Origin of the sequence: Duganella violaceipulchra, assembly GCF_019166075.1 — a bacterium.
Taxonomy (GTDB): Bacteria; Pseudomonadota; Gammaproteobacteria; order Burkholderiales; family Burkholderiaceae_D; genus Rugamonas; species Rugamonas violaceipulchra.
In genome coordinates, this window is record NZ_JAHTGR010000014.1 from 112,287 (window position 1) to 224,943 (window position 112,657).

At 62.9% G+C, this 112,657-nt stretch carries 110 protein-coding genes and 1 pseudogene (2 of these 111 only partly in view); 66 read left to right on the forward strand and 45 right to left on the reverse strand.

Annotation, left to right across the window (positions count from 1 at the left end; all coding sequences use genetic code 11):
- Together KVP70_RS23860 and KVP70_RS23865 are read left to right on the forward strand one after the other, a co-directional pair.
- Positions 1-496 carry the 3' portion of a DNA adenine methylase gene (locus KVP70_RS23860; RefSeq protein WP_217944934.1) on the forward strand. 173 nt of this gene lie to the left of the window's left edge, so only the last 496 of its 669 coding nucleotides appear in the window; its start codon lies off the left edge, out of view; its stop codon occupies positions 494-496.
- Positions 493-1,338, forward strand: a complete 846-nt coding sequence (locus tag KVP70_RS23865) for an 8-oxoguanine DNA glycosylase (RefSeq protein ID WP_217944935.1) — start codon at positions 493-495, stop codon at positions 1,336-1,338. Before KVP70_RS23860 ends, KVP70_RS23865 begins: the two co-directional genes overlap by 4 nt.
- Here KVP70_RS23865 and KVP70_RS35420 read toward each other — a convergent pair.
- The 10 genes from KVP70_RS35420 to KVP70_RS23910 all read right to left on the reverse strand — a co-directional run bounded on the left by KVP70_RS35420 (position 1,246) and on the right by KVP70_RS23910 (position 12,597).
- Positions 1,246-1,950 (reverse strand): nitroreductase family protein, encoded by a 705-nt coding sequence (locus KVP70_RS35420; RefSeq protein WP_369698896.1) that lies wholly within the window; start codon positions 1,948-1,950, stop codon positions 1,246-1,248. The genes KVP70_RS23865 and KVP70_RS35420 overlap by 93 nt on opposite strands.
- Positions 1,928-2,533, reverse strand: a complete 606-nt coding sequence (locus tag KVP70_RS23870) for a 7-cyano-7-deazaguanine synthase (protein ID WP_217944936.1) — start codon at positions 2,531-2,533, stop codon at positions 1,928-1,930. Before KVP70_RS23870 ends, KVP70_RS35420 begins: the two co-directional genes overlap by 23 nt.
- The gene (locus KVP70_RS23875; protein WP_217944937.1) at positions 2,530-3,744 is read right to left on the reverse strand and encodes a PfkB family carbohydrate kinase; all 1,215 of its coding nucleotides are present in this window, start codon (positions 3,742-3,744) and stop codon (positions 2,530-2,532) included. The genes KVP70_RS23870 and KVP70_RS23875 overlap by 4 nt, the downstream gene beginning before the upstream one ends.
- Complete coding sequence (locus KVP70_RS23880; RefSeq protein WP_217944938.1) at positions 3,737-4,078, reverse strand: hypothetical protein; 342 nt, start codon at positions 4,076-4,078, stop codon at positions 3,737-3,739. Before KVP70_RS23880 ends, KVP70_RS23875 begins: the two co-directional genes overlap by 8 nt.
- A 122-nt stretch (positions 4,079-4,200) precedes the next feature.
- A complete protein-coding gene (locus tag KVP70_RS23885) occupies positions 4,201-5,394 on the reverse strand; it encodes a TniQ family protein (protein ID WP_307730286.1) in 1,194 nt (397 codons plus the stop codon).
- Positions 5,395-5,405: 11 nt separating this feature from the next.
- Positions 5,406-7,181, reverse strand: a complete 1,776-nt coding sequence (locus tag KVP70_RS23890) for a TnsD family Tn7-like transposition protein (protein WP_217944940.1) — start codon at positions 7,179-7,181, stop codon at positions 5,406-5,408.
- A gap of 3 nt (positions 7,182-7,184) precedes the next feature.
- Positions 7,185-8,693 (reverse strand): AAA family ATPase, encoded by a 1,509-nt coding sequence (locus KVP70_RS23895; RefSeq protein WP_217944941.1) that lies wholly within the window; start codon positions 8,691-8,693, stop codon positions 7,185-7,187.
- Positions 8,690-11,080 (reverse strand): TnsB C-terminal domain-containing protein, encoded by a 2,391-nt coding sequence (locus KVP70_RS23900; RefSeq protein WP_217944942.1) that lies wholly within the window; start codon positions 11,078-11,080, stop codon positions 8,690-8,692. The genes KVP70_RS23895 and KVP70_RS23900 overlap by 4 nt, the downstream gene beginning before the upstream one ends.
- Complete coding sequence (locus tag KVP70_RS23905; protein WP_217944943.1) at positions 11,077-11,970, reverse strand: PDDEXK family nuclease; 894 nt, start codon at positions 11,968-11,970, stop codon at positions 11,077-11,079. The genes KVP70_RS23900 and KVP70_RS23905 overlap by 4 nt, the downstream gene beginning before the upstream one ends.
- A gap of 201 nt (positions 11,971-12,171) precedes the next feature.
- Positions 12,172-12,597 carry a helix-turn-helix domain-containing protein gene (locus tag KVP70_RS23910; RefSeq protein ID WP_217944944.1) on the reverse strand — a complete coding sequence of 142 codons (426 nt, stop codon included), beginning with the start codon at positions 12,595-12,597 and terminating at the stop codon, positions 12,172-12,174.
- Between the two features lie 279 nt (positions 12,598-12,876).
- Between KVP70_RS23910 and KVP70_RS23915 the strand changes: the two genes are divergently transcribed.
- From KVP70_RS23915 to KVP70_RS23930, 4 genes are all read left to right on the forward strand, one after another.
- Positions 12,877-13,521: a TetR/AcrR family transcriptional regulator gene (locus KVP70_RS23915; RefSeq protein ID WP_217944945.1), complete on the forward strand. Its 645-nt coding sequence runs from the start codon at positions 12,877-12,879 to the stop codon at positions 13,519-13,521.
- Between the two features lie 169 nt (positions 13,522-13,690).
- Entirely contained in the window at positions 13,691-14,344 is a 654-nt protein-coding gene (locus KVP70_RS23920; protein ID WP_217944946.1) for a protein-L-isoaspartate O-methyltransferase family protein, read from the forward strand.
- 15 nt (positions 14,345-14,359) lie between these two features.
- Positions 14,360-14,683, forward strand: a complete 324-nt coding sequence (locus KVP70_RS23925) for a rhodanese-like domain-containing protein (protein WP_161007007.1) — start codon at positions 14,360-14,362, stop codon at positions 14,681-14,683.
- An 87-nt stretch (positions 14,684-14,770) separates the two neighbouring features.
- A complete protein-coding gene (locus tag KVP70_RS23930) occupies positions 14,771-16,093 on the forward strand; it encodes a TolC family outer membrane protein (RefSeq protein WP_217944947.1) in 1,323 nt (440 codons plus the stop codon).
- A 54-nt stretch (positions 16,094-16,147) separates the two neighbouring features.
- Here the strand turns inward: KVP70_RS23930 and gloA are convergent, their stop codons facing one another.
- Genes gloA through KVP70_RS23950 form a run of 4 tightly spaced genes read right to left on the reverse strand, consistent with a single transcriptional unit; the run spans position 16,148 to position 18,641 of the window.
- Entirely contained in the window at positions 16,148-16,555 is a 408-nt protein-coding gene (gloA, locus tag KVP70_RS23935; RefSeq protein ID WP_116992071.1) for a lactoylglutathione lyase, read from the reverse strand.
- A 58-nt stretch (positions 16,556-16,613) separates the two neighbouring features.
- Positions 16,614-17,045: an OsmC family protein gene (locus KVP70_RS23940; protein WP_217944948.1), complete on the reverse strand. Its 432-nt coding sequence runs from the start codon at positions 17,043-17,045 to the stop codon at positions 16,614-16,616.
- Between the two features lie 12 nt (positions 17,046-17,057).
- Positions 17,058-18,383 (reverse strand): PQQ-dependent sugar dehydrogenase, encoded by a 1,326-nt coding sequence (locus KVP70_RS23945; protein ID WP_217944949.1) that lies wholly within the window; start codon positions 18,381-18,383, stop codon positions 17,058-17,060.
- Positions 18,384-18,389: 6 nt separating this feature from the next.
- Positions 18,390-18,641, reverse strand: a complete 252-nt coding sequence (locus tag KVP70_RS23950; protein ID WP_217944950.1) for a hypothetical protein — start codon at positions 18,639-18,641, stop codon at positions 18,390-18,392.
- A gap of 143 nt (positions 18,642-18,784) precedes the next feature.
- Here KVP70_RS23950 and KVP70_RS23955 point away from each other — a divergent pair, with 143 nt between their 5' ends.
- The 23 genes from KVP70_RS23955 to KVP70_RS24065 all read left to right on the forward strand — a co-directional run bounded on the left by KVP70_RS23955 (position 18,785) and on the right by KVP70_RS24065 (position 47,207).
- Entirely contained in the window at positions 18,785-19,876 is a 1,092-nt protein-coding gene (locus tag KVP70_RS23955; protein ID WP_217944951.1) for a DUF3667 domain-containing protein, read from the forward strand.
- Positions 19,877-20,023: 147 nt separating this feature from the next.
- Positions 20,024-20,932, forward strand: coding sequence for an NAD kinase (locus tag KVP70_RS23960; RefSeq protein ID WP_217944952.1), 909 nt, complete (start codon positions 20,024-20,026; stop codon positions 20,930-20,932).
- A gap of 15 nt (positions 20,933-20,947) precedes the next feature.
- Complete coding sequence (gene recN / locus KVP70_RS23965; protein ID WP_217944953.1) at positions 20,948-22,600, forward strand: DNA repair protein RecN; 1,653 nt, start codon at positions 20,948-20,950, stop codon at positions 22,598-22,600.
- A 58-nt stretch (positions 22,601-22,658) separates the two neighbouring features.
- On the forward strand, positions 22,659-23,768 hold the full coding sequence (gene hemH / locus KVP70_RS23970; RefSeq protein ID WP_217944954.1) for a ferrochelatase: 1,110 nt from the start codon (positions 22,659-22,661) through the stop codon (positions 23,766-23,768).
- Positions 23,769-24,192: 424 nt separating this feature from the next.
- Entirely contained in the window at positions 24,193-24,735 is a 543-nt protein-coding gene (gene grpE / locus KVP70_RS23975; protein ID WP_217944955.1) for a nucleotide exchange factor GrpE, read from the forward strand.
- Between the two features lie 91 nt (positions 24,736-24,826).
- Positions 24,827-26,773 (forward strand): molecular chaperone DnaK, encoded by a 1,947-nt coding sequence (gene dnaK / locus KVP70_RS23980; protein ID WP_217944956.1) that lies wholly within the window; start codon positions 24,827-24,829, stop codon positions 26,771-26,773.
- A gap of 121 nt (positions 26,774-26,894) precedes the next feature.
- A complete protein-coding gene (dnaJ, locus tag KVP70_RS23985; RefSeq protein ID WP_166106693.1) occupies positions 26,895-28,025 on the forward strand; it encodes a molecular chaperone DnaJ in 1,131 nt (376 codons plus the stop codon).
- A gap of 103 nt (positions 28,026-28,128) precedes the next feature.
- Entirely contained in the window at positions 28,129-28,806 is a 678-nt protein-coding gene (can, locus tag KVP70_RS23990) for a carbonate dehydratase (protein ID WP_217944957.1), read from the forward strand.
- A 134-nt stretch (positions 28,807-28,940) separates the two neighbouring features.
- Entirely contained in the window at positions 28,941-29,564 is a 624-nt protein-coding gene (locus KVP70_RS23995; RefSeq protein WP_217944958.1) for an ANTAR domain-containing response regulator, read from the forward strand.
- 376 nt (positions 29,565-29,940) lie between these two features.
- Positions 29,941-31,113, forward strand: a complete 1,173-nt coding sequence (locus KVP70_RS24000; RefSeq protein ID WP_217944959.1) for a CmpA/NrtA family ABC transporter substrate-binding protein — start codon at positions 29,941-29,943, stop codon at positions 31,111-31,113.
- Positions 31,114-31,125: 12 nt separating this feature from the next.
- Positions 31,126-32,013 (forward strand): nitrate ABC transporter permease, encoded by an 888-nt coding sequence (gene ntrB, locus KVP70_RS24005; RefSeq protein WP_217944960.1) that lies wholly within the window; start codon positions 31,126-31,128, stop codon positions 32,011-32,013.
- A gap of 12 nt (positions 32,014-32,025) precedes the next feature.
- Positions 32,026-32,832, forward strand: coding sequence for an ABC transporter ATP-binding protein (locus tag KVP70_RS24010; RefSeq protein WP_217944961.1), 807 nt, complete (start codon positions 32,026-32,028; stop codon positions 32,830-32,832).
- Positions 32,832-33,503, forward strand: a complete 672-nt coding sequence (locus tag KVP70_RS24015; protein ID WP_229225056.1) for a methyl-accepting chemotaxis protein — start codon at positions 32,832-32,834, stop codon at positions 33,501-33,503. The genes KVP70_RS24010 and KVP70_RS24015 overlap by 1 nt, the downstream gene beginning before the upstream one ends.
- Positions 33,504-33,513: 10 nt before the next feature.
- Entirely contained in the window at positions 33,514-34,269 is a 756-nt protein-coding gene (gene cobA / locus KVP70_RS24020; protein ID WP_217945034.1) for a uroporphyrinogen-III C-methyltransferase, read from the forward strand.
- Positions 34,270-34,650: 381 nt separating this feature from the next.
- Positions 34,651-35,955, forward strand: coding sequence for an MFS transporter (locus KVP70_RS24025; RefSeq protein ID WP_217944962.1), 1,305 nt, complete (start codon positions 34,651-34,653; stop codon positions 35,953-35,955).
- 9 nt (positions 35,956-35,964) lie between these two features.
- Positions 35,965-38,496, forward strand: a complete 2,532-nt coding sequence (gene nirB, locus KVP70_RS24030; RefSeq protein WP_217944963.1) for a nitrite reductase large subunit NirB — start codon at positions 35,965-35,967, stop codon at positions 38,494-38,496.
- Positions 38,497-38,506: 10 nt separating this feature from the next.
- Positions 38,507-38,854, forward strand: coding sequence for a nitrite reductase small subunit NirD (gene nirD / locus KVP70_RS24035; RefSeq protein WP_217944964.1), 348 nt, complete (start codon positions 38,507-38,509; stop codon positions 38,852-38,854).
- Entirely contained in the window at positions 38,851-40,065 is a 1,215-nt protein-coding gene (locus KVP70_RS24040) for an NAD(P)/FAD-dependent oxidoreductase (RefSeq protein WP_217944965.1), read from the forward strand. Before nirD ends, KVP70_RS24040 begins: the two co-directional genes overlap by 4 nt.
- Positions 40,066-40,082: 17 nt before the next feature.
- Positions 40,083-42,806, forward strand: coding sequence for a nitrate reductase (locus tag KVP70_RS24045; RefSeq protein WP_217944966.1), 2,724 nt, complete (start codon positions 40,083-40,085; stop codon positions 42,804-42,806).
- A gap of 51 nt (positions 42,807-42,857) precedes the next feature.
- Entirely contained in the window at positions 42,858-44,228 is a 1,371-nt protein-coding gene (locus tag KVP70_RS24050; protein ID WP_217944967.1) for a glutamine synthetase family protein, read from the forward strand.
- A 94-nt stretch (positions 44,229-44,322) separates the two neighbouring features.
- Positions 44,323-45,444 carry an ABC transporter ATP-binding protein gene (locus tag KVP70_RS24055; protein ID WP_217944968.1) on the forward strand — a complete coding sequence of 374 codons (1,122 nt, stop codon included), beginning with the start codon at positions 44,323-44,325 and terminating at the stop codon, positions 45,442-45,444.
- Positions 45,445-45,456: 12 nt separating this feature from the next.
- On the forward strand, positions 45,457-46,365 hold the full coding sequence (locus tag KVP70_RS24060; RefSeq protein ID WP_217944969.1) for an ABC transporter permease subunit: 909 nt from the start codon (positions 45,457-45,459) through the stop codon (positions 46,363-46,365).
- Entirely contained in the window at positions 46,362-47,207 is an 846-nt protein-coding gene (locus KVP70_RS24065) for an ABC transporter permease (protein ID WP_116992094.1), read from the forward strand. The genes KVP70_RS24060 and KVP70_RS24065 overlap by 4 nt, the downstream gene beginning before the upstream one ends.
- Here the strand turns inward: KVP70_RS24065 and KVP70_RS24070 are convergent.
- Together KVP70_RS24070 and pdxR are read right to left on the reverse strand one after the other, a co-directional pair.
- Positions 47,204-48,349: an MFS transporter gene (locus tag KVP70_RS24070; protein WP_217944970.1), complete on the reverse strand. Its 1,146-nt coding sequence runs from the start codon at positions 48,347-48,349 to the stop codon at positions 47,204-47,206. The genes KVP70_RS24065 and KVP70_RS24070 overlap by 4 nt on opposite strands.
- Positions 48,346-49,857, reverse strand: coding sequence for a MocR-like pyridoxine biosynthesis transcription factor PdxR (pdxR, locus tag KVP70_RS24075; protein ID WP_217944971.1), 1,512 nt, complete (start codon positions 49,855-49,857; stop codon positions 48,346-48,348). Before pdxR ends, KVP70_RS24070 begins: the two co-directional genes overlap by 4 nt.
- A gap of 75 nt (positions 49,858-49,932) precedes the next feature.
- Here pdxR and KVP70_RS24080 point away from each other — a divergent pair, with 75 nt between their 5' ends.
- The 9 genes from KVP70_RS24080 (at position 49,933) to KVP70_RS24120 (ending at position 59,786) form a co-directional block, all read left to right on the forward strand.
- Positions 49,933-50,685 (forward strand): gamma-glutamyl-gamma-aminobutyrate hydrolase family protein, encoded by a 753-nt coding sequence (locus KVP70_RS24080; protein ID WP_217944972.1) that lies wholly within the window; start codon positions 49,933-49,935, stop codon positions 50,683-50,685.
- 19 nt (positions 50,686-50,704) lie between these two features.
- On the forward strand, positions 50,705-52,075 hold the full coding sequence (locus KVP70_RS24085) for a glutamine synthetase family protein (RefSeq protein WP_116992097.1): 1,371 nt from the start codon (positions 50,705-50,707) through the stop codon (positions 52,073-52,075).
- Between the two features lie 22 nt (positions 52,076-52,097).
- Complete coding sequence (locus tag KVP70_RS24090) at positions 52,098-53,549, forward strand: aspartate aminotransferase family protein (RefSeq protein WP_217944973.1); 1,452 nt, start codon at positions 52,098-52,100, stop codon at positions 53,547-53,549.
- 20 nt (positions 53,550-53,569) lie between these two features.
- The gene (locus KVP70_RS24095) at positions 53,570-55,057 is read left to right on the forward strand and encodes an aldehyde dehydrogenase (protein ID WP_217944974.1); all 1,488 of its coding nucleotides are present in this window, start codon (positions 53,570-53,572) and stop codon (positions 55,055-55,057) included.
- Positions 55,039-56,418 (forward strand): type III glutamate--ammonia ligase, encoded by a 1,380-nt coding sequence (glnT, locus tag KVP70_RS24100; RefSeq protein ID WP_217944975.1) that lies wholly within the window; start codon positions 55,039-55,041, stop codon positions 56,416-56,418. Before KVP70_RS24095 ends, glnT begins: the two co-directional genes overlap by 19 nt.
- Before the next feature lie 9 nt (positions 56,419-56,427).
- Positions 56,428-57,765: a glutamine synthetase family protein gene (locus KVP70_RS24105; protein ID WP_217944976.1), complete on the forward strand. Its 1,338-nt coding sequence runs from the start codon at positions 56,428-56,430 to the stop codon at positions 57,763-57,765.
- 2 nt (positions 57,766-57,767) lie between these two features.
- Positions 57,768-59,129: an aspartate aminotransferase family protein gene (locus tag KVP70_RS24110; protein ID WP_217944977.1), complete on the forward strand. Its 1,362-nt coding sequence runs from the start codon at positions 57,768-57,770 to the stop codon at positions 59,127-59,129.
- A 110-nt stretch (positions 59,130-59,239) separates the two neighbouring features.
- Entirely contained in the window at positions 59,240-59,527 is a 288-nt protein-coding gene (locus KVP70_RS24115; RefSeq protein ID WP_217944978.1) for a type II toxin-antitoxin system Phd/YefM family antitoxin, read from the forward strand.
- Positions 59,490-59,786, forward strand: a complete 297-nt coding sequence (locus KVP70_RS24120) for a Txe/YoeB family addiction module toxin (RefSeq protein WP_217944979.1) — start codon at positions 59,490-59,492, stop codon at positions 59,784-59,786. Before KVP70_RS24115 ends, KVP70_RS24120 begins: the two co-directional genes overlap by 38 nt.
- A gap of 44 nt (positions 59,787-59,830) precedes the next feature.
- On the opposite strand, the gene panB is transcribed toward KVP70_RS24120, so the two are convergent.
- The 6 genes from panB to KVP70_RS24150 all read right to left on the reverse strand — a co-directional run bounded on the left by panB (position 59,831) and on the right by KVP70_RS24150 (position 65,195).
- Positions 59,831-60,682: a 3-methyl-2-oxobutanoate hydroxymethyltransferase gene (gene panB, locus KVP70_RS24125; RefSeq protein WP_229225057.1), complete on the reverse strand. Its 852-nt coding sequence runs from the start codon at positions 60,680-60,682 to the stop codon at positions 59,831-59,833.
- A gap of 95 nt (positions 60,683-60,777) precedes the next feature.
- Positions 60,778-61,293, reverse strand: coding sequence for a 2-amino-4-hydroxy-6-hydroxymethyldihydropteridine diphosphokinase (gene folK, locus KVP70_RS24130; protein WP_217944981.1), 516 nt, complete (start codon positions 61,291-61,293; stop codon positions 60,778-60,780).
- Positions 61,294-61,311: 18 nt separating this feature from the next.
- Positions 61,312-62,691, reverse strand: coding sequence for a polynucleotide adenylyltransferase PcnB (gene pcnB, locus KVP70_RS24135; protein ID WP_217944982.1), 1,380 nt, complete (start codon positions 62,689-62,691; stop codon positions 61,312-61,314).
- Complete coding sequence (locus KVP70_RS24140) at positions 62,684-63,355, reverse strand: histidinol-phosphatase (RefSeq protein ID WP_217944983.1); 672 nt, start codon at positions 63,353-63,355, stop codon at positions 62,684-62,686. The genes pcnB and KVP70_RS24140 overlap by 8 nt, the downstream gene beginning before the upstream one ends.
- A gap of 10 nt (positions 63,356-63,365) precedes the next feature.
- Positions 63,366-64,052, reverse strand: coding sequence for a DnaA regulatory inactivator Hda (gene hda, locus KVP70_RS24145; RefSeq protein ID WP_116992108.1), 687 nt, complete (start codon positions 64,050-64,052; stop codon positions 63,366-63,368).
- 48 nt (positions 64,053-64,100) lie between these two features.
- The gene (locus tag KVP70_RS24150) at positions 64,101-65,195 is read right to left on the reverse strand and encodes an AI-2E family transporter (protein ID WP_217944984.1); all 1,095 of its coding nucleotides are present in this window, start codon (positions 65,193-65,195) and stop codon (positions 64,101-64,103) included.
- A gap of 161 nt (positions 65,196-65,356) precedes the next feature.
- Here KVP70_RS24150 and purM point away from each other — a divergent pair, with 161 nt between their 5' ends.
- The 3 genes from purM to hepT all read left to right on the forward strand — a co-directional run bounded on the left by purM (position 65,357) and on the right by hepT (position 67,341).
- Complete coding sequence (gene purM, locus KVP70_RS24155; protein WP_116992110.1) at positions 65,357-66,400, forward strand: phosphoribosylformylglycinamidine cyclo-ligase; 1,044 nt, start codon at positions 65,357-65,359, stop codon at positions 66,398-66,400.
- Between the two features lie 130 nt (positions 66,401-66,530).
- Positions 66,531-66,938, forward strand: coding sequence for a type VII toxin-antitoxin system MntA family adenylyltransferase antitoxin (mntA, locus tag KVP70_RS24160; RefSeq protein WP_217944985.1), 408 nt, complete (start codon positions 66,531-66,533; stop codon positions 66,936-66,938).
- Positions 66,928-67,341 carry a type VII toxin-antitoxin system HepT family RNase toxin gene (gene hepT / locus KVP70_RS24165; RefSeq protein ID WP_217944986.1) on the forward strand — a complete coding sequence of 138 codons (414 nt, stop codon included), beginning with the start codon at positions 66,928-66,930 and terminating at the stop codon, positions 67,339-67,341. Before mntA ends, hepT begins: the two co-directional genes overlap by 11 nt.
- Positions 67,342-67,381: 40 nt before the next feature.
- Here the strand turns inward: hepT and KVP70_RS24170 are convergent, their stop codons facing one another.
- The 10 genes from KVP70_RS24170 to KVP70_RS24215 form a co-directional block, all read right to left on the reverse strand.
- Positions 67,382-67,774, reverse strand: coding sequence for an STY0301 family protein (locus KVP70_RS24170; protein ID WP_217944987.1), 393 nt, complete (start codon positions 67,772-67,774; stop codon positions 67,382-67,384).
- The gene (locus KVP70_RS24175; protein ID WP_217944988.1) at positions 67,771-68,139 is read right to left on the reverse strand and encodes a BPSL0067 family protein; all 369 of its coding nucleotides are present in this window, start codon (positions 68,137-68,139) and stop codon (positions 67,771-67,773) included. Before KVP70_RS24175 ends, KVP70_RS24170 begins: the two co-directional genes overlap by 4 nt.
- A gap of 80 nt (positions 68,140-68,219) precedes the next feature.
- Positions 68,220-68,495, reverse strand: coding sequence for a hypothetical protein (locus KVP70_RS24180; RefSeq protein WP_217944989.1), 276 nt, complete (start codon positions 68,493-68,495; stop codon positions 68,220-68,222).
- A 9-nt stretch (positions 68,496-68,504) separates the two neighbouring features.
- A complete protein-coding gene (locus KVP70_RS24185; protein WP_217944990.1) occupies positions 68,505-69,719 on the reverse strand; it encodes a 6-phosphofructokinase in 1,215 nt (404 codons plus the stop codon).
- Positions 69,720-69,776: 57 nt separating this feature from the next.
- Positions 69,777-71,756 carry a S9 family peptidase gene (locus tag KVP70_RS24190; RefSeq protein ID WP_229225058.1) on the reverse strand — a complete coding sequence of 660 codons (1,980 nt, stop codon included), beginning with the start codon at positions 71,754-71,756 and terminating at the stop codon, positions 69,777-69,779.
- Positions 71,753-73,771, reverse strand: a complete 2,019-nt coding sequence (locus KVP70_RS24195; RefSeq protein ID WP_217944991.1) for an alpha/beta hydrolase family protein — start codon at positions 73,769-73,771, stop codon at positions 71,753-71,755. Before KVP70_RS24195 ends, KVP70_RS24190 begins: the two co-directional genes overlap by 4 nt.
- Positions 73,772-73,843: 72 nt before the next feature.
- Complete coding sequence (locus KVP70_RS24200) at positions 73,844-75,898, reverse strand: sodium:solute symporter family protein (protein ID WP_217944992.1); 2,055 nt, start codon at positions 75,896-75,898, stop codon at positions 73,844-73,846.
- A complete protein-coding gene (locus KVP70_RS24205) occupies positions 75,895-76,161 on the reverse strand; it encodes a DUF4212 domain-containing protein (protein ID WP_217944993.1) in 267 nt (88 codons plus the stop codon). Before KVP70_RS24205 ends, KVP70_RS24200 begins: the two co-directional genes overlap by 4 nt.
- 2 nt (positions 76,162-76,163) lie before the next feature.
- Positions 76,164-77,696 (reverse strand): sensor histidine kinase, encoded by a 1,533-nt coding sequence (locus KVP70_RS24210; protein ID WP_217944994.1) that lies wholly within the window; start codon positions 77,694-77,696, stop codon positions 76,164-76,166.
- Complete coding sequence (locus tag KVP70_RS24215; RefSeq protein ID WP_217944995.1) at positions 77,693-78,373, reverse strand: response regulator; 681 nt, start codon at positions 78,371-78,373, stop codon at positions 77,693-77,695. The genes KVP70_RS24210 and KVP70_RS24215 overlap by 4 nt, the downstream gene beginning before the upstream one ends.
- A gap of 184 nt (positions 78,374-78,557) precedes the next feature.
- Between KVP70_RS24215 and recA the strand changes: the two genes are divergently transcribed.
- From recA to KVP70_RS24250, 7 genes are all read left to right on the forward strand, one after another.
- Positions 78,558-79,685, forward strand: coding sequence for a recombinase RecA (gene recA, locus KVP70_RS24220; RefSeq protein WP_217944996.1), 1,128 nt, complete (start codon positions 78,558-78,560; stop codon positions 79,683-79,685).
- 76 nt (positions 79,686-79,761) lie between these two features.
- Positions 79,762-80,214: a recombination regulator RecX gene (recX, locus tag KVP70_RS24225; RefSeq protein ID WP_217944997.1), complete on the forward strand. Its 453-nt coding sequence runs from the start codon at positions 79,762-79,764 to the stop codon at positions 80,212-80,214.
- A 254-nt stretch (positions 80,215-80,468) separates the two neighbouring features.
- Complete coding sequence (locus KVP70_RS24230; RefSeq protein WP_217944998.1) at positions 80,469-81,053, forward strand: DUF2889 domain-containing protein; 585 nt, start codon at positions 80,469-80,471, stop codon at positions 81,051-81,053.
- Between the two features lie 77 nt (positions 81,054-81,130).
- Positions 81,131-82,300, forward strand: coding sequence for an ADP-forming succinate--CoA ligase subunit beta (gene sucC, locus KVP70_RS24235; RefSeq protein WP_008452534.1), 1,170 nt, complete (start codon positions 81,131-81,133; stop codon positions 82,298-82,300).
- A 13-nt stretch (positions 82,301-82,313) separates the two neighbouring features.
- Entirely contained in the window at positions 82,314-83,195 is an 882-nt protein-coding gene (gene sucD / locus KVP70_RS24240; protein WP_116992124.1) for a succinate--CoA ligase subunit alpha, read from the forward strand.
- Positions 83,196-83,266: 71 nt separating this feature from the next.
- The gene (locus KVP70_RS24245; RefSeq protein ID WP_217944999.1) at positions 83,267-83,842 is read left to right on the forward strand and encodes an FHA domain-containing protein; all 576 of its coding nucleotides are present in this window, start codon (positions 83,267-83,269) and stop codon (positions 83,840-83,842) included.
- Positions 83,843-84,037: 195 nt separating this feature from the next.
- Entirely contained in the window at positions 84,038-84,505 is a 468-nt protein-coding gene (locus tag KVP70_RS24250) for a pilin (RefSeq protein ID WP_304515527.1), read from the forward strand.
- 74 nt (positions 84,506-84,579) lie between these two features.
- Here the strand turns inward: KVP70_RS24250 and KVP70_RS35220 are convergent, their stop codons facing one another.
- The 4 genes and pseudogenes from KVP70_RS35220 to KVP70_RS24270 form a co-directional block, all read right to left on the reverse strand.
- Entirely contained in the window at positions 84,580-85,281 is a 702-nt protein-coding gene (locus KVP70_RS35220) for a glycoside hydrolase family 31 protein (RefSeq protein WP_332844200.1), read from the reverse strand.
- Positions 85,273-87,000: pseudogene (locus KVP70_RS34420) on the reverse strand (TIM-barrel domain-containing protein); the annotation flags it as partial. The gene KVP70_RS35220 and the pseudogene KVP70_RS34420, both read right to left, overlap by 9 nt.
- A gap of 7 nt (positions 87,001-87,007) precedes the next feature.
- Positions 87,008-87,718: a flagellar brake protein gene (locus KVP70_RS24265; protein WP_217945002.1), complete on the reverse strand. Its 711-nt coding sequence runs from the start codon at positions 87,716-87,718 to the stop codon at positions 87,008-87,010.
- 229 nt (positions 87,719-87,947) lie between these two features.
- Complete coding sequence (locus tag KVP70_RS24270) at positions 87,948-88,142, reverse strand: hypothetical protein (RefSeq protein WP_217945003.1); 195 nt, start codon at positions 88,140-88,142, stop codon at positions 87,948-87,950.
- A gap of 162 nt (positions 88,143-88,304) precedes the next feature.
- Between KVP70_RS24270 and KVP70_RS24275 the strand changes: the two genes are divergently transcribed.
- Both KVP70_RS24275 and KVP70_RS24280 read left to right on the forward strand, forming a co-directional pair.
- The gene (locus KVP70_RS24275) at positions 88,305-88,796 is read left to right on the forward strand and encodes an Hcp family type VI secretion system effector (protein ID WP_217945004.1); all 492 of its coding nucleotides are present in this window, start codon (positions 88,305-88,307) and stop codon (positions 88,794-88,796) included.
- An 8-nt stretch (positions 88,797-88,804) separates the two neighbouring features.
- Positions 88,805-89,287 carry a penicillin-insensitive murein endopeptidase gene (locus KVP70_RS24280; protein WP_217945005.1) on the forward strand — a complete coding sequence of 161 codons (483 nt, stop codon included), beginning with the start codon at positions 88,805-88,807 and terminating at the stop codon, positions 89,285-89,287.
- Positions 89,288-89,700: 413 nt separating this feature from the next.
- Here KVP70_RS24280 and moaC read toward each other — a convergent pair whose 3' ends face one another.
- Positions 89,701-90,204: a cyclic pyranopterin monophosphate synthase MoaC gene (gene moaC / locus KVP70_RS24285; protein WP_217945006.1), complete on the reverse strand. Its 504-nt coding sequence runs from the start codon at positions 90,202-90,204 to the stop codon at positions 89,701-89,703.
- Between the two features lie 112 nt (positions 90,205-90,316).
- Here moaC and KVP70_RS24290 point away from each other — a divergent pair, with 112 nt between their 5' ends.
- On the forward strand, positions 90,317-91,990 hold the full coding sequence (locus KVP70_RS24290) for a M48 family metallopeptidase (RefSeq protein WP_217945007.1): 1,674 nt from the start codon (positions 90,317-90,319) through the stop codon (positions 91,988-91,990).
- On the opposite strand, the gene KVP70_RS24295 is transcribed toward KVP70_RS24290, so the two are convergent.
- The 4 genes from KVP70_RS24295 to KVP70_RS24310 are packed head-to-tail and all read right to left on the reverse strand — an operon-like array spanning position 91,965 to position 94,198.
- Positions 91,965-92,549 carry a DUF2946 family protein gene (locus tag KVP70_RS24295; RefSeq protein ID WP_217945008.1) on the reverse strand — a complete coding sequence of 195 codons (585 nt, stop codon included), beginning with the start codon at positions 92,547-92,549 and terminating at the stop codon, positions 91,965-91,967. The two genes, KVP70_RS24290 and KVP70_RS24295, sit on opposite strands and share 26 nt — an antisense overlap.
- Positions 92,542-93,516 (reverse strand): YheT family hydrolase, encoded by a 975-nt coding sequence (locus KVP70_RS24300; protein ID WP_217945009.1) that lies wholly within the window; start codon positions 93,514-93,516, stop codon positions 92,542-92,544. Before KVP70_RS24300 ends, KVP70_RS24295 begins: the two co-directional genes overlap by 8 nt.
- An 18-nt stretch (positions 93,517-93,534) precedes the next feature.
- Entirely contained in the window at positions 93,535-93,960 is a 426-nt protein-coding gene (locus KVP70_RS24305; RefSeq protein ID WP_217945010.1) for a YybH family protein, read from the reverse strand.
- 31 nt (positions 93,961-93,991) lie between these two features.
- Entirely contained in the window at positions 93,992-94,198 is a 207-nt protein-coding gene (locus tag KVP70_RS24310) for a zinc-finger domain-containing protein (protein WP_117014229.1), read from the reverse strand.
- A gap of 137 nt (positions 94,199-94,335) precedes the next feature.
- Between KVP70_RS24310 and KVP70_RS24315 the strand changes: the two genes are divergently transcribed.
- The 12 genes from KVP70_RS24315 (at position 94,336) to KVP70_RS24370 (ending at position 107,315) form a co-directional block, all read left to right on the forward strand.
- On the forward strand, positions 94,336-95,082 hold the full coding sequence (locus KVP70_RS24315) for an AzlC family ABC transporter permease (protein ID WP_217945011.1): 747 nt from the start codon (positions 94,336-94,338) through the stop codon (positions 95,080-95,082).
- Complete coding sequence (locus KVP70_RS24320; RefSeq protein WP_217945012.1) at positions 95,075-95,404, forward strand: AzlD domain-containing protein; 330 nt, start codon at positions 95,075-95,077, stop codon at positions 95,402-95,404. Before KVP70_RS24315 ends, KVP70_RS24320 begins: the two co-directional genes overlap by 8 nt.
- A gap of 68 nt (positions 95,405-95,472) precedes the next feature.
- On the forward strand, positions 95,473-96,690 hold the full coding sequence (locus KVP70_RS24325) for a phosphoglycerate kinase (RefSeq protein ID WP_304515528.1): 1,218 nt from the start codon (positions 95,473-95,475) through the stop codon (positions 96,688-96,690).
- 193 nt (positions 96,691-96,883) lie between these two features.
- Positions 96,884-98,335 (forward strand): pyruvate kinase, encoded by a 1,452-nt coding sequence (pyk, locus tag KVP70_RS24330; RefSeq protein WP_217945013.1) that lies wholly within the window; start codon positions 96,884-96,886, stop codon positions 98,333-98,335.
- 78 nt (positions 98,336-98,413) lie between these two features.
- Complete coding sequence (gene fba, locus KVP70_RS24335; protein ID WP_217945014.1) at positions 98,414-99,478, forward strand: class II fructose-bisphosphate aldolase; 1,065 nt, start codon at positions 98,414-98,416, stop codon at positions 99,476-99,478.
- A gap of 121 nt (positions 99,479-99,599) precedes the next feature.
- Complete coding sequence (locus KVP70_RS24340) at positions 99,600-100,493, forward strand: phosphoribosylaminoimidazolesuccinocarboxamide synthase (RefSeq protein ID WP_217945015.1); 894 nt, start codon at positions 99,600-99,602, stop codon at positions 100,491-100,493.
- Between the two features lies 1 nt (position 100,494).
- On the forward strand, positions 100,495-100,995 hold the full coding sequence (gene purE, locus KVP70_RS24345; protein WP_217945016.1) for a 5-(carboxyamino)imidazole ribonucleotide mutase: 501 nt from the start codon (positions 100,495-100,497) through the stop codon (positions 100,993-100,995).
- Positions 100,995-102,200 (forward strand): 5-(carboxyamino)imidazole ribonucleotide synthase, encoded by a 1,206-nt coding sequence (locus KVP70_RS24350; RefSeq protein WP_217945017.1) that lies wholly within the window; start codon positions 100,995-100,997, stop codon positions 102,198-102,200. The genes purE and KVP70_RS24350 overlap by 1 nt, the downstream gene beginning before the upstream one ends.
- Positions 102,197-103,267 (forward strand): L-threonylcarbamoyladenylate synthase, encoded by a 1,071-nt coding sequence (locus tag KVP70_RS24355; protein ID WP_217945018.1) that lies wholly within the window; start codon positions 102,197-102,199, stop codon positions 103,265-103,267. The genes KVP70_RS24350 and KVP70_RS24355 overlap by 4 nt, the downstream gene beginning before the upstream one ends.
- 145 nt (positions 103,268-103,412) lie before the next feature.
- A complete protein-coding gene (locus KVP70_RS24360) occupies positions 103,413-104,954 on the forward strand; it encodes an alpha/beta hydrolase family protein (RefSeq protein ID WP_217945019.1) in 1,542 nt (513 codons plus the stop codon).
- 183 nt (positions 104,955-105,137) lie between these two features.
- A complete protein-coding gene (locus KVP70_RS24365; RefSeq protein WP_217945020.1) occupies positions 105,138-106,559 on the forward strand; it encodes an SGNH/GDSL hydrolase family protein in 1,422 nt (473 codons plus the stop codon).
- Between the two features lie 75 nt (positions 106,560-106,634).
- Positions 106,635-107,315 (forward strand): OmpW/AlkL family protein, encoded by a 681-nt coding sequence (locus KVP70_RS24370; RefSeq protein WP_217945021.1) that lies wholly within the window; start codon positions 106,635-106,637, stop codon positions 107,313-107,315.
- Between the two features lie 89 nt (positions 107,316-107,404).
- Here KVP70_RS24370 and KVP70_RS24375 read toward each other — a convergent pair whose 3' ends face one another.
- From KVP70_RS24375 to KVP70_RS24390, 4 genes are all read right to left on the reverse strand, one after another.
- On the reverse strand, positions 107,405-108,589 hold the full coding sequence (locus KVP70_RS24375; RefSeq protein ID WP_217945022.1) for an acyl-CoA dehydrogenase: 1,185 nt from the start codon (positions 108,587-108,589) through the stop codon (positions 107,405-107,407).
- A gap of 95 nt (positions 108,590-108,684) precedes the next feature.
- Entirely contained in the window at positions 108,685-109,188 is a 504-nt protein-coding gene (locus KVP70_RS24380) for a flavin reductase family protein (RefSeq protein ID WP_217945023.1), read from the reverse strand.
- 154 nt (positions 109,189-109,342) lie between these two features.
- The gene (locus KVP70_RS24385; protein ID WP_217945024.1) at positions 109,343-109,654 is read right to left on the reverse strand and encodes a hypothetical protein; all 312 of its coding nucleotides are present in this window, start codon (positions 109,652-109,654) and stop codon (positions 109,343-109,345) included.
- A 15-nt stretch (positions 109,655-109,669) separates the two neighbouring features.
- The gene (locus tag KVP70_RS24390; protein WP_217945025.1) at positions 109,670-110,239 is read right to left on the reverse strand and encodes a hypothetical protein; all 570 of its coding nucleotides are present in this window, start codon (positions 110,237-110,239) and stop codon (positions 109,670-109,672) included.
- 213 nt (positions 110,240-110,452) lie between these two features.
- On the opposite strand from KVP70_RS24390, the gene msrA reads away from it, so the two are divergent.
- The 3 genes in view from msrA to KVP70_RS24405 are tightly spaced (at most 18 nt apart) and all read left to right on the forward strand, a layout consistent with a single transcriptional unit that may run on beyond the window.
- Positions 110,453-111,004: a peptide-methionine (S)-S-oxide reductase MsrA gene (gene msrA / locus KVP70_RS24395; protein ID WP_217945026.1), complete on the forward strand. Its 552-nt coding sequence runs from the start codon at positions 110,453-110,455 to the stop codon at positions 111,002-111,004.
- 18 nt (positions 111,005-111,022) lie between these two features.
- On the forward strand, positions 111,023-112,081 hold the full coding sequence (locus KVP70_RS24400) for an HD domain-containing phosphohydrolase (protein WP_217945027.1): 1,059 nt from the start codon (positions 111,023-111,025) through the stop codon (positions 112,079-112,081).
- 7 nt (positions 112,082-112,088) lie between these two features.
- Positions 112,089-112,657, forward strand: partial view of a PAS domain-containing hybrid sensor histidine kinase/response regulator gene (locus KVP70_RS24405; protein WP_229225059.1) — the 5' portion only. The gene runs 1,042 nt beyond the window's last position; the window shows 569 of its 1,611 coding nt (coding positions 1-569); it begins with the start codon at positions 112,089-112,091; the stop codon falls past the right edge of the window.

Below are 112,657 nucleotides of genomic sequence, written 5' to 3' on the forward strand. Positions count from 1 at the left end.
AAGTTCCGCCGACGTTGAGCTGGTTCAGGGGGACGCCATTGCCTATCTGGAGGCGTTCGATTTCACAGGACAGGAATTATTGTACCTCGACCCGCCGTACCTGTCGTCTACACGGCGACAGGAGCGTGTTTATCGCCACGATTTCAGCGATGCGCAACATGAGCATTTGCTTGCGATTGCGGCGGTGCTTCCGTGCATGGTGATGATATCGGGCTATGCCAGCGATCTGTACGGCAGCCATCTTCACGATTGGAACAAAGTGAACTTTATGGCCAATTCGCATGTGGGTCTGCGGGAAGAATGCGTGTGGTTTAACTTTGATCCGCCCAGCGCTTTGCACGATGTGAGCCATCTCGGCGCAAACTTCAGGGAGCGTCAGACGATTAAACGCCGGCGCGATCGACTCCACGAGCGTATCGAAGGGCTCGATCCCGTAGAACGACATGAACTGATGGCTTGGATGACGGAAAAATTTGGTGAAGCGAGGACGCGATGACGCAGTATGGTGCAGTGATGTTAGGCGCGGCCACGGTACAGATTGAGTTGCCGGGCGCGAGCCAGGAAGTCATTCCGGGTGTCTTATGGGGAGCCATCGAAGCCTTTCCTAGCCCAGCGTACTGGGCATACCAAGTGCTTGCCAGGCGTGCCCAGGGCACGCGCATTAATCCCAAGCTGGGTGCGACGCTGCGCGAAGAAGTCGGTGCCTGCTTGTTGGGAGGACATGGCATTCCGGCTAGTGTTGGACTGGCTGCGTTCGATTGCCTTCGTGCGCGCGGTGCGTTTGCCGGCGAAGCGCATGATGAAGCGACGCTATTCGATTGGCTCAGTGTCCCCATGCCTATCGGTGGCCGGACGGTGCGTTACCGGTTTGCGCGTCAGAAGGCCAAGTATCTGGCTGCTGCGCTGGCCAGAATAGCTGAAGAGACGCCACCGGTACATAGCGGCCGTGCACTGCGCGACTGGCTGCTCGGAATCCCAGGTATCGGCTTTAAAACCGCATCCTGGGTGGCGAGGAACTGGCTCGACGCAGATGATGTTGCGATCCTTGATATCCATCTTCTGCGCGCGGGACTGCTTGGAGGATTCTTCCCTCAGGATCTTACGGTGGAGCGCCACTATTTGCAGCTTGAGTCGATGTTCCTCGCCTTCAGCGAAGGGTTGGGCGTACGGGCGTCCGAACTGGACGCCGTCATCTGGTGGGAAATGATGTCTTCCAATGGTACGGTAAGCCGTATCTTCGACGATTTACAGCTCGACGTCGTGCCCGCTTATGTCGGTGCACGGGGGCGTGCCAACAAGCGCGGCGCCAACGCCGCAGATCAGTTGCGCCTCATTTAGTTTGATTCCCCAAGTAGCGCCTGTCGCGCCCAGTGCGCAAAAGTGCAGCCCCAGATAGGACGCTACCAGTCCAAGGTGTGCAATCAGGGCGCCGGCATCCCGCCATATAAGCGATTCTGGATTCTCGTATTTTGAGGCGGTCTTCCCCACTTCCGCTGCGAGCCAAAGCAACGTCCCTTTTTGCGGGTCAACTGCGGGCGCAATGCCGGCCATTGCATCGCGTGGCGCAAGCAAGCCATGGGGGACTTCTGTGAGGCAGTGCCGATGAGGATCGTAGCGCTGCCATGAGTCCTGCGCCGATGAGCATGCCAATACGTGAATAGGATGAATGGCGCCTGCCGAAGGCGTCGGACGTTGGCTAAGGTCGAAACCCAGGGCTGAACTTTGTCGTGCCAATACTCGGCTGGAGTACCAAAGCAGCGATGAAATGTCGGTCAACGTGAGCGGGCCAAACGTGCGGCTTGAACGTCTGGCTGCGACGACATCGCAAAACGACTGAGGAATGTCTTCAGGCGTTACAAGGCTTACCGTAGGGCCTGAGGGCCAGGCGAACGGCTGATAAGGCTGTACTTGTTCTTTCGGCCGAGGCTCAGACGGCGACATCCAAATCATGGTCTAACTCCTGATACACCTCGATGTACTTGTTGCACCCCCGGCATTGACCGCAAGCGACGTTCGCCTTATGGCAACTATGCGCCCAAGCCAGCAGCGAGCGAGGAACCTTTGCTTCCCGGATTAACTGGTTCGTCGACAACGTGATCGCCGGTGCGCTAACCTGGATAGCTCCTTCCTGATAGGCAAACAATCGGCTGATCAGATCGACGAACTCCGGAGTACCGTCACGATGCGTGCCATCAGACTTTACTGTGCCAATCCAGAGCTGCGATACGCCCAATGCCACGGCCTTCATGGCCACCAGGGTCAGCAGCAGTTGATTGCGATAGGGCCACCAGTCGCTGGCCGGCGCAAGCGCATCCTTTTTCGCGCCAGCCATGTCACCTGAACCCAGTGTACGGCAATCGATGCGCAGGATATGGTGTTCGATTTCCAACGCTTTGCAAACTTCAGCAGATGCCGCGATTTCAGCCTCCGCCGCCAACTGGCCATAATCTACGGTAAAGGCAATGTCTGGCTTCTTCCACCAGGCCAGTGCCAGTGAATCCATTCCGCCCGACAGTAGCAGTGCATTTTTCATAGTTCGATCGCAGTCCATAAAGTTTGGTATATCGCACTTACGTAATCCTTGCTGGTAAGGCAGCCGGCGCCGACCATCATTTTCAGGTGGTTGTCGGATTCGTTCTCGCAATAGATGACGACGGCTTTTCCCTTTGCCCGCGCATGGCCGATTTCATACATGGTTCCAGAGTCAAGGCCATCGGCAATGACGAAGAGAATGTCGCAGCTGTCGATCGCAGCCAAGTCTTTGGTTGCCACATCGTTGGCGGAGGCATGGCCCACATCATGATATGGCGAGAAAACTTCGAGTCCGAGCGCCTGCAGTTGCTCGCGTGCCTGCCCGACCAGCCAAAGCTGTGCGAGCGTAAAGAATGGACCGGCCAGGTACACCTTGGGACGGTAGCCTTGCAAGCACCGCGCCGAAAGGTCAACCGGCATTGCCGAATAGGTCGCCAATTGCGCAGATGTTACAAACCCACGAAACTCACAGTAGTAAGCCGTTGCGCGGGACGCCAGTCGGGCTGCGAGGACGGCAGGCTGTCCCGATATCCAGTGGTAGGCGAAATTGGCGACGAACGTGTCGCCTGATCCTATCTTCCATACCTTTTCTGTGCGGAAGGCGGGGATTTGAGATGCCTGTCCATCCGCATACACGAGTGCCCCTTGTGGGCCAAGTTTAATGATGACCACTTGTGCGCCGGAAGCGCTGACCAATGCTTGTGCCATTTGAAGCGGGGAGCCAACGATGCCTGATAACACGGCCGCTTCATAGCGGTTAAGGACTAGGGCAAGGTGTGCTGCGGTCGACCCGTTCTCCGAAAAATGCCGCGGGTTGGAGACATTCTGTGGATCATAAACCGCGAAATTTGCATGAACAACAGCGTCGCCTTCGAGCATGCCAAAACGGACGACCCGCTCTTTTGAAATGACCAAGCTCGGATGGGCTGCGGCTTGGGAAATGATCGTCGGCGTTGCGAGGCCATGAACATACTGAAATGTGATTGCGTCTGCGACTGCAGTCAAATCAACATCGTATTGTTCGAGCGCGGCACGCTGCAGGAAGTTGTCGGACGCGAGAGTATCTGCATATCCGTGCAGGCAAGCCTTGCCGCCCGCGGCAGCGATTGCCGATGCGGCGCGGCCGGCCGAGCCATAGATTTCGCGCCAGCCTGGGCGCATGCACTCCTCCCTGTACAGCCCGCCGACGATATGAAAGCAGGTGTTATCCATGTGTTTGTGCGGGGTGGACACGGACGCGTACCTGCCCGCCGGTGATGTCGATCACGGTTGCGCTATAGTGCGTGCCCTGTTCTATACACCGACGAAGCCGGGCTGTTTCAGGTGAAGCTAAACCGCCGGCGACAACGCCGTTGAACTTGGCTACGACAACGGTAGTTCCCGGATACGCTTCCAGGCTGACAGGCAATTCCACACCCTTTTCCAGGTGGGCTACCACTTCCGGCTTCGGAGAGCTCAATTGCGTATTGATGACCAAACTGTTGCACTCAATCGTGTCCGGTACAAACCCACCGCCACCACCACCGCTACCACCAGATCCGGACATAATTGTCTCCATTCAAAAATAGTTGAATAATTGCCACTGATCGGACCATTATCTACTATGGGTGAATGCTCAATTCTATCCAATGGTAACTTTTCGTCGTGCCGCGCCTTGTGAACGCTGGGTTAAAAAAGTCTTCTCTGGAAGTCGCGAGTGCGGTTGGGGGGACATTGTTGATTAAACCAGTCGGCATCATGGTTTAACAGCCACCGGAACGATTTCGCCTCCGCATGAGCGAATTTGCTACGGCTAGGGTTGGTGGTGGACATGAAGTCGATGCATTTTGCTCGATGAAAATCAGGAGCGCAGTTCACTTCTGGCGTTTGCCTTAAATTTCCTTCTGCATGGAGGTTGACCTTACAGCTGCCGTTGTTCATCACCTGGTGCCATTGGCACTGTGACTTAAAAGCTTCCCAGGAACCAAAGAGCCAACTCAAAAGCAGAAGCTGGTGCAGGCTGCGGCGCCAAATGCGTGGGTCGTCCAGACTGCGGCATAGAATTTCAACGCCACGACACGATACAGCGTCGGAAAAATCAGGGTGATGGCGCAGAAAATTAAAGGAACGTAAAAAACTTGGTACGAAAGCTTCACGGCAAACTGTGCCTCTAGGGGAAAGCAAGGCGTGACTATCGAGCTCTTGACCAATGACCGCTTGCTTTGTCTTCGCATCTAGAAAGTCGCTGTCATCCTTAAGCACAGCCACAGACAAGCGGCCAAGACGGAGCAGTGCGTCTTCGTTAGCAGCTGTATCGATTCGATGAAATGCTTTCTCGAACTTGGTTTCGTCCGGGAGGATAAACCGATTATGGAACTGCCTTGAAAGATCGGTGCAGGCCAGTAGAAGAACATGGTGGGTAGGACAAAACAATACTCCTGGCAGTTGATGTGTTCTACGCCAGTACCCGTATGGGTTGTGGGAACGGTCTTCCCGCAGGCATTGTTTGCAGGTGTGCCATGTGCGGGTATTTCCGTTCGAGAGGATCGACAGACCGTAGCCGGCGATCGCTGCTGGGCGTGGTGTGCTTCCTTTGCGCCAAGGCCATGCGCCCAGTCGCTCAAACAGCGGAACCAGTGTCATCTGCGATAAGAGCTGATCGGGCGATCCCAGTAGCCCCTTTGTCGCGTGGCAGAAGCTCGCCAGGTTGACGGGGAATTCGGACACACGCATGTTGGACGCATGTCCGAACATACTTCGACAGGCGTCGCGGTCATCTCTTGCGGCGTTGGCTCGACGCAGTCTCGCCGCAAAACTGTACAAGGTCTCGTCAGGATGGTGGAGCGGAATGGAGCAAATTTGCATAACCTTGATCCTTCCCATTTGATCGCAGCTTAGCGAGGCGACTCCCAGTCTCCGGCGCGTCCACCGACTGGTCCGCGCCGGGCTGTACGTAGTTTGTAAGCTCTGCCCGTTTTATAGAACGTCTTTTCTGGACATGGCCCGGCCCAAGTCCGCCCGATGCCATGCGCGGCGAGAATCTGATTGATCTCCTTGATTGACGGCCCGCCACAACGCCGAAAGTTACTGAAATATTTGAGGATTTCCCTCGCCTTATTTACCTCCAGCTGCGCAAGCTTGATGATTGCATGGGGCGGCGTATCCGGGGCGTTTAGTGACTGCAGCGTCCAAAGCATGCGTCGCGCGTAAAAGTGCCAGATGGATTCTGCATTGGCATCGGCGGCTGCGCGGGCCAACGGCGTGCGTTCAGCAGTGGGCAGGCGCATGCCCTTGGGCGACCCCGTGGCAGCTTTGACCAACTGGTTCATTGTCACACGGAAGGGACGTTGCTCCTTATGATAGATTGTCGCCGCACTGGCCTCTATCCCTGTGGCCCATGACGGGTCCAGCGCGTCATCCCTCGTCTTAGTGTTCAATCGGCGGGTGGCAAGTTGCTTCTTTTTTGCAGCCGCTTCCTGCAGCCGCGCTTCAATCTGCTCATATGCGTCAGGTACCAATTTTACCAATCGCTTCATCTTGCTGACATTGTGGTGCCAAAGCTGTTGTGGGACGTAGCCAAGCCGTGTAGCGCTGCCGATCAATTCTTCTATCAATTCGTCGGCCTCGGTTTTTTCTTCGTTGTTATCGGCCAGTGTGGACCCAGCGAAGTCTCTCAGCGACTTGATGCGCTCACTTTCGACCAGTTCCTCGATCCGCGCCAGGAAGACGTCGGCTTCGCGGAACAGGTAAAAGGAAAATAGCAGATGGCGATACAGTGGTGCTTCCATCGTGAGCGACGTCTGTAGGACATGGAACCAGCCGCTGGTTTTGCATTTGCTGTACGCTGGGTCCATTTTGGAAAGTACGGCAGGGCCAAAAAATTCTTCAATACTGGCGAACAGCGCCGTGCGTTTTAGGCGATCACTACCCTGTCTAAAGCCTATCTCTATGCTGCGTGATCGATAAAGTTGCACCAACTGGTTGGGCGTCATATGGGCGGGAGCTGCATCGATCAGTGCTTTGGCAAAGCGGGCGAATGCAAGCTCGGTCTCAGTCGGTGCCGTCTCTTCGCTTTTTGCGTGCGCAAGGTCATGTCCGCAGTCGCAGCCAATCCATGCGGAAAGGATCAGTTGCCCAGGCTGAGAAAACGGTTGTCGACATGCTGGGCAACGGTCCATCAGCAGCCTACCGTGTTTCCAGCAGGATGTGACGCCTGGAATTTGATGAGACCGATGGATATAACGGCAGCCATGAACTTTGTCGTCGTCGACCAGGCATTCAGGACAAAGATGTGTCAGCCGGCTTCCACCCACCAGCCGTCGCGGCAATTCAACGGAAGTGATCTCGTTTCCGATGGTTTTGCGTTTGGCTAAGTGGGTGCCGAAGAACCTGCGAAACAATGGAAGCAGCGTGCTGTCATTTTGCAGGTCACGCAGATTGTCGACAGGCGAACCCGGCAGACGAAGCGCGAGTTTGTCGAGATGCGGTTGTACCAGCGGCGTAAGACTGAACGGCGCCAATCCAAATAGCTCTGTGTAAGTGGAATTGTTAGTCAGCTGGCCACGGCGGATGTGGTAGCGGCTCACGCGCGAGCTGATAGTCTCATCCGGCAGCGCTGAGGGAAAGAAGGGAAGTATCTTTGCTGCAGGTGCCGTGGACGTGCTCTTCATTTTTTAAATTCCTTTCCGATTGTTCGTGGCGCTGCCTTCCTGTTTCTGAAGCAGTTCAATCCCGGTGATCAGGTGGTCTTGGAGGCCATTGTTGCGCATGTCGCTCTCGTCCAAGGCGGTCTTCGCTTGCTGCTTCTTTGCATTCTGATTTTTCGACCGTGTTTGTCGCCGCTGCGCTGTTTCTGCTGACTGCTGGGCAACCGGCTTCCTCCTCTTCGTAGTTGGGGTCGATGTCGCGGGTCCGTCGCATGCGGCTGGCTGCTCCACTTCGTCTTCTGTATCTGATGCGTAATACCCCCAGCGTTGTGCGTAGCGCTGCCATGGCACGTCGACGAAATCCTGCAGTAGCAGCGGATTACGGTCTCGAAAGCCCGCGATCAGTTGACGATCACGCTCACTGAAGTCAGGTCCCATGAATGCTTGCTTCATGTGCTCTTCAGTCACGGCTTGGTTCCCCTGATCGAGCGCCAGCCGTTGCGATGCAACACGCATTCTTGCACCGTAGGACCGGATGCCACCGCAATACTTAAAGAGTATGGAGCCGTCCTTGTCTTCCACTTCGGAAGGCAGCGGCATCACGTTGTATCGCCACAGGGCGGGAGCCAGAATATCTGTGTAATCGTAGTCCTCCTTGTCCATGGGATGCATTTCAATGTTGCCGCTGGAGCCGACTCGCCGCATGTCTTGCGAGAAGGAGTCCAGCGCATCCATGCCAAGCGGATTGCCCATCAGAACTAGGGGTATCCCGAAGTTCAATATTCGCAGGAAGAAGGTGGCAGCCAGTCCCCCGCGTGCGCCCCCAGCGAAGTTCCGGCCCTGGAGTTCGTCGATCACTAGCACGCCGACAGCGTGGTTGTTCAGGATGATCCCGACTTGGACAGCAAGCTTTTCGTTGCTGAGTCCCGTCAAACTGCGCTCGCGTGAGTAGCTGGTTCCGGCGCACTTGTCGAGTTCTACAAGTATCTGGAGCAGAAGTCCGCCGAGTGAGCCGTCATGGCTCATGCCGACGTATAGCCACGCGACCTGCGTCATATGGGTCCAGTCCGCACTTCTGGAGTATCCATGTTCGAACTTTGGTGGCAACTGCGTCAAGGCCCGCAAGATCTCATAAGTCTTACCCAATCCAGTCACGCCGGACACTCTCATGCATTTTGCGGAATGCGGAAACCATGGGACTTCCCGCAGTTCTCGTCCGGCGAAGCGTGCGACTGCCATGAGATGTGCGCGTGTGCTGGTCTGGGTCGGATCTCGCGCTATGCACCCGCGCCTTATCATTCGGTAAAGACGCGTTGTGGTATCGAGTGAGGTGAGCGTCGGCTCGAACAGTTGTTCTTGCATGAGATCGAGAAAATCGTGTCTGGCAGTGGTGCTAAGACTCGCAACGTCCACCCCGGCAAGTGGCCAATTATGCAGACGCTGTTCCAGGTCGTTTGTTGAAAGATAGGGCTCCAATGCTTCCAGTAAAGGATTTCCTTGCGTTGCATGAAGTATGTTGTTGACCGACGCGCTCATGAAAACTTCCTTTCACTATTGAAGCGCGACAGACGCGCCTTTCTCAATTCGATCAACGGGGATGTGCTCGATAGCGTGGGCTGCGGCGGTTTCGGCGTACCGGTCCCGTCGTTGGCCGCTGCCGGCATCTCCGGGAGAACAGCGGGTTCTGGATCATTGCTGCGGGTACGCTGGATGACGTTATTCATTTCTTCCCGGCGTTCATTCGCCTGAGCCGCGCGTACGCTGGCCTTCTTCTTGCTGGGAGGCGGCTGCTTTCCAAGCGCCTTGCGCGCAGCACTCTGTAGTTGCTTCGCATCGGCCTCATCTTCTTGCCGGAAAGATTGCTGGTCGATATCGTCCTGGTCGCGCCGCGAAGCGCCCAGCACGTTGTCCAGCTTTTCGGCATCGTTGAGGGCACAGAGATCAGCAATTCCCCCTTCATTGATGAACAGCGCATCATCTCTTATGTTGGGTATGACGTGTATGCCATTCTGATCGGCCAGGAAGACCTGGCTTAGGTCGTCTGGATCCGCGCTTACCTCGATGTATTTTTCTCCCCGCGACGCTGCCTGAATAATTCCGGCCTGCGCGAGGTACGGATGGTTGAACTTGGCGCCATGCAGAAGCTCCACCAATTTGCCGGTTTTTGGCCGGTGTAAAATGAGGCCGCCGCGTTGCACGCTGGCGGTGAATTTAGGAAGCAGATGTGCGCGCAGGTAGTCCGGATTGATGGGCTTACCCGAAACATATCCACTGGCGACAGCCCAACGATAAATTTCAATGCGAGTGCGGTTGAGTGTCTTTCCCCGCGCTGCGAATTCCCGTTGCATTTCTGTCGGGATCATATGCAGCGGCAATTCTTGCTGTGTATTGGACCAGTGTATCCAAAGAAGCAATAACCGCATATAGGCGTAGCGAGTGAGCAGCGCGGAGGCGATGGCGAGAGGTTCGCCTCTTTGAGCTTGTCGGCCCTTGGTTGTACCTGTCATTTTGTGGTCAAAACGACGATGACGGGAATGGTGTCCTGATTCAGAGGAACTATTGCGGTCGGCACGGCCGCTGGTGATGAATTCGATGCGCGATGAGAGCTCATCGACGATGGAGGACATACCATCCTGGCTGCGAAGTTCGCCGTTGTCGCAAAGGTACCTTGAAAAAAACAAAGAGGGAAAGTCGTCCGCTGGAAGGTCCAAGCCATAGTGCTGCAGCGTCGTTGACTTGTCCGTGGCAGCGCGGAGAATGGCCAGTTTGGCGTCGTCGGTGCACAGGCCGTTGATGGCGACATGCCACCCCATGTACAAACCCAGCCATGCATCACGTACAAATAGTCCCCGCCCCACTCCGATGGGTTGTAGCGGATTCCCGCATGCCACTTGGTTGACATCGATCGGAGAGGCATCCAGCGAAGCCACTTGACCGACCATTGTGATGCCGTCGCGGGCCGTGCCTACTAAAGGTCTGAAATTCTTTGCCCATTGCCCCTCTCCCATCAGGCGGCGGGCGGCAGCATACTGGTCTTTGCCGGCCGGGCCGTGATAGCGGAAATCGCTTTCCGTCGGCCGCTCGTTCGCTGGTAGGAGATCAACTGCCCAGTAACCGTGTTTTTGAGTGTAACCGTTGCTGTAATAGACCGCGCTCATGGACAAGAACGCATCCCGTATCGTCGTGCCCGGACGAACAAAAGCGCCGTAGCCGTCTTGCATATTTTCGACGTCCTGGTCCGTCAGGATGAGGCCGGCTTGATCCGTTCTGCCCGCCTTGACTGCCGCGTTTTTTCTGCCGAGCTTGACGCCATTTTTTGCACGCCTTTTTTTGCCAGGCGCACCGGAACGCCCGGTGTTATTGGGCAGCAGCGCATTCCGAATGCACCCGAACGCGTAGTATCGATGCAAGGCGTCGAATACTTGGCCAGCACTGACTCCAGCCTCCCTTGCGCGATCTCTTACCAGCGCATCCAGGCAACTTAGATCAGGGAGTTTTGTGGGAACCGTTTTTTCAGCTATCTCGACGAGTGGGGCGATGAGCTTGAACTTGAAGTTGCGTTTTCGCTCAAGCGGGGAAAGATGGCGATCCTCAGCCGGAATTTCAGGATGGCCAGTTGGGGGCGAACGCTTGCGCAAGTCGTCATCGCTCATGTACCAGTGGCTTGGCAAAGGAAGCGTCGTCTTCCGAATGACCTTGGTTTCAAGCATGAGCCTTAGCTGTGATAGCTTCGTCGTGTGGAAGCCTTTGGCGTAGTAGTTCACCTTTTTTGCATGCGGGGGGCGTTTGGGCACAGGGATCGGAATCAATACGGCCCGGTCCAGTTTAGGAATGACTTCCACAACCCGTTGCAGTCCTCCAAACGGACCATCGGGTTCCGTTCCAACCAGCACGTCACCTGCGAAAATTGAGATGTCGATCATGTCCAGGCCTCCCCAAACAGTCGCTGCTGCCATGCTTGCCGCAATGCCCGGCCGCCGGGCCGCGCCGGGTAGGAGTGAAGAATCCGCACTGTGGGGTCGATATCGATCGCCTGAGTCCAGGCGCAGTGCCTGAAGAGGAACCAAGCTTGGTCGAGATCGAGTGAGCATTGCGAGGAGGCTTTGTTGACCGCTTCGAGAATAGACAGTGCTTTGCTCTCGTTGAAGCTCGCCGCGAACTGCGCCGCATAGTTCTCCAGATGAGGGAAGTAGCGCAGGTTGGACGCGTCGAGCCAGTTTTCCAATTGGCCGGCGGTGAAAACCGAGATTAAGGCCGCACTCGACACATAGTATCTCGCTGCTATATCGATCGCGTATCTGCGTTCGAGTTCAAGGCGTTCCAGCGTTCGCCATTTGACGTCGTCTACGGGGGAGTTGATCGGCTTGGACGAAAAAATTGTCAGAGCGCTGCGGCCGCCGAGTCGGGTTGTCGCTAGCAGATCAAGACTGGCGACATAGGGGACGTTTGTGCCGAACTCCACACCGTGTTCGACACCTGCAGCGGCGGCAATTGCCAATAGGCCGCGTGACCAAGGCCTGGGCTTGTCCTGCGCGACGCCGTACAAATCTAGTGGATGAGGATGAGGGATAGGCCAGATAGGAAATTGCTCGCGGAGATCTTCTACTCCTAGCCACAACAGGAACAACGCCGTGTGATATTCGCCGCGGGAGAAGTAGTGGGCTGTACGGCCCAGAGGAGGCATCCTCGAAATCACCTGGTTCGATTGCGGAGAGGGATTCTTTTTTCGCAGCGTCAGCCAAGGGAGATAGTGGGGGCCGATTCCTAGCCCGTGACCCAGCGTGATCCGGGCCGTCAGCTTAGCGTAGGTCATGCCCTTGCTGCGGCGCTGCTTTGGCAACGGCTCAGTGAGCGGGTGGCCCTGGTCACTCGCGGCTCCTCTCGGCACTCCAGAACTGGCTGATTTGGATTCCCACATAACAGCTCCGCTTGTATAGCGATTCTATTGACAGCGCTGCAAGGCAATGCTGCTGGAAAACATCAAAATCTATGGTATTAAGTTCTAATTTTGCTTCTAAGCGGGCTTCTTCTTGCCCATCGGCCCTTGCCGTCGTGGTGGCAGGGCTGGCGGCAGCTGAGCGGTAGTCAGCGTATCCGGCAAACGTAATGCGATCTGCATCAACTCCAGCTGGACCGGGCGCAGCGTGTCCACTTGGCGCCGGAGCTCGTTAAACAGTTTGTACATATCCTCGGATGCACCGACGGGCAGAATGATCTTCCGTTGCGACTCGTCCAAAGCTGCGCGCAGCCGGGCTTCCCACGTATCGCTCAACTGCAGGCGTTCATTTATCCTGTCGATAAATTCTCCGCCATGCGGCCCTTTTCCCAGCTCAATAGCCGAGATGTAGCTCTGCTCATATCCAAGTTTAGCCGCAAAATCGGCCTGTCGCATGCCACAAAATACTCGCAGGTCTCGGAAAGCTATGGCGAACGGGCTCATACGAAGAACTCAGTGGTTATAACTACTAATTTTGAGTATATTTTAGACATGCCTTTTCCTTTGTCAACCTAAATTCGCGTTTGCTTAAGGCGTGGCCTGATGGTGATGCTTGGCGACTGGCCCATTCAGGGTTTTATTCTTTAATCATAGGTCTCCATTCAAGCTTCTATTCTTCTGTTCAAGGTTCTATTCGGACGTAACAAGAGTAGCCCTTGCTTGACGCTGACCCGGCTTGCGCTTATATTAATGACTTATAAGTAAGTTAAATTGGGTACACCCATGCAAGCCCCTCAAGATACCAAGCCACGCTGGGAGCGGCGCAAGGATGCGCGGCCGCAGGAATTGCTGGCGGCGGCGCTGGACCAGTTCGTCGAGCGCGGCTATGCCGGCACGCGCCTGGAAGACGTGGCCAAGCGCGCCGGCGTGTCCAAGGGCACGCTGTACCTGTATTTCGCCAACAAGGAAGAACTGTTCAAGGCCGTGGTGCGCGAGAACATCGTGCACGCCATCGGCGAGGCCGAGCAGGAAGCGGCCGTGTTCGACGGCCCCAGCGCCGAGCTGCTGCGCGCTATCCTGATGAAGTGGTGGAACCAGATCTGCTCCACCCACCTGGCCGGCATCACCAAGCTGATGCTTGCCGAAGGCAATAATTTCCCCGAGCTGGCGCAGTTCTACAACGAGGACGTGGTCGCCCGCGGCAACGGCCTGATCGCCAGCGTGCTGGTGCGCGGCATCGCGCGCGGCGAGTTCCGCCCGGTCGATCCGGCCGTCATGACGCCGGTGCTGGTGGCCCCGGTGCTGATGCTGATGATGTGGACCCACTCCTTCATGCCCACCTGCGAGATGCCGCCGATCGACCCGCAAGCCTTCATGAACACGCTGATCGACGTCACCCTGCGCGGCCTGGAAGCGCCCCAGCCGTGAGCCGCCCAGCCCAAGATTTGCGCCAAACTTGCCATTTTGGTAGGTTCAACCCCCTTAAACTGCAGACTGTCGCAATTTCCCGCGAACCCGCCGTCATATCGTTAATATGTGCCTCGATGCCAGTTCAACGATAAAATGACGGATTATTTAATCCGACCAGAGTCATAAGATGAATATCGAACAAGCCCGCTTCAACATGATCGAACAGCAAATCCGCCCTTGGGACGTCCTGGACACGAGTGTGCTGGATCTGCTGATGGTGGTGAAACGTGAGAATTTCGTGCCGCTTGCGCACAAGGCGCTGGCGTTTGCGGATACCGAAATCCCGCTGCCGGGCGGCCAGGTCATGCTGAACCCGAAGGTGGAAGCGCGTCTGCTGCAGGACGTCAACGTCAAGAAGCATGAGAGCGTGCTGGAAATCGGCGTCGGCTCCGGCTACCTGGCGGCGCTGCTGGCGCACAAGGGCCGCCACGTGACGGCGGTGGAAGTGTCGCCGGAGCTCAAGGCGCTGGCGGAAAAGAATTTGGCCGACAACGGCGTCACCAACGTGACGGTGGAGCTGGGCAATGGCGCCCAGGGCTGGAGCAACGGCGCGCCGTTCGACGTGATCGTGGTGACCGGCTCGCTGCCGGAGCTGCCGCCGGCGTTGTTGCAACAATTGAAAGTGGGCGGCCGACTGGCGGCCATCATCGGCCAGTCGCCGGCGATGAAGGCGCAGCTGATCACCCGTACCGGCGAAGCCGGCTACGACACCCGCACGCTGTTTGAAACCGACGTCAAAGCGCTGGCCTCGGCCACGCAGCCGTCGCAGTTCAAGTTTTAAGCGGGGCGTACCAGCATGCAGCAGATCACCGCTCTGGAACTGGCCGACTGGCTGGCGGACGATGCACGGCCCAGCCCGATGTTGCTGGACGTGCGCGAAAACTGGGAATTTGAAACCTGCCGCATCGACGGCTCGGTGCAGATCCCGATGAACACCATACCGGCGCGCATCGACGACCTGGATGAGGATGCGGCCATCGTCTGCATCTGTCATCACGGCGCGCGCAGCATGCAGGTGGCCGCCTTCCTGGAGCGTAACGGCTTCGGCAAGATGGTCAACCTGACCGGCGGCATCCACGCCTGGGCGCTGCAAGTCGACAGCACGATGGCCAAGTATTAAGCGCCGCGGCGCTAGTAACGAGCGCGGCGCTCAGGTAGTGTGTTTTTGATTTGATCAACTTTTTTGATGACTCCAACGGAGAATGCAATGCAGAGACCCCTTATCGCCGTGCTGATTACCAGCGCCTTCTTGACGCTCAACGCACAGGCGGCCGACCTGATCCAGGTATATCAGCAAGCGCTGGCCAATGACGCCACGTACGCCAGCGCCCGCTCGTCGCTGAGCGCCGGTCAGGAACGGATCACCCAGGGGCGCTCCGGCCTGCTGCCGAGCATCTCGGCCAGCGGCAGCAATACCCGCAATAGCGGCGATCAGGCCTTGTATAACAGCCTCGTCGGCGCCTACGCGCCGAAGAGCGATGTCGACAACCACGCCAATTCCTATTCCGTGCAACTGACCCAGCCGCTGTTCAACTGGGCCAGCTGGCAGACCTACCAGCAGAGCAAGCTGGCGCAGGCCACCGCCGAAGCCACCTTCGCCCAGGCCCAGCAAGACCTGATCACCCGCGTGGCGCAAGCCTATTTCGACGTCCTGACGGCGCAGGACAACCTGACCTCGACCCAGGCGCAGAAAGTGGCGACCACCGAACAGCTGGCCTCGGCCAAGCGCAACTTCGAAGTCGGCACCCAGACCATCACCGACACCCACGAGGCGCAGGCCGCCTACGACCTGGTGGTGGCGCAGGAATTCGCCGCCATCAACGACCTGGACAACAAGCGCACCGCGCTGCAAGTGATCATCGGCCAGACGCCGGGCGAACTGGCGCCGCTGCGCACCGGCGTGGCCATCAACGCGCCGTCGCCGGCCGCGGTGGAACCGTGGGTCAGCTCGGCCGAGAGCCAGAACTACGCCGTGGTGGCCGCCAAGCTGAACGTGGAAATCGCCAAGCGTGAAATCGAGCGCAACCGCGCCAACCACATGCCGACCGCCAACCTGATCGCCAGCACCACGCACCAGACCGCCACCGGCACCCAGCGCTCCAACAACAACGCCATCGGCGTCAGCTGGAACGTGCCGATCTTCAGCGGCTTCGCCGTCACCAGCAAGGTGCGCGAAACCATCGCGCTGGAAGACAAGGCCCGCAACGACCTGGAAGCGACCAAGCGCGCCGCCTCGCAGAACGCCCGTTCGGCCTACCTGGGCATGAACAGCGGCCTGGCGCAGGTCAAGGCGCTGGAAGCGGCCGAGGTGTCGAGCAAGTCGTCGCTCGATTCGAACAAGCTGGGTTACCAGGTCGGCGTGCGCATCAACATCGACGTGCTGAACGCCCAGAAGCTGCTGTACTCGACCCAGAAAGACCTGGCCAAGGCCCGTTACGACACCATCATGAACGGCCTGCGCCTGAAGTCGGCCGCCGGTTCGCTGAAGGAAGACGACCTGGCGCCGATCAACGCCTTGCTGACGCACTAAGCTGCGCCAAGCTTGATACAAAAACGCCGGTTCAGTTTTGAACCGGCGTTTTTTTTAGAGTCCGGCGCCCTGGCCGTCGAAGCTGCGCTCGATCAATTCGATCTTGTAGCCGTCCGGGTCGGTGACGAAGGCGATCACGGTCGAGCCGCCCTTGACCGGGCCCGGCTCACGCGTGACGGCGCCGCCGTTGGCCTTGACGGCGGAGCAGGCGCTGACGATGTCGTCGGCCGAGATGGCGATGTGGCCGTAGGCGGTGCCCAGCTCGTAGCTGGTCTGGCCGTAGTTGTAGGTCAGCTCCAGCTCGGCGTGTTCTGGATTGGAACCGTAGCCGAGGAAGGCCAGCGTGTACTGGTACTCGGGATTGTCGCTGGTGCGTAGCAGCTTCATGCCGAGTACCTTGGTGTAGAAATCGATCGAGCGCTGGAGGTCGCCGACGCGCAGCATGGTGTGCAGAATACGCATGGAAGTCTTTCGTGGGGACGGATAAACCAGAATTCTATGCGTTTTGCCGCCGCCGTGCTCAGCTCATCAGTTTGGACTCCAGGCTGATCTCCGCATTCAGCACTTTCGAGACCGGACAATTCTGCTTGGCCTTTTGCACCGCCTCGTCGAATTTCTGCTGGTCCGCGCCCGGTATCGTCGCCACCAGCTTCAGATGCACCTTGGTGATGGCGAAGTTGCCGGCCACCTTGTCGAGCGTGACGTCGGCGCTGGTTTCCATCTTTTCAGCGGTCAGGCCGGCCTCGGCCAGGATGCCGGACAGCGCCATCGTGAAGCAACCGGCGTGCGCGGCGCCGATCAGTTCCTCCGGATTGGTGCCGGGGCCGTCCTCGAAGCGCGCCTTGAAGCCGTAAGGCACCTTGTTCATGGTGCCGCTCTGGGTGGAGATGCTGCCGATGCCGTCCTTCAGGCCGCCGCTCCAGATTGCCGAACCCGTGTGTTTGCTGCTCATGATGTTGACTCCTTATTTGCCTGCGGTTGTGGTGGCGGAAGGCGCCACGCGCCAGATGATGTTGCCGACGTCGTCCGCCACCAGCAGCGCGCCTTGTTGGTCGACCGCCACGCCGACCGGGCGGCCATGCGCCTTGCCGCTGTTGTCGAGGTAGCCGAACAGGAAATCCTGCGGCGGGCCGGACGGCTTGCCGCCGGCGAAAGGCACGAACACCACCTTGTAGCCGCTATGGGGTTTGCGGTTCCACGAGCCGTGCTGGCCGATGAACACGCCGCCACGGTAAGACGGCGGGAACAGGCCGGCGTCGTAGAACGCCAGCCCCAGCGAGGCGGTGTGGGCGCCCAGCGCGTAGTCCGGCACCAGCGCCTTCGCCACCAGTTCCGGCTTCTGCGGCGCGACGCGGCGGTCGACGTGCTGGCCAAAGTAGCTGTAGGGCCAGCCGTAGAAGCCGCCTTCCCGCACCGAGGTCATGTAGTCCGGCACCAGATCGTTGCCCAGCTCGTCGCGTTCGTTGACCGCGGCCCACAGCGTTTTGGTCTGCGGTTCCCAGCCCATGCCGGCGGCGTTGCGCAGGCCGGTCGCGTACAGGCGGGCCTTGCTGGTGGCCAGCTCCAGTTGCCAGATGGCGGCGCGCCCGGTTTCCGCCTCGATGCCGTTTTCGCCGACGTTGCTGTTGGAGCCGACCGTGACATACAGGTACTTGCCGTCCGGGCTGGCGACGACGTTCTTGGTCCAGTGGTGGTTGATGCTGCCGGCCGGCAGGTCCATCACCTTGACGCCGGGCGTGTGGATCGAGATCGCGCCTGGCTGGTAGGGGAAGCGCAGGATGGCGTCGGTATCGGCCACGTACAGCTGGTCGCCGACCAGCGCCATGCCGAACGGCGAGTTCAATCCCTGGATGAACACGCTGCGGGTCGACGCCGCGCCGCTGGCGTCCAGCCCGCGCAGCAAGGTGATGCGGTTGGCCGAGGCGCCGGCCGCGCCGGCCTTCTTCATTTCATGCCGCAAGATCGCGCCCTTGATGCCCTTGTTGTCGTCCGGCTTGGGCGGGGCGTTGGTCTCGGCCACCAGCACGTCGCCGTTGGGCAGCGTGTAGAGCCAGCGCGGATGGTCGAGATCGCGCGCGTAGGCGGTGACGTTGAAGCCGGGCGCGCTGCGCGGCCGGTCCTGGCCCTGCCAGGCGTCGACCGGCGCCACATTGACGGTGGGGATCAGCGAGCGCTCCGGTTCCGGCAAGGCCGGATTGGGGCCGTAGCCGGTCGGGTAGCTTTGCGCCGGCGCGAGCGGCGCGGCCAGCAAAGCGGCAAAGGCGATCAAAGCGGCGAGGGCGGCTTGCATGCGGGGTCAGTCGCGCTTGTTGCCGGGCTGCGGCAGGGCGGTGCCGGCACGGGGACCCGGCGCGCGCGTGCGCTCCACGCCGGGCTGGTTGTGCAGGTCGGTGTCGACCAGGCCGCGTTCGATATCGCTGGCGGCCTGCTTCATGATTTTGCGCGGCTTGGGGTCGTGGGCGTCGGGCGCTTCGTCGCGCTCGTGCGGCATGCGCTTGACGCCGTCGTTCTCGACCTTGGCCTTGGTATTGACGTGTGCGTCTTTCATGGCGACCTCCCGATGCATATGCGTGAAGCCATCTTAGCCAGTTGTTTTTTTCACGGTCGCCAGATTGAATTCTGACAACTATCATCTGAACTCGTTTATCATTTGGTCACTTTTTCCACGCTGTTATCGATCAGGATGTTTGCATGAGCACTGCTGTGACTTCGGAGCACGACGCCCACGCGCCGCCGGCCAATTGCCCCAACTGCGAGGCGGTGGTCAGCGGCCACTATTGTTCGAACTGCGGCCAGGAAGCCATCCTGCATCACGCCAGCACGCGCGAGTTCCTGCACGAGTTCGTCGGTCACTACGTGGCGCTGGAAGGCAAGCTGTGGGGCACGGTGATGCGCCTGCTGTTCCGCCCCGGCGCGCTGACCCTGGAATACATCCGCGGCCGCCGCGTGCGCTTTGTGCAGCCGCTGCGCCTGTACCTGACGCTGAGCTTGCTATTTTTCGCGATCATGAAGTTCTCCGGCGGCTTTGATCCCGGCGTGGGCGACAACGACAAGGCCGAGACGGTGGTGGCGAACGGCACGGCGGCCGCGGTCGGCAAGGTCGCCGAGGCGCAGGCCACCGTGGCCGACAAGCTCAAGCCGCTGACGCCGGAAGAGCAGCGCGGCAAGAGCGCCGCCGAGGCGGCGATCGACGACATGCAAAAGGAATTCAAGCTGGAGGAATCGACCGCCGCGCGCGCAGCCGAACCTGGCAAGGCGAAGAAGCCGGAGAAGGCGAAGGACCAGGACATGAATGACCTGAACTTCACCGTGTTGGACAAGGACGGCGATTTCCTGAACCGCTGGCCGGCGCTCAAACACAAATGGCAAGCCTTCGAAGACCTGCCCAACGGCGAAAAGGGCAAGGTCTTCACCGAAGGCTTCTACCACTACGCGCCGTATGCGATCTTCTGCCTGATGCCGGTGTTCGCGCTGATGCTCAAGGTGCTGTACCTGGGCTCGGGCAAGCGCTTCGGCGAGCACCTGCTGTTTGCGCTGCACACCAACGCCTTCGCCTTCTTCATCTACTGCGTGATTCTGCTGGTGCCGTCCGGATTGCTCGGTTTCGTGCTGTGGTGCTGGCTGCTGGGCTACCTGCCGTGGGCCATGCGGCGCGTGTACGGCGGCAGCCGCTGGGGAGTGTTCTTCCGCTGGGGTACGCTGATGACCTTTTATTCGATGGCGATCGGGGTGGCGGTGTTCCTGTCGATGATGGCCGGGATCATGAGCGTCGGCGGCCACTGAGGTCCTTGCAGTCTGGCCGCCGGCACACTATACTGCGCAAAATACTGTTTAAATGTACAGTTGTGAGAAGGGCGGGTGATAGCAGAAGCCTGCGTTATGGGTTACTCTGCTGCGTGTCGCCGACCTCACCCTTTTGCCGAGATTTTTATGACCGCCACGCACGCCGTTTATCAAACCATCGCACTGGTCGTGCGCCAGAACACCGACGGCATCGCCGAATCGGTGCGCAGCGTGGTCGATTTCCTGCAACAGGACGGCTACACGGCGGTGTTTGAAGAGCAGACCGCCGCCCATCTCGGCTTCGAGATGGCCAACGTGCGGGTGATGAGCGCCACCGAAATCGGCGCCCACTGCGACGCCGCCATCGTCATGGGCGGCGACGGCACCATGCTGGGCATCGCGCGCCAGCTGGCGCCGTTCGACGTGCCGCTGATCGGCATCAACCAGGGCCGCCTGGGCTTCATGACCGACATCCCGCTCGACGCCATGCTCGACGTGCTGCCCAAGATCCTGGCCGGCCGCTACAAGGCCGAGCGCCGCACGCTGCTCGAAGGACGCGTGGTGCGCGACGGCGACACCATCCACGTCGGCCTGGCCGTCAACGACGTCGTGGTGTCGCGCGGCGCCGGCGCCGGCATGGCCGAGCTGCGGGTCGACGTCGACGGCCACTTCATGTACAACCAGCGCTCCGACGGCTTGATCATCTCGACCCCGACCGGCTCCACCGCGTATGCGCTGTCGGCCGGCGGGCCGCTGCTGCATCCCAGCCTGGGCGGCGTGGTGCTGGTGCCGATCGCGCCGCACGCGCTGTCGAACCGGCCGATCGTGCTTCCAGAATCGAGCGAGATCGTGATCGAAATCGTGCGCGGGCGCGACATCTCGGTCAACTTCGACATGCAGACCTTCGCCAGCCTGACCGCGCAGGACCGGATCATCATCCAGCGTTCGCCGCACTCGATCACCTTCCTGCACCCGGAAGGCTGGAGCTACTACAACACGCTGCGCGAAAAGCTGCACTGGAATGAACATCCTTCCGCCGAAGGCAAACTCAATTAACCTCACCAGGCCTCCATGCTCCGTACCCTGTCCATCCGCGATTTCGTCATCGTCGACACCATCGAACTGGAATTCTCCGCAGGCTTCACCGTCTTCACCGGCGAGACCGGCGCCGGCAAATCGATCCTGATCGACGCGCTGACGCTGGCGCTGGGCGGGCGCGGCGACGCCAGCGTGGTGCGCGAGGGCGCGGCCAAGGCCGACATCACGGCGGACTTCGCGGTGAGCGAGCAGGCGCGCGACTGGCTGGCCGCCAACGAGTTCGCGGTGGAGGAGGGCGGCGCGCTGCTGCGCCGCGTGATCGACAACGCCGGCCGCAGCAAGGCCTACATCAACGGCATCGCGGCGACGGCGGCGCAGCTGCGCGAGATCGGCGACATGCTGGTCGACATCCACGGCCAGCACGCGCACCAGTCGTTGATGAAGACCGAGGCGCAGCGCGTGCTGCTCGACAGCCAGGCCGGCGCCGGTGGCGATGTCAAGGCGGTGACGCTGGCCTACCGCGCCTGGCGCGCGCTGGGCAAGCAGCTGGAGGAGTTCGAGACCAACGCCGCCAACGTGCTGTATGAACGCGAGCGGCTGGAGTGGCAGGTCAACGAGCTGGAAAAGCTGGCCGTCAAGCCGGGCGAGTGGGCGGAGGTGAGCAATGAGCAGAGCCGCCTGTCGCATGCGGCCAGCCTGCTGGAGGGCGCGCAGGAGGCGCTGACAGTGATCTCGGAGGCGGAGGAACATCCGATCCTGTCGCAGCTGTCGTCGTTGAACCAGAAGCTGGGCAAGCTGGCCGGCATCGACACCGGCCTGCAGGCCATCGTCGACCTGATCGAGCCGGCGCGCATCCAGTTGCAGGAGGCCGTGTATGCGCTCAACGATTACCTGGACCGGGTCGACCTCGATCCGGAGCGGCTGCGCAAGGTGGAGGCGCGGATGGACGCGATCCACTCGGCGGCGCGCAAGTTCCGCGTCACCGAAGAACAGCTGCCGGAGGAGCACGCGAAGCTGGCCGGGCGCCTGGCGCAGATCGCCGACGCCAGCGACATCGAAGCCTTGCGCAAGCAGGAAGAAAAACTCAAGGCCGCCTACATGGAGCAGGCGCGGCGCCTGTCCGGCACGCGCGCCAAGGCGGCCCGCCAGCTGGGCGACGCGGTCACCCAGGCGATGCAGGAACTGAACATGACGGGCGGCCGTTTCGAGGTCGCGCTCAACGCCGGCGAGCCTGGCGCGCATGGGCTGGAGCAGGTCGAGTTCCTGGTGGCCGGCCACGCGGGCGTGGCGCCGCGCTCCTTGGCCAAGGTGGCCTCGGGCGGCGAACTGGCGCGCATCTCGCTGGCGATCTCGGTGATCACCTCGAACGCCACCACCACGCCGACCTTGATCTTCGATGAAGTCGACAGCGGCATCGGCGGCGGCGTGGCCGAAGTCGTGGGCCGGCTGCTGCGCCGCCTGGGCCAGGAGCGCCAGGTGCTGTGCGTGACGCACTTGCCGCAGGTGGCCAGCCAGGCCGGCCAGCACTTCCAGGTGGCCAAGGGCACGCTGGAAAACGGCAAGACCGCCTCGCGCATCGACGTGCTCGATTCGAAGGCCCGCGTCGAAGAAGTGGCGCGCATGCTGGGCGGCCTGGAAATCACCGCCACCACCCGTAAGCACGCCCGCGAGTTGCTGGCCTCCTAAGCCCGGGGTTTCTTATCTATAATGGCAAGCTGTCCTATACACGCTGCCATTGGCCTACATGACCTTCCTCAAAGAACCTCCCTACAAGCATGGCACGGTTGGCCGTAGCGCCATCGTGCTGGTCAACCTGGGCACGCCCGACGCGCCGACCCGCTCGGCGGTGCGCCGCTACCTGAAGGAATTCCTGTCCGATCCGCGCGTGGTCGAGATTCCGCGCGCCGTGTGGTGGTTCATCCTCAACCTGATTATCCTGCCATTCCGCTCCGGCCAGTCGGCTAAAAAATATGCGTCGATCTGGACCCGCGAGGGCTCGCCGCTGAAGGTGCACACCGCCGCCCAGGCCATGCTGCTGCGCGGCGCGCTGGGCGAACGCGGCCACCAGAACCTGACCGTGGCGATGGCCATGCGCTACGGCTCGCCGTCGCTGCCCGAGGTGCTGGCCAAGCTCAAGGCCGACGGCGTCGAACGCATCGTCGTGCTGCCCGCCTATCCACAGTATTCGGGCACCACCACCGGCTCGATCTACGACGCCGTGTTCGGGCACTACGGCGCGGTGCGCAACATCCCCGAGCTGCGCTTCGTGCGCAACTACCACGACCACGACGGCTACATCCGCGCGCTGCGCCAGTCGGTGCAGGCGCACTGGGACGCCCACGGCCGCCCGGACAAGCTGGTGCTGAGCTTCCACGGCGTGCCCAAGCGCACGCTGATGCTGGGCGATCCCTACCACTGCGAATGCCTGAAGACCGCCCGTCTGCTGGCCGCCGCGCTGAAACTGTCGCCCGATCAATACGTCGTCACCTTCCAGTCGCGCTTCGGCAAGGCCGAGTGGCTGCAACCCTACACGGCGCCCACCATTGCCCAGCTGGCGCGCGACGGCGTCCAGCGCGTCGACGTGCTGTGTCCCGGCTTCACCAGCGATTGCCTGGAAACGCTGGAGGAAATCGCGATGGAGGTGCGGCACGACTTCGAGCAGGCCGGCGGCCGCGAATTCCACTACATTCCCTGCCTGAACGAATCGCCGGCCTGGATCGCCGCCTTGGCGGAAATTGCCGAGCAGCACATGATCGGCTGGCCGACGCAGATGGTTGCGGCCCAGCATGATGAAGTCAAGAAAGATGCGGAGACCGGCCGCGCCGCCGCCCTCAAACTGGGCGCCGCCGACTGAAAAGAGACAGTCTCGCCACAACTGCGTCCGGACAGCGTAATCAGCACTTGCGGGTGACGAGTGCCAGCCTGTTAAAATAGCCGGCTGAAGGGGAAGTCGGCATAGCAGATCCATGCCGTCGCCAGGACGATGTACACCAGGATGGATGCTGCAATCAGTGGCAACTTCATGGTGAGGCGCTCCCGGAAAAACTGCCGCGATGGTTGTCTTTAGTACATCATAGACGCTGCGCCGCAAAAAAGTAGAGCCTGCACAGACGAAGTTTTGTAACGCGTGTTACATGAGGCCGCTTGTGGGGCAATGCGTGCTGGCGATGATGAAATAACGGGCAGAATAACCCTTGAAAAGATAGGTTATCGCCCCATTTGCAGCCAGTGCAGTAAGAAAAGTAATGTCAAACAAATACGATAGTAGGAGTCTATAGATGCAAGATCAGGAAAACCAAGCCGTACCTAATCCAGAGGCGGCTGCTGCCGCTGCGTCGGCCCCGCCATCGAATCCTGACCAGCCTACGCTGGAGGAGCAGCTGTCGGCCACCGAAGCGAAACTGGCCGAGATGCACGACGCCTTCATGCGCGCCAAGGCCGACGGTGAAAACATCCGTCGCCGCGCCCAGGAAGACGTGGCCAAGGCCCACAAGTTCGCCGTTGAAAGCTTCGCCGAGGCCATGGTGCCGGTCAAGGACAGCCTGGAAATGGCCCTGAAGGTCGAAACGCCATCGATCGAATCGCTGAAGGAAGGCGTGGAAATGACGCTCAAGCAGCTGTCGTCGGCCTTCGAGAAAAATCGCTTGCTGGAGATTCTGCCGGCGCAGGGCGACAAGCTGGACCCGAACAAGCACCAGGCGGTCGCCGTGGTGCCTGCGGACCAGGAAGCCAATACGGTAGTTTCCGTACTGCAAAAAGGCTATATGATCGCGGACCGCCTGCTGCGTCCCGCCATCGTGACCGCGGCGCAAGCAAAGTAATTTGCGGATTCGCCGAACTAAGCACTTGAAAACATACAGCATTTCCACATATTAGTACCATCTGAACTTTAGCAAATAAGGAAGAAAAATCATGGGTAGAATTATCGGTATCGATCTGGGAACCACGAATTCCTGCGTTTCCATCATGGAAAATGGTCAGCCAAAGGTAATCGAAAACGCCGAAGGCGCGCGCACGACGCCATCGATCATTGCTTACCAAGAAGATGGTGAAATCCTCGTTGGCGCGCCGGCAAAACGCCAGGCCGTCACCAATCCGAAGAACACGCTGTTCGCCGTCAAACGTCTGATCGGCCGCAAGTTCGACGAAAAAGAAGTGCAGAAGGACATCGGCCTGATGCCTTACTCGATCATGAAAGCCGACAACGGCGATGCATGGATCGGCGTGCGCGACAAGAAACTGGCTCCGCCGCAAATCTCGGCTGAAGTGCTGCGCAAGATGAAGAAAACGGCTGAAGACTACCTTGGTGAAGAAGTCACCGAAGCCGTCATCACCGTGCCTGCGTACTTCAACGACTCGCAGCGCCAGGCTACCAAGGATGCCGGCCGTATCGCCGGCCTGGACGTCAAGCGCATCATCAACGAACCAACCGCGGCCGCACTGGCTTTCGGCCTGGACAAGACCGAAAAGGGCGACCGCAAGATCGCCGTGTATGACTTGGGCGGCGGTACCTTCGACGTGTCGATCATCGAGATCGCCGACGTCGATGGCGAAAAACAATTCGAAGTGCTGTCGACCAACGGCGACACCTTCCTGGGCGGCGAAGACTTCGACCAGCGCATCATCGATTACATCATCGAAGAGTTCAAGAAGATCAACGGCCTGGACCTGAAAAAAGATCCGATCGCCCTGCAGCGCATCAAGGCTTCGGCCGAGCGCGCGAAGATCGAACTGTCGTCGTCGCAGCAGACCGAGATCAACGAGCCGTACATCGCCATGGCGAACGGCGCGCCGGTCCACCTGACGCTGAAGATGACCCGCGCCAAGCTGGAATCGCTGGTCGAGGAACTGATCAACGCGACCATGGAACCATGCCGCACCGCGATCAAGGATGCCGGCGTCAAGGTTTCGGACATCGACGACATCATCCTGGTCGGCGGCATGACCCGCATGCCTAAGGTGCAGGAAAAAGTTAAAGAGTTCTTCGGCAAAGACCCACGCAAGGACGTCAACCCGGATGAAGCCGTCGCCGTTGGCGCCGCGATCCAGGGCTCGGTGCTGTCGGGCGAACGCAAGGACTTGCTGCTGCTGGATGTGACGCCTCTGTCGCTGGGTATCGAAACCCTGGGCGGCGTGATGACCAAGATGATCCACAAGAACACCACGATTCCTACCAAGTTCTCGCAAGTGTTCTCGACCGCCGACGACAACCAGCCGGCGGTGACCATCAAGGTCTACCAGGGTGAGCGTGAAATCGCGGCCGGCAACAAGGGCCTGGGCGAATTCAATCTGGAAGGCATCCCGCCAGCATCGCGCGGCACGCCACAGATCGAAGTGACCTTCGACATCGACGCCAACGGCATTCTGCACGTCGGCGCCAAGGACAAGGCCACCGGCAAGGAAAACAAGATCACGATCAAGGCCAACTCCGGCCTGACCGAAGCTGAGATCCAGAAGATGGTGAAGGATGCCGAAGTCAACGCCGAAGAAGACAAGAAAGTGAAAGAGCTGGCCGAATCGCGCAACCAGGCCGACGCGCTGGTGCACTCGACCCGCAAATCGCTGACCGAATACGGCGACAAGCTGGAAGCGGGCGAGAAGGAAAAAATCGAAGCTGCGATCACCGACCTGGAAGGTTCGATCAAGGCCGGCGACAAGGCCGAGATCGACGCCAAAGTGGCATCGCTGTCGACCGCTTCGCAGAAGCTGGGCGAGAAGATGTACGCTGACATGCAGGCGCAGCAAGCTGCCGCCGGCGGCGGTGCTGAAGGCGCGCAGGCTGGCGCGGGCGCCGAGCAGGCCAAGCCGCAGGACGACGTGGTCGACGCCGACTTCAAAGAAGTCAAAGACAGCAAGTAATATCGCCATCCCCGCATAGGGGAGGACGAGCGCCGAGTCGTGTGGCCGTGTATAACGGCGCCGGCTCGGCTTTTTAGCATAAACAGTACATCAGTATTCAATACAGCAAGGTGCCGACAATATGGCAAAGCGAGATTTCTACGAGACACTTGGTGTCGCCAAAAACGCGTCGGAAGACGAGATCAAGAAGTCGTATCGCAAACTGGCGATGAAATACCATCCGGACCGCAATCCGGATAGCAAAGAGTCTGAAGAAAAATTCAAGGAAGTCAAAGAAGCCTACGAGATGCTGACCAATCCGGAGAAGCGCGAAGCGTATGACCGTTACGGTCACGCCGGCGTCGATCCGAACATGGGCGGCGGCGGTGGCTTCGGCGGCGGCGCCGGCGGTTTCGGCGATGCCTTCGGCGACATCTTCGGCGACATCTTCGGTGGCGGCGGCCGCGGCCGCAGCCAGGGCCCGCAGGTATATCGCGGCGCTGATTTGCGCTATAACCTGGAGATTACGCTGGAGCAGGCCGCGCACGGCTTCGACACCACCATTCGCGTGCCGTCCTGGGACAAGTGCGACACCTGCCACGGTTCGGGCGCCAAGCCCGGCACCTCGCCGGTCACGTGCTCGACCTGCGCCGGCCACGGCCAGGTGCGCATGCAGCAGGGCTTCTTCAGCATCCAGCAGACCTGCCCGAAATGCCACGGCACCGGCAAGATCATCCCCGAGCCATGCGCGGCCTGCGCCGGCCAGGGCCGCATCAAGCGCAACAAGACGCTGGAAGTGAAGATCCCGGTCGGCATCGACAACGGCATGCGCATCCGCTCGTCCGGCAACGGCGAGCCGGGCACCAACGGCGGACCATCGGGCGACCTGTATGTGGAAATCCACATCAAGCCGCACAGTGTGTTCCAGCGCGAGGGCGACGACCTGCACTGCGAAATGCCGATCTCGTTCGCCAAGGCGGCTTTGGGCGGCGACATCGAGGTTCCGACTTTGTCTGGTAAAGTGTCGTTCACGATTCCTGAAGGCACCCAGTCGGGCAAGACCTTCCGCCTCAAGGGCAAGGGCATCAAGGGCGTGCGTTCCGGCTTCGCGGGCGACTTGTTCTGCCACGTGGCGGTCGAGACCCCGGTCAAGCTGACCGAGAAGCAGAAGGACATGCTGCGCGATTTCGAAAAGCTGACCACCGAAGGCGGTTCCAAGCACAGCCCGCAAAGCAAGACCTGGCGCGACAAGGTGAAGGACTTTTTCGAGTAAAGATTTCGAGTAACTGCGACGTCATGCAGTCTTGGTAATATCGGACCGCCGCGCCACCCTTTCCGGGTGGACCGGCGGTCTTCTTATGTACGAGAGGAGCATCATGAGTGATCTGGACAACAGCAATTCCCCGTTGAGCGACCTGCTGGACAACAACCGCCGCTGGGCCGAATCGGAAGTCGAGCGCGATCCGGACTTCTTCAACCGCCTGGCGCAGCAAGCCTCGCCGGAATACCTGTGGATAGGCTGCTCGGACAGCCGCGTGCCGGCGAACGAGCTGCTGGGCCTGGCGCCTGGCGACGTCTTCGTCCATCGCAACATCGCCAATGTGGTGGTGCACTCGGACCTGAACTGCCTGTCGGTCTTGCAGTTCGCGATAGATGTGCTGAAAGTGAAGCATGTGATCATCGTCGGCCACTACGGCTGCAAGGGCGTGCACGCGGCGATGACCGGCACCCGCGTCGGCCTGGCCGACAACTGGCTGCGCCACGTGCAGGACGTGCACCAGAAGCATGAGCGCTACCTCGGCGATATCCTGCCGAGCAAGAAGCGTTCGGAGCGCCTGTGCGAGCTGAACGTGGTCGAGCAGGTGGCCAACGTCTGCCAGACCACCATCGTGCAGGACGCCTGGGACCGCGGCCAGAACGTCACGGTGCACGGCTGGGTTTACGGCCTGAAGGACGGCAAGCTGCACGACCTGGAGATGACCGTCTCCGCCGCCCACGAACTGGCGCCGCGCCTGGCCAGGCGCCTGGGCGTGTACGAAGCGGAAATCGCCTGATTTCCGACGCGGTCCGTTGCCGCACCGTTGGCGGCGGACCGCAATCGCTGGCAGGACAGCGGCTTTGTGCCGTAGAATGGATTGATTCTTGCTTGCATAAGCGTCATGAACCAACTCCAATACTCCGCATGACCATGAAACATTTACGCATAGTGGTCGTCAACACCATCATCCACGCCGGCGACGAGGATGACGAAGCGCTGCGTGCACAGGCCGAGCGCGCCCGCGCGTTGCGCATCGGCTTGCTCGAAGCGGGCTACGACATCATCGCTTCGCTGCCGCCGGACATGTATTTGCCCGAGCGCATAGCACAGCTGCAACCCGACATGATCATCGTCGACGCCGAATCCGACGCCCGCGACGTGCTGGAGCACATCGTCATCGCCACCCGCGACGAGCGCCGTCCCATCGTCATGTTCACCGAGAGCGACGACACCGAGAGCATGGAGGCCGCCATGGCGGCCGGCGTGTCGGCCTACATCGTGGCCGGCCTGCAGAGCGACCGCATCAAGCCGGTGCTGCAGGTGGCGCTGGCGCGCTTCAAGCGCGAGCAGAAGCTGCTGGACGAGCTGTCCGACACCAAGAGCAAGCTGGCCGAACGCAAGATCATCGAACGCGCCAAGGGCCTGTTGATGGAACGCCAAGGTTTCACCGAAGAGCAAGCCTTTCAAAAGCTGCGCAGCATGGCGATGAGCAAGAACCTCAAGCTGTCCGAGGTGGCCCAGCGCATCCTCGACGTCGAAGACCTGCTCGGCTAAATCCCGTCCAAAATGATGCGCTGCGCAATAGCAGTGCGTTTTCTGCGCCATCGCACGGCGCTGTCATCCGCCCGATTCCCGCTTTCTTCCTCTGTAAACTTGCTGGCACAGACATTGCATAGCTTGTAGGCAAGCGCAACGATGCGCTTGCTGTACCTCGCCAACGGCGGTGAGGTCCACCAGACAACGACGTCTACACTCATGAATCCGTTCATGTTGGGTAGACTTTTTTTTTGCCGTTTTGTCTTGCTGACTACATGAGGGATTTGCGATGGAATATGAAGAACCAAAAGCGGGCAACGACCTGCCATCCGACACTGTGAACACCAAGCGTCGGCAAATCATTCATGGCGCAGGCCTGGTAGCGGGGGGAAGCATGTTGGGATTGGCAACGGGTGGGGTGTGGGCGGCGGGTTCGGACAAGCCGGAGAAGGAAGAAATCAAGATCGGCTTCATTCCGCTGACCGACTGCGCGTCGGTGGTGATGGCCTCGGTGCTGGGCTTCGACAAGAAATACGGCGTCAAATTCGTGCTGAGCAAAGAGGCTTCCTGGGCCGGCGTGCGCGACAAGCTGGCCAACGGCGATCTGGACGCGGCCCATGTGCTGTATGGCCTGCTTTACGGCGTGCAGATGGGCATCGGCGGCCAGAAGAAGGACATGGCGGTGCTGATGGGCCTGAACAACAACGGCCAGGCCATCACGCTGTCGAAGAAGCTGGCCGACAAGGGCGCCGTCGACGGCGCGTCGCTGGCCAAGCTGATGCAGACCGACAAGCGCGAATACACCTTCGCCCAGACCTTCCCGACCGGCACCCACGCGATGTGGCTCTACTACTGGCTGGCCGCCAACGGCATCAATCCGATGAAGGACGCCAAGGTCATCACCGTGCCGCCGCCGCAGATGGTGGCCAATATGCGGGTCGGGAACATGGACGGCTTCTGCGTGGGCGAACCGTGGGGCCACCGCGCCATCATGGACGGCGTCGGCATCACCGCCACCACGACGCAGGACATCTGGAAGGACCATCCGGAAAAGGTGCTCGGCTCGACGCTGGAATTCGCCAAGAAGTATCCGAACACCTGCCGCGCGATGATGGCCGCCATCCTCGACGCCGGCAAATGGATCGACGCCTCGCTGGCCAACAAGAACAAGATGGCCGAGGTCATCGCCGACAAGTCCTACGTCAACACCAGCAAGGACGCGATCGACCAGCGCATCATGGGCCGCTACCAGAATGGCCTGGGCAAGACCTGGGACGACCAGAACTACATGAAGTTCTACAACGACGGCGCGGTCAACTTCCCGTACCTGTCGGACGGCATGTGGTTCATGACGCAGCACCGCCGCTGGGGTCTGCTGAAGGACGATCCGGACTACCTGGCCGTGGCCACCTCGGTCAACCAGATCGACCTGTACAAGGACGCCGCGGCGATGACCAAGACGCCGGTGCCGAAAAGCCCGCTGCGCACCTCGAAGCTGATGGATGGTTCCGTATGGGACGGCAAGAACCCGAAAGCGTTCGCCGCCTCGTTCAAAATCAAAGCCTGATAGGGGAATGCCATGAACGCCATGCTCAAACCCGAAAGCGCCGCGCCAATAGAGACACCGGCTGCGGTGCGCCGTCCGCGTCGTCCGCTGGCCGCCAACTCGACGTCGCGCGTGCGGCAGCAGGTGTCGGCCACGGTGATGAAGATCGTCGCGCCCTTGCTGGGCGCCGCGCTGCTGGTGCTGGTCTGGCAGATCATCACCATCAAGAACGCCAGCTTCCCGACGCCGATGACGACCTTGCAGGAAGCGATCAAGCTGTTCTCAGATCCGTTCTACAGCAAAAGCCCGAATGACCAGGGCATAGGCTGGAACATCCTGGCGTCCCTGCAGCGGGTGGCGGTGGGCTTCGGCTTGGCGGCGCTGGTGGGCATTCCGCTGGGCTTCCTGATCGGCCGCGTGCAGTTCGTCGGCAGCATGTTCGGGCCGATTATCAGCCTGCTCAAGCCGGTGTCGCCGCTGGCCTGGCTGCCTATCGGGCTGCTGGTGTTCAAGTCCGCCAACCCTGCCGCCATCTGGTCGATCTTCATCTGCTCGATCTGGCCGATGATCATCAACACCGCCGTCGGCGTACAGCGCGTGCCGCAGGATTACATGAACGTGGCCAAGGTGCTGAACCTGTCGGAATGGAAGGTGCTGACCAAGATCCTGCTGCCGTCCGCGCTGCCCTACATCCTGACCGGCGTGCGGCTGTCGATCGGCACCGCGTGGCTGGTGATCGTCGCGGCGGAAATGCTGACCGGCGGGGTGGGCATCGGCTTCTGGGTGTGGGACGAGTGGAACAACCTCAATGTCCCGCACATCATCATCGCCATCGTCGCCATCGGCGTGGTTGGCCTGATGCTGGAGCAGGCGCTGATGGCGCTGGCCCGCGCCTTCACCTACGAACAAGTATCCAACTAAAGGACCACGATCATGGACGAGCCAAAATTCATCGATATCGAAGGCGTGGAGATGGTGTTCCATACCCGGAAGGGCGTGTTCCACGCGCTGCGCGAGATCGACCTGACGGTGCGCAAGGGAGAGTTCATCACGCTGATCGGCCACTCGGGTTGCGGCAAATCGACCTTGCTGAACCTGATCGCCGGCCTGCTCAAGCCCACGGACGGCGTGCTGTTGTGCGCCAACCGCGAGATCGCCGGGCCGTCGCCGGAGCGCTCGGTGGTGTTCCAGAACCATTCGCTGCTGCCCTGGTTGACCTGCTACGAAAACATCCACCTCGGCGTGGAGCGGGTGTTCGGTAAGACCGAGTCGCGCATCCAGCTGCGCGAGCGCACCATGCAGGCGTTGGCGCTGGTGGGCCTGACGGCTGCGGAGTCCAAGCGCCCGCATGAAATCTCGGGCGGCATGAAGCAGCGCGTCGGCATCGCCCGCGCGCTGGCGATGGAGCCGAAAGTGCTGCTGATGGATGAACCCTTCGGCGCGCTCGATGCGCTGACCCGCGCGCACCTGCAGGACGAGCTGCTGAAGATCGTCGCCGCCACCAAGTCGACGGTGGTGATGGTCACGCACGATGTGGACGAAGCGGTGCTGCTGTCCGACCGCATCGTCATGATGACCAACGGCCCGGCGGCGACCATCGGCGAAATCGTCGACGTGCAGCTGGACCGTCCGCGCGACCGCGTGGCGCTGGCGCAGGATGCGCGTTATTCCGAGTACCGCACCGCAGTGCTGGAGTTCTTGTATCGCAAACAAGCCCACCCCACGAAGGAAGCCGCCTGATGGACATGACCACACCCCCGATGGCGCCGGAAGGCGCCGCCAAGAAAGCGCTGACCGGCGAAATGTTCGGCGCCTTGATCAACCTGTCGGGCCGGCGCCGCTTCACGTCGCAGCGCATCGTGCTGTATGCGCTGCTGGCGTCGCAAGGGCAGGCGGAGGGTGTGGCTGTCGCGCAGGAGGCGCTGGCGCTGTTCCGTGGCGCCCACAAGTCCCTGCTGGCCGAGAAGGATGGCTTGCCGGGCGTGTTCTGTACCGAGCTGCACCAGGCCTACTTCGGCAAGCTCGATGGCGACCGTCAGATCGCCGCCTTTGCCGACCTGGGCGAGCGCGCCCTGCAGGCGATCGAACAGGGTTCGCCGCGTGGCGCGGAGCTGCTGGCGGAACTGGTGCGCATCACCACGCCGACGCTGGCGATCCTCAATACGATCACCAGCATCTACGAAGAGCAGGCCAAGCTGAATGCGCGCCTGGTGCGCAAGCAGCTGCGCGACGTGATCACCGATATCGACACGATCAACCGCCAGGCGCGCATGGTGGCCTTCAATGCGCGCATCGTCGCGGCGCGGGCGGGGCACGCAGGCAAGGAATTCTCGGTGGTGGCGGGCGTACTGTCCAACATCACCGGCGAGATTGATGAAATGGTCAACGCGGCGCTGGCCGCCGCAGGTTGAGGAGAAGATGATGGGCAACGTAACCCTGGTAGGCGCCGGCCCCGGCGATCCGGAACTGTTGACGTTAAAGGCTGTCCGCGCCATCGAGCGTGCCGACGTGGTGCTGATCGATGACCTGGTCAACCCGGAGATACTCAGCTTCGCGCCGTCCACCGCGCGGGTGATCCAGGTCGGCAAGCGTGGCGGCTGCGCCTCCACGCCGCAGGAATTCATCGAGCGGCTGATGATCGCCGAAGCGCGCGCGGGGCATCGCGTGGTGCGGCTCAAGGGCGGCGATCCGTATATGTTCGGCCGTGGCGGCGAAGAGCGCGCATCGCTGCGCGCGCACGGCATCGAGGTCGAGGTGGTGCCGGGCATCAGCAGCGGCCTGGCCGCGCCGAGCAGCATCGGCATACCTTTGACGCACCGCTCGTGGAGCCAGGGCGTGACCTTCGTCACTGGCCATGGCAAGGACGCGGAGTCCGAACCCGAATGGAAAGCGCTGGCGCAGAGCGGCCTGACGCTGGTGATCTACATGGGCGTGGCCCGCGTGGATGCGATCCAGGCCGGCTTGCTGGCCGGCGGCGCGGCGGCCGATACGCCGGTGGCGGTGGTGCAATCGGCCACGCGCGACAACCAGCGGCAGTTGCTGACCACACTGGGCCAACTGCCGCAAGCATTGCGCGACAGCGGCCTTGGCAGCCCAAGCATCATCGTCGTCGGCGACGTGGTGCGTTGCGCGGACGACTGGCAATCGCTGATCGAACCAGCCCGCGCCATTGCTTGAAAAACAAGGGGGTCAAGTCTGACATTCGGACACGAGCGCTACCGTAGCGGTGGTTACGGTAGCGCTCGTGTCCGAATGTCAGACTTGACCCTCCCTTATTTGGTACGCACCGTTGGTGCGCACCGATAGCGTGCATCGTGCACCGCAACATAGCACGGCGCCCGTGCAAACTAGGCCCGCTGCGGCCCGCTCCCCCGGCAATCAGGCCTTCCACGGTCTGGCACGGCTCTTGCAGTACAGAGGATAAGGGATCAACGGCGATCCCCCCGAATACAACCGCCGACCCAAAGACGGGGCGGCAGGACAACGGCGTCCGCCCAACCTGGTCTTAGGTGACCTTGGTTGTGCGGGCGCCTTTTTGTTTTCTGAACGGGATAATAAATGGCCACCAAAGCTACCAGCATCAAGCTCTTTTCGATTTCAACGCCTCAGATGCGGGCGTTCCACTTGACCTGGATGGCGTTCTTCGTCTGCTTCTTCGCCTGGTTTGCCTGCGCACCGCTGATGCCGGTGATTAAAGGTGAATTCGGCCTGAGCGTCGCGCAGATCGCCAACATCAACATCGCCGCCGTCGCCATCACCATCCTCGTGCGGCTGGTGGTCGGTCCCCTGTGCGACCATTTCGGTCCGCGCAAAACCTATACGGGCTTGCTGCTGCTGGGTTCCATCCCGGTGATCGGCGTCGCCTTCGCGCAGAGCTACGAGAGCTTCCTGCTGTTCCGCCTTGGTATCGGCGCGGCCGGCGCCAGCTTCGTCATCACGCAATACCATACCTCGGTGATGTTCGCGCCTAAGGTGGTGGGCACCGCCAACGCCGCCGCCGCAGGCTGGGGCAATGCCGGCGGCGGTGTGGCGCAAGCCGTGATGCCGCTGCTGATGACCGCCATGGTCATGCTGGGCGTGAGCGAAACCTACGGCTGGCGCGCCGCGCTGCTGGTGCCGGGCGTGCTGATGATCGTCATGGCCGGCGTCTACTATCGCTTCACGCAGGACTGCCCGCAAGGGAACTTCAGCGAACTGCGCGCGGCTGGCATCACCATCGACGGCGGAAAAAAAGGTGGCTGGGATAGTTTCAAGCTGGCCTCCACCAATTACCGCGTATGGATGCTGTTCATCACCTACGGCGCCTGCTTCGGCATCGAGATCTTCATCCACAACATCGCCGCGATCTACTACGTCGACCACTTCAAACTGACGCTGCCCCAAGCCGGCATGGCGGCGGGCAGCTTTGGCCTGCTGGCGCTGTTCGCCCGTGCGCTGGGCGGCTGGGTGTCGGATAAATTCGCCGCCGCCGGCAACCTGAATAACCGCGTCACGCTGCTGTTCGTGTTGATGCTGGGCGAAGGCGCCGGCCTGCTGTTGTTCGCCAACGCCGGCACCGCAGCACTGGCAATCGGCGCCATGCTGGTCTTCGGCCTGTTCACCCACATGGCTTGCGGCGCGACCTACGCCATCGTGCCTTTCGTCGACAAGCGCGCCCTGGGCGGCGTGGCCGGCATCATCGGCGCCGGTGGCAACGTTGGCGCCGTGGCTGCGGGCTTCCTGATGAAGGGCCTGGGCAACGTGCAGCAGACCCTGAGCATACTCGGCATCGTCGTCGCCGCATCCGCGCTGTGCGCACTGGCGGCCCGCTTCAGCAGCAGCGCCGTCGAAGAAACCGCAACCGCCGCCGAGCTGGCAGCCTAAGAGGACATCATGAAGATTATCGTTATCGGCCACGGCATGGTTGGCCACAAATTCCTGGAGAGCCTGGCCAACAGTGGCGCCGCCAATCTGCAGGTGACGGTGCTGTGCGAAGAGCCGCGTCCCGCCTATGACCGCGTGCACCTGTCCGAATTCTTTTCCGGTAAATCGGCGGAAGACCTGTCGCTGGTGAAGCCAGGCTTCTTCGAGCGCGACGACATGGTGCTGCGCCTGAACACTCGCGCCACCCAGATCGACACTGCCCGCAAGACCGTCACCACCGCCGACGGCAATGTGCTGGACTACGACAAGCTGGTGATCGCCACCGGCTCGTTCCCGTTCGTGCCGCCACTGCCGGGCAAGGAGCGCAAGGACTGCTTCGTCTACCGCACCATCGAAGACCTGGAAGCGATGCTCGAATGCGGCAAGCGCTCCAAGACCGGCGTCGTTATCGGCGGCGGCCTGCTGGGCCTCGAATGCGCCAAGGCGCTGCGTGACATGAAGCTCGATACCCACGTGGTCGAATTCTCGCCGCGCCTGATGGCGGTGCAGGTGGACGACGGCGGCGCGCGCGTGCTGCGCCGGAAAATCGAAGAACTGGGCGTGACCGTCCACACGGGCAAAAACACCACCGCCATCGTCGACGGCGTCGATGGCACGCACCGCATGGAGTTCGCCGACGGCGGCCACCTGGATGCGGACATGATCGTGTTCTCGGCCGGTATCCGCCCGCGCGACATGCTGGCCCGCGAGAGCGGCCTGGCCATCGGTCCGCGCGGCGGCATCGAGATCAACAACAACTGCGTCACCTCCGACCCTGACGTCTACGCCATTGGCGAATGCGCGCTGTGGGGCGGCTTGATCTTCGGCCTGGTGGCGCCGGGCTATGAGATGGCGCGCGTCGCGGCCAAGCACATGCTGGGCGAAGCGGCGGAATTCGCCGGCGCCGACATGAGCACCAAATTGAAGCTGATGGGCGTGGACGTGGCCAGCATCGGCGACCCGCACGGCAAGGTCGAAGGCAGCCGCTCCTACCAGTTCACCGACGAGCGCAAACAGATCTACAAGAAGATCGTCGTATCCGACTGCGGCAAGTACCTGCTGGGCGGCGTGATGGTGGGCGACGCCAGCGAATACGGCACCTTGCTGCAAATGATGTTGAACAAAATCGAACTGCCGGAATCGCCGGAGTTCCTGATCCTGCCGCAATCGGACGGCGCGGCCAAGCCTGGCCTGGGTGTGGACGCGCTGCCGGAAGGCGCGCAGATCTGCTCCTGCAACGACGTCTCGAAAGGCGCGCTGTGCGCAGCGGTGGCCGGCGGCGCCACCAGCATCGGCGAACTGAAAAGCTGCACCAACGCCGGCACCTCCTGCGGCGGCTGCGTGCCATTAGTGACGCAGGTGATGAAGGCCGAGATGAAAAAGCTCGGCATGGCCGTCAACAACCACGTGTGCGAACACTTCGCATATTCGCGCCAGGAGCTGTTCCACCTGATCAAAGTCGGCCAGATCAAGAGCTTCGGCGACCTGTTGGCCAAACACGGCAAGGGTCTCGGTTGCGACGTCTGCAAACCGCTGGCGGCCAGCATCCTGGCGTCGGTGTGGAACGACTTCGTGCTGAAGAAGGAACACGCCAGCCTGCAGGACACCAACGACTACTTCCTCGGCAATATCCAGAAGGACGGCACCTACTCGGTGGTGCCGCGCATGCCGGGCGGCGAAGTCACGGCCGACGGCCTGATCGCGGTCGGCATGGTCGCCAAGAAGTACCAGCTGTACACCAAGATCACCGGCGGCGCCCGCGTCGACCTGTTCGGCGCGCGCGTCGAGCAGCTGCCGCTGATCTGGGAAGAGCTGATCGCCGCCGGCTTCGAATCCGGCCACGCCTACGGCAAGTCGCTGCGCACGGTGAAGTCCTGCGTTGGTTCGACCTGGTGCCGTTACGGCGTCGACGACTCCATCGGCCTGGCGATTGAACTGGAAAACCGCTACAAAGGCCTGCGCACGCCGCACAAGATCAAGTTCGGCGTATCCGGCTGCACCCGCGAATGCGCCGAAGCACAGGGCAAGGACGTGGGCGTGATCGCCACCGAAAAAGGCTGGAACATGTACGTGTGCGGCAACGGCGGCATGAAGCCGCGCCACGCCGAACTGCTGGCGACGGACCTGGACAAGGCCACGCTGATCAAATACATCGACCGCTTCCTGATGTTCTACACCCGCACCGGCGACCGCCTGCAACGCACCAGCGTATGGCGCGAGAACCTGGAAGGCGGCCTGGATTACCTGAAGCAAGTCGTCGTCAACGACAAACTGGGCATCGGCGCCGAGCTGGAAGCCGACATGCAGCACGTAGTCGACACCTATGCATGCGAGTGGAAGGAAGCCGTCGAGAATCCAGAAACCCGCAAGCGCTTCCGCCACTTCGTCAACAGCGAAAAGGGCGACGAGAACGTGTTGTTCATGGAAGAACGCGGACAGATTCGTCCGGCCACCGTGGAAGAACGCAAGCGCGTGATTCCGATCGCAGTCAAGGCAGCTTGAGGAGAACTTTATGCATCGCGATATTCAAACCGATAACTGGATCGCCGTCTGCAACCTGGACGAGATCGTGCCCAACACCGGCGTGTGCGCCTTGTTGAACCAGCAGCAGGTCGCCGTGTTCCATGTGGACGACGGCAACCCGCGCGTGTTCGCCATCGATAACTACGATCCGAATTCCGAAGCTTCCGTGCTGTCGCGCGGCCTGGTGGGCAACCTGGGCGAACGCATCGTGGTCGCCTCGCCGATCTACAAACAGCACTTCGACCTGCAAACGGGCGAGTGCCTGGAAGCGCCGGAACATTCGGTCGGCATCTATCCCGCCCGTATCGACGGCGGCAAAGTCTGGGTAGGCCTGTGAAACCCTCGCTGGTCGTGATCGGCAACGGCATGGCCGGCATGCGTACGGTCGAGGAGCTGTACAAACTGGCGCCGGACATGTACGACATCACCGTGTTCGGCGCCGAGCCGCACGGTAACTACAACCGCATCCTGCTGTCGCCTGTACTGGCGGGCGAAAAGAGCATGGAAGACATCATGCTCAACACGCGCGAATGGTACGTCCAGCATGGCATCACGCTGCACGCCGGCGATCCGGTCGAGCATATCGACCGCCGCAAGCGGGTCGTGCGCGCGCGCTCCGGGCTGGAAGTGCATTACGACCGTCTGTTGATCGCCACCGGTTCCAAGCCTTTCATCATTCCCGTACCAGGCCACCAGTTGCCCGGCGTGCTGGCCTTCCGCGATATCCAGGACGTGGAGACCATGCTGGCGATGGCGCGCAATCACCGCCACGCGGTGGTGATCGGCGGCGGCCTGCTGGGTCTTGAAGCGGCCAACGGCCTGCAACGCCAGGGCATGTCCGTCACCGTGGTCCACGTGACCGACGCGCTGATGAACCAGCAGCTCGACAAGCCCGCCGCGCTATTGCTGCAAAAAGCGCTGGAAGCCAAGGGGCTGAAGTTCATGATGAACGCCCAGACCGCTGAAATCGTCGGCCCGGACCGCGTGCGCGCGGTGCGTTTCAAGGACAACAGCGAGATCCCTGCCGACCTGGTGGTGATGACCGCCGGCGTGCGTCCGAATATCGACCTGGCCAAGTCGGCCGGCTTGCATTGCGAACGCGCCATCGTGGTGGACGACACGCTGCAAACCTACGACCCGCGCGTGTATGCTGTGGGCGAGTGCGTGCAGCACCGCAGCGCGACCTTCGGCCTGGTGGCGCCGATCTGGGACCAGGCGCGCGTTTGCGGCGCCCACCTGGCTGGCGCCGGCGTGCGCCGCTACGTGCAGCAGACATCGCCGACGCGTTTGAAAGTAACCGGCGTGGACCTGTACTCGGTCGGCGATTTCGTCGGCGGCGAAGGCAGCGAGGACTTGGTGCTGCGCGACGCGCGGCGCGGCGTCTACAAGCGGCTGGTGTTGAAGGACGGGCGCGTGACCGGCGCCGTGCTGTATGGCGATGTCAAGGATGGCCCGTGGTACTTCAACCTGATTCAAAACCGCACCGACATTACGCCGATCCGGCAAAACCTGTTGTTTGGCGAAGCGCTTTCCGCGCGCGCCGCATGATTTGAGCGAGAAGCATCTTGAACCTGTCCACTGACCATCTTGCAGTACGCACCACCTGCGCCTATTGCGGCGTCGGTTGCGGCGTGCAGGCCACGCCCAAGGCCGACGGCACGATCGCCATCGTCGGCGACAAGCTGCATCCTGCGAACAAGGGCCGCTTGTGCGTCAAGGGCTCGGCCTTGGGCGAGACGGTAGGCCTGGAAGGCCGCCTGCTGTATCCGCAACTGCGCGATGCGGACGGCTTGCGCCGTGTGTCGTGGGATGCCGCGCTGGATAAAGTCGCCGACGGCTGGCGCGCCATCATCGCCGAGCATGGCCCGGATGCGGTGGCGCTGTATGTCTCCGGCCAGCTGCTGACCGAGGACTACTACGTCGCCAATAAGCTAATGAAGGGCTACGTCGGCAGCGCCAATATCGACACCAACTCGCGGCTGTGCATGTCGTCGGCGGTGGCCGGCTACAAGCGCGCCTTCGGCGAAGACCTGGTGCCGCTGTGCTACGACGACCTGGAACTGGCCGACATGGTGGTGCTGGTCGGCTCCAACACCGCGTGGTGCCATCCCATCCTGTTCCAGCGCATCCTCAAGGCCAAGGAAAGCCGGCCGGAGATGAAGATCGTCGTCATCGATCCGCGCCGTACCGCCACCTGCGAGCTGGCCGACCTGCACCTGCCGGTCAAGGCGGGCACCGATGTGTGGCTGTTCAATGGTTTGCTGAGCTACCTGGCGCGCATCGGCGCGGTCGATCCGGCGTTTGTCGGACACCACACCAACGGGCTGGATGCGGCGCTGGAAACGGCCAACATCGATTGCAGCGATCCCGCCGCCGTGGCGAAGATCTGCCGCATCGAACTGCCGGTGCTGATGGAGTTCTACGAATCGTTCGCCGCCACGCGCAAGACCATCACCGCCTTCTCGATGGGCGTCAATCAGTCGTCGGCCGGTACCGACAAGGTCAACGCCATCATCAACTGCCACCTGATCGGCGGCCGTATCGGCAAGCCGGGCATGGGTCCGTTCTCGATCACCGGACAGCCGAACGCGATGGGCGGCCGTGAAGTGGGCGGCCTGGCCAATATGCTGGCCGCGCACATGGACCTGGACCGCGCCGATCATCGCGAAGTGGTGCAAACCTTCTGGGACTCGCCGGCCATCGCCGCCAAACCTGGCCTGAAAGCGGTCGACCTGTTCCAGGCGATTGAAGCGGGCAAGGTCAAGGCAGTGTGGGTGATCGCCACCAATCCGATGGTCAGCATGCCGGACGCGGACCAGGTGCGGCGCGCGCTGGAAAAGTGCGAGCTGGTGGTCGCCACCGACATCATGCAGAACACCGACACCAACGCCTATGCCGACGTGCTGCTGCCGGCGCTGGGCTGGGGCGAAAAGGACGGCACCGTCACCAATTCCGAACGCCGTGTTTCGCGCCAGCGCGCCTTCCTGCCGGCGCCTGGAGAAGCCCTGCCGGACTGGAAGATCCTGTCGCTGTTCGCTCAGCGCATGGGCTTTGGCGGCTTCGATTTCTGCGGCGCCCAGGGTGTGTTCGATGAACATGCGCGCCTGAGCGGCTTCCGCAACGCCATCGGCGACGTGCCGCGCGCCTTCGACATGTCCGGCCTGGCCGGTCTCAATCAACGCGAATACGACGAACTGGAACCGACCCAGTGGCCGGTGCGCCGCACCGCATCGGGCGAGCTGCAAGTCGAGGCGCGCCTGTTCAAGGACAACGTCTTTGCCCACGCCGACGGCAAGGCGCGCTTCATCGCCACCGCCACGCGCGCTCCGGCCAACGCCATTTGCGAAGACTTTCCGCTGACGCTCAACACCGGCCGCGTGCGCGACCAGTGGCACACCATGACGCGCACCGGCAAATCCGCCACGCTGGCCGACCACATCGCCGAATCCTTCGTCGACATCCATCCGCAGGACGCGCTGCTGCACGGCGTGCGCGAGGGCGAACTGGCGCGCGTCAGCTCCGCATGGGGCGCGATGGTGGCGCGCGTGCAGCACGGCGGCGGCATCCCGCGCGGCAGCGTGTTCATTCCCATCCACTGGTCGGGCCAGACCTCGTCCGATGCGCGCGTTGGCGCCCTGGTCAATCCGGTGGTCGATCCGGTCTCCGGCGAGCCGGAATTCAAGCACACGCCGGTGCGCATCGAGCAGTTCCGCGTGAACTGGCATGGCTTCATCCTGAGCCGCACCGAAATGAGCCTCGACAGCGTGGCCCACTGGACGCGCATCCAGGGCCGCGAATTCGCCCGCTACGAACTGGCCGGCCGCAACACCATCAAGGACTTCGGCGGCTGGGCGCGCGAGCTGCTGGGCGTGGCCGACCTGGACGCCGACTGGCTCGAATACGAAGACCGCACCGCCGGCGTGTACCGCGCCGTGCACGTGGTGAACGACCGCATCGAACAATGCATCTTCCTGTCGCCGCGCCAGGACATGCCGTCGCGCGCCTGGCTGGCCAGCCTGTTCGTCAAGCAGGAACTCAGCGAGATCGACCGCGTCGGCCTGCTGGTCGGCATGCCGGTCGAGAAGGGCGCCGATACCGGTCCTACCGTGTGCTCCTGCTTCGGCGTGGGCCGCAACACGATCTGCAGCGCCATCATCGAAAAGGACCTGAAAACGGTGCCGGAAGTGACGGCCTGCCTGAAAGCGGGCGGCAATTGCGGCTCCTGTGTGCCGGAGATTAAAAAGATTCTTGTGCAAACTCGGGTGGAGGCGGAGGAAGAAAGGTTGTAAACATGGTAAATTAGACCATCGATCGCTTGATCATGACTACCGAGAGCGAACATGTCTATCCGTGAAAATTTCTCCGATGCCGATATGGACCAGTGGCTCAATGAGAACCGAGTCACTGAAATCGAATGCCTGGTGCCCGACTTGACGGGCGTGGCGCGCGGGAAGATCCTGCCGCGCGCCAAATTCACCCAGGAGCGCGGTATGCGCATCCCCGAGGCGGTGCTGGGCATGACCGTCACCGGCAACTACCCGGCCGAGAACGCGGCCTACGACCGCGCCATCTCCTCCACCGACCGCGATATGATCCTGCGCGCGGACCCCGGCAGCATCACCACCGTCCCCTGGGCCATCGACCCCACCGCGCAGGTGATCCACGACTGCTACTTCGCCGACGGCACGCTGGTCGATTTCGCCCCGCGCTCCGTGCTGCGGCGCGTGCTCAAGCTGTATGCGGACAAAGGGTGGACGCCGGTGGTGGGCCCGGAGCTGGAGTTCTACCTGACCGAGAAGAACATCGATCCCGACCTGCCGCTGAAGGCGCCGGTGGGCCGCAGCGGCCGCGCCGAAACCAGCCGCCAGGTCTACAGCATCGACGCCGTCAACGAATTCGATCCGCTGTTCGAGGACATCTACGACTACTGCGCGCTGATGAATCTCGACGTCGACACGCTGATCCACGAAACCGGCGCCGGCCAGATGGGCCTCAACTTCCAGCACGGCGACGCGCTGGCGCTGGCCGACAACGTCTTCTACTTCAAGCGCACCTTGCGCGAGGCGGCGCTCAAGCACGACATGTACGCGACCTTCATGGCCAAGCCGATGGCGGGCGAGCCCGGATCGGCGATGCATGTGCACCAGAGCGTGAGCGACGCCGCCACCGGCCGCAATATCTTCAGCGCGGCGGACGGTTCGCCGTCGGCCCACTTCCGCCACTACATCGGCGGCTTGCAGCGCTACACGCCGTCGGTGATGGCGATCATGGCGCCGTATGTGAACTCCTATCGCCGCATCGTGCGCCACACGGCCGCGCCGATCAACATCCAGTGGGGCATCGACAACCGTACCGTGGGCTTCCGCATTCCGATATCGGGCGTCGAGCAGCGCCGGGTGGAGAACCGCATCATCGGCGCGGACGCCAATCCCTACCTGGCGATGGCGGTGACGCTGGCCTGCGGCTACCTTGGCCTGGTCGACCAGCTGGAGCCGACCCCGATGACCACCGCCAGCGCCTACGACCATTTGTTCGAGCTGCCGCAGGGGTTGCCGCAGGCGCTGGAACTGCTGCGGCGCGAGGACCGGCTGCGCGATGTGCTGGGCGAGCGCTTCATCGACGTCTACACGGCGATCAAGGAACTGGAACACCAGGAGTTCATGACCGTCATCAGCCCGTGGGAGCGGGAGCACCTGCTGTTGCATGTGTGATTTCGTCATTTATAATCACGGGTTCGGCTAAGCGCGCGGCCTGCGGTCGGCCCGTATTCCAGTAAATTATTAATATCATTTATATTTTAATAACATGACCCAAGAGCGAGAACCCTTCCTGCTGATCCGCAACCTGGTTAAGGAATTCGACGGCGTCCGCGCCGTCAACGATGTGTCGGTGGCGATCAACAAGGGCGAGATCTTTGCGCTGCTGGGGAGTTCCGGCTGCGGCAAGTCCACGCTGCTGCGCATGTTGGCTGGTTTCGAGACGCCGACCCAGGGCCAGATCACGTTGGCCGGCAAGGACATCGTCAGCGTGCCGCCGTACGAGCGCCCGATCAACATGATGTTCCAGTCCTACGCGCTGTTCCCGCACCTTTCGGTATGGGACAACATCGCCTTCGGCCTGCGCCGCGACGGCCTGCCGAAAGACGAAATCGCCGCCCGCGTGGAACAGATGCTGGCGCTGGTGCAGCTGGGCGCCTACGGCAAACGCAAGCCGCACCAGCTGTCCGGCGGGCAGCAGCAGCGCGTGGCGCTGGCGCGCAGCCTGGCCAAGCGTCCGCAGTTGCTGCTGCTGGACGAGCCGCTGGGCGCATTGGACAAGAAGCTGCGCGAACGCACGCAGATGGAGCTGGTCGGCATCATCGAGGAAGTCGGCGTGACCTGCGTGATGGTCACCCACGACCAGGACGAGGCCATGAGCATGGCGACCCGTATCGCCGTGATGAGCGAAGGCCGCATCCTGCAAGTGGGCGCGCCGGGCGAAATCTACGAAACGCCGAATTGCCGCTTCGTCGCGGACTTCATCGGCAGCGTCAATATGTTCAACGGCAGCGTGACGATCGATGAGCCGGACCACGTCATCGTCGACACGACGGAATGCCGCCACTACATCACCCACGGCATTACCGGCACGGTGGGCATGCCGGTGTCGGTGGCGGTGCGTCCCGAGAAAATCGCCGTGCAGGCCGAGGCGCCGACCGCGGCGCAGCGCGCCAACGCCAGCGAGGACGGCTACAACTGCGTGCAGGGCGTGATCACGGCGATGGCCTACTTCGGCAACGAGACGCTGTACCACGTGCGCCTCGACAGCGGCATGGCGCTGAAGGTCTCGCGCACCAACGCGGCCCGCCACGACGATTCGGCGCTCAAGCGCGACCAGCGCGTCTACGCCTGGTGGGACGGCGCCGACGTCGTCGTGCTGACCAGCTAAGGCGGAGCGGCCATGAAATTTCTCAAGAACCTGCTGACCGGGCGTTGGCTCACCGGCCGCAACGTGGTGATCGCCGTGCCTTTTCTGTGGCTGACGGTGGCCTTCCTGGTGCCGTTCCTGATCGTGATGCGCATCAGCTTCACCGAGGCGGACACCGGCGGCAATCCCTTCGGCACTTTGATGACGATGGCAGACGGCGTCATCACGCTCAAGGTCAAGATCTCCAACTACCTGTTCATCGCGCAGGACGAGCTGTATGCGCTGACCTACCTGAACTCGATCAAGTTTGCCGCCATCACGGCCACGCTGTGCCTCATCATCGGTTATCCGTTCGCCTACTTCATGGCACGCGCCAAGCCGACCGTTCGGCCAGTGCTGCTGATGCTGGTGATGATGCCGTTCTGGACCTCCTTCCTGCTGCGCATCTACGCATGGAAGGGCATCCTGGCCAACAACGGCATCTTGAACCACTTCCTGATCAGCGTGGGCGCGATCACGGAGCCGCTGCATCTGATGAATACCCAGTTCTCGCTGATCATCGGCATGGTCTACGCCTACCTGCCGTTCATGATCCTGCCGCTGTACGCCAACCTGGTGAAGATGGACCTGCGCTTCCTGGAGGCTGCGGCCGACTTGGGCGCGACGCCGCTGCAGGCCTTCTGGCGCATCACGGTGCCGCTGTCGAAGTCCGGCATCATCGCCGGCACCATGCTGGTGTTCATCCCGGCGGTGGGCGAGTACGTGATCCCGGAACTGCTGGGCGGCCCGGAAACGCTGATGATCGGCCGCCAGCTGTGGGACGAATTCTTCACCAATAACGACTGGCCGCTGGCGTCCTCGGTGACGGTGGTGGTGATCCTGCTGATCCTGGTGCCGATGGCGATCTTCAATAAATACAAGGCAGAGGAGGACCGCCCATGAAAGGACATTCCAATTTCGTGCAGCGCTGGTTCGGGCGCGGCTGGCTGTCGCTGGGTTATCTGTTCCTCTACCTGCCGATCGTGGTGCTGGTGGTGTTTTCGTTTAACAGCTCGCGCCAGGACATGGTGTGGAGCGGCTTCTCGACCCAGTGGTATGCGGCATTGATGGAGGATACGGAGATCATCAGCGGTTTTGGCCTGTCGCTGCGCATCGCGCTGTTGACGGCTTGCAGTTCGGTGGTACTGGGAACGTTCGCGGCGTTTGTGTTGAACCGCTACCAGCGCTTTGCCGGCCGCACGCTGTTTTCGGGCATGGTCAGCGCGCCGCTGGTGATGCCGGAGGTGATCATCGGCCTGTCGCTGCTGCTGATGCTGGTGTCGGTGCAGAAGGCGTTCGGCTTCCCGGAGCGCGGCCTGGTGACGATCTGGCTGGGCCACACCTTGCTGGGCATGGCCTATGCTGCGGTGGTGGTGCAGTCGCGCCTCCAGGAGATGAACAAATCGCTGGAGGAAGCGGCGATGGATCTCGGTTGCCGTCCGTACCAGGTGTTCTTCCTGGTGACGCTGCCGAACATCACGCAGGCACTGGGTTCCGCGTGGCTGCTGACGTTCACTCTGTCACTGGACGACGTGGTGCTGTCGGCCTTCCTGTCCGGCCCCGGTTCGTCGACGATGCCTATCGTGATCTTCTCGCGCGCCCGCCTGGGCCTGGACCCGCGCGTGAACGCGGTGGCGGCGCTGACCATCCTCGTGGTATCGATCGGCGTGATCGCATCGAGCCTTTACATGGCGCGCAGCGAACGCCTGCGCCAGAAGCAGGTCGCCGCCGCGGCCAAAGGCTAATCGACGTAGCCCTGTTTGTACTCCCACCAGGCGCAGGCGACGAAGATCGCCGCGCCGCACCACAGCACCGCCGGTAACGCATTGATGCCGGCGCTCTGCATCAACAGGCCTGTCACCAGCGGCCCGCCACTGCTGGTGATACCCCAGCTGGCATTGACCACCGCGCTGGCCGCGACCAGCGACTGTCCCTGGAAGCGTGCGCCGCACGCCACCAGCGACAGCATGTAGATCGCCCCCGCCACAGCGCCCAGGATCAGCAGCAGTATCCACCACAGCCACGGCGTGCCCGCCGCGAAAGGCAGCAGCGGCAGCAGCACGCACACCGCGATGCCGCAACCGGTGTGCACGCGCCGGCGCCCCACGTGGTCGGCCAGCCAGCCGAAGGCGAATTGCAGCGCGGTGTCGCCGACCAGCACCACGGTGGCCGACAACAGCGCCAGTTCGGTGAGCATGCCCTGGCGGATCGCGTACAGCGGCAACAGGCTCAATGCCAGCGTATCGAACAGCGCGAAGAAGGCCGCGCCGACGGCGATCATCGGCATGCGCGGCAGCACCGCGCGCCAGGAGACGTGCGGTTCGTCTTCTTCGACCTGGCCGTCATTGGAGATCAACGCCATGCCGGGCAGCGCGAGCAGGAATAGCGCGCCGCAGGCGGCGAACGGCCACGCGACCTTGCCTTCTAGTGCCGCCACCAGCGCAGGGCCTATCAGCTGGAACAGCGTGAACGCGGTGGTGTACATGGCCACCACCCGGCCGCGCGAATTGACAGGTGCAAGATGGTTGACCCAGGCCTCGCCAATGGTGAACAGCACGCCCATGCAGGCGCCGAACACGAAACGGAGCACACCCCACAGCAGCACGTTGTCGGTCGCCTCCATCAAGCCGGTGGACAGCGCACCGATAGCAATGGCGGCCGTCATGCAGCCGCGCGGCCCGTGGCGGGCCACCCAGCGCGAAACGAAGGGTGTGGCGGCCAAGATACCGAAGGCGCTGGCGGCGGTGATGATGCCGATGATGTCGGTGCCGACGCCGCGCTGGTCCAGTCGCAGCGCCGTCAGTGGAATGGTGGCGCCCAGTCCCAAACCGACCACGCCGATGCTGCTGACCAGCGCGCAGAAATCTCGCCAAGGCATGTGCTTCATGCTGGCACTCCCGCCTCGATCAGGTCCGCCAGGATGCGGCCGTAGTGGCTGATCTTCTCCGGCGTGCAGTAGGCGTAGCCGACCAGCAAACCGCGCCTGGTCGGCTGCGCGAGGTAGTAAGTGGAGAGCGCCTTGACGCGGATGTCCAACGCGGCGGCCGTCGCTTCCAGCGCCACGTCATCTGCATCATCGGGCAGCTGGACCACCAGATGCAGGCCGGATTCCTCGCTGGAGATGGTCACCTTGCCGCGCAGCCGGGGCGCGAGCTGCTGCACCAGCGTGCGGCGCAGCAGTTCGCGGCGGGCGCCGTAGGTCTGGCGTATCTTGCGGATGTGGGTGGTGAAGTGGCCCAGCGCGATAAAGTCCGCCAGCACCGCCTGCACCGTCAGCTGGCCGGGCCGCTGAAGATCGTACAGCGCGCTCTTGAAGCCGTCGACCAGCGCCGGTGGCACCACCAGATAGCCGACCTTGATGCCGGGGTAGAGCACCTTGGAGAAGGTGCCCATGTAGAGCACGCGGTCGTCGATGTCCAGCCCTTGCAGCGCCGCCAGCGGGCGGCCGGTGTAGCGGAATTCGCTGTCGTAGTCGTCCTCCAGTATCCATGCGTCCTTGCGCACGGCGATGCTAAGCAGCTCGCGCCGGCGGGCCAGGCTCATGACCGAGCCGGTAGGATACTGGTGCGACGGCGTGGCGTAGATCAGGCGCGGCTTGGTGGCCAGGTCCGACTCGGTCAGCACCATGCCGTCGTCGTCTACCGCGATCGGATGCAGCTTCAGCTCGCGCGACTGGAACACGCGGCGCGCGCCCCAGTAGCCGGGGTCCTCGACCCAGGCGGTATCGCCGGCGTCGGCCAGCAGCTGCGCGCAAAGGTCCAGCGATTGTTGGGTGCCGGCCGTGATCATCACCTGGTCCACCGTCACCTTCACGGAACGCGACAAGCGCAGGTACTCGGTGATGGCCTGGCGCAGCGGCAGGTGGCCGCCGGACTGGCCGTAGTCTAGCAGTTCGGTGCGCGCCTCGCGCCAGATGCGGTTTTGCAGCCGCTGCCAAAGCTTGAACGGGAAGGACGAGAAATCGTCCTCGCCCGGCGCGAAAGGCTGGATCTCGAAGCGCGGACCGGCGGCAAAGCTGGTCAATTCGCGTCCCCGCCGGGACAAGCGCGCCGGGCGGCCCTGCGCTGATCCGCGCGGCGCCGGCCCGGAACCGCGCATGCTGGCGCGCTGCGCCTGCAAGTCCGCCACGTAGGTGCCGCTTCCCAGCTGGCTGGTGACGTAACCCTCGGCCGCCAGCTGCTCGAAGGCGGCGATCACCGTGTTGCGCGAGATCCCCAGGTCGCGCGCCAGGTCGCGGCTGGACGGCAGTTTGCTCCCCGCAGCCAGCAATTGGCGGTGGATCGCGCTCTTGGCCGCCTCGTACAAACGGCGCTGCTGCGGCAGGCGCGGATGGAAGCCGGATTGCGCCAATGTCTGGGCTAGCAGATCGGAAGTTGGGGAAGGTGGATGCGGCATGGGGTTCAAAGTGGTTCCATCAATTTTAAACAAGTGGCACTCACAATGATACCAAAATAGGCATATGATGAAGCCATGCATAGCCCACTTGTCATCGTTCCCGCCTGTGTGAACCGGATCGGCGCCCATGCCAATCACACAGCCCAATTCAAATATGTCGCCGCAGTGGCCGATGGGGCGGGCTGTACGCCGCTCATCATGCCCGCCCTTGGCGCGTCCACCGATTTTGAAACGCTGCTGGCGCTGGCCGACGGCGTCATGCTGACCGGATCACCATCCAACGTGCATGCCAGCCTGTATGGGCAGGAAGTGCTGGACCTCTCGCTGCCGCAGGACGCGGCGCGCGACGCCACCACGCTGCCCTTCATCCGGGCGGCGCTCAAGCGCGGCATACCGCTGCTGGCGATCTGCCGCGGCTTCCAGGAAGTGAACGTGGCGCTGGGCGGCACGCTGCACCAGGCGGTGCACAACGTGGCCGGCATGGCCGATCACCGCGAGCGCAAGGACCAGTCACTGGAGCAGCAATACGCTGCCTCGCACCGCGTGCGATTGGAGCCTGGCGGGCAACTGGCGCGCATCCTGGGCGGCGCGTCCGACATCATGGTCAATTCGCTGCATGGCCAGGGCATCGCCCAACTGGCGCCATCGCTGGTCGCGGAAGCACGCGCCGACGACGGCCTGGTGGAAGCCTACCGCGTAGCAAACGCCAGTAGTTTCGCGCTCGCGGTACAGTGGCACCCAGAGTGGCGCCTGGCGGAGAATCCAGACTCCGTCAGATTATTCAAGGCCTTCGGCGAGGCCTGCCACAACTATAAAAACCAACGCTAGAAAACAAAGAGAGAAAACCATGGCAATCCGCGAGAATTTTACTTATACCGACATGGACCTGTGGCTCAACGAGAAGCACGTCACCGAAATCGAATGCCTGGTCCCCGACTTGACCGGCGTAGCACGCGGGAAGATCCTCCCGCGCGGTAAGTTCACCCAGGAGCGCGGCATGCGCATCCCCGAAGCGGTGCTGGGCATGACCGTCACCGGCAACTGCCCGGTGGAAGACGCAGGCTACGACCGCGCCATCTCCACCACCGATCGCGACATGATCCTGAAGGCCGATCCGACCACCATCACGATGGTGCCGTGGGCCACCGATCCAACCGCGCAGGTCATCCACGACTGCTACTTCTCCGACGGCCGCCTGGTCGATTTCGCGCCGCGCTCCGTGCTGCGCCGCGTACTGAAGCTGTACGCCGACAAGGGCTGGAAACCAGTGGTGGCGCCGGAACTGGAGTTCTACCTGACCGCCAAGAACAGCGATCCCGATCTGCCTTTGAAACCGCCTATCGGCCGCAGCGGCCGCGCGGAAACCAGCCGCCAGGTCTACAGCATCGATGCGGTGAATGAATTCGATCCACTGTTCGAAGACATCTACGACTACTGCGATTTGATGAACCTCGACGTCGACACGCTGATTCACGAAATCGGCGCCGGCCAGATGGAAATCAACTTCCTGCACGGCGATCCGCTCGGCCTGGCCGACAAGGTGTTCTTCTTCAAGCGCACCTTGCGCGAAGCGGCGCTCAAGCACGATATGTACGCGACCTTCATGGCCAAGCCGATGGCGGGCGAGCCGGGTTCCGCGATGCATGTGCACCAGAGCGTGGTCGACGCCAAGACCGGCAAGAACATCTTCAGCGCCGAAGACGGATCGGCCGCGCCGATCTTCAAGCATTACATCGGCGGCCTGCAACGCTACATGCCGTCGGCGATGGCGATCGTCGCGCCTTACGTCAATTCGTATCGCCGCATCGTGCGCCACACGGCCGCGCCGATCAACATCCAGTGGGGCATGGACAACCGCACCGTCGGTTTCCGTGTGCCGGAATCGGGTGTGCAGGATCGCCGCGTGGAGAACCGCATCATCGGCGCGGACGCCAACCCCTACCTGGCGCTGGCGGTCACGCTGGCCTGCGGCTACCTCGGCATGACCGAGCAGCTGGAGCCTACGCCGATGACCGTCGGCAGCGCGTACGACCTGATGGTCGAACTGCCGCAAGGCTTGCCGGAAGCGCTGCAACTGCTGCGCGGCGAGGACAAGCTGCGCAGCGTGCTGGGCGACCGCTTCATCGATGTCTACTCGGCCATCAAGGATCTGGAGCATCAGGAATTCATGACCGTCATCAGCCCGTGGGAGCGCGAGCACCTGCTGCTGCACGTCTGATCATTTAGAGATAGGAGCCATCATGTCGAACAATTCATTGGCGCCAAGCGCCGCATTGGTCGCGTCGGTAAAGACCCCCGCGCGTCCGGAAGTGTATGACACCGCCGCCATCCAGAAGCTGGACACGGCCCACTATATGCACCCCTTCACCGACCACAAGGCGCTCGGCGAAAAGGGCGCGCGCGTGATGGTGCGCGGCGAGGGCATCTATCTGTGGGACTCGCAGGGCAAGAAGGTATTGGACGGCATGTCCGGCCTGTGGTGCGTCAATGTCGGCTACGGCCGCACCAGCATATCCGAGGCGGTGTACAGGCAGATGGAGACGCTGCCGTTCTATAACAGCTTCTTCAACACCACCAATATCCCGGCGGTGGAGCTGGCGGCCAAGCTGGTGAAGATATCGCCGCCGCAGTTCAACCACGTCTACTTCACGGGCTCCGGTTCGGAAGGCAACGACACCAATCTGCGCATGGTGCGCCGTTATTGGGATGTGTTGGGCTACAAGGAGCGCCACACCATCATCAGCCGCCACAACGCCTATCACGGCAGCACCGTGGCGGGCGCATCGCTGGGCGGCATGGATGGCATGCACGCACAGGGCGGCTTGCCGATTCCCGGCATCGTGCATATCGGCCAGCCGAACTATCTGGAATCCGGGCGTGGCATGACGGAGGACGAATTCGGTATCGAAGCCGCATCGTGGCTGGAAAAGAAAATCCTGGAGGTCGGCCCGGACAAGGTCGCGGCCTTCATCGGCGAACCGATACAGGGCGCCGGTGGCGTGATTATTCCGCCGGCCACCTACTGGCCGGAGATCCAACGCATCTGCGACAAGTACGCCATCCTGCTGATCGCCGACGAGGTGATCTGCGGCTTCGGCCGGCTGGGCAAATGGTTTGCGTCCGAGCTGTTCGGCATCAAGCCGGACCTGATCACTTTCGCCAAGGGCGTCACCTCCGGCTATGTGCCGCTGGGCGGCGTGCTGGTTGGCGACCGCGTGGCCGATGTGCTGATCGAGAAGGGCGGCGAGTTCAATCACGGCTTCACCTACTCCGGCCACCCGGTCGCTTGTGCGGCGGCGCTGGAGAATATCCGCATCCTCGAAGACGAGAAGCTGGTCGAGCGCGTCGGCAATGAGACCGGGCCGTATCTGAAAAAGCGTTTTGCCGAGCTGGCGGATCATCCACTGGTTGGCTATGCTGATAGCTGCGGCTTTGTCGCGGGCCTGAACCTGGTGCGCGTCAAAGGCACGACCGTGCACGAGAACGTGCCGTTCGACGAAGAGAAGGCTGTGGGCATGGTCTGCCGTGGCTACATGTTCAACAATGGCATGATCATGCGCGCCGTCGGTGACCGCATGATCATCGCGCCGCCGCTGGTGATGACCTGCGCGCAGATCGATGAGATGGTGGCGCTGATCCGCCACTGCCTCGACCTGACCTACGCCGACCTCCAGCAGCGCGGCTGGCTGTAAATCCTGAAGTGGAGACGAATATGACGACAACATCCTGGCACGAGCGGGCGAGCAGCCTGCAAATCGACGGCCGCGCCTTCATCGGCGGCGAGCGCGTTTGGGCCAAATCCGAACAGCAGTTTGAAAACCTGTCGCCGATCGACGGCCGCAAGCTGGGCATGGTGGCGCGCTGTGATGGCGCCGATGCCGATCTGGCGGTGGCTGCGGCACGCGCCGCGTTCGAAGACCGTCGCTGGGCTGGCAAATCGCCGGCGCAGCGCAAGCGCACGCTGATCAAGTTTGCGGACCTGGTGCAGAAGTATGGCCCGGAACTGGCGCTGCTCGAAACGCTGGACATGGGAAAACCAATCAAATACAGCCAGAGCGTGGACGTGGGCGCGACCGCCAACTGCCTGCGCTGGTACGGCGAAGCGATCGACAAGATCTACGACGAGATCGCGCCGACGGCGGCCAACAGCCTGGCGCTGATCACGCGCGAGCCGGTCGGCGTGGTGGCGGCCATCGTGCCGTGGAACTACCCGATGATCATGGCGGCGTGGAAGATCGCGCCGGCGCTGGCCGCCGGAAACAGCGTGGTGCTCAAGCCGTCCGAGAAGTCGCCGCTGACGGCGCTGCGGCTGGCGGAGATCGCACTGGAGGCGGGCCTTCCGCCGGGCGTGTTCAATGTGCTGCCGGGTTATGGCCACGAAGCCGGCGCCGCGCTGGGCCTGCACATGGACGTGGACTGCATCGGCTTCACCGGCTCCACCCGCATCGGCAAGCAGATTTTGCAGATGGCCGGGCAGTCCAACCTGAAGCGGGCCTGGACTGAATTGGGCGGCAAGTCGGCCAATATCGTTTGCGCCGATTGCCCGGATCTGGACAATGCTGTGGAAGCGGCCATCGGCTCCATCTACTTCAACCAGGGCGAAAGCTGCAACGCGCCTTCGCGGCTGTTTGTGGAAGAGTCGATCAAGGAGCAGTTCCTCGAAAAAGCGATGGCGATGATGCCGGCCTTCCAGCCTGGAGATCCGCTCGACGAGAACACCGTCATGGGCGCCATCGTCGATGCGACGCAATTGAAAACGGTGATGGGCTACATCGAAGCCGGCCAGTCGGGCGGAGCCAAGCTGCTGTCGGGCGGACGTCAGGCACGGACCGATACCGGTGGCTACTACGTCGAGCCAACGCTGTTCGACCAGGTCGACAGCAGCATGACGATCGCGCGCGAGGAGATCTTCGGGCCGGTGCTGTCGGTGCTGAGCTTTACCGATGTGAAGGACGCGGTCAAACAGGCCAACGCCACGCCCTACGGCTTGCAGGCCGCTGTATGGACGGCCGATATCAGCAAGGCGATCCAGACCGCGCGTGCGCTGCGCGCCGGCACCGTGCACGTCAACCAATACGACGGCGACGACATCACCGTGCCGTTTGGCGGCTACAAGCAGTCCGGCAATGGCCGCGACAAGTCGCTGCATGCCTTCGACAAATACACCGAGCTGAAAACCACATGGATACAAATCGGCTAGACAGTACGGCGGCCCGTTCGACGGAAGAGTTGCAGCGCGAGTTGGCCGCGAAAGGCGTGCGCTTCGTGTTCGCGCAGTTCACGGACATCCACGGCGCGGCCAAGGGCAAGCTGATACCGTTGGCGAATCTGGACGATATCGTTGCGCCGGGCGCGGGATTCTCCGGACCATCGATCTGGGGCACGGGCTTGCCGCGCACCGGCCCGCGTTCGGAATATTATGGCCGTGCAGATCTCTCCACGCTGAAGATCATGCCCTGGCTGCCCGGTTACGCGCGCGTGGCGCTGGACGGCAATGTGGCAGGCGAGCCTTTCGACGCATGCCCGCGCCAAGTATTGCGGAAGCAGGTCGAGCGGCTGGCGCAGCGCGGCTGGACCCTGAACGCGGGGCTGGAGCCGGAGTTCTTCCTGCTGCAGAAAGGCGCAAATGGCTACGACGCCGAAGCTGCCGATACGCTGGAAAAGCCATCCTATGACACCAAGAGTTTGCTGCGCCGCCGAGGCTTCATCGAAAAGTTGACCACGTCGCTGGACCAGTGTGGACTGGGCGTGTTCCAGATCGATCACGAGGATGCGACCGGCCAGTTCGAAGTCAATTACAAGTACGCCGACGCGCTCAAGGCGGCCGATAACTTCATGCTCTTCAAAATGGCGGCGCAGCACATCGCCGAAGAGGAAGGCCTGTTGTTTTCGATGATGCCCAAGCCGTTCGCCGATCGTCCCGGCAGCGGCCTGCATTTCCATTTGTCGCTGGCGAATGTCGCCGGCAAGCCCATGTTCGCGCTGGGCGAAGAGAAAGAGCAGGGTAGGCGCGGTCTCGGCCTGTCGTCGCTGGCCTATCACTTCATGGCGGGGCTGCTGCATCACGCGCCGGCGCTGACCGCCTTGTGCGCGCCGACCGTCAATTCGTATAAACGATTAATGTGCGGGCAGTCGCTGTCCGGCACCAGCTGGGCGCCGGCCTTCATCGGCTACGGCGACAACAACCGCACCACGGTTGCGCGGGTGGTCTACCAGCGCATCGAATGGCGCTTGCCGGACAGTTCGGCAAATCCCTACCTGGCGCTGGCAGGCGTGATCGCGGCAGGATTGGACGGCATCGACCGGGCGCTGGAAGCCGCAGAGCCGGTCAATCAGGATGTGTACGAAATGTCCGACGCCGCGCGCGCCGAGCTGGGACTGAAGCTGTTGCCGCAAAATCTCGGCGTAGCCGCCGCCGCGCTGAAGGCCGACACCGTGCTGGCCGAAGCGTTGGGCGTTGACATCGTCAATGAGTTTGTAGCGCTGAAGAGCGCCGAGTGGATCGAATACAGTCAACACGTCAGCGCATGGGAAACCACGCGCTATCTCGACCGCTTCTAGGAGCAAGCAATGAGCCAGGCCATGAAGGATTTTCTACGTGACCGCAACATACACGAAGTGGAGTGCGTGATCGCCGACATGACCGGTATCGCTCGCGGCAAGATCCTGCCCAAGGACCTGTTCCTCAGCGAGGGCGAGATGCGTCTGCCGAAGAGCGTATTGCTCAACACCGTCAACGGCGAGCAGCCCAACAATCTTCCCTATACCGGCGCCACCGATCCCGACATGATCTGCGTGCCGGACCTGGCCACGCTGCGGCAGGTGCCGTGGGCTGCGGAGAACGTCGCGCTGGTGATCCACGATTGCCAGAACTTCGACGGTTCGCCGGTTGGCCTGTCGCCGCGCGCGGTGCTGCGCAAGGTGCTCAAGTTGTACGCGGAACGCGGCTGGCAGCCGGTGGTGGCGCCGGAGATGGAGTTCTACCTGGTCGCGCGCAGCAGCAATCCGCACGAGCCGCTGACGCCACCGCTGGGCCGCAGCGGCAAGACGGAATCCGGGCGCCAGTCGTACTCGATCGACGCTGTCAACGATTTCGATCCCTTCTTCCTGGAGCTCTCGACCTTCTGCAAGCAGCACGAGTTGGGCGTGGAGACGCTGATCCATGAAGCGGGCGCCGGGCAAATGGAGATCAACTTTACGCACGGCGAGGCGCTGGAGCTGGCCGACCGCGTGTTCCTGTTCAAGCGCGCGGTGCGGGAGACGGCGCTGCGGCATGGGATCTTCGCCACCTTCATGGCCAAGCCGATGGAGACGGAGCCAGGCAGCGCGATGCATATCCACCAGAGCATCCTGGATGCCGCGACCGGCGCCAACATCTTCAGTCGCGCCGACGGTGAGGCCAGCGATTTGTTCTTCAACTATATCGCGGGGTTGGAGCGGTACGCGGCGGCGGCCACGCTGCTGTTTGCTCCGCACGTGAATTCGTATCGCCGACTGTCGCGCTTCATGTCGGCGCCGACCAATGTGCATTGGGGTTACGACAACCGCACCTGCGGCATCCGCATCCCGAACTCGGCGCCGCTCAACCGGCGCGTGGAGAACCGTGTGCCGGGTGTGGACGTCAATCCCTACCTGGCGATGGCCGCCACGCTGGCCTGCGGTTACCTCGGCATGACGCAGGGCTTGACGCCATCGCCACCGACCGCCGACAGCGCCGAGCATGTGCACGACCAGCTGCCGCGCAATCTGGAGGACGCCATTCTGCGCCTGCGCGAATGCCAGCCGCTGAGCGAGATCCTGGGCGAGCTGTTTGTGCAGGCCTTCTGCGAAGTGAAGGAGCTGGAATTCGCCACCTACAGCCGCGTGATCAGCTCATGGGAGCGCGAGCACTTGATGCTGCTGGTGTGACCATGGCCGGCACTCGCGACGGCTTGAACTGGCCCCGCGCGCAAGCGCTGGCCGCCGCTGAACGCGCCAGCTACATCGCACGCAATCCCGAATCGGCGCGCCTGGCGGGGCAGGCCGCGCAGCACTTGCTGTTCGGCGTGCCGATGCACTGGATGAACGACTGGTCCACGCCGTTCGCGCTGACGGTGCGCGAAGCATCGGGCGCGCGCTTCCGCGACGCCGACGGCCATAAATACATCGACTTCTGCCTCGGCGATACCGGCGCCATGTTCGGCCATGCGCCGCCGCCGGTGGCGCAGGCGATAGCGCGTCAGGCTGCGCGCGGCTACACCGCCATGCTGCCGTCGGAAGACGCCGCGCCGGTGGCGACGGAACTGGCGCGGCGATTCGGCCTGCCGTACTGGCAGTTCGCCTTGTCGGCATCCGACGCCAACCGCTTTGTGCTGCGCTGGCTGCGCGCCGCGACGGGCCGCAGCAAGGTGCTGGTCTTCAACGGCTGCTACCACGGCACGGTGGACGACGTGTTTGTCGATCTGGTGGACGGCGTGCCGACGCAGCGCGACAGCCTGCTGGGGCAGGTGCACAAGCTGACGGATCACACGGTGGTGGTGGAGTTCAACGATCTGCCGGCGCTGGAGGCGGCGCTGAAGCAGGGCGACATCGCCTGCGTGCTGGCCGAGCCGGTGATGACCAACATCGGCATGGTGCTGCCGCAGCCGGGCTATTGGGAGGCAGCGCAGCAGCTCATCAAGCGCCACGGCAGCCTGCTGGTGATCGATGAAACGCACACCATCAGCAGCGGCCCCGGAGGCTACGCGCAAGCGCACGGCATGCAGCCGGACGCGCTGGTGGTCGGCAAGCCGATCGGCGGCGGCATTCCTTGTGCGGTCTATGGATTTACCGAGGAGCTGGCGCGACGGGTGGAGCAGGCCAAGCACGATGCGCCACCCGGCCACTCCGGCGTCGGCACCACGCTGAGCGCCAACATGTTCGCCATGGCCGCGATGCGCGCCAATCTGGAGCAGGTGATGACGGAGCAGGCCTACCAGCACATGTTCGCGCTGGCAGCCCAACTGGCGGAAGGCCTGCGCGCCGTGATCGAGCGCCATCAACTGCCATGGTGCGTCACCCAAATCGGCGCCCGCACCGAATTCCAGTTCGCGCCCACCGCGCCGCACAACGGCACGCTGGCGCAAGCGATACTGGACAGCGACCTTGAGCGGATCATCCACCTTTACCTGCTCAACCGCGGCCTGCTGATCACGCCGTTCCACAACATGCTGCTGGTCTGCCCTGGGACGAATGAAACTGATGTGGAGCGCCTGTTGTCCACATTCGAAGACTGTGTCGGAAATATTATTTAGCCGATCATGTTTCGGAAAAAACCAAGACTTGTACAATGATTGACCAAAAAAGCCAATACTTGTACAATGTTTTTTAGTCTGTACTTTTCTAGATTCTCGGAGTTATCACTATGAACATCCTAACTTTTAGCGAGGCGCGCGCCGGACTGAAAGCTGCGATGGACGACGTTTGTACCGACCACACCCCGACAGTCATTACGCGCCAAGGCGGCGAGCCGGTGGTGATGATGTCGCTGGCTGATTTCAACAGTATCGAGGAAACGCTTTACCTCCTCGGTTCTCCGAAAAACGCCAGCCGGTTGATGGCGTCGTTCGAGCAGCTTAAGGCTGGTAAGTCCAGGACCAGGGAACTTATCCGTCATGACGAACAAAAAAACAAGCAACAAAAAGCAAGCTAGGCAAAGCGTAGTGGCGTTTACGGATAGTGGCTGGGAAGACTATCTGGCCATGCAGAAGGATGAGCCCAAGTTGGCTCAAAGAATCAATGAGCTGATCGACGCCTGCCTGGCCGACCCTTTAAAGGGAATCGGCAAGCCGGAGCCGCTGAAGGGGAATTTGACGGGGTTATGGTCGCGCCGTATCGACCTTGAACACCGCCTGGTTTATGCGGTCATGGACGACACGATACACGTCGTGGGCTGTCGGTTCCACTACTAGGCTGAATCAGGCGCAGCTTCAAGGCTGCGCCTTTTTTACGTCGCTTAGAAGCAGTGCTCCAGCGCCGGGAAGCTGCCGTCCTTGACGGCGGTGACGTAGGCGGTGACGGCGTCGTCGATGCTGGTCTGGCCTTCCATGAAGTTCTTCACGAAGCGCGCTTTGCGGCCTGGGAATACGCCCAGCAGATCGTGCATCACCAGCACCTGGCCCGAGCAGTCGGGGCCTGCGCCGATGCCGATGGTCGGCACCGACAGCAGCTCGGTGACTTCCTTGCCTAGCTGCGCAGGGATGGCTTCCAGCAGCACCATCGCGGCGCCGGCGGCCTGCATCTTCAACGCGTCCGCCTTCAGCAGGTCGGCGCTTTCCGTGGTCTTGCCCTGCACCTTGTAGCCGCCCAGCTGGTGCACCGATTGCGGCGTCAGGCCGAGGTGGGCGCAGACCGGTACCGCGCGGTCGGTCAGGAAGCGCACGGTGTCGGCCAGCCAGGCGCCGCCTTCCAGTTTGACGATGTGCGCGCCAGCCTGCATCAGTTGCACGGCGTTGGCGTACGCGGTTTCCGGCGTGCCGTAGGCGCCGAACGGCAGGTCGGCCATGATCATCGCCGACTTGCTGCCGCGCGCGACGGCGGCCGTGTGATAAGCCACTTCGGCCACTGTCACCGGCAGCGTCGACTGATGCCCATTGCAGACCATGCCCAGCGAATCGCCGATCAGCAGGATCTCGACGCCGCAGCGGTCCATCAGCGAGGCGAAGCTGGCGTCGTAGCAGGTCAGCATGGTGATCTTTTCAGCGGCCGCGCGCAGGGTTGCCAGCGTGGTTATGGTGACTGCCTTGTTGGCGACCGCTTTGGCCGGTGCAGGTGCTGTGGTGGCGGCAGGCTTTTGGCTCGCGGCCATTTCGTTTCCTTGCAAATAACCAGACATGGGAAATCCTTTAAAGATGTGATGACACGGCGATAGTGTAGTCCCGAATGCTATCGCGTGCAGGGGAGTCAAATACTGGGGCTGATGCCCTGATCGGCTACCGCGGCGGCATAGTCCTGCGCCGCGCCGCGCCCGGGAATGTGGATCGCCGGCGCCAGTTCCAGCAGCGGCACCAGCACGAAGGCGCGCTCCGTCATGCGCGGATGCGGCACCGTCAGCGTGGCGCTGGCGATCTGCCGGTCGCCGTACAGCAGCAGGTCCAGGTCCAAGGTGCGCGGGGCGTTGCGGTAGGGCCGTTCGCGGCCGTGCGCCTGCTCGATGCCGTGCAGCGCTTGCAGCAGCGCTTCGGCGTCCAGCGTGGTGGCGATGCGGGCCACGGCGTTGATGTAGTCGTCGCCGCTCGAATCGATCGGCGCGGTGCGGTACAGGCCCGACGCCGCCATCAGCGTGCAGCCGGGCAGGCCTTGCAGGCGCTCCAGCGCGTCGGCCACGTTGCCGCGCGCATCGCCCAGGTTGGCGCCGATGCCGATGTAGGCGATGGTGAAGGCGAAGCCGTCTTCACCTGATTTGCCGACGATGCTCATGATGCGTAGCGGTGCAGTTTATTCAGCGCCGCCGTCGCCGCCGGCGTTGCCGCCTTCAGCGCCGCCCTTGCTGCGGCCACCGCGACGCGGTGCGCGCTTGCGCTTGGCGCCGCCGGCGCCCGCAGGCTGGTTGGCCGTGGCGATCAGGTCTTCGCGGGTGGCTTCGTCGCCTTCATAGAACGCGGTCCACCATTCGCCCAGTTCGGCGTCGATCTCGCCCGAGGCGCAACGCAGCAGCAGGAAGTCGTAGCCGGCGCGGAAGCGCAGGTGCTCCAGCAGCTTGTGCGGCGACTTGCCGCTGCGGCGCTCGAAGCGCGGCTGCATCGACCAGATGTCGCGCATGTCGGAGCCGATCTTGCGCTGCAAGGCCAGCTTCTCGGTTTGCGAATCGAGTACGTCGTCGGCGGCCAGGTGCAGCGCGGGGATGGTCTGCTCGCCGGCGGCGCGGTAGGCGGTCCACTTCTCCAGCACCTGGTGCCACAGCAGCGACGCAAACAGGAAGCCCGGCGACACCGTCTTGCCGGCGTGGATGCGGGAGTCGGTCGAATCGAGCGCCAGCGTCACGAACTTGAAGCCCAGCGGCTGCTCCAGCACCACGTCCAGCAGCGGCAGCAGGCCGTGATGCAGGCCTTCCTTGCGCAGCTGTTGCAGACAGGCCAGCGCCTGGCCGCTCATCAACAGCTTGAGCATCTCGTCGAACACGCGCGCCGCGGGCACGTTGTCGATCAGCGAAGCCATGACCGGGATCGGCGCGCCGGTATTCGGCTCGATGGTGAATTTGAGCTTGGCGGCGAAGCGCACCACGCGCAGCATGCGCACCGGGTCTTCGCGGTAGCGCGCTTCCGGCTGGCCGATGATGCGCAGCGTCTTGGCGCGGATGTCTTCCACCCCGCCGTGGTAGTCCAGCACCTGCTGGTTGGCCGGGTTGTAGTACATGGCATTGATGGTGAAGTCGCGCCGCACCGCGTCCTCCGCCTGCGAGCCGAACGTGTTGTCGCGCAGGACGCGGCCATGTTCATCCTTGGGCGCGTTGTCCAGCGTGGTGCCGCGGAAGGTGGTCACCTCCAGCAGATCCTGGCCGAACATCACGTGCACGATCTGGAACCGTTTGCCGATGATGAAGGCGCGGCGGAACAGGCGCTTGACCTGCTCCGGCGTGGCGTTGGTGGCGATGTCGAAGTCTTTCGGCTTCACGCCCAGCAGCAGGTCGCGCACGGCGCCGCCGACCACGAAGGCTTCGTAGCCCGCTTCCTGCAGAGTGCTGGTGACGCGCACCGCGTTCGACGACAGCAGGCGCGGATCGATGCCGTGGGCTTCAGGGCCCAGTATCACCGGCGTGTTGGTGTCGCGTGCCTTGCTCTTGGTGCCGAGGATTTTGCGGATCAGTTTCTTAATCATTGAATAGGTCAATTAATGGCCAGCCTTGGGCTGTGGCGTGCGTTTTCAGTGCGGCGTTGGGGTTGGTCGCCACCGGGTGGCTGACGATGGACATCAGCGGCAGGTCGTTGTGCGAATCGCTGTAGAAGTGGACGGTGCCGAAGTCTTCCAGCTTTTTGTCCATCTTCGCCAGCCAGGCCTTGGTGTGCGTGACCTTGCCCGCGCCCTGGGTCGGCGTGCCGAGCAGCCTGCCGGTCAGCTTGCCGTCGGCGTCCGTTTCCGGCATGGCCGCGATCAGGTGCTCCACGCCCAGCGCCTTGGCGATCGGCGCGGTGACGAAGTGGTTGGTGGCGGTGACGATGGCCACCAGGTCGCCGGCGTCGATGTGCTTTTGCAGCAGCGCGCGCGCCGACGGGCGGATCGCCGGCAGCACCACTTCGGCCATGTACTGTTCCTGCATCGCCTGCAGGCGCTCGCGCGGGAAGGAGGCCAGGGTGCCGAGCGAGAACTCCAGGTATTCCACCGGGTCCAGCGTGCCGGCCTGGTACTGGGCGAAGAATTCATCATTGCGGCGGGCGAATTCGGCGGCGTCCACGGCGCCGATGCGCATCAGGAACTGCCCCCACTCGTAGTCGGAGTCGATCGGCAGCAGCGTGTGGTCGAGGTCAAACAAGGCTAAGTTCATGCAGGATTCGTCATTCTTTAGCTTCCGCCTGCAACCACTCGCGCAACAGCGGCAGGGTGATCGGGCGTTGGGTTTCGAGGGAATATTGGTCCAGCGAGTCCAGCATCGTCGACAGCGATCGCATGTCGCGCTGAAAATGGGACAGCAAGTAGGGTATCACGCCGGGCGACAGCGTCAAGCCGCGGGCGGTGGCGGCGGCGGTCAGCGCGGCCACCTTTTCGTCGTCGGTCAGGCCGTGGATCTGGTAGATCAGGCCCCAGCCCATGCGGGTGCGCAGGTCCTCGCGCACCGGCAGCACCGCCGGCGCCACCGCGCCGCTGCACACCATGAAGGCGTGGTTGGCGCGGATTTCATTGAACAGGGCGAAGGCGTCGATCTGCGCCAGCGGCGACAGCTTTTCGCAGTCGTCCAGCAGGTACAGGTCCACCTCCGGCGAGTAGACGAATTCGGACTCGATGGAAAACGGCGAGATATAGCGCGCGCGCAGCTGCTCGGCTTCGCCGCCGGCGCTGGCCAGGGCCTTGAGCAGGTGGGTCTTGCCGACGCCGCCCGCGCCCCACAGATAGGCGAAGTGCTCGCGCGACGTGCGGTCGGCGAACTGCGCCATCAGCGCTGCCGCTTCGGCATTCTGTCCCACCTCGAACGATGCGAGGCTGTGCGCCTGGTCTGCGCCTAAATCGAGCACCAGCTGTTTCATGGCGTTCGCCTGTTCATGATCTTTTGCATAACGTTTTTCTGTTCGACGTCACGCATTATAGAAGCTGCTGCTCAGGTAGTGGCGGCGGAGATGCTTAAATGCCACCATCAGCACCGCCGAAGCGGGTAATGCGAGCAACACGCCGACAAAGCCGAACAGCTGGCCGAAGGCCAATAAAGCGAAAATCACCGCAAGCGGATTGAGGCCGATGCGCTCGCCCACCAGGCGCGGCGTGAGGAAAAAGCCCTCCAGCACCTGGCCGGCGCCGTAGATCACGGCCACCGCGATCACGCCGCTCCAGTCGGTAAATTGCAGCACCGCCGAGATCAGCGCCAGCACCAGGCCTAGGCCGAAGCCCAGGTAGGGGATGAACACCAGCAGGCCGGTGATGATGCCGACCGGCAGCGCGACGTCGAAGCCGGCGATCGCCAGCGCCACCGAGTAGTACACCGCCAGCACGAACATCACCAGCAGCTGGCCGCGCAGATACTGGGCCAGCAGGGTGTCGACTTCCTCGGCCATGTCCATGGTGGCGACTATCCAGCGGCGCGGCACGCAGCCGGCGATACGGGCCAGCATCGGGTGCCAGTCCAGCAGCAGGTAGAACAGCACCACCGGGATCAGCACCAGCGTGGCGATCCAGCCCAGCACCGCGGTGCCGCCCACGCGCGCCGAATTGAGCACCGCGCTCCAGATCTCTTCGCCGCTGGTGGACATCTGTTGCGACACCAGCTTCTTGATGCCGGCGCTGTCGAGGCGTACCTTGACGCCCATTTCCTGTAATTTGGGACCCAGCAGGTCGTTGGCCTTGGCCAGGAAGGCGGGGATCTGCGCCTGCAGCAGGGGGATTTCCTTTTGCAGCACCGGCACCACGATCAGCACCAGCGTGGCGATGGCGGCGAAGAACAGCACCACCACCACCAGCACGGCCAGCGCGCGCGGCACCCGCAGGTTCAGTCGGCCCAGCCGCGGATGCAGGTGGTCGAGGAAATCGACGCCCGGATTGAGCGCGTAAGCGAGGATGGCGGCGGCCAGGAAGGGCGTCAGCACCGGTCCCAACGTGACCAGCAACAGGAAGAATGCCGCCCAAACCGCTACCCAGAATGCCGTTTGCTTTTGCTCTACCGAGAGGGGAAATGGCATGGAAAGTGATTTAGATGGTTAAAAACGGCTGTTGGACGGGGCATTTTGATAAAATAGCGGATTGACCGGGTTGTTGTGCAGCTTTTTGCGCATTTTCGTAGCTTTTTACTACGAAACAGGTCTCCGCCTTCTATTTTACCGCCTCCGCTGCGAAATACACCATGAGCCAAACTTCTAATGTTTCCCTGTCCTACCGTGACGCCGGCGTCGATATCGACGCAGGCGACGCTTTAGTCGAAGCGATCAAGCCTTTTGCCAAGCGCACCATGCGCGAAGGCGTGATGGGCGGCTTGGGCGGTTTCGGCGCCATGTTCGAGATCAGCAAGAAGTACAAGGAGCCGGTCCTGGTCTCCGGTACCGACGGCGTGGGCACCAAGCTGAAACTGGCGTTCGAGCTGAACCGCCACGACACGGTCGGCATCGACCTGGTCGCGATGAGCGTCAACGACATCCTGGTGCAGGGCGCCGAGCCGCTGTTCTTCCTCGACTACTTCGCCTGCGGCAAGCTGGACGTGGCCATCGCGACCGACGTCATCAAGGGCATCGCCCAGGGTTGCGAACAAGCCGGTTGCGCGCTGATCGGCGGCGAAACGGCGGAAATGCCTTCGATGTACCCGGCCGGTGAATACGACCTGGCCGGCTTCGCGGTCGGCGCGGTGGAGAAGTCGGCCATCATCGACGGCACCAAGATCGCTCCGGGCGACGTCATCCTGGGCCTGGCTTCGTCGGGCGTGCACTCCAACGGCTACTCGCTGGTGCGCAAGATCATCGAAGTGGCCAAGCCGGACCTGGAAGGCGACTTCCACGGCCGCAAGCTGGCCGACGTGCTGATGCAGCCGACCCGCATCTACGTCAAGCCGCTGCTGGCGCTGATGGCCTCGATGGAAGTGAAGGGCATGGTGCACATCACCGGCGGCGGATTGGTCGAGAACATCCCGCGCGTGCTGCAGCCTGGCCTGGTGGCCGAGCTGAACGGCAAATCGTGGACCATGCCTCCGCTGTTCACCTGGCTGCAGCAACACGGCGGCGTCGCCGACGCTGAAATGCACCGCGTGTTCAACTGCGGCATCGGCATGACCGTCATCGTGTCGAAGGAAAACGCCGCCGCCGCCATCGCCCAGCTGGAAGCGGCCGGCGAGACCGTCTACACCATCGGCGCCATCCGCGCCCGCGTCGGCGACGAACACCAGACCATCGTTGTCTAAGCGATAGGCAATTTCCAAGAAGCGGACCACGCCCCGATCGTCGTCCGCTTTTTTACGCCCGCCTTTTGCTGCCCGCCGCCCGCCGCCCCTTGGTGTAAGCTATAGCCACAAGCCGACAGCAGGAGTGACGATGAGCGCGAAGATTTCCGGACAGGCTATCGTGTCCGCATTACGCCAGCGGCTGCCCAAGCTGCTGGCCATTTACCTGTTCGGCAGTCGCGCAACGGGGCAGGCGGGCGCGGACAGCGATCTTGATCTGGCCGTGCTGGTCGAGGGCAAGCTGGACATCCTGTCGACATGGGAGCTGGCGCAATCGTTGGCCGATATCGTGGGTTGCGATGTCGATTTGATCGATCTTCGTGCCGCGTCTACGGTCTTGCAATATCAAGTCATTACCACCGGTTCCCGTTTGTGGAGCAAGGACGTGCAGGCAGCGCTTTACGAGTGCGCTATCCTGAGCCAAAAGACGGAATTGGATACCGCCCGCGCCGGTCTGCTGGAAGACATTGAACGCGAGGGGCACGTATATGGCCGATGATGTGGTCCTTAACAAAGCCGCCACAATAGAACGCTGCGTGGCCCGTGCTCGCGAGGAGTACATGAAAAATCCTGCCACGTTCGGCGATGATCACACGCGTCAGGACGCAGCGATTTTGAATATTCAACGGGCGTGTGAAGCCGCGCTGGATATGGGGCAGCATCTGATTCGCCGTGAGCGACTCGGTGTGCCGCAAAGCGCCCGCGATGTATTCAGCTTGCTGGCGGGTTCTGCCTGGATAGATGCGGGGCTTGCGGATGTAATGAAGCGCATGGTTGGCTTTCGTAATATCGCCGTGCACAACTATCAGGCACTACAGTTGCCGGTCACGGTCGCCATCATCGAAACGCATCTCGACGATTTTCTTGAGTTTAGCCGGAAAATCATTCTGCACGACGTTTAGGCAAAGATGGTCGTTTTTCCTGCCCGAGCAGACGCGGTGGCTATTTGCAATGAAAACTAAATACCTGGTCCGCTTGGCTTAAGGTCGCTGTGCAGCGTTTCACGGCCGGTGCCTCGATCCTTAAGAACCGCTCGGTGCCGCTGAACAGGCAATCAAACTTGTAGGCGTAGTGTGGCGCATCGGCGTTCATGCGCCAGGTTTGCAGAAGTTTGCCGCCGCGTTCGCGTTCATTGTCAGGGACCATAATAGGCAATGGACCAGTGTCGTCAATTTTTTCACCGGCTGGATGGGAGAGTATGCGCACCGATACAAGTTTGGCATTTTCCAGGCCCCATGAATCAGGAGCGACAGCTGGGCAGGCCAACGGTTTGGCAAAGGCAGGCGCCATCACGAGCAGCGCAATTGCGGAAAAAGAGCGGACTGAGATATTCATTCGACGACCGAATAGAGTTCCGGCCGTTGGGCGGCGCCGATTTTCCCGGATCGGCCAAAGCGGATGATACGCGCCACCGGCTTATGCGTGCGCCATTGATCAAGCACCACGATTCCGCCTGGGACCGCCTTGGCGAAAATAGCTGCATGGTTGCCGTGCGCATGGTTCGGATACCTGCCTTTGACGAATGTGGCGATAATGGTGCCTGAGGCGATTCGTCCGGACTTCACGAGTTCAGCCACTTTTTTGCCTTCAGACCAAAGCGAAGCCGCTGGCGCATTTGAAAATTCTTTGACCAACGTAACACACTGGCCATTGCCGACCAGCTCCTTTTGATCTGCATAATCGCGTGCGATATAGGGCATGATGAGCTCCTTTGTCTGGGAGCACAAATCGTAGCGCGGCGGCGTAATCTTGCTTTGAGTTACATTAATCTACGCGGCCTTTATTTGCGCGGCTCCGGCGGTGGCGGCATGCCGCCTTCCGGCACGGCGACCACGCCTTCCCGCATCTTCTTGCACACGCCCTTGACGTCCTCGCCGCGCCGGCCCTTGAACGTCACCTTGACGCCTTCGGCCTTGCCCTTGCAGGCGTCGATCGCTTCCTGCGGCGGGCCGCGCTTGCCGTCGGGCGGCGGCGGCTGGTTGGCGTTCTGCGCCGCGGCGCTCAGTGCTGCACTGGCCACCACGGCCAGCAGCATGCTGCGTTTGAATCGTCCCATCATCATCTCCTATTTTTTCAGAATTTTTTCCACCGGCGACGGCCGCAGGCGGAACGCGTCCGGCATGCCGGAACCCAGCAGCGGGCGCAGGTACAGGCGGAAGGCGTCGGTCACATCGGTGCCGCTGGCGCTGATGAACTCGTCCTCCATCACGCGCGTCTTGCCGGCCACGTCGGACAGCGCCATCAGCTCGTAATCGACCGAGTAGAAGCCGGTGCGCTTGATCGCCACCGAGCCGTCGCGCCCGCCCCACATGGCGAACTGCACCGCCTTCTCGCCGACCTCGCGCGCCTCGCGCTGGTCGACGTCCGACACGCAGCCGATGAACGAGCGCTGCAGATAGCCGAAGGTGTCGCCGCGCACCCGCTTGATGCCCAGCCTGGCCTTGATCTCGTCGCACAGCAGGTCGGCCAGCGCGCCGGTGCCCGACAGCTGCACATTGCCGTGCGCGTCGCGCTCGACCTCCTTGGCCAGCAGGCTGGCGATCGGCTCGCCGGATGCGTCGTGGATGCCCTCGGACACGGCGATCACGCAGCGGCCATAGCGCGCATAGGTGGCTTTGACGTCGGCCAGGAACCGCTCCAGCGAGAACACCCGCTCCGGCAGGTAGATCAGGTGCGGGCCGTCGTCCGGGAACTTCTTGCCCAGCGCCGAGGCGGCCGTCAGGAAGCCGGCGTGGCGGCCCATCACCACGCCCACGTACACGCCCGGCAGTGCGGCGTTGTCGAGGTTGGCGCCGGCGAAGGCCTGCGCGACAAAGCGCGCCGCCGACGGGAAGCCCGGCGTGTGGTCGCTGCCGACCAGGTCGTTGTCGATGGTCTTGGGGATGTGGATGCTGCGCAGCGGATAGCCGGCCTGCTGCGCCTGCTCGCTGACGATGCGCACCGTGTCGGACGAATCGTTGCCGCCGATGTAGTAGAACTGCTCGATCTCATGCGCGCGCAAGACCTTGAAGATTTCCTCGCAATAGGCCAGGTCCGGCTTGTCGCGCGTCGAGCCCAGCGCCGACGACGGCGTGGCCGCCACCAGCTCCAGGTTATGGCTGGTCTCGCGGGTCAGGTCGACCAGGTCTTCGTTGATGATGCCGCGCACGCCATGCAGCGCGCCGTACACGCGGGTGACGTCGCGGAAGCGGCGCGCCTCCAGCACCACCCCCGCCAGCGACTGGTTGATGACGGCGGTCGGCCCGCCTCCCTGTGCGACCAATATTTTTCCCGACGACATGCGCGCTCCTCCGTATTCGTTGAACAGGTTTGCTGCACCGAGACTATAGCGCGACTTTCAGCGCGCGCCGATATTCTTGTCGAGGAATTTCTCCACCCGGGTCCAGAAATCGATGCGGTTCTTCGGCAGCGCCCAGCCGTGGCCTTCCTCCGGGTATTCGATCCACTCGACGTTGGGATTGCCGGCCTTGACCGCGTCGTAGAACTTCAGCCCGTGCGTGATCGGCACCCGCACATCGGCGCCGCCGTAGGCCAGCAGCAGCGGCTGCGTCACGCGCGCGGCTTGGCGCAGCGGCGAGGTGGCCTGCAACTGCGCCGCGTCCTTGACGCGGTCGCCGATCAGCGCCGGCATGCCGTACTGCTTCCAGCCCTGCGGCAGGTCGGAGGCGTAGCGCCAGCCGCTGTCGTACATCAGGTCGATGTCGGTCACGCCCACCCAGTTGACGCCGCAGCGGTATAGCTCGGGATCGTTGATCAGGCCCATCAAGGTGGCGTAGCCGCCGTAGCTGGCGCCGGCGATGCAGATGCGCTTGGCGTCGGCCGTGCCCTGGGCGATGGCCCAGCGCGTGCCGTCGGCGACGTCGTCCTGCATCTTCAGGCCCCATTGTTTCCAGCCGGCGCGGAAGTGGGCGTCGCCGAAGCCGACGCTGCCGCGGAACTCCGGCTCCAGTACCGCATAGCCGCGTGTGGCCAGAAACTGGGCGTCTGCGTTCCAGTTCCAGCTGCCGCCGCGCATGAACGGGCCGCCGTGCACCAGCACCACCATCGGCAGGTGCTGGTCCTTGCCGCCCGGCGGCAGGGTCAGCCAGGCCGGGATGTCGCGGCCGTCGCGCGCGGCGTAGTGCACCAGCTCGCGGCTGCCCATCTCGGCCGGCTTGATCTGCGGCGCCAGGCTGCCGACCTCGCTCATGCGTTTGCTCTCGGTGTTGAACACCAGCGTGCGGCGCGGTTGCTTGTCCGAATACGATTGCACCAGCATCCACGGGGTCTCCGACCGGCTGGGCGGAGTGATCAGGTTGATGGTGCCGGGCAGCATGGCGTCCACCGTCTTTTGCAGCGCCTGCATGCCGGCGTCGAACCAGACCGTGCCTTCGGCGTCGCCGTGCACGCGCACGCCCAGCAGGCGGTCGTTGCTGATGATCAGGTGGCCGCTGAAGTCGAAGCCCTCCAGCTCCAGCATCGGCTGCTCGGCCAGCTTGCCGTGGACCAGGTCGTAGCGGTACAGCGCGCTGCGGTCGCGGCCGGCGCGGCTGGTCACGTACAGCGTGCCGTCCGGGCCGAAGGCCAGCGGATCGAAGCCGCCGGCGCCGCCGGTGTAGGCGTTGAAGCTGGCCAGCGCCCGCCATTGCGCGGTGGCCGGGTCGAGGTAGTGGATGGTTTCGATGTTCTGCTCCAGCGTCTCGACCACGCGCGGCTGGCCGTGCTGGTCCAGCAGCCAGCCGCGCGCCACGCCGGGATGCTCGACCGCGTGGGTCAGGCCGGTGCGCGTGTTCAGCCGCAGCAGGTCCGACGCCACCAGGATGCCGGCGCCGCGGATGTCGGCGTCGGTGACGTAGACTTCCTCGCTGTCCTGCGCGCCGGCCTGGTCGAGCATGAAGGTGTGCCAGGGCAGCAGCTCGCGGCCGCCGTCGCCGTTCTGGAAGAAGGGATTGTTGCGCTTGGCCAGCTGGCGGAAGTGCTTGCCGTCGCGGTCGACCACGAACAGGCCGGGGCCGTAGCGCACATCGCGCTGGGCTACGCTCTTGTCCACCGTGCTGAACAGCAGGCGCTCGTTGTTGATCCAGTGCGCGCGGCCGATGTCGGTGTCGGCGAACTGCGCCACCATGTGCGCGCTCAGGTCGCTCAGGTCGACCACCGCCAGGCCGTCGCGCTGGTCGTTGGCGCCGATGAAGGCGGCCAGGTAGCGGCCGTTGGGCGAGAGCACGGCGCCGTTGAAGGCGGAGTTGTTGAAGAAGCTGGTGATCGGCGGCGGCGCGGCCTGCGCCTGGCAGGCGCACGCCACTACGAGCAGGCCCAGCAGTTTGCGGATGGCGCTCAACGTGCCGCTCCCGGACCGATATTCTTGTCGAGGAATTTCTCGACGCGGGTCCAGAAGTCGAAGCGGGTTTTCGGCAGCGCCCAGCCGTGGCCTTCGTCCGGGTATTCGACCCACTCGACGTTGGGGTTGGTTTGCTTGACCGCGTTGTAGAACTTGGTGCCGTGCGGCAGCGGCACGCGCATGTCGGCGCCGCCGTAGGCCAGCAGCAGCGGCTGCTTGATGCGGGCCGCCTGCAACAGCGGCGAGGTGGCCTTCAACTGCTCGGCGTCCTTGACCGGGTCGCCGACCAGGTCGATCATGCCGTACTGGCGCCAGCCGTCCGAGAAGTCCGACGTGTAGGCCCAGTGGCCGTCATGCATCAGGTTGATGTCGGTGACGCCGGACCAGTCGATGCCGCATCGGTAGAGGTCGGGATCGTTGATCAGGCCCATCAAGGTGGCGTAGCCGCCGTAGCTGGCGCCGGCGATGCAGATGCGCTTGGCGTCGGCGGTGCCCTCGGCGATGGCCCAGCGCGCGCCGTCGGCGATATCGTCCTGCATCTTCAAGCCCCATTGCTTCCAGCCGGCGCGGAAGTGGCGCGCGCCGAAGCCCAGGCTGCCGCGGTATTCCGGCTCCAGCACCGCGTAACCGCGCGAGGCCAGGAACTGCGAGTCCGGCTCCCACGCCAGGTTGCCGCCACGCACATACGGGCCGCCGTGCACCAGCACCACCAGCGGCAGGTGCTTGCCGCTGCCTTGTGGCACGGTCAGCCAGGCCGGGATGTCGAGGCCGTCGCGTGCCTTGTAGTGCACCATGATCTTGTGCGCCATCTGGGTCGGCTGGATGGACGGGTAGCTGGCGCCGACGGCGGTCAGCTGCTGGTTGTCGCGGTTGTACAGGAAGCTGCGCGACGGCCACACGTCGCTGAAGGACTGCACCAGCACCCACGGCGCCTGCGGCCGCGACGGCGGCGTCAGCAGGTTGATGGTGTTGGGCAGCATGGTGTCTATCTTTTCTTGCATGGCCTTCATGGCCGGGTCGAACCAGACGGTGCCGGCGGCATCGGTCTGGTAGCGCACGCCGAGCATCTTGTGCTGGTCCATGATCAGCTGGCCAGCGAAGTCGTAGCCGTCGAGCTTGACGATGGGCTGCTCGGAGACGGTGTTGGTGGCGAGGTTGTAGCTGTGCACCGCCATGAGGTCGCTGCGGTGGTTGATGATCACGTACAGCGTGCCGTCCGGCCCGAACGCCAGCGGCTTGAAGGCGCCCTTGCCGCCGGTGTAGCTGTCGAAGCCGGTCAGCTTGCGCCAGGCGTTGGTGGCCGGGTCGCGGTACCAGATCTCGCTGGTGCGGTCTTTCGAGGTGACGGTCAGGCGCGGCTCGCCCTTGTTGTCCAGCAGCCAGGTCATGCTGTCGCCGGGACGGGCGATGGTGCTGGCCACGCGGCCGGTGAGCGTGTTGATGCGTTGCAGGTCGACGTAGTCCAGCTGGCCGGGACCGCTGATGCTCTTGTTGACAACGTACATATACTCGGAATCCTGCGGGCCGTCCTGGTCCAGCATGAAGGTGTGCCAGGGCAGCAGCTCGCGCAGGTGTGTGGCGGTGGGGCCGCCGCTGATGAAGGGCTTGCCGATGCGCATGACCAGCTGGCGGAAGGCGCTGCCGTCGCGGTTGATCGCGTACAGGCCGGGCGCGTAGCGCTGGTCGCCCTGGGCCAGCGTATGGTCGGCGGCGGTGAAGGCCAGGCGCTCGTCGTTAATCCACTGGAACCTGCCGATGTCGGCGTCGCTGAAGTTGCCCACCACCTTGACCGTGTTCGCGCCCAGTTCGACCACGGCCAGGCGGTCGCGCTGGTCCTTGGAGCCGACCTTGACGGCCAGGTATTTGCCGCTGGGCGAAAGCAGCGCGTCGCTGAATTCGGGATTGCCGAAAAAGTCCTCGACCGAGGGACGGGCCGGCGGCGCGTCGGCGGCCTGGGCGGCGTGGAAGGGCAGGCCGATGGCGCAGGCCAGCAGCAGGATGGTGCGAAGTTTCATGGGCGGTCTCGAAATAGGCTGTGCCGGCACAATAGCACCAAGTTATCAAATCCGCCACATGTGCCGTGTATCTTAACGTTCCGGCGCCCGGATGTAATCGACCAGCGCGCCGGTCGCGCGGTCGGGCGCGGGCGTGAGCAGGCTGACCGCGAGCATCGTCAGCAGGCCGGCCGGCACGCCGAAGATGCCGGCCGAGATGGGCGCGATGTGGAACCATTGGCCGGCCGCGCTGCCGCCCAGGATGGGATTGGCGTGCAACATGTAGTACAGGCAGACCGCGAAGCCGGTCGTCATGCCGGCCACCGCGCCCTGGTAGTTGGCGCGCTTCCAGAACACGCCCAGCACCAGCGCCGGGAACAGCGCCGAGGCCGCCAGCGAGAAGGCCGCGCCCACCAGCGACAAAATGTCGCCCGGTTTTTGCGAAGCGCCGTACGCGGCGATGAAGGCCACGCCCAGCAGCAGCAGCTTGGAGATGGTGACCCGCTTCTGGGTCGAGGCGCTGCGGTCGACCAGCTTGTAGTAGATGTCGTGCGACAGCGCGTTGGAGATCGCCAGCAGCAGGCCGTCGGCGGTCGACAGCGCGGCGGCCAGGCCGCCCGCCGCCACCAGGCCCGACACCACGTAGGGCAGGCCGGCGATTTCCGGCGTGGCCAGCACCAGCACGTCGGCGTCGATGGTGATCTCGGCCAGCTGCACGATGCCGTCGTGGTTGATGTCGCTGATGCCGAACAGCGGATTGAGCTTGTCCACATTGGCCCAGTACGACACCCAGTTGGGCAGGTGCGCGGAGTCGCTGCCGACCAGCGCGTTGTAGATGTCGTACTTGACCAGCACCGCCAGCGCCGGAATGGTCAGGTAGATCAGCAGGATGAAGAACAGCGTCCAGAACACCGACACGCGGGTCTCGTGCACCGACGGCGTGGTGTAGGAGCGCATCAGGATGTGCGGCAGCGCGGCCGTGCCCAGCATCAGGCAGAACACCAGCGCCAGGAAGTTGTTGCGCTTGATGTCCGAGGTTTCCGGATCGCCGGGGTAGGGCGTGGCGTGCGGCGTGATCGGCTCGGCGCGCGCCAGGTTCTGCGCGCGCGCCTCGGCCCAGTCGTGCGCCGCCTCGTCGGCGCTTTTCGGATAGGCGATCAGGGCCCGCTCGGCGCTGCGGATCTCCAGCAGCGAAGCGTTGCGCAGCTTGACGCGGTCGAGCGCGCGCTGGACCTCGGCGCGGCCGGTCTCCCACGACGCCGGCAGGGTGCGGATGCGGGCCTCGAAATCGGCGGCGCGCTGGCGGAAGATGGCGCGCACCTCGGCCTCCTTCGGATCGTTCTGCAGCACGTTCTCGCGCGCGCTCAGCTTGGGCAGCAGCTTGCCGTAGGCCAGCTGCGGGATCGGATTGTCGGTGTGCTTGCCGGACAGCCAGACCGCCGGCATCAAAAACGCCACCAGGATGATGATGTACTGCGCCACCTGGGTCCAGGTGATGGCGCGCATGCCGCCGAGGAAGGAGCACACCAGGATGCTGGCCAGGCCGAGGAAGATGCCGACCGAGAAATCGACGCCGGTGAAGCGCGAGGCGATCAGCCCGACCGCGTAGATTTGCGCCACCACGTAGGTGAAGGACACGATGATGGTGGCCGCCACCGCCAGGATGCGCACCGCGCGCCCGCCGCGGCCGTCGCCGTCGCCGCCGCCGTAGCGGGCCGCCAGGAAATCGGGAATGGTGTACTGGCTGAACTTGCGCAGATAGGGCGCGATCAGCAGCGCCACCAGGCAGTAGCCGCCGGTCCAGCCCATGATGTAGGCCAGGCCGTCGAAGCCGTGCAGGTACAGGCCGCCGGCCAGGCTGATGAAGCTGGCGGCGGAGATCCAGTCGGCGGCGGTGGCCATGCCGTTGAACATGGCCGGCACGCGCCGCCCGGCCACGTAGTATTCGAGCACGTTGGACGTGCGGCTGAGCACGCCGATCGACGCGTACAGCACGATGGTGGCGAACATGAACAGGTAGCCGATCCAGGTGCGCGACATGCCTTCCTGCTCCAGCACCGACAGCGCGACCAGGAAGCAGGCGAAGCCGCCGGTGAACAGCAGGTAGTAGCTGCGCAGGCGCTGGAAGAAGGTGCGGGTCGCCTTCACGCGCGGCGCTCCTGGGCGGCACGGTCGAGCTTGCGCATGCGCCACGCATAGACGGCCAGGATGGCCAGGTAGACCAGCGATGCGCCCTGCGCCGCCAGATAGAACGACAGCGGCCAGCCGAACACGCTCAGGCCGGCCAGTTCGCGCGCGAAGTAGGCGGCACAGAAGCCGGTCGCCAGCCAGCCCAGCAGCAGGATGGCGGTCAGGCGGCGCGTCTTGTGCCAGTGCTGTTCGCGGCTGAGTGGGGCGGCGGGTTTATCCATTGTTATCCATAGTACGGCGGTTCGCCTTCCTGTTCCGGCGGGCGCGGCGGCAGCGGGAAGGTCAGCCGGAACAGCGCGCCCGGCAGCTTCGATTGCTGCGCGCGCGGGTTGTTGTAGATGTCGACTTCGGCGCCGTGCTGCTGGGCGATCTCGCGCACGATGGCCAGGCCCAGTCCGCTGCCCTCGGCCTTGTTGCCGAGGATGCGGTAGAAGCGCTCGAACACCCGCGCCCGTTCGGCCTGGGCGATGCCCGGCCCGGTGTCCTCGACTTCCAGGTAGCCGTGCTCCTCGTCGCGCCGCACCCGCACGGTGACGCTGCCGCCGGCCGGCGTGTAGCGCAGCGCGTTGTCGATCAGGTTGGACAGCAGCTCGCGCAGCATGGTCGGATTGCCGACGATCTGCACCGGCTCGGTCGGCGCCTCGTAGCCCAGGTCGATGCGCTGCGCGAACGAGGCCTGCACCCAGTCCTGCACCACGCCGCGCGCCAGCTCCGACAGTTCCAGCGGCAGCATGGCGGTGCCGGCCTGCGGCTGGTTCTCGGCGCGGGCCAGGGCCAGCAATTGATTGACCAGCCGGGTGGCCGCTTCCGAGCTCTTGGCCAGCTGCTCCAGCGAGCGGTGGATTTCGCCGCTGTCGGTCTGGCGCAGCGCCAGCTCGGACTGCATGCGCATGCCCGCCAGCGGCGTGCGCATCTGGTGCGCGGCGTCGGCGATGAAGCGCTTCTGCATCTCGATCGACAGCGACAGCCGCGCCAGCATGTCGTTCAGTGAATTGACCAGCGGCGAGATTTCCTCCGGCACCTGGTTGGAGGCGATCGGGCTCAGGTCGTCCGAGCTGCGCGCGCGTATCCGCTCCTGCAACTGCGCCAGCGGCGACAGTCCGCGCGACAGCGCAAACCACACCAGGGCCAGCACGATGGGCAGGATGATGAACTGCGGCAGGATCACGCCCTTGATGATGGCGTTGGCCAGCTGGCCGCGTTTTTCCAGCGTCTCGGCCACCTGCACCAGCGCCAGCTGTTCGTCGCCGCTGTTGCGCTCCAGCCGCACGTAGGCGTAGGCCACGCGCACCGGCGTGCCGTGCATGGTGTCGTTGCGGAAGCGCACGCTGCCGCGCGGCTTGTCGTCCTCGTCGATGACCGGCGGCGGCAGGTCGCGGTCGCCGTCCACGTGTTCGCCGCGCGGGCCCTGGATCTGGAAGTAGACGTTGTCGACATCGTCGGCGCGCAGGATGTCGCGGGCCGGGCCGGACAGGCCCTTGATGACCTTGCCGTCCACCGCGCGCACCTGCTGCGCCAGCACGGTGACGCTGTCTTCCAGCGCATGGTCGAACGGCTGGTTGGCGATGGACTTGGCCACCAGGTAGGTGATCGCGATGCTCATCGGCCACAGCAGCAGCAGCGGCGCCAGCATCCAGTCCAGGATCTCGCCGAACAGCGAGTGCTGGATGCCTTCGTCCGCCTCGGGCGCCGGCGGCTGGTATTCCAGATCCTTCGCCAGCTCCGGCTGCGCTGGCTGTGCGGCCGGCGGTGTCACTTGGGGGCGTCCGTATATTTTTCGAGGCAGTAGCCGAGGCCGCGCACGGTGGCGATGCGGATGCCGCCGATTTCGATCTTCTTGCGCAGCCGGTGCACATAGACCTCGATGGCGTTGTTGCTCACTTCCTCGCCCCATTCGCACAGGTGGTCGACCAGCTGTTCCTTGGACACCAGCCGGCCGCTGCGCGCCAGCAGGATTTCCAGCAAGCCCAGCTCGCGCGCCGACAGGTCCAGCATCTGCTCGTTGATGTAGGCGCTGCGGCCGACCTGGTCGTAGCTCAGCGGCCCGTGCCTGACCACGGTGGCGCCGCCGCCGGCGCCGCGCCGGGTCAGGGCCCGTACGCGCGCCTCCAGTTCGGACAGCGCGAAGGGCTTGGCCATGTAGTCGTCGGCGCCCAGGTCGAGGCCGTTGACGCGCTGCTCGATCGAGTCGGCCGCCGTCAAGATCAGCACCGGCAGCAGCGAGGCGCGCGCGCGCAGGCGGCGCAGCACCTCCAGCCCGGACAGCTTGGGCAGGCCCAGGTCCAGGATCAGCAGGTCGAACTCCTGGGTGGAGAGGGCGGTGTCGGCTTCCTGGCCGTTGCTGACGCAATCGATGGCGTAGCCGGACTGGCGCAGCGAGCGGGTCAGGCCGTCGGCCAGCACGCTGTCGTCCTCGGCAAGTAAAATTCGCATTATGTAGACACTCCAACACACTCCGGCTGCAGAAGATCCTATTGTGTTTCATTTCGCGCAAGGTGGCGAGTTTTTGTGCAATCTCAAAATTGTTTAAAAATCGTGCTTGCATTAAGCACTGTTTTTTTATACAGTGCTGCCTGTACCGACGAATTTGCACCCACCTACTGGTTGAAAGAACATTATGGACGATAAAAAAGCTGTTGTACCTGCATCAGAAAAAGCCAAGGCGCTGGCCGCCGCGCTGGCCCAAATCGAGAAGCAATTCGGCAAAGGCTCCGTAATGCGCATGGACGCCAACACGCCGATCGAGGACGTGCAGGTCGTGTCGACCGGGTCGCTCGGCCTGGATATCGCGCTGGGCGTCGGCGGCTTGCCGCGCGGCCGCGTGGTGGAAATCTATGGCCCTGAATCGTCGGGCAAAACCACGCTGACCCTGCAAACTATTGCTGAAATGCAAAAACTGGGCGGCACCTGCGCCTTCATCGACGCCGAGCACGCGCTGGACGTCGGCTACGCACAGAAGCTGGGCGTCAACCTGCACGAGCTGCTGATCTCGCAGCCGGACACCGGCGAACAGGCGCTGGAAATCTGCGACGCGCTGGTGCGCTCCGGTTCGGTCGACCTGGTGGTCATCGACTCGGTCGCCGCGCTGACGCCACGCGCCGAGATCGAAGGCGACATGGGCGATTCGCTGCCAGGCCTGCAAGCCCGCCTGATGTCCCAGGCGCTGCGCAAGCTGACCGGTTCGATCAACCGCACCAACACCCTGGTCATCTTCATCAACCAGATCCGCATGAAGATCGGCGTCATGTTCGGCAGCCCGGAGACCACCACCGGCGGCAACGCGCTGAAGTTCTACGCCTCCGTGCGCCTGGACATCCGCCGCACCGGCTCGATCAAGTCGGGCGACGAGGTGATCGGCAACGAAACCAAGGTCAAGGTCGTCAAGAACAAGATCGCGCCGCCGTTCAAGGAAGCGCACTTCGACATCCTGTACGGCGCCGGCACCTCGCGTGAAGGCGAGATTCTGGACCTGGGCGTGGAAGCGAAGATCGTCGAGAAGTCCGGTTCCTGGTACAGCTACAACGGCGAGCGCGTCGGCCAGGGCAAGGACAACGCCCGCATCTTCCTGCAGGAGCGTCCCGAGCTGGCGTGGGAAATCGAAAACAAGGTCCGTGAATCGCTGGGCGTGCGCGTACTGCCGCCGCTGGCCGCCGACAAGGGCGACACCGTGGTCAAGCTGAAATCGGTCGACAAGGCCGACAAGGCTGATAAGGCAGACAAAGGCGACAAGGCCGACGCCGCGTAATCAGCGTCCGCTTGATCCCGAACCACCGCGCTGTTGATTCAGCCGGTGGTTTTCTCATTGTGCAGAGGTTTTTTCTATGGCAGCACCGCAACTTAGCCTGAAGGGCCGCGCCCTGCGCTATCTGTCGATGCGCGAACACAGCCGCATGGAGCTGACCCGCAAGCTGGCGCGCTACGCGGAGGAGGGCGACGACGTCGAAGCCCTGCTCGACCTGCTGGAAAAGAACAACTGGCTGTCGCAGGAACGTTTTTCCGAGGCGCTGATCCACCGGCGTTCGGCCCGCTTCGGCAACAGCCGCATCGTCGCCGAGCTGCAAAGCCACGGCATCAAGGGCGAGGAACTGCAGGAACTGAAGGCCGGCCTGGCCGCAGGCGAGACCGAACGCTGCGTCGAGGTCTGGAACCGCAAGTTCGGCACCGTGGCCGCCGATCCGCAGGAACGCAACAAGCAGATGCGCTTTCTGCTGCAACGGGGATTCTCCCAGCGCGCCGTGCAAACCGCCCTGAAAGGCGCGCCGGAAGACGATTGAGCCGTTACCGCGCCGCACCATGCAATGTTTCCATGACTGAAATAACACGGATGAATTTCTTGTAAAAACGATCTCGAAACGGCCATTTTTCCTTCCAAAAGATATGTTCTGACGCAACTGGAGGTCTTGATGTGCTACACTTTTGGGGTTTTTGCAGCGCCGCAGGTGCGGTAGTTGTCCGTAGAAGCTGCGGACACGTGCGATCAGCACATGGCTGCTTACTAAATTTCTGTCGCGAGAGCGGCATCGGTCTTATGTCCCTGTCAACCCCAGTTAACCGACGTGCGCTACGGCACACGCGCGCAATTGCTGTCCAAGCGTACGCACGCGACGACGGACTGTGGGATCTCGACGCCCATATCACCGACATCAAAGTGATCGACACCGTGCTGGCCTCGGGCCCACGTGCTGCCGGCACCCCTCTGCATGACCTGCACCTGCGTTTGACCGTCGATCTGCAACTGAACATCGTCGATGCCGAAGCCGCATCCGATGCCGTTCCGTATCCCGGCTACTGCGACACCATTGCCCCCGATTATAAAAAACAGCTCGTCGGCCTGAACCTGATGAAAGGTTTCCGCCACGAGCTCAAGCAACGCCTGTCCGGCATCGCCGGCTGCACCCATTTGACCGAACTGGCGCAGATCCTGCCCACGGCCGCGGTGCAGGCGTTCGCCAACGATGTCTGGTCGACCAACGACGCGGCGACCGAGAATGACGGCGTGCCGCGCCAGAAGCCGTTTCAACTCGACAAATGCCATGCCCTGCGCACCGACGGCGGAGCAGTGGCGCAGTTTTACCCGCGCTGGGTGGCCAAAGCAGCACCAGGTGGCGCGTAGCAATCTCTGCTTACTAGATTCACACATTTCGCAGTATCAACCGATTTTTACACATCAGCATCAGAAGGGAAGCCAGCATGAAAATCCATGAGTATCAAGGCAAAGAAATCCTCCGAAAATTCGGAGTGACGGTTCCGCGCGGTATTCCGTGCATGTCCGTTGAAGAAGCAGTCAAAGCTGCTGAAACCTTGGGCGGCCCGGTCTGGGTTGTAAAAGCACAGATCCACGCCGGTGGCCGTGGTAAAGGCGGCGGCGTCAAAGTCGCCAAATCGCTGGAACAAGTCAAAGAATTCTCCGAGCAGATCCTGGGCATGCAGCTGGTCACGCACCAGACCGGCCCTGAAGGCCAGAAAGTACGCCGCCTGCTGATCGAAGAAGGCGCGGACATCAAGAAAGAACTGTACGTATCGCTGGTCACCGACCGCGTATCGCAGCGCGTGGTGCTGATGGCTTCCTCTGAAGGCGGCATGGACATCGAAGAAGTTGCCGAGTCCCACCCGGAACTGCTGCACTCGATCGCCATCGATCCATCGATCGGCCTGACCGACGCTGAAGCCGCTGGCATCGCCGCCAAGATCGGTGTGCCGGAAGCGTCGATCGCCGACGCCGTCACCAACCTGCAAGGCCTGTACAAAGCCTACTGGGAAACCGACTCGTCGCTGGCCGAAATCAACCCGCTGATACTGACCGGTTCGGGCAAGGTCATCGCTCTGGACGCCAAGTTCAACTTCGACGCCAACTCGCTGTTCCGTCAACCAGAAATCGTCGCCTACCGCGATCTGGACGAAGAAGATCCAGCTGAAGTTGAAGCATCGAAATTCGATCTGGCCTACATTTCCCTGGACGGCAATATCGGTTGCCTGGTGAACGGCGCCGGCCTGGCCATGGCCACCATGGACACCATCAAGCTGTTCGGCGGCGAGCCTGCCAACTTCCTGGACGTCGGCGGCGGCGCCACGGCTGAGAAAGTGACCGAAGCCTTCAAGATCATGTTGAAAAACCCAGGCCTGAAAGCCATCCTGGTCAACATCTTCGGCGGCATCATGCGTTGCGACGTGATCGCCGAAGGCGTGATCACCGCGGTCAAGGCCGTGTCGCTGAACGTGCCGCTGGTGGTCCGCATGAAGGGCACCAACGAAGACCTGGGCAAGAAGATGCTGGCCGACTCCGGTCTGCCTATCATCGCAGCCGACACCATGGAAGATGCAGCGAAGAGCGTCGTCGCCGCCGCTGCCGGTCAAGCTTAATTAAGGAATCAACATGTCCATTCTGATCAATAAAGATACCAAAGTCGTTACCCAAGGTATTACCGGCAAAACCGGTCAATTCCACACCCGCGGTTGCCGCGACTACGCGAACGGCAAAAACGCCTTCGTGGCAGGCGTGAACCCGAAGAAAGCCGGCGAAGATTTCGAAGGCATTCCTATTTTCGCTAACGTTGCAGAAGCGAAAAAAGAAACCGGCGCCAACGTTTCCGTGATCTACGTACCGCCAGCAGGCGCTGCCGCCGCGATCTGGGAAGCTGTCGAAGCCGAACTGGACCTGGCCATTTGCATCACCGAAGGCATTCCTGTCCGCGACATGATGGCCCTGAAGGACCGCATGGCCAAAGCAGGTTCCAAGACCCTGCTGCTGGGCCCTAACTGCCCAGGCCTGATCACCCCTGACGAAATCAAGATCGGCATCATGCCAGGTCACATCCACCGCAAGGGCCGTATCGGCGTGGTATCGCGTTCGGGCACCCTGACCTATGAAGCAGTTGGTCAGCTGACCGCACTGGGCCTTGGCCAATCGTCGGCAGTCGGCATCGGCGGCGACCCGATCAACGGTCTGAAGCACATCGACGTCATGAAGATGTTCAACGACGATCCTGATACCGACGCGGTCATCATGATCGGCGAAATCGGTGGTCCGGACGAAGCCAACGCGGCTTACTGGATCAAAGACAACATGAAAAAACCGGTCGTCGGCTTCATCGCCGGTGTGACCGCTCCTCCGGGCAAGCGCATGGGCCACGCCGGCGCGCTGATCTCCGGCGGCGCTGACACCGCACAAGCCAAACTGGAAATCATGGAAGCTTGCGGCATCACCGTCACCAAGAACCCGTCCGAAATGGCGCGTCTGCTGAAAGCAATGCTGTAATAACAGTTCGCTTTAGTGTGAAATAATGAAGGGGAGCCTAGCGCTCCCCTTTTTTTGCTTTGGAGACCAGATTGGCGAAGATCCTCATCTCACGGGATGGACAGATAGAACAGCAAGTACAACTGAGCAAAGAGCGGATGACCATCGGCCGTCACCCACGCAACGACATCGTGCTGACGCATCCGGCCGTCAGCGGCGACCACGCCGTCATCGTCACCATCCTGGACGACTCCTTCCTGGAAGACCTGCACAGCACCAACGGTACCTTCGTCAATGGCCACCGCATCGGCAAGCACTTCCTGCAACACCGGGATGTGATCAAAATGGCCAAGTTTCAGGTCGAGTTCGTCGCCGACGGCGTGCGGCCCATGATGGCGGCGGAGCCCGTGCTGGCGCAAATCGAAGTAATAAATGGCAACAATGCCGGCAAGCAGATGGCGCTGACCAAGCCGCAGACCACGCTCGGCCGCGCCGGCGTGCAGGTGGTGGTGATCCATCGCCAGCCCGATGCCTACACCATCACCCACCAGGAAGGCGCGCAGCCGCCGCTGGTGAATGGCATCGCCCTGGGCAAGCAAGCCCAGCGTTTGAATCACGGCGACGTGATCGACCTCGGCGGAACCCAGATGGCCTTCCGCATCGCCTGACAATAATTGTCAACGGCGACCCTGGCTGACAAATTGCGGCCCGCGACTGACAAAAAACGGCAGTCCGGACGGCACAAAGCGACAGTTTTTGGCATATTTTGTGGTTTTTGAACCGAAAAACGGGCTGGCACACCAATTGCTCATAGCTAAGTGTCCTACCAAATTTTGATGTTCAACACACCCCAGGAGTCGAAAATGAAATCCATGAAAATGATGAAGAAACAAGCCCAGGCCGGCTTCACCCTGATCGAACTGATGATCGTGGTTGCCATTATCGGTATCCTGGCCGCTGTCGCGATTCCAGCGTATAGCGACTACACCGTGAAAGCCAAGATGGCCAATGCGCAAGGCGCGGTCGACTCGATCAAGACCGCGGTGGCACTGTGCGCCCAGGAAGGTGGAGGGGATCTGACTGGTTGCGACGCCGGCGTCAAAGGCGTGCCGACCTTCACCCCAACCAAAGAAGTGGTCAGCGCCTCCGTCAAGGACGGTGTGATCATTGAGAAATTCGCCACCGGCGTCGGCAAAGGCATCGACGGTTTGACCGCGACCTACACCCCGACCATTGCCGCCGGCGCTTCCAACGTCACCTGGACCGTGACCACCGACGTCACCAACACCGCAGCTACCAACGCGCTGACCAAGAACAACATCGTTCCATAATATTCGAGTTCTTACCCCCGATGGCCCGGTCGAATTTTCGACCGGGCTTTTTTTTCGTTCAAGGGGCTTCGGCGCTAACGGCAGGGCGCGATGCGTGTCGCTCCTCGGAGGCTGGCCGGCGGCAGCTGTAGCGTTGCCCGCTGTCCGGAGCTGTCGAGCGTCGCGCTGAAGCGCTTGCCGTTCACGCTGTAACAAGTGCCGGCCCCGGCGCCGTGCAGTGTGAGCCGCCATGAACGCTGCGATGGCGCGCCACGGTAACTGCCGTGGGCAGCGCCGATGCTCAGGCTGCGATGGGCGTCATCCCAGCGGATGGCGGTGGTCATCAGCCGGCCCTGTTTGCGGTACGCCTCGCTGACGTCATCGTCCTCCTGCAACAAGGCGCTGCCCGACGCGCCGGTGTAGATGTCGAGCAGCATCCGCCGCTTGTCGGCGCCGGCGGTGCTGGTGGTGTAGTCCTGGCGCGGCAGGATGGCGCCGGCCTTGACGAACACCGGCAGCAAGCCGCGCTCGGCGCCGACGCTGATCACCGTTCCGCCGGCGGCCACCTGCTGCGGGGCTTGCGGCTGCCAGAAATCGTACCAGCCGCCTGCCGGCAGCCACACTTCGGTGGCGTCATCGCGGCTGGTGCGCGGCGCGACCAGCAGCGACGGTCCCCACATGTATTGCAGGTCGTGGCTCCATGCGGCGTCGTCATGCGGATAGTCAAGCAGCATGGCGCGCGCCATCGGCAGGCCGCTGGCCGCCGCCTCATGCGCCGCCGAATAAATGTATGGCATCAGCTGATAGCGGGCTTGCGCAAACTGGCGAGCCGCGTCCTGTTCGCCGGCGCCGCGGTCCAGCGGCCAGCGCGACGGCCCCATGCCATGCGGCTTCCAGATCGGCGCGAACGCACCGAAGCCCATCGCCCATTGCCGGTACAGATCGGCGTCCGGACCCTGTTTGGCATCCCAATCGTAGAAGCCGCCGGCGTCATGGCCCCAATACGGAAAGCCGGACAAACCGGCCAGCTGCATGCCGCTAATCTGCATCTTCATTTCGTCGAAATTGGGCTTGATGTCGCCGCTCCACAGCGAGGCATAGCGTTGCGCGCCGGCCGTCATGCCGCGCACCCAGACATACGGGCGCTGGCTGATGGCCGACTTGTCCCAGCCATCGCGCACCAGTGCCTGTGCGATTAGGAAGAACTAGTAATTGCGCATCTCGGCGAAGCTGCGGCCGTTGGCCAGCATGGTATCGGCCGGCGCGCCGCCCATTTCGTCAAATTCGTCTATCCACAGCGCGTCGCCCGGATAGTGCAGCTTGGGGTCCAGCGACTTGCGGTACAGGATGTCCCAAAACCATTTGCGGAAGGCGGGGTTGGTCTGGTCCGGCGCGCTGGTGGCGAAGTCGATGCCCGATACGCCGGGCACATTGAACTCGGGCTTCCAGCCTTCGCTGTACTGGAGGATGCAGCGGTTGACGTCGATGGTCGTGACCAGGCCGTTCTGTTTCAGCCATTGTGCATATTCGGCCGGCTGCGGATAGCGGCCGTGGTCCCATTCCGGATACGATTCGCAGCGCTTGCCGCCACCGGCGCGCCAGCGGTTGTCATTGACGATATGGTCGATGGGGAAGCCGGCGGCGCGGTGCTCGCCGACCTTTTGCTTCCACCAGGCTTCGTCCGAGGGCGTGGCCGCATCGTGGTCGTGCGACTTGTCCGACAGCGCCAGGCCGAACATCGCCTTGGGCGGCAGGCGCGGTTTGCCGGTCAGCTCGACATAGTGCGCCAGCACCTCGCGCGGCGTCGGGCCGGCGATGAAATAGTAGTCCATGCGGCCGGCGTAGCCTTGCGTGTCGATGCCGAATTCGTAGCGTCCGCCGGCGCCGAAACTGAAGCGATTCTTGAAGGTGCTGTTCAGGAAGACGCCGTAGCCCTTGCTGGAAATATAGAACGGCACCAGCAACGGCGCCTGCTGGATCTGCTCGCTGCCGTAATTGTGGCCCAGTTCCTGGCCGCGCAGGTCGATGGACTGGGCGCGGCCGTAGTAGCCATGGCCCAGCGCGGTAAAGTGTTCGCTCGGATCGGGCGCGAAGCTGCGCACGATGCCGCTGTCGCGCCATTGCAGGCCGCCTTGTTCCGCCAGTACCGGCGTGCCTGCCATCAGGTAGGTGACGGCCAGCGTCTGCTTGTCGACGATGAGGCGCAGCGGGGTGGCGCCCGGCAGCTGCATCGTCAGCGTCGCGCCTTGCTCGTTGATCTGGAGCGGGCCATCATGCGGGAGCGCCTCGACCATCTCGTAATAATTATCGGGGAAGTAAGCCTCGCTCTTGCGCACCGTTTGCAGCCGGATCGCATGTGGGCCATAAGGCGTGATGCGCAGGCTGGCGCCCGCCGCATCGGAGACGATCACACTGGAGCCGCTGCGGACATAGCCGGGATCTGCATGCGCAGGCGCGGCGAGCACACCAGCGAGCGTCAACGCGCGCGGAAACCACACCCGATAAAAATTTCGCATATCAAGGTCAGACGATTTTCTGGCGGTCGGCGATCAGCGCTTCGTAGGTCAGGTTTTGCAGCATGGTGTAGTGGACCGGATCGAGGTCGATGAACTGCACGCCGTAGGTGAAGACTTCGGGCTTGTCGCCGGCGGCCGGCTTGACCACGTTGATGTTGCGGATGGTGGCATTCGGATTGATGCGCACCTGGCGGTTGCCGGGCTGGGCGATCAGATAGAACGACAGGCCGACCTCGGCCTCGTCATCGGACAGCTTCTTGGCCGACTCGATCAGTGCGCCGGAGACGCTCAGGTTCACCAGGAACACGGAGTTGGTGCCCGCCGGGGAACTCACCTGGGCCGGAATGTCGACCTTGACCCGCATCGCCGCGCGCAGGCTGGTGCCCTGGATGGATTGCGGGAACGACAGGTGGACATAGAACAGCGGACGCGGAAACACCCGTTGCACCACGCAGGAGAAGGAGCACACGTTGACGCCGGAAAAGACGCGGATGGTCAGCTTGTCGCCGTCGTTGAGGGCGATCGGTGCGCCATTCTCGAACGGAACCTTGACGATCATGTACTCGTCCTTGGCCCAGCCGATCAGCGTGGAGAAGTGCTGGATCGGCTTGATCGTGCGGTGAGTAATGAACTGAATCCTGCCGCCCACCTGCAGATTCATTTGCTCGAATTCGTATTCCTGAGTCTTGGCTTCGCTCGGTGGAGGGTTGCTGCTCATTCAAATTCTTTCTCGTATGCGCGAGGCGGCTACGGTGAGGCCTACGTCAAAAGATTACTTCAGTGACATTTATTATATACCCACCAATCAAAGGTAACAATCAGACAATAGGAGTGGTTGCTGATTGGTCGCAGACTAGCCTGCCGGCGGCGGCGCAACGCTGAAAAGCGTTGCATTTTGGAGTGGTGAATTTTTCTGCCCGTAAGGCGCTGATCAGGATAATGCCGAGCTAATCCTGTTCTGCCCTGATGTCTAGTTGATAGTCCAATCCGTCTTCAGGGAACACACCTTTGCCTTTCAATATTCCGAAGGCCGCAGCGATGGCGTTTTTGCGCGCTTCAAGCTTCGCCGCGATATCAGCCGATGCCGTTTGTGCGATGGGCACGGCCGCGTGTTTAACATGCGCTTTTGGGCGACGTTGCATGGCGACCTCCCGTGTGAGCTGTTGGACGATAAATTATAGATCACCGTGCCGTGATCCTTATCTACCCTGGATTGAATATTTGGCGGCGCCTGAGAAGGCGCAAAGTCCTCGATACGGTAGTCACTAATACTAGCTCCATCGTTCACACAATGGAGAGCAATCATGGCAATCGACGTGTATCTGCAAATTGACGGTGTTAAGGGCGAGTCGGCGGACTCCGCGCATACAGGTTGGATAGAAATCAGCTCTGCCCACTTTGGCGTCGAGCAACCCAAGAGCGCCACGTCGTCTACCGCTGGCGGCCACACGGCCGAACGCTGTGAGCACCGCAGCATCGCGCTCACCAAGATAGCCGATCTTTCCTCACCGATTTTGATGCAACTCTGCTCCGCCGGGAAAACCATCGCCAAGGCGAAGTTGGAGTTCATGCGCGCTGACGGACAGGGGGAACGTATCAGATACTACGAAGTCGAATTGGAAAACGTGCTGATCGGCAACATCAACCAGATGGTCCATGAAGGCGATATTCTGCATGACAGCTTTGCATTGAAGTTCTCCAAGATCAAGCACAAGTACACGCAGCAGAAAATCGGCGGTGGTGCCGGCGGCAATACGTCGGGGGGCTGGGACTTAGCGGCCAACAAGGTTGTCTGAGGTTCGCCATGGCCCATGAACAAGAACCGCAGGACTCTCGGCGTTACTTTATGGTTCCTCAAGCACCGGAAGACGCCGGCTACTACGTGTACGGCAGGCTAGATGGCAAACCAAGTAAAGGCGCGTACCAGTATGCGAACGCCACGATGCTTACCGCCATCATGTGGGTGGAAAGGGAGTGGCAGCTAATCGATGACCGGAAGTTCGGAGTCGGAGACATTAGCCTTGCTGGCGGCCCGAAGCACAAAGACCATGCCTCGCATAGAAGCGGGCTGGAAGTGGACATACGGCCTATCCGTAAAGACGGCAAGCACGAACCTTGCAAATGGTGGGATGCAGAGTACGACCATGACGCCACCCAGCGCCTGATCGAACTATTCTGTATCTATACCCCAGTCATCCTGGTCTATTTCAACGGGCCGAATCTACCCGTTGTGAGGAAGCGCATCAAGCATGACGACCACTTTCACGTCCAACTAATAGCCCCTTGAATATGAGAAAACTAATCTGGCTGGCCCTCGGTGGCGGCACGGCCCTTTCCCTGGCTTACGCGGCAGAGTGGTCCGGGGAATGGAAGACGTTTCGCGCGACCTACACGATCTATTCGGGAGAACTAGCGGAACGTGAGCCACCAACTGCTACCGAGCGGAACATGACGGTCGCGTTTGAAGGCCAAGCGGCGAAGGACCTGTTCGATTCGATTGGCCCTGATTCTCGCGATACATGCAGCCAAGACAAGGGCGACAGGGAGCGACGCAAGAGGGGAATCTTGTGCACCTATACCCTGAAGAGCCCCGGCCGCGGATATCAGTGCTGGATTGGGCTTAACCTGCGCACAGGTGAGAGCATCCCAACTGTAACTTGCTGAGGTCGAACAACGGGAATTCCTAACCGGATCAGATACTTAGCTGGTCGCGCTCCAGTCGCCCGACTTGCCGCCGTGCTTCTCCATCACGCGGATGTCGGTCATCACCATGCCCCGGTCCACCGCCTTGCACATGTCATACACCGTCAGCAGGCCGACCTGCACCGCCGTCAGCGCCTCCATCTCCACCCCGGTCTTGCCGTAGGTTTCAACCTGGGCCTTGCAATGCACGCTGGAATTGGCCACATCGGTCTCGAAATCGACCGTCACGCGGGTCAGCGCCAGCGGGTGGCACAGCGGCACCAGGTCGCTGGTGCGCTTGGAGGCCATGATGGCGGCGATGCGCGCGATGCCCAGCACGTCGCCCTTCTTGGCCGTGCCGCCGGTGATGATGGCCAGCGTTTCCGGCTTCATGCGGATAGTGCCGCTGGCCAGCGCGATGCGGTGCGTCTCGGTCTTGGCGCCGACGTCGACCATGTGCGCCTGGCCGGAGCCGTCGAAGTGGGTCAGTTGATCGGCGGGAGCGGAGTTTTCGATGGTCATGGTGGGCTTCAAAACGTAACAAAATAATTCGTCGGCGGACGCCGTGCTGGTGCGCCCAAGTTGCGGGTATCATATCATCGTGAATACAAAACGCTCCCCCCGCTCTCTGCGCATGCGTGTAGTTGCCGCCGCGCTGCTGGTCGCCATGCCCTGGGCCATGGCGCAAGACGTATTGGCCCCCGCCAAGATCCCGAACCTGCCCGCGCTCGGCGATACCGAACGCCAGGACTTGTCGCCGCTGATGGAGCGCAAGCTGGGCGAGGAAATCATGCGCGACATCCGCCGCGACCACGATTTCCTCGACGACGGCCCCATCCTCGAATACCTGAACAACTTCGGCAACTCGCTGGTCGCCGCCCGTCCCGGCGCGCGCGGCGAGGCCAATTTCGATTACTACTTCTTCGCCGTGCGCGATCCGATGCTGAACGCCTTCGCGCTGCCCGGCGGCTTCATCGCCGTGCACTCGGCGCTACTGCTGGCGGCACAGTCCGAGTCCGAGCTGGCCTCGGTGCTGGGCCACGAGATCGGCCACGTGGCGCAGCGCCATATCGCCCGCTCGATCGGCCAGCAGAAGCAAGACGCCTTGATTCCGCTGGCGGCAATGATCCTGGCGGCGCTGGCCTCCAAGGCCGGCGGCGACGCCGCCATCGGCGTGTTTTCGGCCGGGCAGGGACTGGCGATCCAGCGGCAACTGAACTTCGGCCGCGACGCCGAGCGCGAGGCCGACCGCATCGGCTTCCAGATCATGGGCGCGGCCGGCTTCGACACTTCCGGCATGGTGGCCTTCTTCCAGCGCATGCAGACCGCGACCCGCAACTACAGCGACCTGGTGCCGGCCTATCTGCAAAGCCACCCGCTGACCAGCGAGCGCATCGCCGACATCCAGGCCCGCATCCGCGAGCAGCCCTACAAGCAGCGCCAGGACAGCCTGGACTTCTACCTGGTGCGTTCGCGCGCGCGCGTGCTGCAGGACCCGAGCTCGTCCGGCCTGGCCGAGGCCAAGGTGTTTTTTGAGGGCCAGATGCAGCAGGAAAACCGCCAGCAGGTCACCGCCGGCCAGTACGGCATGGCCTTCCTGTCGCTGAAAAAAGGCGACACCGCTCAAGCCCAGGTGTGGCTCGACAAGGCGCGCGCGACCTTCGACAAGCCGCCCGCCGCCGGCACCTTCAGCGTGGCCGCGCGGCCGGCGCCGGATTCGATCTTCGTCAGCACCTCGATCGAGATCAAGCTGGCGCAGCCGGACAACAAGGCCATGATCGCCAAGGGTTTGGCTGAGGCGGAAGCGGCGCACGTGCAGTTCCCGCTGTCGCGCGGCATCGCGCATCAATATGGCGAGGCCTTGATCGCGGCCGGCAAGCTGGAGGAGGCGGCCGTCTATCTGCGCGACCAGGTGCAGCTGTACCGCGAAGATCCGGATGCCTACGATTTGCTGGCGCAGACGTATTCCAAGCAGGGCAAGCTGGCCTTGCAGCATATCGCGCTGGCGGAATCGTATGTGTTGCAGGGCGGCGTGCTGTCGGCGCTGGACCAGCTGAACTATGCGCGCAAGGCGCCCGATGCGTCCTTCTACGACCAGGCCGTGATCGATGCGCGCGAGCGCGAGTTGCAGGCCCGTCGCCGCGAGGAGCTGGGCGAGAAGGGCAAGAAGGATTTACGCGAGGCCGACTCGCGCCCGGCATTCAAGGCGGAGATGCGCCACAATGCGGAAGAGACCACGCCGGCCAACCGCTTCGACCGCATGCGTCAGGATGCCGACATTCTTACGAAGGGGCGACAGGTACGCTGACGTAGCCGTAGCGCGCCGGCAGGTCGGCGGCGGCCACGCGCTGAACGGCGACGCCGTCCAGCGTCAGCGCGCCGGCCGCCGAGCCGTCCAGCCACGCCAACAGGTCTTCATCGGCCACGGCGGCGCCATTCATTTTCAGCAGCGGCAGCACGTGCGCGAAATCGCGGTCGTCCAGCTGCGCCACCACGGCGCCGCTGCGCAAGACCAGCGCGCCGGTCTCCGTCAGCACCACTTCCTCGACCGGCCCCAGCGCCTCGCCCGTATGCAAGCTCCAGCCCTGCGCGGGATCGGTGCGGACGATGTAGGGCGTGGCCTCCAGCTGCACGTACACGCGCTGCGGACCGTTCTGGAAATACCAGCAGCCGCGTTCGTCGGCGGCGTAGTTGCGCACGATGAAGGCGACCAGCGCCGCGTGCCGCAGCTGGTCGCCCGGCAGGTTCAGATGCTGGGCGCGCTCGTCGCGCATGCGCCAGTTTCCGCGCGCATCCAGTCCCAGCCAGCCGTAGCAGTGGGGCACGTTGGGCCACTTGGCCAGCGCCTGCTTGACGATGTCATCCATGTTGTTGCGCCAGTACGGGGTGGCTGGCGCTCACGCCTTCCATGAAGTGGATCAGGCGCTGCGGCAGCCAGTGCAGCTTGCCCGGCAGGCCGCCGACGGCGAAGCCCACATGGCCACCCTCGGCGGGATAGTCCAGCACCACGTTGGGCGCCGCGCGTTGCGGCAGGTGGCGGCCGGGCAGGAAGGGATCGTTCTTGGCGTTTAGCACCAGGGTCGGCACGGTGATGTCGTCCAGCACGTGCTTGGCGCTGGCGCGGTCCCAGTAATCGTCGGTGTTGCGGTAGCCGTGCAGCGGCGCCGTCACCACGTTGTCGAAGGCGTACAGGTCGCGCGCGGCGTGCAGCGCGTCGAGGTCGAACAGGCCGGGGAACTGCTGGAGCTTGGCGATGCACTTGGGCTTGAGCGTCTGCAGGAACATGCGCGTGTAAATCATGTTGAAGCCGCTCGACAGCGAGACGCCGCCCTGCGCCAGGTCCAGCGGCGCCGACACCGCGCAGGCGGCGTCGACAAAATCGGCCTGGTGCTGCGACTCGCCCAGCCAGCGCAGCAGCGCGTTGCCGCCCAGCGAGACGCCGGCGGCGTAGAACTTGCCGCTGCTGCGGCCGTGCAGGCGGCGCACGATCCAGTCGATCTCGGCGGCGTCGCCCGAGTGGTAGAAGCGCGGTGCGCGGTTGGGCTCGCCGGAGCAGCCGCGGAAATGCGGCACCGCGCCCGACCAGCCGCGTGCGGCCACGTCGGCCATCAGTGCCCGCGCGTAATGACTGTCGGACGAGCCTTCGAGGCCGTGGAACAGCACCACGAACGGCCGGCCCGGCTGGCCGTCGACAAAATCGACGTCGACGAAATCGCCGTCCGGCGCCTCCCAGCGCTCGCGCCGGAACGGCACCGCCGGCTTGGCGATGCAGGTGGCGGGATAGATGGTTTGCAGGTGGCCGGAAGGAAGCCAGAACGGTGCGCTGTACTTCATGACGGACTCAGCACGACATCAGTGCAGGATCTGGCTGTGGGTATCGACCGGCGCCGGTCCCGGCGCCACCGACACATGGTGCAGCACGATGCGCCAGCCGCGCGGCGTCTTGACGTAGACGTTGGTGGCGACCAGGTGCGCGGCCTCGCCGCCGGCGGCCGTGCCCTCGACCACCGTGTGCACCGAGCTCATCAGATTGTGGGTTTCATGCAACTGCGACGGCGCGATGTGCAGGCCGCCGTGTTCCAGGATCGCGGCCCACGAGCCGCGGATCGCCGCATGGCCGATCAGGCGCGGCCCGCCAGGATGCACGCAGACGATCTCGTCGTCGTCGGCCCACAGCGCCATCAGCGCGTCCAGGTCGGCGCGGTTGAGCGCGTCGTAAAACGCCGATTCGGTCTCGGCGGCACTGCCATTCAACTGCTTGACTCGCTTGGTGGGCATGCTGGCTCCGGGGCGCGCTGGCTGGGGGATATCAGTGGTGACCGACGACGGTGCCCGGCTTCAGGCGATAGGCGGTGCCGCAGTACGGGCACTTGGCGATGCCGTCGTGGTTGAACTCCAGGAATACGCGCGGGTGGGACGACCACAGCGGCATGGCCGGGTTAGGGCAGTGGGCCGGCAAGTCCTTGCCCTCGAGCTCAACTGCGTTGGTGGCGGCGGACGTGTGGGCGTTGGTCATATTCGTGTGCTCCGTAAGGCTGAGGAAAACCACGATTTTAACGGATTCGCGCATTGAGCAAAAATCATCGGTAAAATAGCGCCTCTACAACCCCGGTGCGGCCTGCTATGTGGCGGGAATGCCACACGACCACGCACATGACCGAATTGAGCAGCGCACCTCCCCAGCCCTACGTCGCCGAGCACCACGAACCCTCGTGGCGCGAAGGCCTCAAGACCGGCACTCCCACCTTGTTCGGCATCGGCGCCTGGGGCCTGGTGGTGGGCATCGCCATGGTCAAAAGCGGGCTGACGGTGCCGCAGGCGCTGGGCATGACCTTGCTGGTGTTCGCCGGATCGGCCCAGCTGGCGGCCTTGCCGCTGATCGCCTCGCACTCGCCGATCTGGGTCATCTTCGCCACCGCCTTCGTGGTCAACCTGCGCTTTGTCATCTTCTCGGCCCTGCTGGCGCCGCATTTCGCCCAGCTGCCGTGGCGCAAGCGCTTCGTGCTCGGCTACGTGGCCGGCGACATGACGGTGGCCCTGTTCCTGCACAAATACCCCAGCGAGGCGCCGCAGGTGGGCAAGCTGTCCTACCTGAAAGGCCTGCTGTACCCGAACTGGGGCGCCTGGCAGGTCGGCTCGATCGCCGGCATCTTCCTCGGCAGCGCCGTGCCGGCCGAATGGGGGCTGGGCTTTGCCGGCACCCTGGCCATCATCTGCGTGATGATCCCGCTGATGGTGGGCCGTCCCGCGCTGTGCGGCGTGCTGGTGGCCGGCGCGGTGTCGGTGCTGGCGGCCGGCCTGCCGTACAAGCTGGGCCTGCTGCTGGCCGTGCTGGTCGGCATGCTTACCTCGATGGCGATCGAAGAGGGCGTCGAAAAATGGAGAAAAACCCATGGCTGATTGGGAAGTCTGGATCATCATCGGCGTGCTGGCGCTGGCCACCGCCGCCACCCGCAGCTCGTTCTGGCTGATCGGCCAGCACATCACCATCCCCAAGCGGGTGCAGGAAATGCTGCGCTTTGCGCCGGCCTGCGCACTGGCGGCCATCGTCGCGCCGGACCTGATCATGGTCAACAGCCAGCCGCTGCTCGATTTGAGCAACCTCAAACTGGTATCAGGCATCGTGGCGACGATCTTTTATTTGCTGCGACGCAATATGTTGCAGACAATTGTGTTCGGCATGGCCTTTTACACGGCTTTGCGGCTGATGCATGTATTTTAATTACCAATAAATCACGCCATCCTTGCGGTAAAATAGCGCTCTTTCTTCAACTCGACCTTTGGGTAACCATGTCCGCTGTTTTGAACTTCCTCCGTCTGCAAGATCTCATCGCCCAGAACGCGCTGCAAGGCAAGCGCGTCTTCATCCGCGCCGACTTGAACGTGCCGCAGGATGATAGCGGCAATATCACCGAAGATACGCGCATCCGCGCGTCCGTACCGGCTATCAAGGCTGCCGCGGCCGCCGGCGCCAAGGTCATGGTCACGTCCCACCTGGGCCGCCCGACCGAAGGCGAGTTCAAGCCGGAAGACAGCCTGGCGCCGGTCGCCGCGCGCCTGGCCGAGCTGCTGGGCCAGCCGGTCGAGCTGAAACAGAACTGGGTTGACGGCGCTGGCCTGGAATCCCTGCAAGCCGGCCAAGTGGTATTGCTGGAAAACGTGCGCGTCAACCAGGGCGAAAAGAAGAACAGCGACGAACTGGCGCGGAAAATGGCCGCTTTGTGCGACATCTACGTCAACGACGCTTTCGGCACCGCGCACCGCGCGGAAGCTTCGACGCACGGCATCGCCAAGTTCGCGCCGGTCGCCTGCGCCGGCCCGCTGCTGGCCGCCGAGCTGGACGCGCTGGGCAAGGCGCTGGGCGCCCCGGCCCGTCCGCTGCTGGCCATCGTGGCCGGTTCCAAGGTCTCGTCCAAGCTGTCGATCCTGAAGGCGCTGGCCGACAAGGTCGACAACCTGATCGTCGGCGGCGGCATCGCCAACACCTTCATGAAGGCCGTCGGCCTGAACATCGGCAAGTCGCTGGTGGAAAACGAGCTGGTCGAGGAAGCCAAGGCCATCATCGAGATCATGGCCCAGCGCGGCGCGCAGGTGCCGATCCCGGTCGATGTCGTCTGCGCCAAGGAGTTCTCGCCGACCGCCGTCGCCACCGTCAAGGATGTGGCTGACGTGGCCGACGACGACATGATCCTGGACATCGGCCCGAAAACCGCCGCCATCCTGGCCGCCCAGATCGGCGCCGCCGGCACCATCGTCTGGAACGGCCCGGTCGGCGTGTTCGAGTTCGACCAGTTCGGCGAAGGCACCAAGACGCTGGCGCTGGCCATCGCCAACTCGAAGGCGTTCTCGATCGCCGGCGGCGGCGACACGCTGGCCGCCATCGCCAAGTACAACATCACCGAGCAAATCGGCTACATCTCGACCGGCGGCGGCGCCTTCCTGGAGTTCCTGGAAGGTAAGACCCTGCCGGCGGTGGAGATTTTGACGCAGCGTGCTGCGGCGCAGTAAAAATAGTGGGTATAAAAGCACGGTCGTGCGGTGTAGCAAGTTAACAGTAAAATCCAGTTAATGCCTGATTAAGGTGTGAAATTTGTAGCTTTGCTACAAATTTTAGCCCTTAGCAACACAAACAGCGCAGCTTTTCCGGGTCTCCGCCGCCTTTGCGGAGACTGTTCGCATGACCCAACGCTCAAGGAATACTATGTCCCGTGGTACCAAAATTGTTGCAACGATCGGCCCAGCCTCCACAGACTTCAACGTCCTGGTCAAAATGATACGTGCGGGCGTTGATGTCGTGCGCCTGAACTTCTCGCATGGCAAGGCCCAGGATCATATCGACCGCGCGCGCCTGGTGCGCGAAGCGGCGGCCGAATGCGGCCGCGAAGTGGCGATCATGGCCGACATGCAGGGTCCTAAAATCCGCGTCGGCAAGTTTGAAAATGGTAAGATTGACCTGGTGAACGGCGATAAATTCATCCTGGACGCAAAATGGGGTGAAAACGGCGAGCTGGGCAACCAGGATCGCGTCGGCCTGGACTACAAGGCGCTGCCGCAGGATTTGCGCGCCGACGACAAGCTGTTGCTGAATGACGGCCTGATCGTGCTGGTGGTCGACAGGATCGTCGGCCATGAGATTTACACCACCGTGAAAATCGGTGGCGAACTGTCCAACAACAAGGGCATCAACCGCCAGGGCGGCGGCTTGACCGCGCCGGCGCTGACCGCCAAGGACATGGAAGACATCAAGACGGCGATGAGTTTCCAGTGCGATTACCTGGCGATCTCGTTCCCGAAAAGCGCGACCGACATGGAAATGGCGCGCCAGCTGGCCAATATCGCCGGCGAGCCGTACGGCCACAAGCCGCTGATGATCGCCAAGATCGAGCGCGCCGAAGCGATCCCTGTGCTGCAGGAGATCCTCGACGCTTCCGACGGCATCATGGTGGCGCGTGGCGACCTGGCGGTGGAAGTGGGCAACGCGGCGGTGCCGGCGCTGCAGAAGCGCATGATCCGCATGGCGCGCGAGTCGAACAAGCTGGCGATCACCGCGACCCAGATGATGGAGTCGATGATCTTCAACGCCGTGCCGACCCGCGCCGAAGTGTCGGACGTGGCCAACGCGGTGCTGGATGGCACGGATGCGGTGATGACCTCGGCGGAAACCGCCTCGGGCCGCTATCCGATTGAAACGGTGGAAATGATGGCCGCCATTTGCGTGGAAGCCGAGCAGTCCGAGTACAACAAGCTCGACGCCGACTTCCTCAATGCGACCTTCACCCGGATCGACCAGTCGATCGCCTATGCCGCGCTGTTCACCGCGCACCATCTGGCGGTGAAGGCCATTGTGGCGCTGACCGAGTCCGGCTCGACCGCGTTGTGGATGAGCCGTCACAACATCGATACGCCGATCTTCGCGCTGACGCCGAGTGTGACGACCCAGCGCAAGGTGGCGCTGTACCGCAACGTGAAGGCCTACAATCTGCTGCAGAAGGCCGGCAGCGCGGAAGTGTTGAAACAGGCCGAGGATCTGCTGGTCGAGAACGGCATCGCCAAGAAGGGTGACATGATCGTCGTCACCTGGGGCGAGCCGATGGGCCAGGTCGGCGGCACCAATGCGCTGAAGATCGTCAAGGTTGGAGAATTTACCAAGTAAGTCCGGCAGCACCGCCCTCGCGGAACGAGGGTGGTATCGCTCCGGCAACCAGGTTTTTTTATTGTTTGGAGTATTACCATGTCCCTCGTATCCATGCGTCAACTGCTGGACCACGCCGCTGAAAACGGCTATGGCATCCCTGCATTCAACGTCAACAATCTGGAGCAAGTGCAGGCCATCATGGCCGCGGCCGACGCCCTGAACAGCCCGGTCATCATGCAAGCTTCGGCCGGCGCCCGCAAATATGCAGGCGAAGCCTTCCTGCGCCACCTGATCGACGCCGCCGTCGAAGCCTACCCGCACATCCCGGTCGTCATGCACCAGGACCACGGCCAGTCGCCGGCGGTCTGCATGGGCGCGATCCGCTCCGGCTTCACCTCGGTGATGATGGACGGCTCGCTGGAAGCGGACGGCAAGTCGGTCGCCTCCTACGACTACAACGTCGAAGTGTCGCGCGAAGTGGTCAAGTTCTCGCACGCCATCGGCGTCACGGTGGAAGCCGAACTGGGCGTGCTCGGTTCGCTGGAAACCATGAAGGGCGACAAGGAAGACGGCCACGGCGCCGAAGGCACCATGACCCGCGAAATGCTGCTGACCGACGTGGCCCAGGCCGCCGACTTCGTGCAGCGCACCCAGTGCGACGCGCTGGCGATCGCCATCGGCACCTCGCACGGCGCCTACAAGTTCACCCGCAAGCCGACCGGCGACATCCTGGCCATCGACCGCATCAAGGAAATCCACGCCCGCATCCCCAACACCCACCTGGTGATGCACGGTTCGTCGTCGGTGCCGCAGGAACTGCTGGCCATCATCCGCGAATTCGGCGGCGACATGAAGGAAACCTACGGCGTGCCGGTCGAAGAGATCCAGGAAGGCATCCGTCACGGCGTGCGCAAGATTAACATCGACACCGACATCCGCCTGGCGATGACCGCGGCCACCCGCAAGTTCCTGTTCGAGAACCCGTCGAAGTTCGACCCGCGCGACTTCCTCAAGCCAGCCCGCGCCGCCGCCGAGCTGATCGTGCGCGCCCGCTTCCAGGCCTTCGGCTGCGAAGGCCAGGCGGCTAAGATCAAGGTCATCCCGATGGAAAAAATGGCCGAGCGCTACAAGGCCGGCGAGCTGTCGCAGATTGTGAAGTAAAATTCTGTTTTGGAACGGACTGATTCTTTCGGGAATCGGTCCAACTCTCTTGACCGGCTAGCAAGGTTTTCCCTGCGCCGGTTTTCGCTTTTCTATACCGCTAGTCTATCCACCTCCCGCTATGAACAGCCTTTACCAGACCTCCATCCACTCCCTGCCACTGCTGGGCCACGGCAAAGTCCGCGACAACTACGCTGTTGGCGACGACAAGATCCTGATCGTCACCACCGACCGCCTGTCGGCGTTCGATGTCGTCATGAACGAGCCTATCCCCGGCAAGGGCATGGTCCTGAACCAGATGAGCGATTTCTGGTTCGAGAAACTCGGCCACATCGTGCCGAACCACCTGACCGGCGTGGCGCCGGAATCGGTGGTCGCCGCCGACGAAGTGGAGCAGGTCAAGGGCCGCGCCGTGGTCGCCAAGCGCCTCAAGCCGATCATGGTCGAGGCGGTGGTGCGCGGCTACATCATCGGTTCCGGCTGGAAGGATTACCAGGACACCGGCAGCGTCTGCGGCATCAAGCTGCCGGCCGGCCTGCAACAGGCCGAGAAACTGCCTGAGCCGCTGTTCACCCCGGCCGCCAAGGCCGACCTGGGCGAGCACGACGAGAACATCAGCTTCGCCGACATGGAAAGCCACATCGGCGCCGAACTGGCCGCCAAGATGCGCGACGTCAGCATCGCCCTGTACAAGGCCGCCGCCGACTACGCCGCCACGCGCGGCATCATCATCGCCGACACCAAGTTCGAATTCGGCCTGGACGACAACGGCGTCATGCACCTGATGGATGAAGTGCTGACCGCCGACTCGTCGCGCTTCTGGCCTGCCGATTCGTACAAACCGGGCATGTCGCCGCCGTCGTTCGATAAGCAGTTCGTGCGCGACTACCTGGAAACCCTGACCTGGGGCAAAACCGCACCGGCGCCGGCCCTGCCTGCCGACGTCATCGACAAGACCCAGGCCAAGTACTTCGAAGCCATCGAGCGCCTGACCGGCCAGAAGCTGAAGGCATAACATGGCAGATCAGAACAAGCCACTGGTCGGCGTCATCATGGGTTCGTCGTCGGACTGGGACGTGATGCAGAACGCGGTCGCCATCCTCAAGCAGTTCGGCGTGCCGTTTGAAGCGCAAGTCATATCCGCCCACCGCATGCCGGACGAGATGTACGCCTACGCCAAGAGCGCCCGCGCGCGCGGCTTGCGCGCCATCATCGCCGGCGCCGGCGGCGCCGCCCACCTGCCTGGCATGGTGGCGGCGATGACCATCGTGCCGGTGCTGGGCGTGCCGGTGCCGTCCAAGTACCTGCGCGGCGAGGATTCACTGCTGTCCATCGTGCAGATGCCCAAGGGCGTGCCGGTGGCCACCTTCGCCATCGGCGAAGCCGGCGCCGCCAACGCCGCGCTGACGGCGGTCGCCATGATCGCCGCCAACGACGACGCGCTGGCCGACCAGCTGGAAGCCTTCCGCATCACGCAAACCGACGCCGCCAAGGCCATGACTTTACCGCTGGAATAATGAGTAAATTGTTTACACCGCAGTTGTCACCCCTGCTGCCAGCCGCCAATCCGCCAGCCTGGCTGGGTGTGATGGGCGGCGGCCAGCTCGGCCGCATGTTCGCCCAGGCCGCGCAAGGCATGGGCTACCAGGTGGCCGTGCTGGAACCGGCGGCCGATTGTCCCGCCGGGCAGGTCGCCCAGCGCCTGGTTGAAGCCGGCTACGGCGACGCCGCCGGCCTCGACGCGCTGGCCGCGCAATGCCTGGCCGTCACCACCGAATTCGAGAATGTGCCGGCCGACAGCCTGTCGCGCCTGGCGCAGCAAGTGTTCGTCGCGCCGAACGCGCACGGCGTGTCGGTGGCGCAGGACCGCATCGCCGAGAAACGCTTCTTCGTCGATTGCGCGCCCAGGTCGGGCGTGATGCCGGCGCCGCACAAGGTGATCGCCTCGCATGCAGACATCGACGCCATCGGCGACGATCTGCTGCCGGGCATCCTGAAGACGGTGCGCATGGGTTACGACGGCAAGGGCCAGGTGCGCGTGCGCAGCCGCGAGGACGTGCGCGCCGCCTTCGACAGCATGGACGGCGTCACCTGCCTGCTGGAGAAGATGCTGCCGCTGGCCTACGAGGTCTCGGTGCTGACCGCCCGTGGCGCCGACGGCGAATCGGTGGTCTATCCGATCGCCGAGAACGTCCACCGCGACGGCATCCTGTTCACCACCACCGTGCCGGGCCCGAACGTGTGCGACGCCAGCGCGAAGATCGCGCAGCAGGCGGCGCAAGCCATCGTTGCCGAGCTTGGTTATGTCGGCGTGCTGTGCATCGAGTTCTTCGTGCTCACCGACGGCAGCCTGGTGGTCAACGAGATGGCGCCGCGTCCGCACAACAGCGGCCACTACACGATGGACGCCTGCGTCACCAGCCAGTTCGCGCAGCAGGTGCGGGCGATGGCGCGGCTGCCGCTGGGCGACGTGCGCCAGCATTCGCCGGCCGTGATGCTCAACCTCCTCGGCGACGTCTGGTTCACCGACGACAGCGACGCCACGCGCGAACCAGCCTGGGACCAGGTGCTGGCGCTGCCGGGCGCCTGCCTGCACCTGTACGGCAAGGACGATCCGCGCCGCGCCCGCAAGATGGGTCACCTGACCTTCATCGCGTCGACCCTGGCGCAAGCGCAGCAGCAGCTCAACGCCGCCTGCGCCATCCTCGGTATCGCGCCGTGAAGCAGCAGGCCGCAACGGTAGCCGATCACAGCGCCATCGCGGCGGCGGCGGCGATCCTGGAGGAGGGCGGCCTGGTCGCCTTCCCCACCGAGACCGTCTACGGCCTGGGCGCCGACGCCGAGAACCCGGCGGCCGTGGCCCGCATCTACCAAGCCAAGGGCCGGCCCAACGACCATCCGGTGATCGTGCACGTCGCCCCCGGCGCCGCGCTCGACTACTGGGTCACCGACATCCCGCCGGAAGCGCGCCAGCTGGTCGACGCCTTCTGGCCGGGACCGCTGACCCTGATCCTGAAACGCGCCAGCCACATTCCCGACGCCGTCTCCGGCGGCCAGGACACGGTCGGCATCCGCTGCCCGTCGCATCCGGTCGCGATCGCCTTGCTGAGCGCCTTCAAGGGCGGCAAGGGCGGCGTGGCGGCGCCGTCGGCCAACAAGTTCGGCAACGTCAGCCCGACCACCGCGCAGCACGTGCGCGACGAGTTCGGCCTGGACGCGCACGACGACGGCGCCACCGACGGCGAAGCCTGCAGCGGCGCGCTGCTGAGCACCGTGCTCGAAGGCGGCGCCAGCCAGGTCGGCATCGAATCGACCATCGTCGACCTGTCGCGCCTGGCCACGCACGGCCCGGTGCTGCTGCGTCCCGGCCACATCAGCGCGCAGCAGATCGCCGACGTCATCGGCGCGCTGCCGGCCGCGCCGGACCAGGCCGCGCCGCGCGCCTCCGGCACGCTGGAATCGCACTACGCGCCGCACACCCCGGTCACCATGCTGGCGCAAGCCGAGCTGACGGCCGTGCTGGCGCAGCTGCAGGCGCGCGGCGTCAAGGTTGCGCTGATCAGCCACGCCTTGCCGGCGCTGCCGCAGTCGCAATGCATGCTGCCGGCCGACCCGGCCGGCTACGCCTACGGCCTGTACGCCGCGCTGCGCGACATGGACCAGACCGGCTCCGACCTGATCCTGGTGGAGAGCCCGCCGCAGGGCGCGCAATGGCTGGGCGTGAACGACCGTCTGCGCCGTTCGGTGTTCGGCTCGGCCGGTATCATCGCGTCATTGTTGAACAATTGAGCTGTGTGGCCATCGCAACAGGGTGGTGCGATGGGATTGCATATCTGCTAAGCTAAAGCGTTGCCGGCCGAAAAAAAAAGCCCGGCAACCTTGACCTATCAGCAGAGGCCGCTCTTGCGCCCTGCACCTTATGCGAGGATGCATCATGTTCAACGCCGCCCGTTTTTCCCTGATTTCCCTCGCCGTCCTGCTGGTCTGTTGCGGCGGCGGCGGTGGTTCGTCCGGCGACCGCACCGGCGGCAATGTGGTGACCCAGCCGCCGGTCCAGCTGCGCGGCGTGCCCATCGGCGGCGCCACGCTGGTGCCGGCCGCCATCGGCGGCGGCGCCATGGCCAGCACCATCGATCCGGCCGTCATGAAGAAGCTGGTCGACGCCTCCGTCACCCTCGGCAGCTCCATGACCGGCACGCCGACCTGCGCCATCACCACCTACACCCTCAAGTACCACACCGTCGATTCGGTGGCGGCCGACACCGACGCCAGCACCGCCATCATCGTGCCGTCCGGCAGCAACGCGGCTTGCCAGGGCGCCCGTCCGGTGATGCTGTACGCGCACGGCACCTCGCCGCGCAAGACCACCGACATGTCCAACCTGTCCGGCACCGAGGCGCTGCTGGTGGCGGCGATGTTCGCGACCCAGGGCTACATCGTGGTGGCGCCGAACTACGCCGGCTATGCTGGCTCGTCGCTGGCCTACCACGCCTACCTGGACGCCGACCAGCAATCGAACGACATGGTCGACGCCTTGCGCGCCGCCCGCAGCGTGTTCGGCAGCATCAGCGCCACCCCCTCCAGCCGGCTGATGGTGAGCGGTTACTCTCAAGGCGGCTTCGTGGCGCTGGCCACCCAGCGCGCGATGCAGCTCAAGTATTCCAACGAGTTCACGGTGACGGCGGCGGCGCCGATGTCCGGCCCGTATGCGCTGCTGCAGTTCGGCGACGGCATCTACGGCGGCGCGCCGACGATGGGTTCCAGCGGCTTCCTGCCGATGCTGATCAACGCCGGCCAGCGCGCCGGCGCCGCCATCTACAACAGCCTGGACGACATTTACGAAGCCAAGTACGCCACCGGCATCGATACGCTGCTGCCGGGCACGCAGGGCCTGGGCGACCTGGTCGCGGCCGGCAAGCTGCCGAACGACGTGCTGTTCGCGCAGGATTCGCTGCCGCAGGCGTCGGGCTACGCGTCCTTCTTCGGCGCCGACCACCTGATGAAGACCAGCTACCGCAACGGCTACCTGGCCGACCTCAAGGCCAACCCCTGCAATGCCAGCCGGGGCGCGCCGCTGGCCTGCTCGCCGGCCCAGCCGCTGCGCAAGTGGCTGCTGAGGAACGACCTGCGCACCTACATTCCGACCGTGCCGCTGTTCCTGTGCGGCGGCAACGAAGACCCGGTGGTACCGTTCGCCAATACCGATTCCACCAACGACTACTTCAGCGCCCGCGGCATGCCCACCAGCCTGCTGACGGTGCTGGACGTGGACGACTCGGCGCTGCTGGTGCCGTATCGCGCCACGCGCGCCGAATTCGCCACCGCCAAGCAGGTGCTGCGCCTTTCCGTGCTGGCCAGCACGGGCTGGCAGGCGGCGGCCGACAAGGCCGTCAACGACGCCTATCACGCCGGCCTGGTGGCGCCATTCTGCCTGCGCGAAGCAAGAAACTTCTTTGATTCCGCACCAAGCCGATGAAATTGATTTGATGTAAGTTGTCTCTATGAAAATACAGCCGAGCAACCGTTCTTTTTAGCCACAAATGCAAGGGGTTTTTATGTGCTCCCCTATACATTCGCGGTTAAGGCTGGCATATTAGTTGGGTTGCGAATAGCACGGCCGTTCGTATCACACTATAAAAAAATTTTTCTAGGAGACAACATGCGTCATACTAAATTTGCTCTCGCGGCAATGACTCTGGCCGTCCTTGCGGGTTGCGGCGGAACCGATCCCAAGCCTGGTGATCAGACCATCAAGAACAAATACAGCAGCCAGGTGTCGTTTGGCGACAGCCTGTCCGACGTCGGCTCCTACGCCGTCGGCACGGTGGCCCTCCTCAAGGGCGGCAAATTTACGATCAACGGCGACAACACCGCCACCGCCTCCACGCTGACCGGCAAGAACTGGACCGAACTGGTCGCCGCCCAGCTGGGCGTGGCGGCCCCGTGCGCGGCCCTCACCGGCCTCGACGGCGACGCCAGCAAAGGTTTCTCTGTACCGCAAGTGGCGCACGCCAACTGCTACGGCTACGCCCAGGGCGGCGCCCGCGTGACCAACCCTGTCGGCCCCGGCAACAAGCTGACCGGCAGCCCGCTGGGCGCGCTGACCGTTCCGGTCACCACCCAGATCGACAACCACCTGAAAGCCGTTGGCGGCAAGTTCAAGGGCGATGAAATGGTGTTCGTCATGGCCGGCGGCAACGACGCGCTGTTCAACCTGTCCAAGCTGAGCGCCGACGCCACGGCGGCCGGCACCGCCGCCGGCGCCAAGGCTGGCGCCGAGGCCGGCGCCGCCGCCTACGTCACCAGCCTGGTCGGCCAGCTGGCCGCCGGCGCCACCAGCCCGCAATCCGCCGCCGCCGCCATCGGCCTGGCAGCGCAAACGGAAGCGGCCCGCAGCGGCAGCACCCAGACCAGCATCACCCAGGTCGCCATCGGCACCGCCGCCGTCCAGCCGGGCAATTCGGCGGTCGGCTCGCCAACCGTCTGGCAGCCGATGGTCGCCAAGGCCACGGCCGACGCCACCGCCGCCGGCACCGCCGCCGGCAACGCCGCCGGCGCCAAGGCCGGGGCGGACTATGCCGCCGCCCACGGTCCGGAGCTGATCACCGCGATGGCCACCGCCGGCGCCGAACTGGCCGCCCTGGTCAAGACCAAGATCATCGCCAACGGCGCCAACTACGTCACCGTCAACAACCTGCCGGACGTGGCCACCACGCCGTCGGGCCGCGCCAAGCCGGAATCGCAGCCGCTGATCAACGCCATGGTGAGCGCCTTCAACGGCGCGCTGAGCACCGGCCTGGCATCGGAGTCCAAAGTGCTGATCGTCGATGTGTTCGCCGTCAGCCACGACCAGGCCACCAATCCCGGCCCATACGGCCTGACCAACGTGGTCGATCCGGCCTGCAACCTGACTGCCCCGACCAATCCGCTGTCCAGCTCGCTGGTGTGCAACGGCGGCAACCTCAAGTCCGGCGACGTCAGCCACTGGTCCTTCGCCGATGAAGTCCACCCGACGCCGTTCAACAACCTGCTGCTGGCCCGCTACGTGGCCGAGAAGCTGGTCGTCAAGGGCTGGCTGTAATTCAGTCGTCGCAGGCAGCCGCCGCCCTCGGGCGGGCGGCTGCCGGACTCACAACACAATAAATCAGGAGACGATATGAAGAACACGGTAAAACTGCTGGCGCTGGCCGCCGCACTGACGGTAGCCTCGGCCGCGTCGGCGCAACAAACCAAGGGCACCTGGCTGGGCACGCTGGGCATCAACAAGATCACGCCGAAGGTCGATTCGGGCGACGTCTCGGCGCCGGCGCTGCCGGGCACCAAGGCCGACGTCGGCTCGGACACCAAGCCGCGCTTCGCGATCGCCTACATGCTGACCGATAACATCGCAGCCGAGGTGGACCTGGGCCTGCCGTACAAGCACGACCTGATCGGCGCCGGTTCCATCCAGGGCACGGGCAAGCTGGGCACGTCGGAAGTGCTGCCGCCGACCGCCTTCATCCAGTACCGCTTCCTGCCGGCCAACTCGATGTTCCGTCCGTATGTGGGCCTGGGCATCACCTATGCGATGTTCCAGAAAGAGACCGGCTCCGGCCAGCTGACCGCGCTGCTCAACACCGGCGGCCCGGGCACCACCTTCAAGCTGGACGACAAGTGGGCCATGAGCTACCAGATCGGCGGCACCGTGAAGATCAACGAGAAATGGTTTGTCGACGCCACCGTCATTAAGACCAAGCTCAAGAGCGTGGTGCACTTCTCGACCGGCCAGACCCAGGACGTGCGCCTGGATCCGCTGGCCGTCAGCGTCAGCATAGGCTACAACTTCAAGGGCTTCTAAGACTTCGAAGGCATAAAAAAAAACCCGCCGGCACTGAGCGCGATCTTGAGCGCGTTCAGGCTGGCGGGGTTTTTTTACGTCTGTCGTAATTACTGGAACGCCTGGATGCCGGTCTGGGCGCGGCCCAGGATCAGCGCGTGGATGTCGTGCGTACCTTCGTAGGTATTGACCACTTCCAGGTTGACCATGTGGCGGATGATGCCGAACTCGTCCGAGATGCCATTACCGCCCAGCATATCGCGCGCGACGCGGGCGATGTCCAGCGACTTGCCGCAGGAATTGCGCTTCATCATCGAGGTGATTTCCACCGCCGCCGTGCCGGCGTCCTTCATGCGGCCCAGCTGCAAACAGCCTTGCAGGCCCAGCGTGATCTCGGTCTGCATGTCGGCCAGCTTCTTCTGCACCAGCTGGTTGGCGGCCAGCGGACGGCCGAACTGGTGACGGTCCAGCACGTACTGGCGCGCGGTGTGCCAGCAATCCTCGGCCGCGCCGAGCGCGCCCCAGGCGATGCCGTAGCGCGCCGAGTTCAGGCAGGTGAACGGACCCTTCAGGCCGCGCACGTCCGGGAAGGCGTTCTCTTCCGGGCAGAACACATTGTCCATCACGATTTCGCCGGTCACCGAAGCGCGCAGGCCGAACTTGCCGTGGATGGCAGGGGCGCTCAGGCCGGCCATGCCTTTTTCCAGCACGAAGCCGCGGATCGCGCCTTCATCGTCCTTGGCCCAGACCACGAACACGTCGGCGACCGGCGAGTTGGTGATCCACATCTTGGCGCCGCTCAGCGAGTAGCCGCCTGGCACCTTCTTGGCGCGGGTGATCATCGAGCCCGGATCGGAACCGTGGTTGGGTTCGGTCAGGCCGAAGCAGCCGATCCACTCGCCGGTGGCCAGTTTCGGCAGGTATTTCTGTTTCTGCTCTTCGGTGCCGAACTCGTAGATCGGCACCATCACCAGCGACGACTGCACGCTCATCATCGAACGGTAGCCGGAATCGATGCGCTCGACTTCGCGCGCGATCAGGCCGTAGGCCACGTAGTTCAGGCCGGGACCGCCGTATTGTTCCGGGATGGTCGGGCCCAGCAGGCCCAGTTCGCCCATTTCGCGGAAGATCGTGGTGTCCATCTTCTCGTGGCGGAAGGCGTCCAGGATGCGCGGGGCCAGTTTGTCCTTGCAATAGGCGGCGGCGGCGTCGCGCACCATGCGCTCGTCGTCGGTCAGTTGCTGGTCCAGCAGCAGGGGATCATCCCAGTGGAATTGGGCGCGGGCTTGGCTCATAGTGGTCTCTCATTATGAAAATTGGTGAAGGCTGCCCGCATTCTATGCCGCGGCCACCGGAACGGCTTTTCAAATGGCGACACTAATTTCCGTTTTTAGCCCAGGCTGCCGAACTGGCCGCTGTGGAAAATCAGCGGCGGGGAGGGGGAGAATTCGCACAGCTCGACCTCGCCGACGAAAATCACATGGTCGCCTTCCGGGTAGCGGCTGCGGTTGTGGCATTCGAACCAGGCCGAGGCGCCCTTGAGGATGGGCTGGCCGGTGCGCGACAGCTCGTATTCGGTGTTTTGCCACGGATCGATGCCGCGCGTGGCGAACTGCTTGGCCAGATGCGCCTGGTCGGCCGACAGCACGTTGATGACATAGTGCGAATTGCCGGTGAAGATGGGCATGCTGTTGGCCGTGGTCGCCAGGCTCCACAGCACCAGCGGCGGGTCCAGCGACACCGAATTGAAGGAGCTGGCCGTCAGGCCGCGGAAGCTGCCGTCCGCCAGCCGGGTGGTGATGACGGTGACGCCGGTGGCGAACTGGCCCAGCGCCTGGCGAAAATGGCTGGTATCGAAGGGGCGCTGGTCGGCGCGGGGAGAGCGAGTGTGCATGGTGGACCTGTGACTTTTCAGCCATTATGCCAAAGTTTACCGTGCGATAGCGTATTGCCTTGGTTTGCACGACAGCGAGCCGCCGAATATTTATCCACGAGACGGCGTCATGACTACCCAGTCCGTGCCAGACACGCATCTGGCCGGCGGCTCCTTAAGGCGATTTTTTATAGCTCGCTACACTATCGTTATAGTTGTTCTTTAGTCGTTTGAGTAGAGTCGGATTGTTCTTGTATTTCTCTTTTAGAATGTCAAATTGACTCCTAGCTCCCCCGCAATATTTGTCAATGTCTTTCCGTATCTGCTCTTTCTCTTCGTTGGGAAGTTCTCCGTCGTATTCGCCCCCTAAATGCTCACAGGCACCAGCGTTGTAAATAAATTTCTTTACATCTTGAGGTGAATTTTCGACAGGGAAAGCTAGCGAAGAAGTGAGGGCTAGAGGAAAAAATAAGTATCGAATTCGCATATCAATCTCCTTGATCTAACGACCATTGTTTGACCAATGTGGAAAATCTCGCCCAGGTCCATTGTATTTTTTCACGCCATAAGTCCTCGCAACGTCTATCAATTGCTTGTTCATGCCGGTCCTCGGCAACGTATTGATTTTCACTATGGCGCCGCTCGCGTCCTTGATTTCGACTGTTTTTCCCCAGGAGATATTCATATCGATGGCAAGCCCTGCATTGTGTTGAGAGCGGAGGGCCGGTTTTGTCTGTAGTGTTTGTATGTCTAAAGCCGAAGTCATGTCCCTTGCAGCTTTTACGGATTCTTCTTTTGTACCGTGATCCCAGTTTATGTTCACTCCCTGCATTGAAGGAACTTTTTTCGGATCATATCCTTTTTTTGCAATTCTATAAGAATAGTGCATGAGATATGATCGCTTCGTCGGTCTAAAAGTGGCATTGATTTTTACTTTAATTCCCGCCTCTTCCATTGCATAAATAAAGGCGTCCACAGCAAGACGAAAATTCCCCGATAAGTCTTTTGTGTCTGCACTTCCGGGAAATTTCCTAGCCCATTGTCTTCCGCTTAGTTCCAAGTCCTGATCCATTTTTCAAGCTCCCGTTGGTTGCGCAGAGAACTACAAATTACAGCCGGCCAAGGTATTTTGGTTTGATGAAAAATAACGAGATCGTCTGTTTTTGATCCTGCCTCATGGCGAGTCGGGTTTGTCACGGCCTCTGCGCCGACGTCGAATGCAGGTGCACGCGCTGCTGGTTTGCGTTACAGTGAACCCATGGGCATTCTTCTACGCGAGGGAGTCATGACTAGTCAGTCCGCGCCGGGCACGGCGCTCGAAACGGCTTATCTGGGCGGCGGCTGCTTCTGGTGCACCGAGGCGGTGTTTGCGCGCGTCAAGGGCGTTGTCCATGTCGAGTCCGGCTATACCGGCGGCCACCAGCCCGATCCCACCTACGAGCAGATCTGCGCCGGCGACACCGGCCACGCCGAAGTGGTGAAATTGCAATTTGATCCGTCCGTCATCGGTTTTCGCGACCTGCTGGAAATCTTCTTCACCATCCACGACCCGACCACGCTAAACCGCCAGGGCAACGACGTCGGCACCCAGTACCGCTCGGTGATCTTCTACCAGTCGCCGCAACAGGAAGCCACGGCGCGCCAGGTGATCGCGCAGATGGCCGGGGTCTGGGACGCGCCCATCGTCACCGAACTGGCGCCGGCCTCCACCTACTATCCGGCCGAGGCCTATCATCAGGATTACTTCAGCCAGCATCCGCTGCAAAGCTATTGCGCCTTCGTGGTGGCGCCCAAGGTCGCCAAGTTCAAGAGCACCTACGCGCATCGCTTAAAATAAAACAACAAGGGGAGTTGCATGAAGGTGGTGCTGGTCGACGATACCCATATCAACCTGGTGCTGATGTCGCGCCTGGTCGATAAACTGAAAGACGTGAACACCATCAGCTTCCAGTCGGCGCGCGAGGCGCTGACCTGGTGCAACAGCCATCCCTACGACCTGCTGATCGTCGACTACATGATGCCGGACCTGAACGGCCTGGAGCTGATCGCCCGGCTGGAAGCCCCGCCCGACCAGCGCCCGCCGGTGCTGATGGTCACCGCCAGCGTCGACGTCGACGTGCGCCACCGCGCGCTGGAAAACGGCGCCAGCGATTTCCTCATCAAGCCGATCGACAAGGTCGAGTTCCTGGCCCGCACCCGCAACATGCTGGCGCTGCGCAGCGCCACGCTGAGCCTGCAGCACCGCGCCAGCTGGCTGGCCGAGGAAGTGGCCAAGGCCACCGCCGAGCTGCGCGCGCGCGAGCAGGAAACCATCATGCTGCTGTGCCGCGCCTCCGAATACCGCGACCCCGAAACCGGCGCCCACATCCAGCGCATGGCGCACTACTCGCGCCTGATCGCCGAGCAGCTGGGCCAGTCCGAGGAACAGCAGCAGGACGTGCTGAACGCCGCCCCCATGCACGACATCGGCAAGGTCGGCACGCCCGACCACATCCTGCTCAAGCCCGGCCGACTGAACCCGGAAGAGATGACCGTCATGCGCCAGCACGCCGGGATCGGCTACAACATCCTCAAGGATTGCCAGGCACGCATGCTCAAGCTGGCGGCCGAGATCGCGCTGACCCACCACGAGCGCTACGACGGCCAGGGCTATCCGCGCGGCCTGGCGGGCGAGGCGATCCCGCTGGTGGGCCGCATCGTCGCCGTGGCCGACGTGTTCGACGCGCTGACCAGCGTGCGGCCGTACAAACAAGCCTGGAGCATGGAGGACGCGCGCCAGCACCTGCTGGACAACTGCTCCAGCCATTTCGATCCGCGCTGCGTGGAGGCGCTGTTGCAGCGCTGGGACGACGTGCAGGCCATCCGCGCCCGCTTCCGCGACGAGCATGGCGGCGCCGCCGCGCTGACGGCCTGACGCGGCCATGGACCAGGACCGCCACGTCGCCCTGATACGGCAAGCGCTGGCCGCGCATCCTGCCGCCGACGCCCAGGAACTGGCGCGCCTGCTGGAACCGCAACTGGCCGCGCTGGCCGATCTGGAAGCGGAAGTGCACCAGCTGCGCTCGGCCAACGCGCTGCTGCGCAAGGAGAACCGCCAGCAGCGCGGCAACGTCGGCACCTGGCGCGACAAGCGCACCGCGCGCCTGGCCGGCCTGCAGCGCGACCTGCACGCCGACCTGCAGGCGCAATTGCGGGCGCCGTCCGAAGACCAGGCCGCCCGCGACCAGCAGGAACTGACCGAGCAGATCCTCGACCAGCTGCCCATCCCCATCTTCCTCAAGGACCGCGACGGCCGCTTCCTGCGCTTCAACAGTCGCTTCGAGGAATTCACCCAGCGCTCGCGGGCGGAAATCCTCGGCCGCACGGTCGACGAATTCGCCACGCCGCGCTGGGCCGCCACCACCCACGAGGAAGACGCGCTGGCCTGGTCGTCCGGCCGCATGGTCACCACCGAGCGCCGCATGGCCACCTTCGATCCGCCGCTCGACGT

What these genes read in the sequence shown, in the direction of transcription:
- KVP70_RS23865 (WP_217944935.1), top strand. Translation starts at nt 493, where the DNA reads ATGACGCAGTATGGTGCAGTGATGTTAGGCGCGGCCACGGTACAGATT.
- KVP70_RS35420 (WP_369698896.1), bottom strand. Translation starts at nt 1,950, where the DNA reads ATGATTTGGATGTCGCCGTCTGAGCCTCGGCCGAAAGAACAAGTACAG.
- KVP70_RS23870 (WP_217944936.1), bottom strand. Translation starts at nt 2,533, where the DNA reads ATGAAAAATGCACTGCTACTGTCGGGCGGAATGGATTCACTGGCACTG.
- KVP70_RS23875 (WP_217944937.1), bottom strand. Translation starts at nt 3,744, where the DNA reads ATGGATAACACCTGCTTTCATATCGTCGGCGGGCTGTACAGGGAGGAG.
- KVP70_RS23880 (WP_217944938.1), bottom strand. Translation starts at nt 4,078, where the DNA reads ATGTCCGGATCTGGTGGTAGCGGTGGTGGTGGCGGTGGGTTTGTACCG.
- KVP70_RS23885 (WP_307730286.1), bottom strand. Translation starts at nt 5,394, where the DNA reads ATGGGAAGGATCAAGGTTATGCAAATTTGCTCCATTCCGCTCCACCAT.
- KVP70_RS23890 (WP_217944940.1), bottom strand. Translation starts at nt 7,181, where the DNA reads ATGAAGAGCACGTCCACGGCACCTGCAGCAAAGATACTTCCCTTCTTT.
- KVP70_RS23895 (WP_217944941.1), bottom strand. Translation starts at nt 8,693, where the DNA reads ATGAGCGCGTCGGTCAACAACATACTTCATGCAACGCAAGGAAATCCT.
- KVP70_RS23900 (WP_217944942.1), bottom strand. Translation starts at nt 11,080, where the DNA reads ATGATCGACATCTCAATTTTCGCAGGTGACGTGCTGGTTGGAACGGAA.
- KVP70_RS23905 (WP_217944943.1), bottom strand. Translation starts at nt 11,970, where the DNA reads ATGACCTACGCTAAGCTGACGGCCCGGATCACGCTGGGTCACGGGCTA.
- KVP70_RS23910 (WP_217944944.1), bottom strand. Translation starts at nt 12,597, where the DNA reads ATGAGCCCGTTCGCCATAGCTTTCCGAGACCTGCGAGTATTTTGTGGC.
- KVP70_RS23915 (WP_217944945.1), top strand. Translation starts at nt 12,877, where the DNA reads ATGCAAGCCCCTCAAGATACCAAGCCACGCTGGGAGCGGCGCAAGGAT.
- KVP70_RS23920 (WP_217944946.1), top strand. Translation starts at nt 13,691, where the DNA reads ATGAATATCGAACAAGCCCGCTTCAACATGATCGAACAGCAAATCCGC.
- KVP70_RS23925 (WP_161007007.1), top strand. Translation starts at nt 14,360, where the DNA reads ATGCAGCAGATCACCGCTCTGGAACTGGCCGACTGGCTGGCGGACGAT.
- KVP70_RS23930 (WP_217944947.1), top strand. Translation starts at nt 14,771, where the DNA reads ATGCAGAGACCCCTTATCGCCGTGCTGATTACCAGCGCCTTCTTGACG.
- gloA (WP_116992071.1), bottom strand. Translation starts at nt 16,555, where the DNA reads ATGCGTATTCTGCACACCATGCTGCGCGTCGGCGACCTCCAGCGCTCG.
- KVP70_RS23940 (WP_217944948.1), bottom strand. Translation starts at nt 17,045, where the DNA reads ATGAGCAGCAAACACACGGGTTCGGCAATCTGGAGCGGCGGCCTGAAG.
- KVP70_RS23945 (WP_217944949.1), bottom strand. Translation starts at nt 18,383, where the DNA reads ATGCAAGCCGCCCTCGCCGCTTTGATCGCCTTTGCCGCTTTGCTGGCC.
- KVP70_RS23950 (WP_217944950.1), bottom strand. Translation starts at nt 18,641, where the DNA reads ATGAAAGACGCACACGTCAATACCAAGGCCAAGGTCGAGAACGACGGC.
- KVP70_RS23955 (WP_217944951.1), top strand. Translation starts at nt 18,785, where the DNA reads ATGAGCACTGCTGTGACTTCGGAGCACGACGCCCACGCGCCGCCGGCC.
- KVP70_RS23960 (WP_217944952.1), top strand. Translation starts at nt 20,024, where the DNA reads ATGACCGCCACGCACGCCGTTTATCAAACCATCGCACTGGTCGTGCGC.
- recN (WP_217944953.1), top strand. Translation starts at nt 20,948, where the DNA reads ATGCTCCGTACCCTGTCCATCCGCGATTTCGTCATCGTCGACACCATC.
- hemH (WP_217944954.1), top strand. Translation starts at nt 22,659, where the DNA reads ATGACCTTCCTCAAAGAACCTCCCTACAAGCATGGCACGGTTGGCCGT.
- grpE (WP_217944955.1), top strand. Translation starts at nt 24,193, where the DNA reads ATGCAAGATCAGGAAAACCAAGCCGTACCTAATCCAGAGGCGGCTGCT.
- dnaK (WP_217944956.1), top strand. Translation starts at nt 24,827, where the DNA reads ATGGGTAGAATTATCGGTATCGATCTGGGAACCACGAATTCCTGCGTT.
- dnaJ (WP_166106693.1), top strand. Translation starts at nt 26,895, where the DNA reads ATGGCAAAGCGAGATTTCTACGAGACACTTGGTGTCGCCAAAAACGCG.
- can (WP_217944957.1), top strand. Translation starts at nt 28,129, where the DNA reads ATGAGTGATCTGGACAACAGCAATTCCCCGTTGAGCGACCTGCTGGAC.
- KVP70_RS23995 (WP_217944958.1), top strand. Translation starts at nt 28,941, where the DNA reads ATGAAACATTTACGCATAGTGGTCGTCAACACCATCATCCACGCCGGC.
- KVP70_RS24000 (WP_217944959.1), top strand. Translation starts at nt 29,941, where the DNA reads ATGTTGGGATTGGCAACGGGTGGGGTGTGGGCGGCGGGTTCGGACAAG.
- ntrB (WP_217944960.1), top strand. Translation starts at nt 31,126, where the DNA reads ATGAACGCCATGCTCAAACCCGAAAGCGCCGCGCCAATAGAGACACCG.
- KVP70_RS24010 (WP_217944961.1), top strand. Translation starts at nt 32,026, where the DNA reads ATGGACGAGCCAAAATTCATCGATATCGAAGGCGTGGAGATGGTGTTC.
- KVP70_RS24015 (WP_229225056.1), top strand. Translation starts at nt 32,832, where the DNA reads ATGGACATGACCACACCCCCGATGGCGCCGGAAGGCGCCGCCAAGAAA.
- cobA (WP_217945034.1), top strand. Translation starts at nt 33,514, where the DNA reads ATGGGCAACGTAACCCTGGTAGGCGCCGGCCCCGGCGATCCGGAACTG.
- KVP70_RS24025 (WP_217944962.1), top strand. Translation starts at nt 34,651, where the DNA reads ATGGCCACCAAAGCTACCAGCATCAAGCTCTTTTCGATTTCAACGCCT.
- nirB (WP_217944963.1), top strand. Translation starts at nt 35,965, where the DNA reads ATGAAGATTATCGTTATCGGCCACGGCATGGTTGGCCACAAATTCCTG.
- nirD (WP_217944964.1), top strand. Translation starts at nt 38,507, where the DNA reads ATGCATCGCGATATTCAAACCGATAACTGGATCGCCGTCTGCAACCTG.
- KVP70_RS24050 (WP_217944967.1), top strand. Translation starts at nt 42,858, where the DNA reads ATGTCTATCCGTGAAAATTTCTCCGATGCCGATATGGACCAGTGGCTC.
- KVP70_RS24055 (WP_217944968.1), top strand. Translation starts at nt 44,323, where the DNA reads ATGACCCAAGAGCGAGAACCCTTCCTGCTGATCCGCAACCTGGTTAAG.
- KVP70_RS24060 (WP_217944969.1), top strand. Translation starts at nt 45,457, where the DNA reads ATGAAATTTCTCAAGAACCTGCTGACCGGGCGTTGGCTCACCGGCCGC.
- KVP70_RS24065 (WP_116992094.1), top strand. Translation starts at nt 46,362, where the DNA reads ATGAAAGGACATTCCAATTTCGTGCAGCGCTGGTTCGGGCGCGGCTGG.
- KVP70_RS24070 (WP_217944970.1), bottom strand. Translation starts at nt 48,349, where the DNA reads ATGAAGCACATGCCTTGGCGAGATTTCTGCGCGCTGGTCAGCAGCATC.
- pdxR (WP_217944971.1), bottom strand. Translation starts at nt 49,857, where the DNA reads ATGCCGCATCCACCTTCCCCAACTTCCGATCTGCTAGCCCAGACATTG.
- KVP70_RS24080 (WP_217944972.1), top strand. Translation starts at nt 49,933, where the DNA reads ATGCATAGCCCACTTGTCATCGTTCCCGCCTGTGTGAACCGGATCGGC.
- KVP70_RS24085 (WP_116992097.1), top strand. Translation starts at nt 50,705, where the DNA reads ATGGCAATCCGCGAGAATTTTACTTATACCGACATGGACCTGTGGCTC.
- KVP70_RS24090 (WP_217944973.1), top strand. Translation starts at nt 52,098, where the DNA reads ATGTCGAACAATTCATTGGCGCCAAGCGCCGCATTGGTCGCGTCGGTA.
- KVP70_RS24095 (WP_217944974.1), top strand. Translation starts at nt 53,570, where the DNA reads ATGACGACAACATCCTGGCACGAGCGGGCGAGCAGCCTGCAAATCGAC.
- glnT (WP_217944975.1), top strand. Translation starts at nt 55,039, where the DNA reads ATGGATACAAATCGGCTAGACAGTACGGCGGCCCGTTCGACGGAAGAG.
- KVP70_RS24105 (WP_217944976.1), top strand. Translation starts at nt 56,428, where the DNA reads ATGAGCCAGGCCATGAAGGATTTTCTACGTGACCGCAACATACACGAA.
- KVP70_RS24110 (WP_217944977.1), top strand. Translation starts at nt 57,768, where the DNA reads ATGGCCGGCACTCGCGACGGCTTGAACTGGCCCCGCGCGCAAGCGCTG.
- KVP70_RS24115 (WP_217944978.1), top strand. Translation starts at nt 59,240, where the DNA reads ATGAACATCCTAACTTTTAGCGAGGCGCGCGCCGGACTGAAAGCTGCG.
- KVP70_RS24120 (WP_217944979.1), top strand. Translation starts at nt 59,490, where the DNA reads ATGACGAACAAAAAAACAAGCAACAAAAAGCAAGCTAGGCAAAGCGTA.
- panB (WP_229225057.1), bottom strand. Translation starts at nt 60,682, where the DNA reads ATGGCCGCGAGCCAAAAGCCTGCCGCCACCACAGCACCTGCACCGGCC.
- folK (WP_217944981.1), bottom strand. Translation starts at nt 61,293, where the DNA reads ATGAGCATCGTCGGCAAATCAGGTGAAGACGGCTTCGCCTTCACCATC.
- pcnB (WP_217944982.1), bottom strand. Translation starts at nt 62,691, where the DNA reads ATGATTAAGAAACTGATCCGCAAAATCCTCGGCACCAAGAGCAAGGCA.
- KVP70_RS24140 (WP_217944983.1), bottom strand. Translation starts at nt 63,355, where the DNA reads ATGAACTTAGCCTTGTTTGACCTCGACCACACGCTGCTGCCGATCGAC.
- hda (WP_116992108.1), bottom strand. Translation starts at nt 64,052, where the DNA reads ATGAAACAGCTGGTGCTCGATTTAGGCGCAGACCAGGCGCACAGCCTC.
- KVP70_RS24150 (WP_217944984.1), bottom strand. Translation starts at nt 65,195, where the DNA reads ATGCCATTTCCCCTCTCGGTAGAGCAAAAGCAAACGGCATTCTGGGTA.
- purM (WP_116992110.1), top strand. Translation starts at nt 65,357, where the DNA reads ATGAGCCAAACTTCTAATGTTTCCCTGTCCTACCGTGACGCCGGCGTC.
- mntA (WP_217944985.1), top strand. Translation starts at nt 66,531, where the DNA reads ATGAGCGCGAAGATTTCCGGACAGGCTATCGTGTCCGCATTACGCCAG.
- hepT (WP_217944986.1), top strand. Translation starts at nt 66,928, where the DNA reads ATGGCCGATGATGTGGTCCTTAACAAAGCCGCCACAATAGAACGCTGC.
- KVP70_RS24170 (WP_217944987.1), bottom strand. Translation starts at nt 67,774, where the DNA reads ATGAATATCTCAGTCCGCTCTTTTTCCGCAATTGCGCTGCTCGTGATG.
- KVP70_RS24175 (WP_217944988.1), bottom strand. Translation starts at nt 68,139, where the DNA reads ATGCCCTATATCGCACGCGATTATGCAGATCAAAAGGAGCTGGTCGGC.
- KVP70_RS24180 (WP_217944989.1), bottom strand. Translation starts at nt 68,495, where the DNA reads ATGGGACGATTCAAACGCAGCATGCTGCTGGCCGTGGTGGCCAGTGCA.
- KVP70_RS24185 (WP_217944990.1), bottom strand. Translation starts at nt 69,719, where the DNA reads ATGTCGTCGGGAAAAATATTGGTCGCACAGGGAGGCGGGCCGACCGCC.
- KVP70_RS24195 (WP_217944991.1), bottom strand. Translation starts at nt 73,771, where the DNA reads ATGAAACTTCGCACCATCCTGCTGCTGGCCTGCGCCATCGGCCTGCCC.
- KVP70_RS24205 (WP_217944993.1), bottom strand. Translation starts at nt 76,161, where the DNA reads ATGGATAAACCCGCCGCCCCACTCAGCCGCGAACAGCACTGGCACAAG.
- KVP70_RS24215 (WP_217944995.1), bottom strand. Translation starts at nt 78,373, where the DNA reads ATGCGAATTTTACTTGCCGAGGACGACAGCGTGCTGGCCGACGGCCTG.
- recA (WP_217944996.1), top strand. Translation starts at nt 78,558, where the DNA reads ATGGACGATAAAAAAGCTGTTGTACCTGCATCAGAAAAAGCCAAGGCG.
- recX (WP_217944997.1), top strand. Translation starts at nt 79,762, where the DNA reads ATGGCAGCACCGCAACTTAGCCTGAAGGGCCGCGCCCTGCGCTATCTG.
- KVP70_RS24230 (WP_217944998.1), top strand. Translation starts at nt 80,469, where the DNA reads ATGTCCCTGTCAACCCCAGTTAACCGACGTGCGCTACGGCACACGCGC.
- sucC (WP_008452534.1), top strand. Translation starts at nt 81,131, where the DNA reads ATGAAAATCCATGAGTATCAAGGCAAAGAAATCCTCCGAAAATTCGGA.
- sucD (WP_116992124.1), top strand. Translation starts at nt 82,314, where the DNA reads ATGTCCATTCTGATCAATAAAGATACCAAAGTCGTTACCCAAGGTATT.
- KVP70_RS24250 (WP_304515527.1), top strand. Translation starts at nt 84,038, where the DNA reads ATGAAATCCATGAAAATGATGAAGAAACAAGCCCAGGCCGGCTTCACC.
- KVP70_RS35220 (WP_332844200.1), bottom strand. Translation starts at nt 85,281, where the DNA reads ATGCCATACATTTATTCGGCGGCGCATGAGGCGGCGGCCAGCGGCCTG.
- KVP70_RS24265 (WP_217945002.1), bottom strand. Translation starts at nt 87,718, where the DNA reads ATGAGCAGCAACCCTCCACCGAGCGAAGCCAAGACTCAGGAATACGAA.
- KVP70_RS24270 (WP_217945003.1), bottom strand. Translation starts at nt 88,142, where the DNA reads ATGCAACGTCGCCCAAAAGCGCATGTTAAACACGCGGCCGTGCCCATC.
- KVP70_RS24275 (WP_217945004.1), top strand. Translation starts at nt 88,305, where the DNA reads ATGGCAATCGACGTGTATCTGCAAATTGACGGTGTTAAGGGCGAGTCG.
- KVP70_RS24280 (WP_217945005.1), top strand. Translation starts at nt 88,805, where the DNA reads ATGGCCCATGAACAAGAACCGCAGGACTCTCGGCGTTACTTTATGGTT.
- moaC (WP_217945006.1), bottom strand. Translation starts at nt 90,204, where the DNA reads ATGACCATCGAAAACTCCGCTCCCGCCGATCAACTGACCCACTTCGAC.
- KVP70_RS24290 (WP_217945007.1), top strand. Translation starts at nt 90,317, where the DNA reads ATGCGTGTAGTTGCCGCCGCGCTGCTGGTCGCCATGCCCTGGGCCATG.
- KVP70_RS24295 (WP_217945008.1), bottom strand. Translation starts at nt 92,549, where the DNA reads ATGGATGACATCGTCAAGCAGGCGCTGGCCAAGTGGCCCAACGTGCCC.
- KVP70_RS24300 (WP_217945009.1), bottom strand. Translation starts at nt 93,516, where the DNA reads ATGAAGTACAGCGCACCGTTCTGGCTTCCTTCCGGCCACCTGCAAACC.
- KVP70_RS24305 (WP_217945010.1), bottom strand. Translation starts at nt 93,960, where the DNA reads ATGCCCACCAAGCGAGTCAAGCAGTTGAATGGCAGTGCCGCCGAGACC.
- KVP70_RS24310 (WP_117014229.1), bottom strand. Translation starts at nt 94,198, where the DNA reads ATGACCAACGCCCACACGTCCGCCGCCACCAACGCAGTTGAGCTCGAG.
- KVP70_RS24315 (WP_217945011.1), top strand. Translation starts at nt 94,336, where the DNA reads ATGACCGAATTGAGCAGCGCACCTCCCCAGCCCTACGTCGCCGAGCAC.
- KVP70_RS24320 (WP_217945012.1), top strand. Translation starts at nt 95,075, where the DNA reads ATGGCTGATTGGGAAGTCTGGATCATCATCGGCGTGCTGGCGCTGGCC.
- KVP70_RS24325 (WP_304515528.1), top strand. Translation starts at nt 95,473, where the DNA reads ATGTCCGCTGTTTTGAACTTCCTCCGTCTGCAAGATCTCATCGCCCAG.
- pyk (WP_217945013.1), top strand. Translation starts at nt 96,884, where the DNA reads ATGTCCCGTGGTACCAAAATTGTTGCAACGATCGGCCCAGCCTCCACA.
- fba (WP_217945014.1), top strand. Translation starts at nt 98,414, where the DNA reads ATGTCCCTCGTATCCATGCGTCAACTGCTGGACCACGCCGCTGAAAAC.
- KVP70_RS24340 (WP_217945015.1), top strand. Translation starts at nt 99,600, where the DNA reads ATGAACAGCCTTTACCAGACCTCCATCCACTCCCTGCCACTGCTGGGC.
- purE (WP_217945016.1), top strand. Translation starts at nt 100,495, where the DNA reads ATGGCAGATCAGAACAAGCCACTGGTCGGCGTCATCATGGGTTCGTCG.
- KVP70_RS24350 (WP_217945017.1), top strand. Translation starts at nt 100,995, where the DNA reads ATGAGTAAATTGTTTACACCGCAGTTGTCACCCCTGCTGCCAGCCGCC.
- KVP70_RS24360 (WP_217945019.1), top strand. Translation starts at nt 103,413, where the DNA reads ATGTTCAACGCCGCCCGTTTTTCCCTGATTTCCCTCGCCGTCCTGCTG.
- KVP70_RS24365 (WP_217945020.1), top strand. Translation starts at nt 105,138, where the DNA reads ATGCGTCATACTAAATTTGCTCTCGCGGCAATGACTCTGGCCGTCCTT.
- KVP70_RS24370 (WP_217945021.1), top strand. Translation starts at nt 106,635, where the DNA reads ATGAAGAACACGGTAAAACTGCTGGCGCTGGCCGCCGCACTGACGGTA.
- KVP70_RS24375 (WP_217945022.1), bottom strand. Translation starts at nt 108,589, where the DNA reads ATGAGCCAAGCCCGCGCCCAATTCCACTGGGATGATCCCCTGCTGCTG.
- KVP70_RS24380 (WP_217945023.1), bottom strand. Translation starts at nt 109,188, where the DNA reads ATGCACACTCGCTCTCCCCGCGCCGACCAGCGCCCCTTCGATACCAGC.
- KVP70_RS24385 (WP_217945024.1), bottom strand. Translation starts at nt 109,654, where the DNA reads ATGCGAATTCGATACTTATTTTTTCCTCTAGCCCTCACTTCTTCGCTA.
- KVP70_RS24390 (WP_217945025.1), bottom strand. Translation starts at nt 110,239, where the DNA reads ATGGATCAGGACTTGGAACTAAGCGGAAGACAATGGGCTAGGAAATTT.
- msrA (WP_217945026.1), top strand. Translation starts at nt 110,453, where the DNA reads ATGACTAGTCAGTCCGCGCCGGGCACGGCGCTCGAAACGGCTTATCTG.
- KVP70_RS24400 (WP_217945027.1), top strand. Translation starts at nt 111,023, where the DNA reads ATGAAGGTGGTGCTGGTCGACGATACCCATATCAACCTGGTGCTGATG.